Here is a 92,621-nt window from a genome sequence, read left to right on the forward strand (position 1 = left end):
GTAGTCCCCCGTCTCCTCACGGACATTGCCGAGGTTGTTGAGCGCGTTCGCCTCGCCGAGTCGATCGCCGAGTTGTTGATACAGCGCCAATGCGCGACGGTGCAAGTCGACGGATTCGACGTAATCGCCGGTGGCCACATGGACATTGCCGAGATTGTTCAGCGCGTTCGCCGCACCACGGCGATTGCCGAGCTCGCCGTAGATGCGCAGTGCTGCTTCGACACTGTCGATCGACGCGTCGTAGTCCCCGGCTCGCCACTGCACCGCGCCGAGATTGTTCAGCGCATTGGCCTCGTCGAGCGGTCGACCCAGGCGCTGGGCGGCGACGACCGCGCGCTGATGCAATTGGCAGGCCAGCGGCCACGGGCCGTCGCGGTCGAGCAACCCCGCGAGCACACCGGCCAGGGTGACCGTACGAGCGGGGCAGCGGTCTACGGCATCGTGGTCGAGGCAGGCGAGCAGGTTCTCCCGTTCGAGGCGCATCCATTCCAACGCCTGTATCTCACTGGCGAATTCGCGCACGGCCACCCTGGTCGGGTCGGGCGGATCGTCGGCGGGTCGAGTCCACCGCGCCAGCCACCGATCCGCCGCGGTGGCGGTGTGTTGGAAGTAGTCGAGCAATCGCTCCTGAGCCCGGAAACCGTCCATACCGACCTCGGCGTCGGCAAGGGCACGCGCGTATTCGCGCAGCAGGTCGTGCAGCCGGTAGCGACCGCGCGCAGGCTCGTCCACAAGGTGGTCTGTGTACAGGGATTCGAGTTCCCACCTGGCCGTGGCGACATCGATACCCACCAGCGCCGCCGCGGCGTGCGCGTCCAGGTCGGGGCCTGGATGCAGTCCCAACCGGCGGAACAGCAGTTCGCGCTCCGGCGGCAGGTCACGGTAGGACAGGTCGAACGCAGCGCGGACCACCCTGGCTCCGGCATCGAGTTCACCGAGACGATCTGTGGCGGCACAGAATTCGTCGGCGAGCTCGGCGATCGTCCAGGCCGGGTGGTGTGCCAGGCGACCGGCAAGCAGCGTGATCGCCAACGGTAGGTATCCGCACAATCGCACGATGCGGGTCGCCGCCGCCTGGTCCGTGGCACTGGCGACATCGCGGCCCGCCAAGGTGGTGAACAGCTCCGTGGCAGGCCCTGGCCCGAGCATGTCCAACGCCAACGGCATCGCGTTCTGCAGGCTGATCAACCTGCGTCGGCTGGTGACCAGCGTCAGGCATTCGGCGGCGGCGGGCAACAGCGGTTCGATCTGACCTTCGTCGCGCGCGTCATCGAGTATCAACAACACCCGCTTGTCGGTCAGTCGGTCGCGCCACAGGTCGCGGCGCCCGTCGAGGGTGTCCGGGATGTAGCGGACGTCGACTCCGAGCGCAATCAGCAAGCCCGCCAACACATCTGCCGGGTCGGCCACCGCACGACCTGCGGTGTGCGCATGCAACTCGATGAAGTACCTGCCATCGGGAAAGCGGTCGGCGAGCAGGTGCGCGGCCCGCGTCGCCAACGCGGTTTTCCCGACACCTGGCATGCCGTCGATGGTGTAGATCGGCGCTCCGTGTTCGAGGTCGGCCGTGGCAAGGATCCGGCGCAGTTCGGCGTCGCGGCCGATGAACGTGCGCACGTCGCGGCGCAGCGCGGTTTTCACCGCGGGGCGAAGCTGCGCGGACACCTCCGGCGCGAGTTCCGCTTCCGGGGAGGTAGGCGACGGATCGCTGAGCACGCGCCTGCGCGTTTCCAGCCAGGCAGGCAGATCCTCCTTGGGCACGCCGCAGCACCACAGGTAAATCTCCAGCCTGTTGTCCTTTTCCGCGACGAGTCGGTTGCCTTCGAGTCGCTTCCCCTTCTCCATGTCCTCGATGAGATTCTTTGTCAGCTCGACGAATCGGGGTGGGCCGCCGCTGTTCCGGTCGATGGCCTTTTGTTCGAGTCGACGAATGGACAGCTCTGCTCCGCCGCGCACTCTGCGCAGCGCGCCACCGAATGCGGAAGGAGTTGTCACGGTCGCGAGGAATTCGCGGGTCACCGCCCGGTTCGGAAACATCGTCACAGTGCTTCTCCCCCGCTTATCGTCAACTGCGCCACGACATCTCGGCAATTGTCCGGAAATGTCTTATCGCTGTCCGCCGGACAGTCCGGAAATGCGACGTGTATCCGGCGGTTTGTCCGGTCCGATGTCGGACTCGGTGATTTCCCGGTGCACTGTCTGCAGCGGCCGAAGTGCCGCTGTCGAACACGAAGGACAGTCGCCATGAATACGAACACCTCCTCGAGGAGCCTTGCTCCTGATGAAGTCGTGACGCTGACCCGGCGGGAGGCAGCCCACCTGTGGAACGCCGCACTGCGGGCGGCCGCCGCCGCGCGGCGTGCGGCGGCGGATCCCGTCGAGGTTGCGGCGGGTCTGCTCACCAGCCTGCCGACGCGCGCGATCGTCACCCTGCACCGATTCCGCACCGCCGGCGCGGCACACAATGCGCTGCTGCTCCGGGGTGTCTGCGCGAATCTGCGGGATCTGCCTGCCACTCCCGCTACCGTGACGCCGCTCGGCACGATGCCGATGGTCGATGCCGCCGCACTGCTGTTGCTGGCCTTGTCGCTGCCGTTGGGCGAGCCGTACACATTCCGGTCGCTGCACGACGGTCGGCTGGTGCAGCACATCATTCCGGTGCCCGGTCACGAGCGCGCGCAAACCAGCGCGGGCAGCAGGGCCGCGTTGCAGTGGCACGTCGAGGACGGCTTCACCGAAAACCGGTGCGACTACTTCGGATTGCTGTGCCTGCGTGGCCATCCCGGCGCCGTCACGATCCTCGCGCCCGCTCGGCACCTCGACCTGCCGGACAACGTCGTCGCCGTCTTGCGGGAGCCGCGGTTCGTGATCGCACCCGACACCGCGCACGACCTCCCGTCCCACTCGGTGCTGCCCGTGGTGCCGATCCTGACCGGGCCCGCCGCTGATCCGGAGATCTGTTTCGGCGAGGAGGACGCGCGCCCTGCCCATCCGAGGGATCGCGAGGCGGTGGCGGCACTGACGGCACTGACAGGTGCGCTCGACCGCGCCGCGATCGGTCACGAACTGCGCCCCGGTGAGGTGCTGCTCGCCGACAACCGGCGAACTGTGCACGGCCGCACCGTGTTCCACCCACGCTACGACGGCACCGATCGATGGTTGCTGCGCACGATGACCTGCGCCTCGGTCCGGGCGCATCGCCGCCGCGGCGCCTGCCGGGCCCTCGGCTGACCAGGCCGCCGGGCGCTCACCCGCCACCCTCCCCCCTCCTCCTTTCGAAAGGACCGTGCCGTGTCGTACCCGGTCACCCCATATCCCACGCCGACCCAAGCCGCTGACGTACCCGGACCGGTTGGCTCGGACGATGAATACAGCCCGCTGCTCGAAGTAGTGGTCGGTACGGCGGATGGTGCGCGGATACCGCCGTTGGATCGTTCGACCTTGCTGAATCTTTTCCCTGATCTCAGCCCAAAAGAGTTGGCAGACGTCACCGTTGGCGCGTTTCCGTCCCGAGTGCTCGCGGAGGCCGCCGAAGACCTCGATGGGCTCGCGGAACTGTTGGCGGACTTGGGCGTTCAGGTACACCGCCCGGCGCCGATCGTGCACGATCTCGAATTCGGCACACCGCACTGGCGTACCAGCGGCTTCTATTCCTACTGCCCGCGCGACCTCGCGCTCATCGTCGGTTCCGCGATCATCGCCGCACCGAGCCCGATGCGCGCGCGCATGTTCGAGCTCGCCGGCCTGCGGGAACTGTTCCAGCAGCGCATGCTCGCAGGCTCGGCGTGGATCGCCGCCCCGCCGCCGCAACTGCGGGAGGAGTTGTTCGCCGACGACGGCCGCGGGCAGCGCACGCTCGGGGAAATCGAACCGGTCTTCGATGCCGCGAACATCCTGCGTTGCGGCGCCGACCTGTTCTATCTGGTGTCCAACAGCGGCAACGAACTCGGGCACCGCTGGCTGCAAACCACGTTGTCCGCGTTGGGTGATTACCGGGTGCACCCGATCCGCGGCGTCTACCCGCACACCCACATCGACTCCACGATCAGCCTGTTGCGCGAGGGGTTGGTGCTCCTCAATCCCGAACGGATCCGCAGTCCATGGCAACTGCCGCAACCGCTTCGGTCGTGGGACCACCTCTGGTGTCCGCCCATGGCTGTCGCCCCCTGCGCGTCCCGGCATCCATTGTCATCGGAGTGGATCGGGATGAACCTGTTGATGGTGCGACCGGACCTCGCCATCGTCGACGGGGCGCAAACCGAGCTCATCGACGCACTGCGACGCCGCGCCATCGACGTCATTCCGCACACCTTACGGCACGCGCGCACGATGGGCGGCGGATTGCACTGCGTCACACTCGATTTGCGACGCGAGCGCCAGACAGGCTGATCGACGGACGTGGCCGGGTGCTGGCCCGAGGTCGAACCGTTCATGTGACCGTTTCCCGACCGGCGGTGCCGGACTCGACGAGCTCGCGAACCTCGGCCACCTGGCGGGTGACGGCGTGGCGGGAATCGAGCGACTGCAGCAGCTCCAGCACCCGGTCCTGGACCTGTCCCACTCGACAATAGGTGGCCAGCTGCTGCCACGTCGTCGTGATCGTGTGACACCCGGATTCCAGCTCACCCGCGGCGATGTGCGCTGCCGCCTCGTCGAGGTTCAGCAATGCCCACCCGACCTGATCGTGGTTGGCCAGTGGCAATTCCCGCACGAACATGCGCAGCGGCGCGGCCTCGGCATGGGCGCCGACCAGGGCAAGGGAGTTCGCTTGATGCCAGCGCAACAGGTACTCGCTGACCCGGAATCCGTCGGCGACCGTCTCGGCCTCCGGAAGCTCGGCGAACATGCGCTCGGCATTGCGGATCGCCTCGAGCGTCTCGCGGCGGCGACCCAACCGGGCCTGCACACCCGCTTCGGCGAGGTAGCCCATCACCGCCGACGAGTTCGCCCGGCGGGCGCCGACCGACTGTGCCGCATAGGCGGCCGACATGCCGGACTTGAACTGGTGATGCCACGCGCACGCGTCACCGGTGCGGGCAGCGATCCAAGCTTGTACGGTCGCGTCGTCCGCCAGCCGGGCCGCGCGGCGGGCGATGCCGTACCACTCGAAGGCGTCGCCTGCGCTCGCAACGTCGGTGAGCCGGATGGCGATGAACCCGGAATTCTTGGCGTACACCCGCTGCAGCCTGCGCCGGATCTCCTCGCTGGTCGCGGTCAGCAGGCCGGCCTCGGCTCTGGCCAGATCGACCATGCGTGCCGGAATGAACTCCGCGGGCGGAGCGTAGAGCTGGTACCCGTTCTGCTCGGTAATATCCTCCAGCAGACCGACATACGCCGCCGTCGCCCGCCGGCCGCCCGGCGGATCGAAGCCGTCGCCGAACAACCCCACCCCCGGCGGCGCAGGCATGAACATCGCCCCGGCTGCCGCAAGACTGACAAAATGACGTCGATCCATGGCGTCCTGGATTCCGTTCTGCGGCACTGCATCCGCGTCCGAGTAGTCGTGTCCGAAACCGAGCCGGTCCGGTCTGGTGCGGTACAGGAAACACAATGCGTCCAGATAGTGCGTGGACGGCACATCCTGACCGTGTTCCCATTGCGACAGCCGCTGATGGCGCAGTCCCGCACTGGGCGTGCCACGCGCCGCCAAGATCTCCTTCAGCGCCTCGACGGCTTCCACCAGGGTGTAGTTACGCGCAATACGGTGCGCGCGCAGGAGCGAAACCCCACAATGCTGGTGCACCGCCAATGCGCTCTGGTAATCGGAGCCGCCCGCGTATTTGACCTCGCGTGCCACGCGCCGCGCGCACCGATTGGCGTGTGGGCCGTTCGTCATGCGAACCACTTGTTCCCCTGGGGATCACCCCCGTCTGATGACACTTCGAGCCAAGCGTATCCCCGCATTCCGCGGTATGTCGACGGCACATTCGGTAGTGCCCGCATCGCGTGCAAAACCGTGCCGCACACCGTGAATCGAATCGGTCGCCCTCGCATCCGACACGGCCGCAGAGTCATTCTGCAATTCCGAAGCGCACGTCGTGTGCGTGTTATGCGAAACGAGAGCATTCACCATGGAAACCGAGATCGTCGGTACCCAGATTTCCGACACATGGCGACAGCCGGGCTCGGCGCGCGATGACGAGGTCGGCGTGCTCGTCCAGCCGTATTTCGTTGTGCAAGCGCCGCAAGCGGTGCTCCCCCAGTTGCTGGCGCGGGTGATCGTCGTGTTTGCGGTGACCATGTCGTTCGCCGTGCTGGTCATGGTCGCCGTGCTCTTCCTGTTCTCCGGGCCTGGCACCACCCCGACGACCACGACACAGGTCGGCACCACGCAAGCCAACGATCCGGCCAGGACGTGCTACCCGTTCGGCGGCTGCACGCCCGCCGATCCCGTGCCTTGATATCGCACTGCGGCGCATCTGATGAAGTGCGGAAAGACATTTCGATGACCCTGCACTCGACCGAGTGGACGATTACTAGCGACATCACACCGGAATGGGCTATTCGGGTGCCACAAGATGACGATCGCGAATGGATGCTGAGCTGGCTACACGGCCGAATGCTGACTCGCGATCAGGCAATTATCGGAATGGAACTGGACGAACTACTGAGCGTTCCCGATGTCGTCTACGACTGCTTCCATCTTTCCCTGGTCCACGATTACGCGAATCGCCTCGGCGTGCGCCCCGAAGACGCGGTAATCCTCTTGGCCGTCCAGATAATCGCACGACTGCTGACAGCGGAAGCGCCGTGACTGCACTGCGATGTGACTCGACCACCAATAGACTTGCCTCCGCGGGCATGCGGGGTGCTCGCGGAGGCAAGATCCACCCCACCGAAAGTCCAACGGAGGACGCATGACAGCGCTGAATCCACCGGCAGCCAGCTGCAGGTGTTCGTGGCCGATATCGCCACCGACTGACGCTCGATGAAACTCGGCGTCGTCAAGTCGGGATGATGGCGGCGGTCCCGCAGTCCAGTCCGTGCATGCGGCGGCGGACTTCGTCGGCTTCGGGGACGCCGAGCTCGGCGTAGATTTCCAGCGCCTGTTGCCAGTGGTGGCGGGCGCTTGCTTGATCGGCGAGTTGTTCGGCGGCGGTGGCGATGCCGTTGTGGGCGTGGGCAAGCTGGTCGCGTTCGCCGGTTCGGCCTGCGAGGGTCAGGGCGGTTTCGTAGTGGGTGCGGGCCTGGTCGGGGTCGGCGGTCGCCAGTGCCAGGTGGCCGAGGCCGGTCAGTGCGTTGGTTTGGAGGTGCAGGCTGCCGGTCTCGCGGGCGATGTCGAAGGCTTCGTTGAGGTGGGTGCTGGCCTTGGCGTGGTCGCCCATTCCTTGGTAGGTCGCGCCGAGGGTGCACAGGGCGTAGCACTCGAGGGGGCGGCTGCCGCCGCGGCCGATGGCCAATGCTTCGTCGAGGTGGGTGAGCGCCTCCTCGAAGCGACCCATGCGTTCATAGATCTGACCGATGCCGTGAATCGTCCTGCCCTGCAGGTCGCGCACGCGGGCGCCGCGGGCCAGCGGCACAGCGCGGTCGAGTTCGGCCAAGCCCTCCTCGTAGCGACCGAGCCGACGGTAGATCATGGCGAGGCCGTGTCTGGCATCCGCTTCCAGTTCGCCGACACCCAGCTCGCCGGCCAGGGCGAGCGCGTCCTGATAGTGGTTGCGCGCCTGGGTAAACCGCCCGAGCGAGGCGCAGGTCAGGCCGCTTCCGTACAGCGCGTAGCCTTCGAGCATGCGGATGCCGACGGCACGACACGACGCGAGGCCTTCTTCGTAAAAGCCGAGGGCCCGCTCGTAAAGACCGGAGCGCCAATGCAATAGCCCGAGCACGACCAGCGTGTGACTGGCCAAGGCGCGGTTTCCGGTGACCCGATCGGCGGCCAACGCACGTGTGTGCAGGTCGAGGGCGCTGTCGTAGTGACCGCGAACATCCAAGTAGCGCCACAGCACCGGGGACAGCTGGCCGGTGTGGGTCGGCCAGCCGTTGTCGGCCGCGTAGGCGGCGACGGCGAGCAAGTTGGCGCGTTCGGTGTCCAACCAGGCCAACGCCGCCGCTTCGGATTCCATCGAATACGGGTGACAGTCAGCGGGTTTCGCGAGTTGCATCGGCGGCTGGTTCGGATCCAGACGCTTCGCTGCGGCATACGCGGTGTGCAGAGCGAAGTCGATCAGGCGCCCCAGTGCCGCATGTCGCGCCTCGGCGGGAATGTCGGTATCGGCTTGTTCGGTGGCGTAGAGACGAAGCAGGTCGTGCATGCGGTAGCGACCCGGCTCCGATTGTTGGATCAGGCAAGCGGTTTCGAGCTCTCGCAGCAGGGTTCTGGTCTGCTGGGTGGTCAGCGCGGTGAGATCGGCGACGGCTTCCTGGCTGATGTCGGATCCGGGTGCGAGGCCGAGCAGCCCGAACGCGCGCGCCGCGTCCGGCGGCAGCGTGTGGTAGGACCAGGAGAACACCGCGCGCAGGCTCACCGACAACTCACCGGTGTCCATGGCGTCCAACCGGGTGGCGGAATCCCGGATCTCCGCGGCAAGTGTCGCCAGCGACAGCGCGGGATGACTGGCGGCACGGGCGGCGATAATGCCAAGTGCGAGCGGCAATCCCGCACAGTGGTCGACCAGCTCGGTCACCGCGCTTGGTTCGGCGGCCACCCGCTCGGCACCGAGGTGCCCGATCAACAGGTGGCGCGCCTCGTCGTCGGCGAGGGTCGAGAGCGACAGCGAGCGAGCACTGTGGCCCGCGATCAGCGCGGGCATGGCGTTGCGGCTGGTGATCACGACGGCGGTGGCGGGGTTGCCTGGCAGCAGCGGGGCGACCTGGGCGCTGTCGATGGCGTTGTCCAGCACGACGAGCATCCGTTTGTCGGCGATCAGGCTGCGATACAACGCCGTTCGACTGTCGAAATCCTGCGGCACGGCGGCAGGTGCGACGCCGAGCGCCTCAAGGAACCCGCGCACCGCCACCGCCGGATCCACTGGCGGGCCCGCGGGATCGAAACCGCGCAGGTTCACGAACAGCTGTCCATCGGGGTACCGGTGCGCATTCTGGTGCGCCCAGTACAGCGCGAGCCAGGTCTTGCCTATCCCCCCGATGCCGCCGATCGCCGAGATCACCACCGTGCCACCGGCATTCGCGTGCGCGGTGATGAACTCGGTGAGGACAGCCCGCTCGCGCACTCGGCCAGCGAACAACTGGGGCATCGCAGGCAACTGCCGTGGCACCGGCAACGCCGACGACACCGCGACCGCGCCAGGGATGGTGAGGGCAGGATCGGCCGTCAGGATCTGCTGATGGAGCCGTTGCAGCGCAGGCCCGGGGTCGGCGCCGAGTTCGTCGGCCAACTGGCGCCGAATCTGCTGATAGTGCCGCAAGGCATCGGCTTGGCGCCCGTTGCGGTACAGCGCGAGCATCAACTGCCCGGACAGCCGTTCATCCAGCGGCCGCTCGGCGGCGCGTGTGGTGAGACCTGCCACCAGGTTCGCGTGCTTGCCGCACCGCAGTTGCACGTCGGTGTGCTGGAGTTCGGCCGAAAGACGTTCCGCGGCAAGGGCGGCGCCAACGCTGTTGATCCACGGCGTGTCCAAGGACGAGAAGGGCTCGCCGCGCCACAGTCCCAGCGCCTGCTCATACAACGCCATCGCCTGGCGATCGTCGGATCCGCCCGCCTGGGTGATCAGGTGCCGAAACCGATGCAGGTCAACCGCCAACGGCGCCACGGCGAGCCGGTAGGTCCCGGCGCGGCGCACGATCTTCACCTCCCCGTCCGCCACCGCGAGGCACCGGCGCAGCCGAGTGATATAGGTGTGCAACGTATTTCGCGCGCGCGGTGAGACGTGCACACCCCAGACACGATCGACGAGCTGATCGACGGTCACCACGGTGTCGACCTCGATCAGCAACACCGCGAGCACGCACTGCTGCCGTGCATGTCCGATGTCGATCGGCCGACCGTCATGAAACGCCTCGACACCGCCGAGCAGGCGAAACTCCACCGCGCCCTTTCCCTGCTACCAACGCCATCGGCTCGGCAGTACTACCGGAGGAGTACTACCCGACCCGCGGAAGCCCTCCCGGAGAAGTACTACTTGACCAGGCGATTCAAGAATGATTTCAGAAATATTTCTCTTGACTCTAGCAAGGTAGCTACGGCCCCGTACCCGTCCGTCCCGCCCCGACCATCCCTCGAAAGCGACCGTGTCCGCACCCCGCAAAGAACCCCGCCAAAAACGCTCGCAGTTCACGTTCGACACCATCCTGGATGCGGCCGCGCGACTGTTCGAAGAAGATGGCTACAAGACAACGACGACCAACAAGATCGCCGAGCTGGCCGGCGTGTCCATCGGCACGCTCTACCACTACCTCCCGAACAAGGATGCACTGCTGTATGCGCTTGCGCGACGGCACTACCAGCGCAGCAGCGAGTGGCTGCGGTCCCGATTCGCGACCTTCACCGCGGACGATCCGTCGCTGGCGGACACCGTGCGCCAGCTGGTCACCGAAATGGCCCATCGGCACAACCAAGAGCCACACCTGAACCGGCTGCTCCATCTGCAGGCTCAGCGCAATCTCGCGGGGGCGCAGGAATCGCGCACGCTCGAAGCGGAGTTCACCGCGGCACTCGAGTCACAGTTGCGCAGGATGAACATCGGCGGTCCCGACCCCTATGTGACCGCCATGCTCGTAGTCCAAGGGATCGACGCGCAAATGCACGGCGGGGTCATCGATCTCCCCCCTGGCCGCACCATCGAGGACGTCATCGACATCGTCAGCACCATGTGGATCGGCGCACTTGTGGCCACCGGCCCACCGACCGACCCGGCGATCGCGCCATGACCATCGCGCCCGTGCCAGCGGGATGTGAGCGCGCTGCAAGCGTGCTGCGCCAGAGTCAGAGGCATGACATCGTATGCAGGCCCCTCGGGCGCGGGGATGACGGTTCTCGTCACCGGATCCAGCGCGGGTATCGGGTATTTCGTCGCTGAGCAGCTCGCGGCCAGCGGCGCCGAGGTGGTGCTCGGCTGCAGGGACACCACCAAAGCCGAACTCGCCGCGAACACGATCGCGGCGCAGGTTCGGGGTGCGCGAGTGCGCTGGGTGCGACTCGATCTCGCGGATCCGGCTTCGCTGCCGGTGGCGGCGCGCGACCTCGAGGTGGATCGCCTCGACGCGGTCGTCCTCAATGCCGGGGTCCTGCTGGACGGCGCCGATCGCCGCGTCAACCCGCACGGCCACGAATTGATGTTCGCGACAAACCATCTCGGGCACTTCGCACTCGTCCATCACCTGGCGCCGGTCCTGGCGCGGACCGCGCACAGCCGCGTGGTCACCGTGGGCAGCTTCGCCGCACGCACGGAACGACTGGATATGGACGATCTCCAGTCCGAGCACGACTACCAGTCCAAACGGACCTACGGACGCTCGAAACTGGCCCAGATGCTGTTCGGCTTCGAACTCGATCGCCGCCTACGCGCCAGCGGTGCCACGACCTCGAGCGTCGTCGCCCACCCCGGCGGCGCCTTGGACTCACTGACCCCGTCACGTCCGCCGCTGTTCGTGCGCACACCAGCCCAACACCTCCGCGGACTACCCGCAGGCCTGCTGCTGCACGGCAAGCATGCCGCCGCGCACACCATCGTCCACGCCACCCTCGACCCCGACGTCACCGGCGGAGAACTATGGGGCCCCGCAGTTTTCGGCATGCGCGGGCGTCCGCATCGGGAGTCACCGAAAGCGCACATGACCGACCCCGACATCGCGGCCAAACTTTGGGAAGCCAGTGCAACACTCACCGGCGTCGACCCGTTCCGGCAAATCCCTTCTCCCACAGCCTGATTCCATCTCGCCGACTTCGAAGCGGAGCCATGGTCACTGTGCGAGCGCGAAGTAGCAGACGAACCGTAGGCGATTTTTGATCAGGTAATGGGTGGTGGCGAGATAGAGCCCGGCATCGACGCGGACCAGTTCGTCGTGGAACCGGCGTATGTAGAACGGGTTGGCGGGGAGGTTGTGGTCGAGCAGGAGCACAGCACGGCCGGTGAACGCGGACTGGCCGATGCGGGTGGTGAAGTGGTAGCGGCGCAGTTCCAGCGGTCCGAGCCCGATCCGGTTGAGCCCGGCGGTCTTTCCCTGCGACGTGGTGACGGATTTGCCGCGCCAGAGCGCCAGGGCGCCTATCACCGGTGGGGTCAACACGGTCCCGTCCAAGACACCGTCGAGTTCGCCGGGTTCCGGCGCCGTCCCGGTGGCGTGCAGCCGGGACAACTCTTGGCCGCGTAGGGAATTCAGACGCGCCTGTGCCGCCGCACTCATGCTGGCACCTGGGAACCGCTCGGCGTGAGAGTGGGGCGGCTGATGACGAGCTTGGAGCGATGTGCGGCGACGGCGTCGGCGGCGTCGTCCCAGGAGGCGGTCTCGCCGGTGACCAGTTCGGGGCGCAGGCGGCCGGTGCGAACGAGCTCGAGCGCGGGCTCCATGGCGGTGCGCGCGTGTGCTCGGCCGGTGTGGAAACGTATTCCGCTCATGTACATCTCGAGCAGCGGCAGCGAGGTGGTCTCGGTGAAGTAGATGCCGATGCTGGTGCACACACCCTCCGCCTCGGTCGACCGCAGCGCGCACTGCAGACCCGCGACATCGCTGCTGGCGTCAACGGTGATCGGGTACGTACCTGCCTTGCGCGGGAACTGCTTGTCGAGCAGGTTCGCGCCGAGCGCTTCGGCTTTGCCGCGCAAGAAGGAGTTGCCGCCGACGATATCGACCCGTTCCGCGCCGAGTGCGAGCGCGATCGCCGTGGCGTACAACGCGATCGAGGCGCTCGACGCCGCGATCAGTACCGGCGCGCCCGGCTGTTCCGCCAACGCCGGTCCGACGGTGCGCCAGGCATCGGCGATGTTGTCCGACAGGCTGGCCACCGACTCCGCAGAAATGCCCGCGGGGATGGGCACGAGCATGGCGTCGGCGAAGGGCACGCGGACCACGTCGCTGAGAAACCCGCCCTGGTTGTTGCCCGGCAACCCGTACATCGCCATCGGTCCGGTGGTTTCACAGTTGCCGGTGTGACCTCGTAGGCACGTGCCGCACTGCCCACACGACACCTGGAACGGGACACTCACCAGATCACCTGGCCGGACGCTCGTGACCGCATCCCCGATGTCGACGACTTCCGCGACACATTCGTGCCCGAACGGCAGCGGCCGGTCGACAGCCATCACGCCGAGCACGATCAGCCGATCCAGATCACAGGTGGCCACCGCCACCGGTCGCACGATCGCCTCGTGATCACTGCCCAGTACTGGAGTGGGCGCCTCCCGCCACTCGAACCGCTGCTCAGGCAAGAACGTCAGCTGCTGCATCGCGCACCTCCACAAGTTCGACACCGTCTCGAGCTCGCAAAACGGCCCTAAGTCGATCGACTTAGCAATCAGGTGGAGTATGTTCTAAGTCGATCGACTTAGTCAAGAGGCGCGGAGAGGACTCACATGAGGCGCGACACCCGCAACCAGATGATCCGGCAGGCCGCGTTCCTGTTCCGTGGTCGAGGTTACGGCGCGACCGGGATCCGGGAGATCGCACAGCAGGCAGGCGCGCACCGCGGCGTGATGTATCACCACTTCCCGCGCGGCAAAACCGAAGTGGCAGAAGAGGTTCTGGCCGCGACAGACGCCGCCGTCGGCAGCTACATCGAGTCATGGTGCGCCAACCAGGAACCGATCCCGGCGATGCGCGCGATCATCGCAGGAGCCAAGATGATGATGGCGATGGGCGAGCATCCACCCGGCAGTCCCGTCGCCGCCGTCGCCCTCGGCGCAGGCCCCGATGACCAGGGCCTGCGCGATACCGCCGACGCCATCTACGGCCGCTGGCAACGAGCCTTCCGAAACTGCCTGCACCGCAACGGAACCCCCGACGCCGACGCCGCCAACCTGGCCACCCTGCTCATCGCAGGCATCGAAGGCGCACTCGTCCTGTGCCGCGCCGAAGGCAACAACACTCCCCTCGACCGCCTAGCCGCCGCCCTCGAGATCACCCTCCGAACCCACTGACGACGCCGGACGTCACCATTCCGCCGCCGCGTCCGCAAACGCGGCGATGATTTCCGCCGCTCATCGACCATTGGCTGGGCGATAGCTCGTGCGCCCGATGCGGCTCGCCAACTATGCCCTCTGGCATATTGCCTACCTGAGCAATTATCTGTTACCGTGCGTCACGGAAACATTTCGTCGCAGGTGGAGGGCCGAATCGGCTCCCGTCGACGTGCTGGTGAACGAGACCCGCACAGGTGTGCCGCGCACGATGCGGACGTGAAGAGCTAGAGCTCGAACAGATGGCGGAGAAGGTCATGAAGGGTGTCTGGGTGTACGGCGTGGTATTCCTGGTTCTGGGTTTGACGGCAATATTCATTGCTCGGTTGCGACTGAGCGAGATCCCCGACTTGGCGATCGGGCATTCGGCCCCGCCGCCGGTGCTGGGGCAGCTGAACGAAAAGGTCGTCGACTACGAACTCGACGGCCCCAACGGAACGCCGGTGCTGCTGTCCTATCTGAACGAGCAAGGTGCTGTTCAGGACATTTCGACCATCCTCCCGTGGCGGGCCTCGGTGCGTACCCGCAAACTGACGTTGGCGACCGGCGTGGTCGCACAGTCCAACGGCGACCAGGTCTCCTGCCGGATCGTTGTCAACGGGCAAACCCGTGATTCACGGTCGGCGAGTGGACCATTCGCCGCGGTGAACTGCTCGGTGCCGGTGTCATGAACCGCAGACCACTGTTCGCGCGCCTGCTGTACACGTTCTCGATACCGATCATCGCCGTCTGGCTGCTGGTCGCGGGCGGGCTGAATCTCGTTGTCCCCCAACTCGAAACCGTGGTCAAGGGACATGCCAAGTCGTTCCTCCCCGACGAGGCCTCTTCGGTGCAGGCAATCGTCAAGATGGGCGACTCGTTCGGCGGCGCGGGGACGAACAACTTCGTCTACGTCCTCCTCGAAGGCGACACCCCGCTCGGCGGCGACGCGCATCGCTACTACACGGCGCTGCTCGACCGGTTGACCAAGGACAAGACGCACGTCAACTCCGCGATGGACCTGTGGTCCAACCCGGACTTCTCCCCCGCCAGCGAGAGCGCCGACGGCAAGGCGGCCTACGTGCTGCTGAACCTGGCCGGAAACATGGGCACCGCCCTCGCGATGGAATCCACGCAGGCCGCCAGGGACATCATCGCCGATTACCCACCGCCACACGGGATCACCGTCCACCTGACCGGCCCGTCCGCCGTCGTCAACGACGAACTCCTTGCCATCAACGACTCGATGCTGCTGCTGATCGTCATGTGCGCAGGCCTGGTCGGCGTGGTGCTGCTCTGCGTCTACCGCTCACCGATCACGGTGGCGATGCCGCTGCTGACCGTGGGCATGGGCCTGGCAGTGGCTCGACCCGTCGTAGCCTACCTCGGCGAACATCAGGTGATCGGCGTCTCGATCTTCGCGTCCGCGCTGCTCGCGGTGATCGTGCTCGGCGCAGGCACGAATTACGGCATCTTCCTGCTCGGCAGATATCAAGAGGCCCGGCGCGCCGGTCAGGATCCAGAGACGGCGTATTACACAGCGCTGCACGGTGTTCTGCACATCATCATCGCCTCCGGACTGACGGTCGCCGGGGCTACCGCGTGCATGTCCTTCACCAGGCTCGCGATCTTCAGCACGTCCGGCCTGCCGTGCACGATCGCGGTATCGGTCACCCTCGCAGCGGCATTGACGCTCGGGCCCGCCTTGCTTGCGCTCGGCAGCCGTCTCGGTTTCCTCGAACCGCGCGCGCAATCGTCACAGCGCAGGTGGCGGCGGATCGCCACCGCCGTGGTCCGCTGGCCGGGACCGGTGCTCGTCGCCAGCATTGCGGTGCTGGTGGTCGCGATCCTCGTCCTTCCGACGTTCCGGCCGAGCTTCAACGAACGCATTGCCCAGCCGAGCGACTCGCTGGCCAATCAGGGCATCGCGGCAGCCGACCGTCATCTGCCACCGAACATCCTGTCGCCCAGCATGTTTCTCATCGAATCCGATCACGATCTGCGCAATCCAGCGGACCTGATCGCCTTGGCGAAGGTAACCAATGCCGTCATGAAGGTGCCAGGAGTCAGTGGGGTGCAAGGGATTACCCGACCGTTGAATGCACCATTGGAACAGGGCTCGCTCACCGCTCAGGCCGGATACATCGGCAACCGCTTCACGCAGCTGAAGAGCATGCTCACCCCGCGGCTCGACGACCTGACCACCCTCGCTGGACGCATCGACCAGTTGAATCTCACGATCAAAGGTCTGGAGACGGCGCTCAACACCGGACAACAGGGCTTCGGCCAGGTGAACAGCAGTGCCGCCGCCTTGCAGGCCGATGTTGCCGGGGTGGTCGACAAGCTGAACTCGCTACGCGACACCGCAGGTCCCGCACGGCAATTCGTGAGCTCGATCCCGAATTGTCAGGACATCAGCGCCTGCAAAGCCGCGCTCACCGGGTTCTCGCTGTTCGACGACGCCGACCGCGTCGACGGCTCGGTCGACGGACTCGTGGACGGCCTCCGCAACGCCTCTCAGGCGCTGCCACAGCTCGCCACCCAGGTGGACTCGCTCAAAGGCTTTCTCGCACAGGTGAAGGGACTGCTCGCACCATTGCAGGGCACCCTCGATGTCCTGCTCCCCCAGGTCAATGACATGACGCAGTTCCTGGAGGAGGTCGGCAAGGGATTCAGCGCGGGATCGCCCGACGACTTCTTCTTCCTGCCGAGTCAAGCATTCGACAGTCCGCTGTTCAAAAGCGCTCTGCCGTTCTTCTTTTCGGCGGACGGCAAGGTGACGCGGATGATCGTCACGCCGCAGATGGAGGGCTTCAGTCGCGAAGCGATGGACCTCAGCGCGCAGATCATCCCGACGGCTTTGACGGCGATGAAGGGCACTTCCCTCGCGGGCAGTACTGTGAGCATCGGCGGCCCAGGCGGTACCTTGCTCAACATCGAAGCCTTTGTCCGCGAAGACTTCATCACCAGTCTGGTTGCCGCGTTCGCGTTCGTGTTCTGTGTGGTCTTGATTCTGCTGCGCAGTCTCGTCGCCGCCATCGCGGTCATCGGCACCGTCGCGCTGTCGTACCTGTCCGCACTGGGGCTGACCGTGCTCGTCTGGCAGCACATCGTCGGTAACCCGCTGCACTGGTCGGTGGCTCCGGTCTCGTTCATCTTCTTGGTCGCCGTCGGTGCGGACTACAACATGCTGCTCGTCAGCCGATTCAAGGAAGAGCTCGGCGCAGGCATCAACACCGGGATCATCCGGTCCATGGTCAACACCGGCGGTGTGGTCACCACGGCGGGCCTCGTCTTCGGCGTGACCATGTTCGCGATGCTGGTGAGCTACGCGCACAACATCGCTCAGATCGGCACCACGGTCGGCATCGGGCTCTTCCTCGACACCTTGATCGTCCGTTCGTTCGTCGTCCCCGCCATCGCGGCACTGGCCGGCCGCTGGTTCTGGTGGCCGATCAACATCTATCGGCTGCCTCGGACACCGAAGGCCGAGCCAGTGCGACCGCCCGTGATCTACGGGCCCCTCTCGGTGCGGCGATACGAGCGGCAGCCCGCGACTACAGCACTGCGCCAGGAGCCTTGAGCGAGTGAACTATTCACTCGCCACGTGCGGCTCCTGGCGCAGCGGATGCAGACGTTCGATCTAGTTGTCCCCGGCGCCCCCACCTGAGCCGGAGCGTTGAGTCCCGGTGCCCGGAGTGTTGCCGTTGCCCGGAGTGTTGTTGCTGTTGCTCGGCGGGGAGTTCTGGGTCCGCGGCGTTTTCGACGCCTCCGGTGCATTCGTCGATGGTGCCGACGGCGTCAGCGTGCCTGCCGACGACGACGGCACACTCGTCGATTGTTTCGGCACACTCGTCGATGGAGTCGAACTGGTCGACGTCGGCGATTTCGTTGTGCTGCTGCCGTTCTGCGAGGTGGTAGTCGGCACCTGGCTCTGGCTGGGCTGCACGGTCCCGTCGTCCTCGCCCGTCGGGGGATTGTCGGGTTGACCGCTGCCGTCGTTGGTCCACCAGTGGCCGACGTTGGCGACCTCGTTGCCCGAGATCGACTTCCCGGTAGCGCCCTCGAAGCCAGTGATCGCCAGGATCGCGATGAGGAACGCCGCCACGCTGGTGCCGATGATCAGCGGCCACCGCAGGTTGTATCCGCGGCGTTGCTGCGCTGCGCGGCTACCGCTGTCGCCAACCGGCAACTGGCGATTCACCTGAGGGATCACCACGGTACGGTCCGCGTCGACGAACCGTCCGGCGCCGCCTCCTGGCGGGATGGTGTGCGGCGGAATGCGGTTCGTGGACGGCATGGAGTTCGGCGGCATGGTGTTCGTTGGCGGCCGCTGTCCCCACGGTGGTTGGTGCCCGGCACCGGGTCCTGGCAGCCTGTCGTTCCTACGCCCGGCCCGGCCTGGTGCGGCCGGATGGTAATCGGCCGTGCGCTGTTCGGGTGTCTGCGGCGGCGGCTGGGTCAGCTCGGTCTGCTGCCGGGTGGTCGAATCCGCCAGTGCCAGCGCAGCGTCCTTCGTCCTGCGGAACGAGCGCAGGTAGAACTCGCCGCCGACCGTGGACACCACACTGGCAATCCCGGCACCCGCGACGGTGCCCGCCACCCCAAGCGTCGATCCAAGAAAGGCCGCAGTGACCGCCGCCAGCGCTGCCGCGCCGACCTGCGACGGTTTCATGCCGTCCTTTTTTTCCGATTTCTCCGAAGTGCCTTTCTGCTCTTCGCTCATCATCCCGATCTGCTCGCATCGTTACCGTTTCGACTTCTCAACGTTATAAGCCGTACGGGCCGCTACGCTCGTTCCCGGGACCGGGACGTGAGCAGTCCCACTGTCACCGTCCGCAGGGTATGGCAGATCTCTGCTATTGGCCGCCGACCGCGACGGGATCGGGCTTATCTGTCGTGGATTCGTCCTCCGAGTGCGGCAGATTGCCGAATACCGCAACCGCTACCGCCCCGGCAATAGCAAGGAAGAAGCCAAGAATCGCAAGCCATTCCAGGCCAGGTCGCGAGGTGTCACCGAGGACAAGGACGCCGATTATTCCCGGAATGACCGTTTCGCCGACGACCAGTGCCGCAGTAGCACCGTTCACCGAACCGAGTTGCAGCGCAACGGTATGCAAGTAGAAGCCGCCGATACCGGCAATAGCGATGGTCCATGCGGCGGGATCGGCGAGCAGCGTCGGCACGTCGAGCGGATCGATGCCTTGGACGATGCGCACCGCGATCGCCAGCGCGCCGAACAGCATGCCGGCCGCCAGACCCGCGGCCACCGCGCCCCTGGATCCGAGGCGTCGGACGACGAGTTGGCTGACCCCGAACAGCAGCAGCGAGGCGACCAGCACACTCCAGTGCAGGACGGGATCATCGCTGCCGCCGCCTTCGTGTCCCGCGGCGCCGCCGAGGGCAGCGAGCGCGAGAACCACCGAGCAGATCGCGACCCAGTCGCGCAGGTGCAGGCGGATGCCGAGCACGAAGATGCCGAGAACCGCGGTGACGATCAGGTTCGCACTCATGATCGTCTGCGACAGGAACAGCGGGATCAACCGCGCGGACACCGCATTGCCGACAAACCCGACAACATCGAGCACGCTGCCGACGATGAACGCGACCGTCAGCACCGCCGCAACCGTGGAAGCGACTGTGGGAGCGCCGGTTTCCGTCAACTGCCCGCCCTCGCCGCGCTCCTGCGCCGCAGCCGCCGACCGCCGCGCCGCATACGCCTGCAACACCGACCCCACGCCATACCCCAGGCACGCGAGCAACGCCGCAAACAGCCCGATCAGCATCCGATCGACCCAACGAAGAGAACCCACACTTTTTTGATCACACTCGACGATAACGTTCGCCAAGCAAAACACCCGTGACCGGTACCTACCCGATGCCGTCGACCGCCGGTCTACGTGGTTGAGCTGTGGTCCTCGACAACCGCGATCTGTGCCGGCGGTTCGAGCGATAAAGGCGACACTGTCGGCGATTTACCGAACGTGCCGCCTCAACTATCGACTCGAGGTCGCGAAAGTGCCTAGAAGCAGTGCCGGGTAGGAATATTCAGGCTATGCCGAAGTCTTTGATTTTGCGGTAGATGGTGGCGCGGGACATGCCGAGGGCCGCAGCGGCTTCGGCCTTGTTGCCGTCGTTGTCCTGCAGGCTGCGCACGATGGCATCGCGTTCCAGTGCCTCGATCTGGCTCAGTTTGCGGCGGGTGAGGGAACGGCATTGTGGCGGCAGTTTGTCGAGCTGGATGATGCCGGAGCGTTGGCGGGCGACTGTTTCGGCGAGGACTCGGCGGAGTTGGGCGACGTTGCCCGGCCATGGCAGCTTGGCGAGTTGGCGCATCGCGTCGGGGGCGAGGCGGACGTCGGCGCCCCTGGTCAATTCGCGGAGCAGGAACGGGACGAGGTCGTCGAGGTCCTCGATCCGGTGCCGAAGCGCGGGCACGCCGACAGTGTGCGTGAAGAAGGGCAGCACGAGCGCGTCGACGGCGGCGGCGTGGATGGCCGAATTCATGGTCGCCGCAATCCAACCGCGGCCCGCGCAGGCCTGCAGGATCTCGGCCAGCGGCTCGATCACATCGGTCGGCAGCCGATCCATGCCCGCGATCACGATGTTGAAATCGTTGCCGACGGTCTCGGCGCTCAGCGCGGCAAGCAACTGCTCGGCATCGGCGAAGTCTCTGATCCGTAGCAGCCGAACAAGTTTGCCCGCATTGACGTGCTCGGCCACCGCTTTGGCGAGTCTTGCGCGTCCAGAGCCCTTTTCACCGTCGAGCACCACCCACTCGCGATCGCGACAGCACCGCTCGACCTGTTGACAGCTGCGCCGCCAGGAGCTGCTGTGCCCGGCGACGCCGGGGATCGGGAGGGTGGCGTGTGCGATCGGGCGACGACTGGCGCGATCGGTAGGCACCTGGACGTGCAGGACCACGCTCTTGCTCCCGCGCACCGAAATACGCTCGACCGCCGTGACTTTCGCCGTGTGGCCGCTCGGCAGCACGACCACGAGGGTGCCCACCGAGCCGGGTCCGGTCAGATCCTGCGAGTGCTCGAGCAGGGCAACCTGGTCGTGCGCGTCGAGCGCATGGCGCAGGTACTCGTTCATCAACACCACGTTGCCGCCGATGGCGAGCACGCCGAGGGGATACCGGCGGCATTGGCGCAGATAGGTTTCCAGCAGCGCGGTCTCGCTCTCACTGGCCAGCGCACTGAGCCGATCTTCGATCTGGCTGCTCGCGCTCTTGGCGAGGGTGAACAGCAACGGATCGGAACGGCTTGCCCAGCAGGTCAAGTCGATGACGCCGAGCACGGATCTCGTCAACGGATGCCGGATCGGTGAACCGGCGCACGCCAGCCCGCCGAGCGTGCCGAGATAGTGCTCGCCGCCGCGGATGAACGTGGGACGCGCGGTCTCCAGCGTGGTGCCGATCCCGTTGGTGCCGACGAAATGTTCGGCATAGCTGTACCCAGGCGCGAGCTGAACGCGGTCGAGTGCCCGCATGATCGAGGGATCGGAGGCGAACCGCTCGAGCACGAGCCCGTCCGACGACGTCAGGATGACGCTGATCGTTTGGGACGCAAGATCATTGGCGAGCCGTTGCAGCACGGGCGCCGCCGCATTGGTGAGCGGCGAATCGAGATTCGGACCCCGCACATACGGCAATTCCACCCGATCCGGATGGATGCGCAGTGCGCGCGCCCGGCGCCACGAGTCGAGCACCGTGTCGCGCACCGGAACGGAATCGAGCGAGCCCGCACTGAGAAACAGTTCTCGCGCCTGCTGCGCATGGACGACGGCAGCGTCCGGATCCGTCATTGTGCTCACCTCGATACCGGCTTCTTACGTCACGGTAACCGCGTCTCAATCTGCGACGCGTCTCAACTCGAGACATCCAGCGTACCGGCACTGCTGTGTCATGGGTCACAGGTCAGTGCTAAGCCCGGCACCTCAGGAGGAATACGTTGAGCAGGCAAAGCCTCAGCAAGGCGCATCAGAAGATCACCGAATTGTCGTGGGAGCCAACCTTTGCGACGCCGGCCACCCGGTTCGGCACCGATTACACCTTCGACAAGGCACCGAAGAAGGATCCGCTCAAGCAGATCCTGCGCTCCTACTTCCCGATGGAAGAGGAGAAGGACAACCGCGTATTCGGCGCGATGGACGGCGCAATACGCGGCAACATGTTCCGTCAAGTACAGCAGCGCTGGATGGAATGGCAGAAACTGTTCCTGTCGATCATCCCGTTCCCGGAGATCTCGGCGGCCCGCGCGATGCCGATGGCCATCGACGCCGTGCCGAATCCGGAGATCCACAACGGTCTCGCGGTGCAGATGATCGACGAGGTCAGGCACTCGACGATCCAGATGAACCTCAAGCGCCTCTACATGAACCACTACATCGATCCCGCCGGGTTCGATATCAGCGAGATGGCGTTCGCCAACAACTACGCGGGCACCATCGGCCGCCAGTTCGGCGAGGGTTTCATCACCGGTGACGCGATCACCGCGGCGAACATCTACCTCACTGTGGTCGCCGAAACCGCCTTCACCAACACGCTTTTCGTCGCGATGCCGTCCGAAGCAGCAGCAAATGGCGATTACCTGCTGCCGACGGTGTTCCATTCGGTGCAGTCCGATGAATCCAGGCACATCTCCAACGGCTACTCGATTCTGCTGATGGCGCTCGCCGACGAGGACAACCGGCAGCTGCTCGAGCGCGACCTGCGCTACGCCTGGTGGAACAACCACTGCGTGGTCGATGCCGCCATCGGGACGTTCATCGAGTACGGCACCAAGGATCGGCGCAAGGATCGCGACAGCTACGCCGAGATGTGGCGCCGCTGGATCTACGACGACTACTACCGCAGCTATCTCATTCCGCTGGAGAAATACGGCCTGAAGATTCCGCACGATCTGGTCGAAGAGGCGTGGAACCGGATCGTCAACAAGGGTTACGTGCACGAGGTCGCGCAGTTCTTCGCCACCGGCTGGCCGGTGAACTACTGGCGCATCGACCCGATGACCGACCAGGACTTCGCGTGGTTCGAGGAGAAGTACCCGGGTTGGTACAACAAGTACGGGAAGTGGTGGGAGAACTACAACCGCCTGCGCTACCCGGGCCGTAACAAGCCGATCGCGTTCGAGGACGTCGACTACCAGTATCCGCATCGCTGCTGGACCTGCATGGTGCCCGCGCTGATTCGCGAAGACATGGTCACCGAGAAGGTCGACGGGCAGTGGCGCACCTACTGTTCGGAGACCTGCGCCTGGACCGATATCAAGGCCTTCCGACCCGAGTACGAGGGCAGGCCGACGCCGAACATGGGCCGGCTCACCGGTCATCGCGAATGGGAGACCCTGCACCACAACCAGGATCTCGCCGACATCGTCGCGCATCTCGGCTACGTCCGCGACGACGGCAAGACGCTCATCCCCCAGCCACATCTGGATCTCGACGATCCGAAGAAGCTGTGGACGCTGGACGACCTGCGCGGCATCACGTTCCAGAGCCCGAACATCCTGCTGAACGAGATGTCCGACGAGGAGCGCACTGCCCATGTCGCGGCCTACACCGCGGGTGGTCCGGCCGGTCGTCCCGCCAAGGTCGCCTGAGGCGGTCACGAGCGCTCGGTGACGGCGTGTCCGCACGCACAGGCCGTCGCCGGGCTCCATCCGAGGAGCACCCGTGGGTGACACCCATCGCATCCGGTTCGAGCCGGTCGAACTGGAGATCGAGGCGGCCGAGGACGAGACGATCCTCGATGCGGCATTCCGCCAAGGCGTTTCGCTGATGCACGGCTGCCGCGAGGGGCAATGCTCGGCATGCAAGTCGTTCCTGCTCGACGGCGATATCCAGATGGATCGCTATTCGACCTTCGCACTCGCCGACTACGAGAGCGAGGAAGGGTATGTGCTGCTGTGCAAGTCGCATGCCTACAGCGACTGCGAGATCGAGCTGATCAATTTCGACGAGGACGAACTGCGCAATGCCGTTCCGCTGCAACAGTTGCGCACCAGGATCATCGGATTGACCCACCTGACCCACGACATCGTGTCGCTGGAGGTCGAGCTGATCGAGCCTGCGGCCTACGTCTTCAAGCCGGGTCAGTATTCGGATGTGCTCATCCCGGGCACCGAGGAACATCGGTCGTTCTCCATGGCGACCACGCCGACCGAGTCCGCCCGGGTGCAGTTCCTCATCAAACGCTATCCGGGCGGCCGCTTTTCGGGCCTGCTCGGCGGCGGGCTCGGGATCGGCGACGAGTTGCGGCTGCGCGGGCCGTACGGGTCCTTCACCCTCAAGAAGGATTCCGAGCGCGACATCGTCTGCATCGGCGGCGGGGCCGGGATGGCACCGATCCTGTCCCTGCTCCGTCATCTCGTCGAAATCGGCAGCAGCAGAAGGGTGCACTACTACTACGGCGCGCGCACCGCCGCGGATCTGTTCTACGTCGACGAGATCCGCGAACTCGGCAGCACGCTGCCCGGATTCGTCTTCCTCCCCGCACTGTCGGAGCAGACGACGGCGGACTGGGCCGAGATCGGCGTCGCCGATGGCGATTTCGGCTTCGTCACCGATGTGGTCGACCGGCGCGAACCCGACCTGTCCGAGGCCGAGATCTACCTGTGCGGGCCGCCGCCGATGGTCGATGCCGCGCTGGCGCTGCTCGACGGCAAAGGCGTTGCCAGGGAACGCATCCACTTCGACAAGTTCACCACGACGATTCCGCAGACCTGATTCCAGAGAAAGAGAGACCTCACAATGAGTGCACCCACCGCTGACCCAGCGGCGAAGCCAGGGCGCAGTTTCCCCAAGCCGGTATTCACCGACGCCGAGGCAGGAGCCCTGGAGTTCCCCAGTTCGACGAGCCGCTCCTACAACTATTTCAAGCCCGCCAAATTGCGCGCGACGACATACGAGGACGTGACCTTCGATGTGCAGCCCGACCCGGCCCGGCATCTGAGCCAGGGCTGGATCTACGGCTTCGGCGACGGGCCCGGCGGCTACCCGCAGGAGTGGACCGCGCTGAAATCCAGTGACTGGCACAGGTTCCGCGACCCGAACGAGGAGTGGGAACAGACGATCTACCGCAACAACGCCAACGTGGTGCGCCAGATCCAGCAGAACCTGGACAACGCGAAGCTCGCCGACGCGTACGCGTCGTGGTCACCGGCGTGGGCGACGTTCATCGAGCGCGATCTCGGCGCCTGGATGCACGCCGAGCACGGCCTCGGCCTGCACGTGTTCACGGCGGCGCAGCGGTCGGCGCCGACCAACATGATCAACAATGCCGTCGCGGTGAACAGCGCGCACAAGCTGCGTTTCGCGCAGGATCTCGCGCTGTACAACCTGGATCTCAGCGAATCCATCAGCGGCTTCGACGGTTCCGCGCACCGCGCGGTGTGGCACACCGATCCGGTCTGGCAGGGCGTGCGGCGCAACGTCGAAATGCTCACCGCCGCAGGTGATTGGGCCGAGGCGCTGTTCGCCACGAACATCGTCTTCGAACAGCTCGTCGGCGTCCTGTTCCGCAGCCACCTGATCATGCAGATCTCGGCACGCAACGGCGACTACGTCACGCCCGCCCTGGTCGGGTCCGGCGAGAACGACTACAACCGCGACCTCGGCTACACCCGCGCGCTGTTCTCGTTGCTGACCCGCGATGAGACCCACGGCACCGACAATCGTGTCGTGCTCGCCGGCTGGCTGGCGAAGTGGGTGCCGCTGAGCGTGACCGCCGCGCGTCAACTGCAGCCGATCTGGTCGCATCCGCAGGAACGCACCATCCCCTTCGTCCAATCGTTCGAAGCCGCCAAGGAAGGCCTGCGCAGCGCGCTCGCCGACCTGGATATCGACCAGCCCGAGGAGCTGAACCGATGAGTACTGCAATGGAATTCGGCACCGGCGTCGGATCGTCGAACATGTGCGGCGTCACCCTGATGAACAACCAGAACGGCTACGTCGTCGCCGACGTGATGGCCGACAAGGACGGCGTCGACATCATCGAGTACCCGTCGATGATCCGGGTCGACGGCCACAAGGTGCTGACGTTCGACTTCGCCGAGATCACCGACGCGCTCGGCGCGCCGTTCGGACTGTCCGATTTCGAGGAGATCATGTCCACCCACTACGGGCGGATGGTGCATTTCGACGACCGGACCATGTTGTTCGCCAACCCGGAGGACGCGGCCGAGTACATCGGCTTCGACCTCAAACCCGTTCCGTAACAAAGATACTCAGCCCGCAAGAACGACAACGGAGCACCACATGTACGAGAAGGATGGCGAGAAGTACTTCATCGTCGACGGCCACATCCACTTCTGGGACGGCGGACCCAGCAATCAGAAGAACCGGTACGGCAAGGGATTCACCGAGTGCTTCTACGACTATCACCGGAATCTGTCACCCGCCGACGAGGTGTGGACGCTGGACAAGTTCGGCAAGTACACCGAGGCCGACCTGATGCACGACCTGTTCGAGGTCGGCTACGTCGACAAGGGGATCTTCCAGCCGACCTACCTGACCGACTTCTACATCGACGGATTCAACACCACCGAGCGCAATGGTGCACTTGCGGAGAAACATCCGGACAAGCTGATCACCAACGGGTCGTGGGATCCGCGTGACGGCGAGGCGGGCCTCGACCGACTGGAGGCGCTGCAGCAGCGCTGGAATCTCCAGGGCGTCAAGCTCTACACCGCCGAATGGAAGGGCGAATCCAAGGGCTACAAGCTGACCGATCCGTGGAGCTACCGGTACCTGGAGAAGTGCGAGGCACTCGGGATCCGCAATATCCATATCCACAAGGGCCCCACCATCTACCCGCTCAACCGCGACGCCTTCGATGTCGCCGACGTCGACGATGTCGCGACCGCCTTCCCGAATCTGAACTTCATCATCGAGCACGTCGGTCTCCCCAGGCTCGAGGACTTCTGCTGGATCGCGACCCAGGAACCGAACGTCTACGGCGGGCTCGCGGTCGCCATGCCGTTCATCCACACCAGGCCGCGCTATTTCGCGCAGATCATCGGCGAGCTGCTGTACTGGCTCGACGAGAACCGGATCACCTTCGCCAGCGACTACGCGATCTGGAAGCCCGCCTGGCTGATCGAGAAGTTCGTCGACTTCCAGATCCCGGAGGACATGCAGTCCGAATACGGCACGCTGACGACCGAGGTGAAGAAGAAGATCCTCGGGCTCAATCTGGCCAGACTGTACGGCTTTTCGGTGCCGGGCGAGGCGCTGCCCGCGACGGACGGGCATTCGGCGCCGAGCGCGGTACCGGCATGACCACGGCGACCCGGCCGGAGACGATCGCCGCCGGTGTGTGGGCCGCGCTCGACTCCGTGCGTGACCCGGAACTCGACGAGCCGATCACGACGCTGCGGTTCGTCACCGAGGTCAGGATCGCCGACGACGGCGCGGTGCACGTCCGGTTGCGGCTGCCCGCCTATTTCTGCGCACCGAATTTCGCGTACCTGATGGTCGCGGATGCGCACGATGCGGTCGCCGCCGTGCCCGATATCACCGCGGTGACCGTGGAATTGGCGGATCACTTCGCGGCCGAGCAGATCAATGCCGGTGTCGCGCACGGGTCGGGATTCACCGGGAGCTTTCCCGGTGAGGCGACCCGCGAGCTGGACGAGCTGCGGACGACGTTCCAGTGCAAGGCCTATCTGGCGGCGCTCGAGCGGGTGGTCCGTCGACTGTCTGTGGCGGGCCGCATGACGAATCCATTGCAGCTGACGCTCGCCGACGTCCCCGACGGGATGCCGCGGACGTCGCTGGCACGCAGGCGCGCGGCGATCGGCCTCGGGAACGACTCGGACGCAATGCTGCTCGTCGACGAGCGGGGCACGCCATTGCAGTCCGGTGAGCTGGCGATCCGGTTGCGCTACGCCCGCGCGGTCCGGGTCAGCATCGAGGGCAACGCACACTTCTGCCGCGGCCTGCTCGAAACGCGCTACGGCGAAACCACAAGCACCACAACCTATGAGAACGGAGCAGCGCAATGAGGGCCGTACAACTGGCCGCCTACGACTCGAAGCCAGAACTGGTCCAGGTCCCCGACCCGGTGATCGAGTCGCCGCTCGACGTGATCGTGAAGATCGGCGGCGCCGGTGTGTGCCGCACCGACCTGCACATCATCGAGGGCCAATGGGAGCAGAAGACCGGCGTGGCACTGCCGTACACGATCGGGCACGAGAACGCGGGCTGGATCGAGGCATTGGGGCCCGCAGTGACCGGGCTGCAGGTCGGCGACCCGGTGATCCTGCATCCGCTGATGACCTGTGGGCTGTGCCGTGCCTGCCGGGCCGGTGACGATGTCCATTGCGCCAGTTCGCAATTCCCCGGCATCGACACCAACGGCGGCTACGCCGAGTATCTGCGGACCAACGCGCGCGCGGTGGTGAAGCTCGATCGGTCGCTGGTCCCTGCCGACGTCGCCGCGCTGGCCGATGCGGGTCTGACCGCCTACCACGCCGTCGCCAAAGCGGCTCGCGCGCTGCGTCCCGGCGACAAGGCGGTGCTGATTGGCGCAGGCGGCCTTGGGCATATCGGAATTCAGGTGTTCGCCGCGCTCTCGGCCGCGGAGATGATCGTGGTCGACCGCTCGCTGGAGGCGCTGGCGCTCGCCGGTGAGCTCGGTGCGCACCACACCATCCAGGCGGACGGCAACGAGGCCGCCGCCGTCCTCGAGCTCACCGGCGGCAACGGCGCCGAAGCGGTGATCGATTTCGTCGGCGAGGGCGGTGCCGTCGAGGCCGGTGTCGCGATGCTGCGGCGCGCGGGCAACTACTACGTCATCGGCTACGGCGGCGTGCTCTCGGTGCCGACCATCGACATCATCTCCACCGAAATCAATTTCATCGGCAACCTGGTCGGCTCCTACAACGACCTTGCCGAGCTGATGGTGCTCGCCGCGCAAGACCGGGTGCGGCTGCACACCTCGCGCTACCCGCTGCACGACTTCGCGACCGCGCTGAGCGATCTCGACCAGGGCAGAGTCCGCGGCCGGGCGATTCTCGTTCCGTAACAACACACTTCGATTCATTGGCAAAGGTGCGTGCGACATGGCCAAAGAACTGCGCTTCGGCGCGAATGCCAGGGGGCTGCTCGAACAGGGGGTGAACGCCGTCGCCGACGCGGTGAAGGTGACGCTCGGTCCCAAGGGCCGCAACGCGGTCCTGGAGAAGCTGACCGGGGCGCCGACCATCACCAACGACGGCGTCACCATCGCGAATCAGATCCAGCTGCGAGATCCGTTCGCCAACATGGGCGCTCAGCTGGTGAAGGAGGTGGCGACCAAGACCAACGGGGTGGCGGGCGACGGCACGACGACCGCGACCGTGCTCGCCCAGGCGATGGTGCGCGAGGGTTTACGCGCCGTCGAGGCAGGCGCGAATCCGATTCAGCTGAAACGCGGTATCGAACGGGCCGCCGACGCGGTGGTCGAGGTGCTGCGCGCGCGCAGCCGTCCGGTCACCGCGGAGGCGGAGCTCCGGCACGTCGCGATGCTGTCGGCGAACAACGACACCGAGATCGGCGACGTGATCGCCGCCGCGCTGTCCAAGGTCGGGGTACACGGTGTGGTGAGCGTGGAAGAGTCGCCGCAGCTCGGGCTCTCGCTCGACTACATCGACGGCATCGAGTTCGACCACGGTTATCTCTCACCGTATTTCGTGACGGACAAGGATCGCATGGAGGCCGTCCTCGACGACGCCTACGTCCTGCTGACCAACCAGAAGATCACCACCGTGCAGACGTTGATGCCGGTGCTGGAGCAGGTGCAGCGCACCAAACGGCCGCTGGTGATCCTCTGCGAAAACATGGACGGGCCCGCATTGAGCATGCTGGTGACCAACAACGTGCACGACACGTTCCGATCGGTGGTCGTGCGCGCACCCGGCTTCGGGCATCGCCGCGTCGCCGAGTTGGAGGACCTGGCCGCGCTGCTCGGCGGCACCGTGGTGAGCGCCGATTCCGGTGTGGCACTGGAGAATGTGCGCATCGAACATCTCGGTCGCGCGCGCAAGGTGACCGTGACCGAACGCGGGACGACGCTCGTCGACGGCGCGGGCGCGCCCGCGGACGCGACGGCGCGCATCGCCCAGCTCGGGCGGGAACTCGCCCGCACCGACAACGAGCACGATCAGGACAACCTGAAGCTGCGCATCGCCCGGCTGTCCGGCTCGGTGGCCGTGGTGCGCGTCGGTGCGGCCACCGATGTGGAGCTCAAGGAGAAGCTGCACCGGGTGGAGGACTCGTTGTCGGCCACCAGGGCCGCGATGGAGGAGGGCGTGGTCGCGGGCGGCGGCACCGCGCTGCTGCAGGCACAACCGACCCTGGACCTGCTCGAGCTCACCGGAGACGCCGCCGAGGGCCGCGACATCGTCCGGCGTGCGGTCGAGGAGCCGCTGCGCTGGATCGCGGTCAATGCCGGCTACGACGGCGACGAAGCCGTCGCGCAGGTCACGAAACTGCCTGTCGGACAAGGCTTCAACGCGCTCACCGACGCGTACGTCGACATGTTCGACGCGGGCGTCATCGATCCGCTGAAGGTGACCCGCTCGGCACTGCGCAGCGCAGCCTCCATCGCCGCACTGCTGCTGACCACGGAAACCCTGATCGTCGAGGAGATCATGGTGAACCCGGGCTCAATCATCGCGCCCGGCTTCGGCGACCTCGCCGAGGGCCTGGTTCGCCCCTCCAACATCTACTGACCGTTCGATAATGAGGTGCTCGCAACGCGCGCCGCCGACCTCATACCTCGCGCGATTCTATTGCCGACATCATGTGCGCGATAAGGTATTCGAGGGCGTGGGCCAGCCAGCCCCAGCCGTGCAGGATGCCCGAGATCAGGGTGGCGGTGAGGGTGCGGTGATGGTCGGGCTGCGGCTTGGCGGTATCGACCGGCTCTGTCGAACTCGTCCGCGGCGCGGCGGCGACCGGCGGAGTTTCCGGGACCGGGTCGACAGCCGCTTTTTCGTCCTCAGCACGGGTTCGGCTCTCGACCGAGTCCGGTATGTCCGGCGTCGAACTGGCCGGCGGCGGTAATGCGAACAGGCCGCCGGATGTTCCCGAAGGCGTGCTGAGGTGATTCGGTGTCGGCTCGCCACCCGGCAACGCGTCATGGTTGACGGCGATAAGAGTGGTGAACAACGCGGCTGTCGAGATCATCGTCACCCGCGTTGCCATGTCTGGCTTTCGTGGTGCGCGGTGCTTACCCATCGACTACTTTCCATCGAACTCTCTTGGATTCGAGAGCTTAAGGCAATCAACCGGCCACAAACAGAACTGTAAGCGCTCCTACACAGCGGTGAATCCGTTCCCTTCCGAACGCGCCCTTACCCGATACTTTGGATGAAGTCTCAATATTCCGCCGCCAATATTGGTCGTCCGAACGAAAATCACAGCACATTCGCAAGGGCAGATTTTCAATAACGAAGGCAGGCTTATAACTTGGCGCGCTCAGGCGCGATCGAGGTCGGGTTCGAGGTAGATGACGTCGGTGCTGGGGACGGCGGCGCGGACGCGGGCCTCGGCGGCATCGATGGCGGCAGCGACCGCGTCGATGGTGAGGCCGGGGCGGACGGAAACCTTGGCGGCAATGAGGAGTTCGTCAGGGGCGAGATATTCGGTGCGCAAATGGATTACGCGATCGATGATGGTGCCGTCGACAAGGTTGGCGCGGATCGCGAGGTCTTCGGCGGAGGTGGCGCCCTCGCCGATGAGCAGGCTTTTCATCTCCACGATGAGGATGATGGCGATGGCGCCGAGGAGGATGCCGATGGCCACAGTGCCGACGCCGTCCCAGCGCGCGTCGCCGGTCAGCACCGTCAACCCGACGCCGCTGAACGCGAAGCCGAGACCGATCAGCGCGCCGGTGTCTTCCAGCAGCACCACCGGCAGTTCGGGATTGCGCGAGGCGCGAATGAAATGCCACCAACTGCCGCGCCCTTTGAGCGGCTGGGATTCTCGCCGGGCGGTAAGCAGGCTGAAGGTCTCCAAAACCATGGCGATCACCACGATGACGATCGCGACGACGGGTGAGCTGAGCTCCTCCGGGTGACGGATCTTGTCGACACCCTCGAGGACGGCGAACAGCGAACCCATGGTGAACAGCACCAGCGCGACGACGAACGAATAGAAGTAGCGGTTGCGGCCGTACCCGAACTGATGCTTTGTGTCCGGCGGGTGCGCGGCGCGGCGCTTGCCGACCAGCAGCAGCCCTTCGTTGGCGGTATCGGCCAGCGAGTGCATCGCCTCGGCCAGCATCGACGACGACCCGGTCAGCGCCGCGCCGACGAACTTGGCGAGGGTGATACCGGCATTGGCCGCGAGCGCGGCCAAGATCGCGGTCGTACTGCTGCCACCAGAGGACATGGACGCCAACGCTACCTGCGCTTTCCTGCTCAGTGACGCAGCACGGTTCCGTGCGTCACGTCGGCACGTGCGACGGCCTGCACGAATCCACTCAGATCCAGCCCTTGTCGCGGGCTTTGAGTGCCGCCTCGTAGCGGTTGGCGACACCTAGTTTGGCCATCGCGGACGACAGGTAGTTGCGGGTGGTGCCCGGTGAAAGATGCGCGCGGCGCGCGATGTCCTCGACGGACGCGCCGTCGAGGGCGTATTCGAGGACATCGGCTTCGCGGGCGGTGAGGACGGTGTCGCCCGCGCTGATCGCTTCCGCAGCCAGCTCGGGGTCGACGTAGCGACCACCGCCGTTGACCGTGCGGATCACCTCGGCGAGGGTGGCGGCCGAGGTCGTCTTCGGGACGAAACCGCGCACGCCCGCGGCGAGTGCGCGTTTGAGGTAGCCGGGCCTGCCGTGGCTGGTGACGATCAAAGTGCCCGCGCCGGGGGTGAGTTGCTGCAGTTCGACGGCGGTCTCGATGCCGTCGATGCCGGGCATCTGCAGATCGATCACCGCCACCGCGGCAGGCCCACCGCTGTCGCGGTGCCGCCGCCACGCGGCGAGGAGTTCCTCGCCGGAGCCGACATGGTCGACCACCTCGATGTCGGCTTCCAGACCGAGCATGGTCGCCATGGCGGCGCGGACGAGCGTTTCATCGTCGGCGAGAAACACCGGAATCATTTCTTCTCCCAACGAATTTCGAGGATGAACTGCTCGGGCGACGCGAGCACGTCGAGGGTTGCGCCGATGGCCGCGAGCCGCTCGGCCAGTCCGCGGAGCCCGGAACGTTCGCCCGGCGTGCCGTGCGGACCGTCGTTGCGCAGGGACATCCCGGCATCGCCGAGCGCGAGCGTCGCCGTGGTCGCCGACGAGTGCTCGACGATATTCGTCGTGCCCTCGCGCACCACCCAGGCGGCGACCTCGTGAAATCGTGCCGGCACCTTGGCCGGGTCCCCTTCGAGCACGAGCCGGCAGCCCACCGCCGAGAGCAGCGACCGCGCACCGGCCACCTCGGCGGTCAGGTCGATACCGCGATAGCCGCGAACCAGTGTGCGCATCTGCCCCATCGACTCGACGGCGAGCGCCTTCACCTCGGTCATCTCCGCGGCCGCGCGCTCGGCGTCGCCGGATCGCGAAAGCATCGCCGCGAGTTCGCTTTTCACCGCGATCGCGGAAAACCCGCGGCCGACGACGTCGTGCAGGTCCCGCGCGAAGCGCAATCGTTCCTCGGCTACCTGCAATTCGGCTTCGACGGCCTTCGCCCGGTCCAGCTCCTCGACGACCCGCAATCCCCACAGCGTGAGCAATGTCGTTGCGACGACGAAACTTCCGGAAACGAAGGTGACCACCGCGGTGCCGATGCCCCCGCGCAGCGTCGTGCCGAAGGCGAGGCCGGTGATCAGGCTGAGGCCGAGCACGATCCACCACTTGTGCCGGATGAACGGCACGACCGTGAACACGGCGAGCACCGCGGTATAGATGCCGACCAGCCGCGCTTCGTCGACGGTCGACTTGCTCGCCGCGACTCGGGCGACCACCGCGTAGGCGAGCCACACCGCGGTCAGCATCCCGACGGCGGCAGGGAGTGCCCACCGCCGCGACACCAGACCCGACGACACGGCGAAGTCGGGTTGGGCCTCGACTGCCACGAAACCCGCGATCCCGGCGACCACGATCCCGAACACCGACCACGGCGAATGCGCGGTGATCGCCATGACAGCGATCACCGCGACGACTCCGGCCTGCAAGGTGTATCGGGTGTAGAGCCGGAACTTGGCCGGACCCGACAGCCCGCGCCACCACGAGGTCAGGCGGCTCAACCCCGGTCGTCCCAGCGGAAACTCGTGCGGGTCAGCGCGAGCGCCAGGACTGTCCATATCGCCAGTGTGGCAAACGGTCGGCCGAGTTCGGTGCAGGTGCCCGCGAAGTCGAGCGCCGCATCTGCGGTGGAGCTGGTCGCCAGCTTGCCGGACGCGCCGAGCGACATCAGGTCGGACACTGCCGCGAACGGGGTCCAGTCGGCCAGATCGGCCAACCGATCAGGCAGCACCTTGCGGATGGACGCGAGGCCGAGCATCGCGATCGTCATCACCGGAAGCGAGGTGATCTGCGCGGCCTCGGCGTTCTTGGTGACCGCGCTGGTGGCGAGAGCGAGCAGGGAGAACAGCACGACACCGCCGACAAGTGCGAGCACGATCGCGAGGGGGTTCACCGGGGCAGGCGTCCCCGTGCCGTAGACCACCGCGGTGACCACGACGGTGCAGGCCAGCGTCACCACGGCACCGGGAACGGCGGGCGCGAGCTGGATCTGCCAGTCGGCGGCCTCGCCGGTGCGCAGCCGCTTCAAGACCCCTTCGCTGCGGCGCGTGGTGACCATCGACAGCACCGAGTAGTACTGCACGAACAACAACGCGAGCAGGGCGAGCAGCTCGAAAGTCACTGCCGCCGTTGCCGTTGTCGGCGCCGCCTGGCGCATCGCGATGACATGGACGGCAACCGGTATGCCGACGGGGAACAACGTCGCCATATAGACCAGCGTCTTGTTGCGCCGGAATTGGAGCCATTCCGCCTTGGCCAATGCGGCGAGCGGGCGGCGGTGGAAGCGGGTGGCGGGTGCCGCGGTCGTGGTCATCGACTTGCTCCGATCAGTTCCTTGGTGGCCGCCGACGCGTCGGCCGATTCGCTGGCGATGTCGAGGAACACCGACTCGAGGGAAGCGGCGCGCGCTTCGAGCCCGCTCAACAGCACGCCGTGTTCGCGCGCCCAGTCGAGCAGTGCGAACAGATGCCCTTGCAGGTCATAGGTGCTGACCGTGACGCGAGCCTGCGCATCGATGTTGGCGTCGCGCAGGTGCGGCAGCGGCAGTCCTGGATGGTCGAAGACGATCCGCGCCGGATGGTCGTCGACGATTTCGCGCAGTGTGCCCGTGCGCACGATCTCGCCCTTGTGCATGATGGCGATCCGGTCGGCCAGCGCCTCGGCCTCGTCCAGATAGTGCGTCGTCAGCACCATGGTGACGCCGGACGCCTTCAGGTCGGCGAGCAATCGCCAAGTGCCGCGGCGGCTTTCGGGATCCAGCCCGGTGGTCGGCTCATCGAGGAACAGCAACCGGGGCTGGCCGAGCAGCGCGCATGCCATGTCGACACGACGCTGCTCACCGCCCGACAGCGAACCGACTCGGACGTCCGCGCGATCGACCAGATCGACCTGTTCGAGGACGATGTCGGCGGTTGTCGGATTCGTGCAAGTCCCCCGCCACATCTCGAGTGTCTCGCGCACGGTCAACTCGGCGGGCAGTCCACCCGACTGCAACATGATGCCGACCTGCGCCCTGACCTGCTCGCGGTCCCGTCGCGGGTCGAGGCCGAAAACCTCGACGGCGCCCGACGAAGGGGCTGCCAGCCCTTCGAGCATGTCGAGCGTCGAGGTCTTGCCTGCACCGTTCGTGCCGAGCAGTGCGAAGACCTCCCCCTCGACGACCCAGAGGTCTACTCCTTTGACCGCCTCGAACGCGTCCTTGCCGTGCCCGTAGGTCCGGCGTAGACCGTGGGCGGTGATGACATCGCCAATCCTGTTCATGCGTTCTACGATCGCGGCCACCGGGGTCGGCCAGTAGTACGCGCAGTCACCGAATCGCGATGACATACCCATGATTTCGCGATGACAAATGTCATCGGTCGAGCCACTCACGCACTGCCGGAGCGCCCTGGGCTCGGCTGCGACCGTTGGTCCCCACCGATGACCGCAGCCGAGCCAGGAGTAGCAACGTAGCAAACCGGTTCCAGTCGGAACTAATCGGCAAACCATGATCTAGATCACAGTGGCGGCGCACCGCGCTCGGCTGGGCGCGCTCAGCGCCTTGTGCTGCGGAGTGGTCAGTCGTCGACCTGAGCGCGAACGTAGGCAAGATTCGCGCGCATGCCGTTCGCCCATTCCTCCAGGCGCCGCGCGACGATCCTGCCCTCGAGTTCCGGGCTGGCGACGATCGCCGGAGTCAGACCCGATGGGCCTGGGCCCATCCGGCCCCACTGGCGCACGATCACGCCCTCGCGAGCAGGGTCTATCTCGAAACCCCAGGTGGCACTGATGCCGCCGTCATAACCGAAGACGTTCCACACCCAGCGGCGTTCCGGCTCGACTTCGACGACCTCGCAGACGGTTTGCCATTCGCCGAATGCGGAGTGCCGATTGTGGCCGCGGAAACGCGCGCCGGGCTCGACCCGGTCGACGGCGCCTTCCCATGCGACGGATTCCAGTTCGTCGGAGCAACGCGCAGGCAGTTCGATATCGGTGACCAGGGCCCACGCGATTGCCGGGTCACACGGGATCCGTTCCGCCACTTCGACGGTGGGACAGTCGCGATAACGCACGGCACCTCTTCCCTTACGCTTCGATCAGCATGATCTATACGCTATTGCATAGCACATAGAGCAGTGACCGGTTCCGGTCCATCATGCCGAGGAGGCCCCATGCGTATCGGTGTTCTGCTCGAACCGCGCCTGCCCGGTGCGGTCGAGTTCGCGGTGGCGGCGGAGGCGGCCGGGGCCTCGTCGCTGTGGGTCGCGGAGGTGTGGAGCTACGACGCGCTGACCGGGCTGGCCTATCTGGCGGCCAGAACCTCGTCGATTCGCTTGGGGACGTTCGTAGTTCAGCTCGGTTCACGCACGCCGGCGCTGCTGGCGACCTCCGCGCTGAGCATGCACGAGCTGTCGGGCGGCCGGTTCGACCTCGGCATCGGCGTGTCCGGACCACGGGTCATGGAGGGATGGCACGGCGTCCGGTTCCGCAAGCCGGTGCAGACGACGCGGGAGACCATCGAGATCATCCGGACGGTGAGTCGGGCGGAACGCCTCGAACATGCCGGAGCGATCTATCCGCTGCCGCTCCCCGACGGACCGGGCCGGGCACTGCAGCCCATGGTCCGCGCCGCGCATGTGCCGATCTACAACGCGGCCATGGGCCCGCAGAACCTGCGACTCACCGGCGAACTCGCCGACGGCTGGCTCGGCAACGCCTTCATCCCCGAGGCGGCCGAGGTGTTCCTCGATCCGTTGCGGGACGGCGCGATTCAGGCCGGACGAACGCTGGCCGACCTCGATCTGGTCGCACCGGTCGCCGTCGAGATCACCGAGGACGAGCAGGCGACGGCACGGGCGATCGACAAGCACGCCGAAGGCTACGCGTTCACCATCGGCGCGATGGGCGTCGGCGGGCGCAACTTCTACAACGACGCGTTCACCCGGCTCGGCTTCGGCACCGAGGTCGAGAAAGTCGTGCAGCTGTGGCAATCCGGCGACAAGGATGCCGCGCACCGTGCCGTTCCGCGCGAACTCGGCGAACTCACCAACCTGCTCGGCACACCCGAGCGGATCGCCGAGCGGCTCCGTCGGTATCGGGCTGCCGGGATCACCAGCCTGCTCGTCAAACTCGACGGCGACTACGCGCATCAACTGTCGACCTTGCGGCAACTGATCGCGATCGAGGCTCGCGCCATCTAGGCGTCGAAGACGCGGACGGACAGGTCGGCGGCAGTGACGGCGGGCCAGCCGGGGTCGCCGGTCTTCGAGAAAGCGACCCAGGCCGCGTGCATCTCGTCCGCGACCGACTGTGCGGGATTCGGACCGACCAGATCGGGTGCGGCGGCGAGGGTGTCGAAGACGAACGGCAGCTCCAGCGCGTGGAACGCGCCGAGATCCTGATCGACGCGACGCCAGGCGAATTCGTAGGCGAACGCCGGTGTGCCGGTCGCCGCCTGCGCCTGCGCCAATTGCCTTGCGGGCGTGCGGAACGCCTTATCGGTGAGAATGGCGGCGAAGAGGTCGCCTGCCGAATCCTGGGGGCGTGCCGCCGCATACGGCTCGATGGCGGTGGCGTCGAGCCCGTACCGTCCGAGCACGTACGGCAGGGCGTGTGTTGTCAGTGCGGCGGCAATGCCGGTGGGGACGATGAACAGCCGGAATTCCTCGCTGGTATTGCCGATCAGGAGCGAAATCCCGCGCGCCGCACCGGCGGTCACCGCATCGATGGGCCGTTCGTGCAGCACGATGTCGTCGATGACGGGGAACATGAGCATTGACGACAGGCCACCGGTGACCACCGAGGCGCCCCAGCGGGCCGGGTCGGTGTGCACCAGGAAATCCCCGATCGCCTTCTCCTGCGCGGCGAGCAATGCATCCGAATCGACCTGCGCGAATTCGGCGGCAGTAGGGCCGATCCCGAGCGTCTTGCCGATTTCCACGGACACCATGCGCGCGTCGACCTCGGTCGCGGCGACCTCACCGTTGCCGCTTTGCATGACCGCTTTGGCGAACAGGCCGGCCGAGCCCGGGGAGGCGAGCAGGGCGGCGATGCTCATCGCGCCCGCGGATTCGCCGAACACGGTCACGTTGTTCGGATCGCCGCCGAAGCCGCGAATGTTCTCCTGCACCCAGGCCAGCGCGAACTGCTGATCGAGCAGACCGCGATTGGACGGCGCACCGTCGAGCACCGCGAATCCCGCTGCGCCGAGCCGATAGTTGATCGACACCAACACCACGCCGTCACGGGCGAACGCGGCACCGTTGTAGGCGGGCAACGCATTCGAGCCGCGGGTGAACGCGCCGCCGTGTATCCACACCATGACCGGCAGCCCGGACCCACCCGGATCCGGCGTCCAGACATTGACGTTGAGGAATTCCGCGCCCGGCACGGTCTGCTCGCCGAAAATGGCCGCGAGTGGCGGCGGATACGGCGACTGCGGGCAGCTGCCGCCCAGCTCCACGGCCTCGCGCACCCCGTCCCACGGCGCCGCAGGCCGCGGCGCCTGGAACATCGCCGCCCCCACCGGCGCCGCCGCATACGGCACACCCAGAAAAGCACTGATCCCGTTGACAGTCCGGCCGCTGATCTTGCCACCCGACACCGCGACGACAGGCTCCATCGCCACTCCTCACATCCCGACGTCGCCGACTCACGCCAGCCGATCACCCTCCTGTCTACCGCGTCCGGACTGCCGATGCGCCGGAAAGGTCACATCTGTGCGCACCATCTCTTCGACCGCGCACGACCACCCCAATCCAACAGACCGGTCGCATGAGAATTCCCGCGGATGCGACCGACAGGTATCGCGCACCATTTCTCGAAGCAGCACAAGTCGCGAAACAGCAACCGGTGCAGTGGATTCAGGCGAAAATAAGAATTGGCCGACTCCATTGCCACCGCTACACCATTCTGATCCACGGCCGAGACGCTCGGTATCCGAAAAGGACAGTTCCATGGCAGATAGTGCGAAAAATCGGAAGTTCCACACCCTCTTCGGCTGGTTCGATCAAGGCCAAGACGGCTATCTCTCCCAGGATGATCTCCAGCAAATGGCCGCGCTGTTCATCGCGCTGCCCGGCGGGGATGCTCCCGACAAGGCAGAACCGCTACGCGCTGCGTTCGACAAATGGTGGGGTCTGCTCGTGCAGGAGGGTGATGCCGACGGCGACGGTCGGTTGAACCGCGACGAGTTCATTCACGTGATGCAATCCAGCGTCACCGCACCGGAAAACTTCGAAGGCGCGGTGTTGACGATTGCCGACGCGTTCATGGGCATCGTGGACACCAACGGAAACGGTTCGCTCGACTTCGACGAGTATGTGCAGATGTACAAGGGTCTCGGCATCGACCCGGCACACTCCAGCGACGCGTTCCGGCGCCTCGACCGCGACGGGAACGGCGCGATCAGCCACGACGAATTCCGGACAGCCATCAAAGAGTTCTATCTCAGCGATGACGAAAACGCCCCGGGGAACTGGCTTTTGGGCCCGCTCCCCTAACTCCGGACCATCGGACACCTCGACGCCTCCTTCCGGTCCTGCTCGGCGAAATAGCGGGTGCATGGTTGCTGGCGACGGGCGTCGAGGACCATCCAGGTGCCGAGGACCAGTTGGGTGATGCCCCTGGTGACGTCTTCGATGCGATCACGCAGCCGCAGGCCGGTCATGGCGGCGCGGACCACGGCCGACGACGGTGGCTTGTCCGCGGCCAGCAGCAGGCAGGGGGCGCGGTGCGGGATGGGGCGGGTGTGCGAGACCGAGGAGCGCAGGTGGTAGCGATCCAACACGGTGCGTGCGGCGACGCGCATCGCGATCGGTGAGAGCCGCCAGGCCGGGCATGGGCGGTTAGCGGCGACGCCGAAGGGAATGTGGTGCGTGTCCTTGGCGCGGTGGGTGGCCCAGCGGTCGGGGTCGAAACGATCCGGGTCGGCGTGGCCGGTGCGCTCGAAGTCCTGATAGTTGAAGCAGAGCACCGTCCCCGCGGGGATCGGGTGGCCGTCGCCGATGTCGATGTCGTCGGTGGTGATTCGGTGTGCGATGCCGAAAAGCGGGAACTGGCGCAAAGTCTCGTCCAGGACATGGTCCAGATAGTTCGTGTCGGGCTCGGCCCGGATCCGGTCCTGTACGTCCTGGTGCTGAGCGATCGCCAACAGCAGGTGCGCCATACCCTCGGACATCTGCACGACGGCGGTGTTGAAGAACGCGCCCTGCAGGTAGTGGGCGCGCTCGCGGCGGCTGAGCAAGGCGGGCAGCTGATGCGGCACCTCACCCGCGTCGATTCGGGCGAGCAGGTAGCGGGTGAGGCGGTGGCGCGTGTCCATGTGCCGCAGCCCGGTGCACTTCAGCGAGGTCACCACGTCGTTGGCGTTACCGACGATCAGATCCCTGGCGATCGGATGGCATGGCTCGCGAAATACCAACTCGTAGAAGAACTCTGCCCAGATCGGCATCATCAGGTCGCGCAGGCGCACCAGCGTCAGCGGGCGGGCGGGCAGTTCGTCGAGCACCCGCCGGGCGCACCGGTCGGCGAGCTGCTCGATCTCGGCGGTGGGCAGGGACAGCACGGCCCTGGTGGTCCGCGCCGCCTCGTCGTAACGCGGTCCGTCCTCCAGATGCTCCTGGTGCACTTCGGGCCCCGGCGCGAGCCAGTACCAGAACAGATCCGACAGCGCCGCTCCCCTGCTGCGCCCGTTGGCGGCCGGGTTCGAGTACAGCCGGAGGAACAGGCCGGGACCACCGCGCTCGCCGGGGAGCGTTATCTCGTTGCTGCCGTTGACCTTTGCGAAGATCCATACCCGGAGCGCCACCACCGCCTGCGGCAGCCAGCGAGACACCGCCCACAACGCGCCCGCACCCGCAAGCGTCCCTGGCACCGTCGTCGCCCGCTTCAGCATCGCGCCGCCGCCCCGCGCACGGTGACCAGCCCGGCATTCAGTTCGGCCAGGTCGGCGATCCCGCACATGGTCAGCGCGTGTTCGAGCTCGGCACGCAGGGTGTCGAGCACCTCGGTGACGCCCTTCTCGCCGCCGACGGCCAAGCCCCACAACACCGGGCGGCCGACGCCGACCGCCGTCGCGCCGAGCGCCAACGCCAGCACGACATCCGAGCCACGACGGATGCCGCCGTCGAGGTATATCGGAATCCGGCCCGACACCGCGGCAGTGATCGCGGGCAGCGCGTCCAGGGTTGCCGACGCGACATCCAGCTGGCGCCCGCCGTGATTGGACACCAGGATCGCATCGACTCCGTATTCGACTGCCAACAGTGCGTCCTCGGGATGCAGAATTCCCTTGAGCACCAACGGAAGTCGCGTCAGTTCCCGAATCCGCGCCAGATGGTCCCAGTTGAATTCGGGCGACATGACGATCTGACGCACGGCACTCCCGGTCGTCCCCGGCAGGCCACGTAGGTTTTCCGCAAACAGGCCAACCGGCAGGTCGTGGAAGCCATGGCGGTCATCCCTGGCGCGGCGTCCGAGCGCAGGCGAATCGACGGTCACCACCAGCGCGGTGCACCCTGCGCGCTCGGCCCGCCGGATCAGCTCGACGGTCGCGGCCCGCTCAGGTTGCAGGTACAGCTGAAACCACACGCGCGCATCGCGATCGACCTCGCGGGCCGCCGCGGTGACCGCATCGATGGCTACCGTCCCTGCCATGCTGGCGACCAGGACGAGCCCGGCCGCGGCCACTCCCCGTGCGCTGGCCCACTCGCCCTCCGGATGTGCCAGTCGATGAAACGCGGTGGGCGACACGAATACCGGCATCGCGCTCGGATCACCGAGCAGATCCGTCACGACGGATCGGCCGCGGGTGTCCCGTAACACCCTCGGCAACAACGCAAGTCGCCGGAAGGCCTGCTCGTTCTCGGCCAACCCGGTTTCGTCCCCGGCCCCGCCTGCGAAGTAGTCGTAGTGCGCCGGTTCGAGCAGCTCCTTCGCTCGCTGCTCGAAAGCAGCCAGCGGGCTGGTCACCGGGTCGGCTCCGGCAGCCGCAATGCGCTCCCTAAGAAATCGAAAAGTGGCTTACGGTGCACGGTTTCGTGGGTCCACTCGTTCTCGAGGTTCTCCGCGATGTGATGCTCGCCGATCTGCTCGCCTGCTCGGTACTGCCGCACCACGGGATGCAGATAGCGACCGTCGAGTGCGTGCTCGGCGTCGGACTGACTGAAGCGCCTGGCATTGATGTCGAACGGGTCGAGCCGATCGTGGTCCTTGCCGTATTCCAGCGTGATCACCAGATAGGTGTCCACCGCGCCGAAAGCGCCTGCGGCAACCGCGTCGGCGACGAAATCGACAGGCAGCTCTTCGAGATACCGCGCCGATCCGTCCGCGCGCAGCGCGACGACATCGCCGAGGAAGCCGAACAGCTGCCACAGCGCGGAGGTCCGGTTCACCCGCACCAGAATCTCCGCGCCGATCTCGTCCGCGGTCCCGGCGAGCTCGCGGTGCGGCCAGTCATGCCCATGATGGCATTGCTCCAGGATCCGGTGCAATGCCCTTGTCCCGTAACGGAACCCGTGGATGAACCCGCTGGTGGACCTCTTGAAATCGCGTTGCTGGGTGATTGTGCCCGCGAAGTACAGGCCGGGCACGTTGATCGATTCCCAGGCCGGGGTCTGGGCCGGGAACCGGTTGTTGATCACCAGTTCCGGCCTGCACTCCGGCGCGAAGATCGACGCGTCGAACCGGAACCCGGTCGCCGCGATCACCCGGTCGTAGCGGATGTCCTTGGTGACCTCGTCGGCACGGGAGAAGCTCACCGTCACCAGATACGACGAATCCGGCTGCCTGGTGATGTCGAGGATGTTGCCGTCCAGGATCGCGTTCTGCGATTTGAGCTGGTAGGTATCCAGGAAGTTGTTGTTGACCGCGCGCAGATGTCCCACGAAATGCGACTGCCACGACATCCGAATGGAATGCGGCCCGGCGACGTGGATGACGGCGGCGGTCTCGACCAGGTTGTCGGCGGTCTCGAAAGCGGAGTTGCCCTTTCCGATGATCAGCACCCGCTGGTTGATGAAGTCCGCAGGGTCCGTTGACATCTCGGTGTACAGCTCGGCCAGCTCGATACCGGGGATGTCCGGGATGTAGGGCTTGGTGACGCCGGTCGCTATGATCACGTGTCGCGCGCGCAAGACGTTGCCGTCCTGATCGACGGCCTCGAAAAGATCCGGCCTGCTGATCCGCTCGATCCTGGTGCCGTAGCGGACCGAAAGCCCTTGTTCCGCAGCGAAATCCCCGAGGTAGCGGACCATATCGTCGGCCGAGGGGAAGTACCGTTTCGAATATTCTTTGAACAGCGAACCCGCCAGCAGCGAATTCCAGTCCATGCGCAGGTTCAGCTCGGGATCGTCCCAGCCCGTGTACACCTTGTTGATCGAGATCAGTTGGCGGTGCCGGGGAAACGTGCGGAAGAAGGTGCCCGGCGCGGCACCCGCCTCAACGATCAAGTAGTCGCGGCCGGCCTGCTGTAGGTGGTGGCCCATTTGGAGACCGGCAGGCCCAGCGCCGATCACCAGGTAGTCGAGCTCGGACAAGATCTCCTCCATCTGTCGTGCGTTACCGTCGATACAGCTCCAGCAAGGCTTTCTTGTCCGGCTTTCCGCTCGCCGCGATCGGGGCGTCCGGCACCAGCGTGTACGTCCGCGGCACACTCGACTCGCCGAGTTCCGCGCGCACCAATGCGGACAGCTCGGTCGAATCCGGCGCTTGCCCCGCTCGGGGCACCACAAAGGCGTGTACCGCCTCGCCGGAGCGGTCGTCCGCCGCGCCGACGACATAAGCCTGATCGACATCGGGATGCCCGGCAAGCACGCGCTCGATCGGGCCCGCGTACACCGGCAGCGCGTCAACGATGATCACGTCGCGCGCCCGGCCGGTGAGGTAGAGATAACCGTCGTCGAGGTAACCCAGATCGCGGGTGCGCAGCCAGCCGTCGACCAGCACGTCGGCGGTCTCCACCGGGTCGCCGAGATACTCCGACATCATGTAGTCGGTGCGCACGTAGATCTCGCCGTCCCGAATGTCGACGTGCACACCCGGCAACGGACGGCCGACCGAGCCGAGGACGCCTGCCGCGATATCGTCCGGGGTCAGCGCGGTCAGCCCGCCGGTCTCTGACTGGCCGTACGCCTGGTGCACAACGGGACCGAGGACCCGCACCGCGTCCGCCAGCCGATGCGCGGGCAGCGGCGACCCCGCGACCACCATGGCCCGCAGGCTGCTGGTGTCCGTCGGGGTGGTGCGCAACGCGTCGAGCATCTGATAGAGCCTCGGCACGTTCATGATCGTTGCGGTGATCCGCAACCGCGCGATGACGTCGGGAAACAGTTGCGCGCCACCGGGTTCCGGAATCACCGCGGTGCCGCCACCGAGCAGGCACAGCGCGAGATAGTCCTGGACGACCGCGCTCGCCAGCGTCCCGAACAGCAGATAGCGCTCGGTGCAAGCGGCCAGCTCCGCGGTGTGCTCGCTCCACGTCGGCTTGCCCCACGACCAGTGCGCGGACATCGCCCGATAGGTCTGCGCACAGCCCTTGGGCAGCCCGGTGGTGCCGCTCGTGTAGGAGACCCTGGCGATGTCGTCCGGCTGAGCTTCGACCGTCAGCGGCTCGGGCGCACCCTGCAGCAGCGCGGCCACCTGCTCGTTGTCCAGGACGACGTCCACTTCATTGCTCAGGACATGGTGCTGCTGTCGTTCGCTCAAACCCGGCCGCACCCCGATCACCCGGCAGCCGAGGGTGTAGGCCGCGAGATACGCGGCCAACGACTCCGGACTCACGTCGAGGCCAAGCGCCACCCCACGCCCCGGTCCGAGCCCCGACGTCCGCAGGCCACCCGCGATCGTGCCCATCATCGTGAACAACTGCCCTCTGGTCACCGCGCGGGCACCGTACTCGGCCACGACCTGATCCGGATCGGCACGCAATGCCCGCACGATCGACTCAGGAAAGCTCACCGTTCAGATACTAATGACTCCGACCCCGGATGCTTTGAGATTCAACAAGTTTGGCCGGGCGTTGTCCTTGCCACGTCAACCAGCGAGCGTGGGCACGACCAGACCACGCCAATCCGCTTCCGCGCCTTCCCTCGTCGCCTCGGCGAAGCCGGCTTCGCCGAGGCGATCTCGCGCCTGCTGCTCGATCCTGGCGACATCCGGTTGGGAAAGGTCGGGCAGTCCGCGCACTCCGGCACTCGCGGCAAGCAGTCGCGCCGCCTGGTCGAGCTGCTCGGTACGCAAGGCCAGATCCGCGATGGCGATGAGGACCTGGGCGACGAACGGCGCGTATCCCGCCTCGGTGGCCACCTCGAATGCCGAGGCAAGGTGTGCTCGCGCGTCGTCGAGATCGTCGGCGAGGTAACCGAGCAGGGTGTGCCTTATCGCGCGGAAGAGCGCCAGCTCCGCGTCGCTGCCGAGCACCGACGTCACGATGTCGAGCTGCCGGTGCGCCTCCGCGGTGTCGCCGCGCCACCTGGCCAATTCCGCCTTCGCCGTGGCGAGTTCGGCCAGTGCCGTCGGCCAGGCGGCCTGATCCGCGTAGCGCTGCGCCTCGGCCATCGCGGTCGCGCTCGCCTCCTCGGCGCCGAGCAACCAGTACAGCTGGGCCTGCCGCGCCCGGATCCGGCCGACATCCTCGATCGCGCCGACCTCGGTGACCACCACGACCGCCTGGTCCAAAAGGTCGCACGCCTCGGCGAATTCGCCGCGGACGGCGAGGCGATCCGCCAGTTCGGTCAGCGCGAACGACGTTCCCCAACGCTCGCCCAAGGCACGGAACTCGATCAGCGCCAGCTCGAGATACGCATCCGCGTCCCGACCGGGGTGGCCGAGCACGATCCGCAACTTGCCGAGCTGGAGCCGGGCCAGCGCGCGGACCCACGGGTCGTCATGGGTGATCAGCGGTTCGAACGCGGGAAGCAATGCGTCCGGCCCCTGCAACATCTGTTCCAGTGCGGCGGCGAAAACCAGTGTGGGGTGGCCGTTTTCCACGCCACGGCTGAACTTGTACGACTTGCGGATCCATTCCGCCACCTGATACTCGTCGGTGCGCCCCGCCGAGCTCATGAAGTGCACGACCAACCCGTACACCGTGGCCAGGGTCGCATCGTCCACCTCGCCCTGCATGGCGGCGGCCGCGGTGACCAGCTCCATGCCCTCGGCTTTGTGGCCGGCCAGCCACCAGTACCAGCCTGCTTCCGCCGCGAGCCGCAGCGCACCGGTCGCATCGTCGGCCGCGAGCGCGCCGCGCATCGCGACCGCGATGTTGTCGTGCTCGACCGCCAGCCTGGCGAGCCACTCCAGCTGCTCGGCCCGGCGCAAATGCGGCTCGGCGGTGGCGGCGAGCCCGGTGAAGTACGCGAGGTGCGCCCGGCGCGCCGCCTCCGCGTCGCCCGACTCGACGAGCCGGTCCGTCGCGTACTGCTTGATCGTGTCGAGCATTCGGTAGCGCGGCTCGCTGTCCACCGTGCCGAATGTGCTTCGCGCCGAATGCGTTTCATGGTCTGCCGCCGCGCCGGTCGGTAGCAGCAGCGATTTCTCGGTCAGCGCCGTCAGCAGCTCGAGCACCTCCCACTGCTCGATCGTCGAGCCCGCATCCGGGCAAACCCGTTCGGCCGCTTCGAGACTCGCGCCGCCGGAGAACACCGCGAGCCTGCACAGGACCGTTCGCTCCGCGTCGGTGAGCAGCTCCCAGCTCCAGTCGACCACCGCGCGCAACGTCCGGTGATGCGCGAGCGCGGTCCGGCTGCCTCCGGTCAGCAGACGGAACCGATCGTCGAGGCGGTTGGCGAGTTGATCGAGGGACATGGTGCGCAATCGGGCCGCGGCCAGTTCGATCGCCAGCGGTATCCCGTCGAGCGCCCGGCAGACGCGCGCCATGGTCGCCAGCGCGTCGGCATCGACGGTGAGATCCTTGCGCACCGCACCGGCACGATCCCGCAAAAGCTGTACCGCAGGCGAGGATTCGATCGCACGGGAGTCTGCGTCGGCCGCGGGCAACCCGAGCGGCGCGACCTGCCACAGCGCTTCACCCGTGATGCCGAGTGGTTCTCTGCTCGTCGCGATGATGCGCAGCCGCTGGCACTCTCCGAGTAGTCGGTGCGCGAACGTCGCCGCGGACTCGATCACGTGCTCACAGTTGTCCAGGATCAGCAGCAACTCGCGTTCGCGGATCGCGGCGACGAGCCGGTCCATCGGTTCCGCGTTCGACCCGCCGCCGAGCAGCGCGTCGCGGAGCCCGAGCGCGCCGAGCGCCGATTGGGCGATGTCGCCGCTCGCGCCGAGGGAACCCAGCTCGACCACCCATGCGCCGTCCGGCAGATCGTCGAGCATGGTCCGCGCGGTTTCCATGGCGAGCCGGGTCTTCCCCGATCCGCCCGGCCCGGTCAACGTGGTGAGCCGATGGTCAGCGATGAGTTCGCGCACGACCGCGACGTCGGCGTAGGTGCCGACGAACTTCGTCAGCTCGGCGCGCAGGTTCGTCTTGCGGTCGTCGTCGCGTGCGCCCACTTCGCCGCGCAGCAGCGCGACATGCAGTGCGGACAGTTCCGGCGATGGATCGACGCCGAGCGTGTCGGCCAGTTCCTCGCGGGCCCGCTGGTACACGGTCAGCGCCTCGGCGCTGCGGCCAGCAGTGGCCAGCGCCCGCATCAACGCGACGACGAGTCGTTCGCGCACCGGATGTTTGGCCACCAGCTCGGTGAGCTCGGCGACCAGGTCCGGACCGCGGCCGAGGCGGATCTCCACCTCGTAGAGATCCTCCAGCGCGGCCAGGTGCAGGCCATCGAACCGCGCGACCACCGCGGCGACCGCGGCGTTGTCCCGCATGTCGACGTCCTGCATCAGCCCGCCGCGCGACAGGTCGACGGCTTCGCGCAACAGCTCGGCCCGGTGCCCGTCGTCACCGCCGCGGGCCTGGTCGAGTAGCTGTTCGAACTGCACGGCGTCGACCGCGCGTGGTTCGACCGTCAGCCGGTATCCGCCTGCCTGGGCATCGAGCGAACCCTCCGGCAGCACCCGCCGCAGCCGAGAGACCAACGCCTGCAAGGAGTTGGCCGCGTCGGCAGGCGGCTGCTCGCCCCAAATCCAGTCGACCAGTGTGCCTTTCTGGACCACCCGGCCCGGCTCGAGCGCAAGGGCGACCACAAGCGCTCGCAACCGAGCACCTGGTACCGCTACCAATCCGCCGTCATTCAATCGGATTTCAAGCGGTCCAAGTATCCCGATCTGCACTCCGACCATTCTGCCGTGCACGTTTCGGCGGTCACGCAGCGGCTAGATCGCCGCCAGGATGAGGGCGCCGAGCAGAGCCAGACCGAAAGCGGCGAGGACGGCGAGCACCAGCGGGCGAAACAGTCCGGGACCGACAGCTCGCGCGAGGAAATAACCGACACCGCCACCGAGCACCGCAAGCAGCGGTCCCTCGCCTCTGACCAGATAGAACACCGACGCCATCGCCGCGTTGCCGACCTCTCCGATGCCACGCGCCTCGTCACCGAACGGGATCGGGAACCGGTACACGACCCCGACGAGGGCCGCCGCCACCGGGGCGGTCAGTACCGCGACGATCACGCCCCACGCGGCCACCGCCCACCGCACCAGCACACTCGTTCGATCTTCCTCGATCCGCATGCGCGTCCACTCCCTATTGATCCGTAGCTGAATCGTAGGTGAGTCCGCTCTTCGAGACCGCGAGCTGGGTGCCGCCGTCACTTCGGGTCGGGAGTGCACACGGTCAGGAACGACTTCCGGTTCTCGCGTTGGACGTCCGACGCGTCCATCCAGCCGCTCTGGCCGAACAGATAGTTCTCCGATGAGTGCTCCGCCGACTCGCGCAGCACCCGGGTGACATCGACCCTGGCGCCGTAGGCCGTCGGGCCGTCAACGGAGAAGTTGAGCCACTCCGCCTTGGTCCAGTCGTAGCCCGCAGGCAGTGGTTGCTGAACTCGGAGAGATCCGTCGGCGTCCGGGGTGGATCCCCCGGTGACCCGAAGCAGGTCCATGCGCTCCACCGGCACTCCAGGTCGCGGCGCCGTCCACTCCTGCGTAGTGCTCTCCTTCGTGCCGACGTCGAAAATCAACGTCAGGCCGGTGACGCCCGCGCACGGGGTGCCCGTCCACAGTTTCAGGACGCCGTCGTCGACGCGGAACCCGGCCGCAGGCGGCAGTGACGGCGCGAACTGCGCCTTGGTGTCGCACGCCGCGGTCGCCGCCACCATGAGCAGGGCCGCGCAGACTGCGCGCGACCACCTAATATCCGCCATCGGAAAGTCCCGCGTCCTTCTCGCTGTCGTTCCTGCCGAGCACCCACTGCGCTATCTGGGAGGCGATAGTGGGCCCGTGGCCTTGGCGCGCCCACTGTTGGGAGTGCCGCTCCTCGTGGTGCAGCAGTCGATCCAAGTCGAGCGCACCCTCATACGGGCCCTTATCGTTCTCGTACCACGCGTTGCCCGACCTCGCCACCTGCCGAAGCTGCTCGGCTGGGTCTTTCGGATCATCAATGTTGAACATGAACGTATCGCCCCAGGCCACGCCCCCTCGCACGCTGAACATGTCCTGGATGAAGTTCCCGCCCAACCCCATCATGATGCCGTTCGGCGTGGTCGCCAACCGACCACCGTTGGTGTGCACGAACCGCACGTCCTCGTTGTAGCTCCAGGAGTTCTTCTGTTGCCGCTCGGTGATTCGCCGCAGTTCTTCGGATCCGTACGGGGTCGGCGCGAAGTCGGTCTTTTCGCCTTCGGTGCCGTAATCGGTGCCCGCGTTCATGAGGTAGGTCATCCGCACCGCCTTGGCGGCGTCGGCACCGCTGATGTTGGTCGGCATCAGGAAGTACGACTTGACGATCCCGTCGCCACCCTTGTCCTCGCGAATCTCTTCCAGTCGGTCGAGGATCTTGAAGTCCTCCGGCGTGATGCGGTGTTCGGTGGCAATCTTTTTGATCGTATCGATCGACACGCCACGGCGGACGGCGTTCTCGAGCCACTGCCGATAGTGGCCGGACACCGGCGGTCCGGTCAGCAGACCGGCGTCGCGCAGCGCCTGCTCCATCGCGGCCACCTTGGCGTCGATCACCCCGCCCTTCATCGCGTCCGCCAGGGTGGTCGCGCCGTGGTCACTGATCTTCTGGTCCTGCGCGAGCTGCATCACCTTCGCGACGGCGGCGTCGATCTGCTGTGCCTTGGTGAGTATCGCCTTCGTCTCCCGCTCCAGCTGATTCCTGATGGTTTCGCGGTGTCGTCGGAGCGCGGCGCGGTCTTCGGCCGCGTCCCGCCCCGGCAGCGCGGGCTCAGCAGGCTTGATGTCCACGATCGCACCGTCGTCGGCGATGCGGAACTGGTAGGTGTCGGCGAGGGAGTCGTTGTTGACGACCCGGGCCTTCAGCGCGGATACGTCGTCCGACGCGGACTGCATGGCGCGCTCGACGGCCGAGAGCTCGGCGGTCAGGACCTCGGCCTTGTTCCGCGTATCGCCGAGCGAATTGCGGGCGCGCTCACCGGTATCGCCGTGCCAGCCTGGCAATTTCCGCGCGTCATCGAGTTCGTCCTGTAACCCGATGAGTTTGTCCCGGCGCCCGCGCAGGTTGGTGGCCGAAGTGTCGAGCGCCGCAGCGTCCCATTTGCGGACGTTGCCGTAGTCGACGGTCATTCTCGGAAAGCCTTTTTCGCAGCTTCTTCATTTTCGGTGTACGCCTTCGCGGCCCCCGAGACCAATTCGCTCCACCGGTTGATCTCGCCTGCCCACCCCTTCGCGCGCTCGTTGAACGTCGACGCCAGAGTTGGCGCGTTCTTTGCCGCATCCCCACCGGGCAATGCCGTCGCGACCGCATCCAAGCCGTTACCCGGCTCCACCGTCAAGGCCTGGCCCGCAGCAGATCCCGCCGCCTTCGCCGCATTATGCAGCTGATTGATTTCCACCTCGAACCAGCGCACAGCCCGAGACCCCCGCCCCTGTATCGGTTTCAGCCAGCTGTCCGGCGCACTATCCGCCGGATTCGGCTGATGTCATGTAATTGATTGGTAGCCAATATCTTCCAGGGAATATGTCGATTACTCAACTCGACTTCACGCACCCGTCGCCGCACTCCTCGAAATCACCGCTATCTGCGCCGACGATCCGTCATGTCCCGCACCCAGCCGAGACTGCTCGGTTTATTCACAGCTGGGCAACACCGCATCAGGTGGCATGTCAGACCGCTGTCAGTTCGATATCAGCCCGTCTGGCGAAAGTACTCCCATGACAATCCAATCCCCCACCGCATTCCGGCGGGTCGCCGCCACCGCACTGGCCTGCACGGCACTGCTCGGCGCAGCCGCCTGTGGATCCGAGCCGAACGCTGCTGCCGCGCAAGACCGTCCGGAGCTGCAGCAGGCCATCCAGGAGATCGCCGATTCCGGTTTCGCCGGAGTGCAACTGCGCGTCCATGATCGGCGCGGCCAGTGGGCAGGCAGCGCCGGGGTCGCCGAACTCGGCAATGCCGCGAAACCGCCGACCGACGGCCGATTCTGGACGGGCAGCTCCGTCAAGCCCTTCACCGCGACCATGGTGCTGCAACTGGTGGCCGAGGGCCGGATCGGGCTGGACGCGCCGGTGGCCGACCACCTGCCCGAGCTCGGGTTGGATCGGCGAATCACGACGCGAATGCTGTTGCAGCACACCAGCGGTCTGTTCAACTACACCGGCGAGTACTACGACGACGGGACGATGGCGCCAGGCATCCCGGCCACGGGAAAGGAGTGGCTGGACAACCGGTTTCACAGCTATCAGCCGGAGGAGCTGGTACGGCTGGCGTTGTCGAAGCCTGCGCGATTCGAGCCGGGGACGGACTTCAGCTACGCCAACACCAATTACACACTCGCCTTGCTGCTGATCGAGAAGGTCACCGGCAACTCGTACGCCGAGGAGCTGCAGCGGCGGATCCTGGATCCGCTCGGCATGCGCGGCACCGTGGTGCCGGGCAACCTGACGGAGCTCCCTGAGCCGTACGCCCACGGCTACTTCCGCTACCAGGACGCGGGCGAGTGGAGGACGGTAGATGTCGCCCGCCAGAACCTCTCGCTACTGGCCGGCGCCGGTGACCTGATCTCGACCACCGAAGATCTACACCGGTTCTTCGCCGCGCTGAACGGCGGCAAGCTCCTGCCCGCGCCGCTCCTCGCCGAAATGCGTACGCCCAACCCGAAACTCGGCTACGGACTCGGGATATTCGTGCAGGATGTCGGACCGAAATGCGGCGGCACCGTCTATCACCACAACGGCAGCCCGCCCGCGGGCTACGGGACGATGATGTACAGCTCACCGGACGGCAGCGTGACCATGACCGCCTCGCTGACCATGGGTGACTCCGCCATGGAGCCCACCAAGGAGTTCCCGAAGGCGACGCAGCAGCTCATCGAGAAGGTGTTCTGCGGCGGGGGCAAGTGATGAGCCGCGGCGTGATCCCCTCCGCACCGGGAGGGGATCCGCTGGGCGGACCGGAATAGTGCCTGCACCGGTTCCGGCCTGTCACTGTGGCACAGGCTATTTCGGTGGACCGCGGCCGGCCGGGCGGCGCGGACAACCATCGCGAACGACAAGCGGCGAACAATCGCCAGGAGGCAGCGACTTGTCCACCATGAAGACAGCGACCCCGGAGGACCAGCTGCGCGAAGCGCTGGCCAAACCCATGTTCAACACGGTCCTGAAGGCCTGGGTGGGTGACGGCACGACCGACTACGAGGTCTATCTGCGCACCGCCGAGTTGTTGTCCTTGCAGACGACGCTCGACCGGCTCACCGACCCGGACGAGCTGATGTTCCAGATCGTCCACCAGGCCCAGGAGGTCTGGTTGAAGCTGTTGTCCCACGAACTCGCCGGCGTCGTCGGCGAGGTGGACCGGGACGCGCTGTGGGAGACGTCCGCCCGGCTGGATCGGGCGATCCGGATCGCCGAATGTCTCGAGCGGGAAATAGGGGTGCTCGAGACCATGACACCCGACACCTACCAGATCATCCGGCGCAGTCTCGGCAACGGCAGCGGACAGCAGTCACCGGGCTACAACGGCGTGCTCGCCGCGGCGGAACATGTTGCCGCGGCACTGGATCGGCTCCTCGACCGGCGCGGTGTCCCGGTCGCGGCGGTGTACTCCACCGAGGTCGCGCAGCCCGATCTCAAGCGCGTCTGCGAGCTGCTCGTCGACCTCGACGAGCGTTTCCAGGGGTGGCTTGTCGCGCATTTCATGTTGGTGCGCAGGACGATCGGCGTCGGCCACGGGGTGAACGCGCTCGACGGGGTACCGACCAGGGTGCTGACCGGCCGGATGACCCAACCACTTTTCCGCACGCTGTGGCAGGTGCGGAACGAACTCACCGAGAGCTGGCGTCGTGACGGCGGTTACGCGCCGGGCGCGGCGCGGGAGTCTCGATGAGCGTGGCGGCGCTGCGTGCGGAATTCCCGGTGCTGGAGACCTGTGTCTATCTCAACAGCAATTCGACGGGGGCGCTGCCACGCGGCGTGGCACAGGTGCTCGATCGCTACTGGGCGACGATGCGGAACTGGCGCGACGATGCGTGGCGCGGATGGCTCGACGAGCTGGACGGTTATATCGGCGCCCTGTCCGAATTCCTCGGCGCCCCACCGGGAACGGTGGTCACCGACACGAATCTGACCACCCTGCTCGGCAGGCTCGCCACCTGTTTCGACTTCGGCGGCGAGCGCACCAGGGTGGTCACCACCGACCGCGAATTCCCCACCGTGCCGTTCCTCTGGCAGGGCTTCGCGAAGTACGGGGCCGAGCGGGTCGTGGTCGACTTCGACACCGCCGCAGTCGAATCGGCGATCGACGAACGCACGTTGCTCGTCTGTGTCGCGCACGGCAGTTACACCACAGGTGCCGTCCTCGATCTCGAACGGATCGTCGCGCGTGCCCACGAGATGGGCGCGCTGGTCGTCGTCGATGCCTTCCAAACAGTCGGCGTGCTGCCGCTGAACGTGCGAGCGCTCGGCGTGGATTTCCTCCTCGGGGGCGCGGGCAAATGGCTGTGCGGGGCACACACCGGGTTCCTCTACGCCAGGCAAGAACTTCTGCCGACGCTGCGCCCCGCGACGACCGGGTGGTTCGCCGGCCGCGATCCGCTGTCCTTCCGGCCCGCCGACGAGTGGGCCGAGGACGCCCAGCGACTGGCGGGCGGCACGCCGATTCCGCTCACCGCCATGATGTCCAAGGTCGGACTCGACCTGCTCGCAGGCGTTGGCGCGCAGACCATCCGCGAGCACTCGCTGCGCTGTACCGATCGCATCCTGACCCGCGCGGCCGAGGCTGGTATCGCAGTGCGCACCCCCGCCGCGCCGGAACACCGCGGCGGCGTGGTCTGCCTCAGCTTCCCCGGCGACGAGGCGGTGAAGAAGCGGCTCGTCGAACACGGCATGGTCTGTAGTTGGCGCGAAGGCCTGCGGGTGGCTCCGCATATCTACAACACTGTCGACGAGGTCGATGCCTTCATGGACGCCCTGATCACCGAACGAGGTCTGGTGCGCGGATGAGCGGGCACGTCCTCTCGCCCCGAGCGCTGATGAGCCTGCTCTTCCACGGCGACAAGGCCATCGATGTCGTGCGAACGGCGTGGCGCATGGGCATTCTCGACGCGCTGGAAGAACACGACGCCGAGTCGGTGTCCCTAGGTCAGCTGTGCGACCGGTTCGGTCTGGTGCCCGCCCGGCTGTACAAGTTGCTCGACTGTCTCGAATGCCTCGGATTCGTCATCCGGTATCCCTCGGATACGTTGCACGACACCAGATATCGGGCAGTCGAGGGCGCGTGCGATGCCGCGATCGACGTCCTCGGCCCTGACTCGAACGAGCGGGACCGGGACGGCTACCCGTGGCGGACCCTGTACGGAGCCCTGCCCGACGTGCTCCGCGGCGAGCGCAGCATGCCTGCCGAGGCGTTCACCTGGCCGCTCGACAGCGCCGAGCAGGTCGCCGGCTTCGAACACAGCATGGCGGCCGGAATCGGGCCCATCGCCGAGGCGTTCCGGACAAATGCCGAATCATGGTGCGCGCGTTCGACATTGCGACTACTCGACGTCGGCGGTGGTGACGGCACATTGGCGGTGCATCTCCTCCAGGACAACCCGACGCTGCGCGTCGATGTCTACAACCTTCCGGCGCTGCGACCCCTCGTCGACAGCACGCGGACGAAGTCGGGCTGCGGTGACCGGCTGGGCTTCGTGGGCGGCGACTTCCTCGCCGAACCGCTGCCCACCGGATACGACATCGTGTCCTTCGTTCGAGTACTGCACGACTGGCCGCGACCGCGAGCGCGTGAGCTTCTGACCAAGGCCTACCAAGCGCTCCCGCCGGGCGGGCGGGTGCTCATCTGCGAGGAGTTCCGCGACGCCGAACGCCTTGCCCGGCAATTCTTCTGGTCCTATTTCCTCATCGGTGTCGACAGCTGCGCCAGCATGTTGCGCGAGGTGGCCGACTACCGCAGGCTGCTCGGCGACCTCGGTTTCCTGGACGTGACGGTGCTCCCCGGGCCGTTCGAGATCATCGTCGCCACGAAGCCGGACACCGTACCTGAGGTCGTGGTCCGATGAGTGACAACAAATCTCGACGCCACAGTGCCCGACTGGTCGACTGACAGCATGCAGAACTTCGATCACATCTTCGTCGGCGGCGGCCACAACGCGCTGGTCGCGGCCGCATATCTGAGCAGGGCCGGATATGACGTCCTCGTCCTCGATCGCAACGACCGGGTCGGCGGCTTCGTCCGCAGCGCCGAATTGTCGCCGGGGGTGACCTACGACCCGTTCTCGTCCGCCGTGCCCTTGTTCACCAGCGGACCCGCCTGGCGCGACCTCGGTCCGGATCTGCGGAAGCAAGGCCTGGAGATCCTGCAACCCGAGTTCCCCACCGGCGTGTCCATGCAGGACGGCACCACCGCGATCTTCCCGCGCGATCCCCTGGCGCTGGCAGACGAGGCCGAGCGCCTGCACCCGGGTGACAGCTCAGCGGTCGCCGAGATCATGGCAGCCCTCGGCCCGTCGTCGGGCGAGGCGTTCGGCCTGATGGGCCAGGATCTGACCTCCGACGCAGCCAGAGCCACCATCGCCCGGCTGGTGAGCGAGGGCAAGGGCTGGTCCCAAGTGGCCGAGCTCGCGCTCGACACCGCGCGCTCGGCCGTGTCGGAGCTCGAATCCCCCGCGCTGCAAAGCCTTTTCGGGTCGTGGCCGGCGCACGTGAGCCACGGGCCCGACGACGCGGGCGGCGCGTTCTGGACGACGATCTTCCCACTCGGCTTCACCGCGGGCGGCATGCCGATCCCCCAGGGCGGCATGGGCAAGCTCGCCGAGGCACTCAGCGGCGTCATCACCGAGCACGGCGGTGTCATCCAGACCAAGGCCACCGTCACCCGCATCAGGGTCGCCGACGGGCGCGCGGTGGGCGTGCAATTGTCCGATGGCAGCGCGTATCGGGCACGGAACAGCGTCATCGCCTCCGTCAATCCCGACCAGCTCTACGAGTGGTTGCTCGCCGAAACCATTGTGCCCCCGCGCATTCTGTCGCAGGCGCGCCGATACCGATACGGCACCGGCATTTTCCAGCTGCACCTCGCCATCAGCGGTCCGATTCCGTGGCCGGACAAGCGGTTCACTCGGATCGGCCAGCCCTTCCTCACCGATTCCCTCGATGGGCTCTCCCTGCATGTCGCGCAGTCGCGAGCGGATCTGCTGCCCGCATGGCCGACGATGACCCTCGACTGCCCGACCGCGCACGACGCGACCCGAGCGCCCGAGGGCATCAACGTGATTCGGATCGAGGTCACGGACGTGCCGACCAGTCCGCGCGGCGACGCCGCTGGCGCGATCGCCACCGACGGCACCTGGAATTCCTGCGTGATCGACCGTTTCGCCGACCGGGTGCTCGAGGTCGTCGAACGCCACATTCCCGGATTGACCGAAAAGATCGTCACCCGAGCAACGGTCACCCCGGCCACCCTTGCCGCGTTCAATCCCAACAGCGGCCCCGGCGACCCGTACGGCGGCGCTCAAGACCTCGCTCAGAGCTTCGCACTGCGCCCCATCGCGGCCGCACCGGGTCATCGCACCTTCGTGCCCAACCTGTACGTGCTCGGCGCTGGCACCTGGCCTGGCGCAGGCGTCTCCGGAAACTCCGGCTACATCGTCGCCCAGTACCTGATCGACTCCTGACTCAGGAGCTGCCTCGTTCGACCTCGAGTTCGGCGACGAGTCTCCGGAAGATGTCGAGCAGAACGGTCGCACTCGGCGCCTCCGCGCCGCTTGCCGAATAGCGCTCTGCCCATTCGGTCAGCGCCGCGGACAGTACCGCCCTGGCGACGAGGAACAGCATCCGCACCCTCGAACACGCGACGACATCGGTTGCGCCAGCTATTGATTCGATCGCCGTGTTCATTGCAATGGCATCGGCGGCCAATGCTGCCGCGGTCACCTGCGGCGAGGAAAGCATGACTCGACAGGCGCAGAGGAGGGCATGCGTGGCCGCGGGATCATCGGCTAACCCTTCGATGACGTCGAAGTAGACGTTCTCGACGTCAGCCAACCGCAGTGTCCGCGCATCCGCGGCCGCGATCATCGCCATGCTCGCGGCGCCGAAACCCCACCTGTCGTAGGCGACCGCCTGGTCTTTGGTCGGGAAATAGCGGAAGAACGTCCGTGGCGATACCCCCGCACGGGCGGCGATGTCGTCGACGGTGATGCCGTCATATCCATGCAATCCGCTCAATTCAAGTGCAGCGGAATGAATTTCAGCTCGCGTTTGATCCCGGCGACGTGCCCGCAGATCGCGCGGATTATCCGCGGGGTCGCCATCGACTGCGCTTCGCATCTGTCCACGATATGCCGTGTGACACAAATTACCTACTTGGCACACCGTGCACACTTGGCAGAATCTGCCACCAGACGTACCTTGATCTTGTCGATGAATGTTTGCCCAGGTCAAACCACTGGGCGTGGATCTTGCTGCGCGCCGAATCACGGTTTCCGGCGTTGCGAATACCGGACCAAAAGTGTCCTCGGTCGAATACGACAATCAGGAGTACGGACATGAGTGGTCTGTCATCATCGAGCGTTTTGATCCGCCCTCTCGACCCGAGCGAAGCAATGTTCGTCCCGACTGGGCTCTACGTCGGGTACACCACCCGCGTGCGCGGCGAGCTGGATCCGAGGGCCCTGGCCGAAGCATTCGACCTGATCCGGCAGCAGTACCCGGTTCTGCGGAGCCAGGTCGTGCCGGCGGACGGGCAGCCCGTCTTCGCGGCGACCGATCTGCCACCGGTGATCAGCTGGCGCGACCAGGAAAGCGACGAATCACTGCCCGATCTCGCGGGCCGGGTGGCCGCGATCCAGGTGGTGCGGGTTGATGCCCGCACCGCACTGGTGACCCTGCTGACCCATCACTCGGCCGCAGACGGGCACCACTCGCTGCAACTGCTCGCCGACCTGTGGGAGAGCTATACCGCCGTGGTCGAGGGCAAATCGGTGCGGCCGCAGCGCCATGACTACCCACAGTCGGTGGAACAACTGCTGGACGAACGCGGGATAACGCTGGACGACGCTCCCGCGGCGTCGGTGGCCCCAACATTGCCCACAACGGCAGGTAGCACACCCCAATCCCCAAGTGCCACAGCGTCGCCCGATCACATGGCGCGGGTCCGACTGACCGCCGAGCAGACACGAGCCCTCGTCGCGATCGGCCATCAGGCAAAGACCACCATCAACGGCTTGATGTCGGCGGCCATCATGCAAGCCACCGCAGACAGTGCAGGCATCGGTCTCGAGGAGGTGCTCTACGTGTATCCGGTCGATCTCCGCCGTCGCCTGACTCCGGCAGTGCAGTACACGGCAGGCACCAATGTTCTCGGCACGGCGATGTTCGTCGCGGACTCCGACACCCCGACCGACACCGTGGCGCTGGCGCGTGCGATCACCGACCGCCTCGCCGGCGACCTCGCCTCCGGTGAGGTTCATCGTTCCGTCCTGCGGCTACCGCACGAGAACTTCGACCCGGCGATCCTCGAATCACCGTCGTCGGTAGTGGCAACAAACTGGGGCATCATCCCGCCCATGCCGACCCCAGACACACTGACGATCGACGACTTCTCGCCGAGCGTGCATCAGACGAGCCAGCTGCCCGGTCCGCTGGGCAACTCGGCGTCCCCGCCGATGGGCGGCATCATCACCACGTTCCAGGGACAGCTCACGCTCGACGTCACCATGGCCGCGGGCGACCCCGAGAACCTCGTCGACCGCGTCGGTGCCATCCTGGCCGAAATCCTGCCCGCTGCCTGAGATTTCGAGCTCACGGCAGCAGAGTGCCCGATTCGGCGTCGTAGTGCAGGACCCGGTCGGGTTGCGGGACAACCCAACCGTCGGCGCCCAGCGCGGGCTCTGCTGCCTCCGGCACGATCACGCCGACGGTGAAGCCGTCCGCCTCGACCGTAACCAGCGAGGTTGCGCCGAGGTGCGCCACCGTGGAGACGGTGCCGCGCAGTGCATCGTCCACGGCGGTGGCGGAGAAGGTCAGGTACTCCGGACGGGCGCCCCAGATGACCGAGGGGCTCAGGCCGACCAGCTCGCCGGGGATCAGGTTCATCGGGGTCGAGCCGATGAAGTTGGCGACGAAGGTGTCGGCGGGGCGGCGGAAAACCGCACGGGCAGTGCCGAGTTGGCGGATCCGCCCCTCCGCCATCACCGCGATCCGGTCCGCCATGGCCAGTGCCTCGGCTTGGTCGTGGGTCACGAACACGGTGGTGACGCCGAGTTCGAGTTGCAGCTTCTTCAGGAAGGTGCGGGCTTCCAAGCGCAACCGAGCATCCAGGTTGGACAGTGGCTCGTCGAAAAGAAACACCTTGGGGTGGCAGGCCATTGCCCGCGCCAACGCGACTCGCTGTTGCTGCCCGCCGGACAGCTCGGCGGGTCGGCGCGCCAGCAGTCCTTGCAGCGAAAGCTGTTCCGCGGTTTCGGTCGCTTTCGCCGCCCTGGTCCGACGATCGGTGCCGCGGACCTTCAGTGGATAGGCGATGTTGTCGGCCACCGTCATGTGCGGGAACAGCGCATAGTCTTGGAACACCATCGCCACGTCACGGCGGCCTGGCGAGAGCCGGGTGACGTCCTTCTCGTCGATCCGGATCTGCCCGCTGGTCGGGGTTTCCAGTCCGGCGATGCTGCGCAGCAGAGTGGTCTTGCCGCACCCGGATGGCCCGAGCAGCGCGAAGAACTCGCCGTCCTGAATCGTAAAATTCAGGGCGTCGAGGGCTTTCACGTCGCCGGGGAAGACCTTCGTCAGGTCGACCAGATCGATCTGCGCCATCTAGGACTTGATCCCTCCGTGGAGCCGGAAGCCGTAGCGCCGGTTGACGAACACGTACATCAGCACGACCGGAATCGAATACAGCAGGGAGAACGCCGAAATCGGCCCGAGCAGCGCCCCGCCGCCCTCGTCGTAGAAGGTGCGCACCACCACCGCGGCGGGCTGCTTGTCCTGGTCGCGCAACAGCAGGAACGGCACCAAGTAGCTGCCCCATACGTTCACCACAGTCCACACCGCGATCGTGGCCAGTCCGGGCCGAGCCAGCGGCACCACAATGTCGCGCAGGATCCGCAGCGGCCCGGCCCCGAACACCCGCGCCGATTCCTCATAAGACCTCGGCACCGAGTCCATGAAGTCCTTCAGGATGAAGATGGCCGCAGGCAACAGACCGCCCGAAAGCACAAGCACCACACCGAATTCCTGGTCGAGCAGACCGAGCTTCCAGATCATCAGGAAGATCGGCACCATCGCCGCGGTGCCGGTCACCACGCTGGACAGCAGCAGGAGCGCATACAGCAGCGCGTCACGGCCAGGGATCCGGACCCGCGACAGCGCGTACGCCGCCAGCGCCGCACTCGAAACCACCAGCACCATGCTTGATCCGGACAGCAGCACCGAATTCCACAGTGAACCCATGGTCAGGTCGTCCTCGAACAACGCCGAAAAGTGTTTCAGCGTCGGCTTTTCCGGAATCCGCGGTGCGTACCCTGGATTGGCGTCGAACGGCGCCGAGGCCAGCCAGAGGATCGGCAGCACGAAGAACCCGGTCACCACCGCGACGAAGGTGTAGAAGCCGATCCGCGAGACGATATGCCGTGGGTTCATGAGCTCCTCCGCCGCAGCAGGCGCAGGTAGAACAGCGCGAGCACCAGATTGATCAGCAGCATCAGCACCGACGCCGCGGCGCCGTAGCCGAGCGCACCGTCGTCGATCCCCTGCCGGTACAGGAAGATCGGCAGCGTCTCGCTGCGGTGGTTCGGCTCACCGCGCGTCAGCAGGTACGGGGTGAAGTCGTTGAAGGTCCACAAGCTGATCAGCAGCGTGTTCGTCAGGACGTGCCCGCGCAGGTGCGGAAAGACCACGTCCCGCAATGTCTGCGGCCCGGAAGAACCAGCCAGCCGCGCGGTTTCGAGGTGCGACGGCGGCACGGTCGACAGCGCGGCCGAGTACAGCAGCATGGAGAACGCGGTGCCGCGCCAGATGTTGAATACGATGATGACGGCGAGCGGCTGGTGGATCATCCACGCGTAGCCTGGATTGCCGAGCAACCGGTTGACGGTGCCTTCGTCGCGATCGAGCATCGCAATCCACACCACCGCAACGACACTCGCGGGCAGGATCCACGCGAGCAGCACCAGGCTCTCCACCACGATGCGGACCCAGCGGACCGCACGGCGCATCGTCCATGCCAGTGCGAAGCCGAGACAGTTCTGCCCGATGATGGCCGAGCCGAACACGAACAGCAGCGTGATCCACACACTGTTGCCGAACAGCGGGTCGGTCAGCGCCTTCGTGTAATTGCCAAGTCCCACAAAGGAAACGTCCACCGAGGTGCGCCCGGACACGGTGAGATCGGTCAGGCCGATCCACAGCAACCACAATGCGGGGAACACCAGGAAAGCCGCGATCAGCAGCAGCGCCGGCGTGACGAACGCGCTCGCCTTCCAGCGCCCCAATCCGGCGACGTCGGTATCGGATCCGCCCTGCTGGGCTCCGGCGACAGCGGCGGCGCCGGGGGTAGCGGGATCAGTCACTGGCCACCTTGTCCTGGCCACCGACCGCCGCCACCACCGCTTTGCCGTATGCCGCAGCGGCATCCGCCGTGCTCTTGCCGGTGGCCACGTCGAGTGCCGCCTGCTGCAGCGCCTTCGACACGGCGTTGTACTCCGGCAGCGCAGGCCGCAACGCGGTGATCGGCAAGATCTGCGCGGACACGAACGTCAGCATCGGGTCGCCGCCGAGCGCGTCGGCGTTGACGTCCTGGCGCGCGGTGATGCGCGGGCCGCCGCGAGCGAGCAGCTCACGAAGCGCCTCCGGCGAGTTCATGAATTGCAGGAGTTCCCATGCCAATTCGACATTCTTGCTTTTCGGGCTGATCACCCGCCCGCCGCCGCCGGAGATGCTCACGAAGTCCTGTCCGTGCACGCCGCTCCCCGGCGTCGCCGCGGGAATCTTCGCCCAGCCCACCTGGGTGTCCCGCTCGGCCATCGGGAAGCTGCCCCCCGTCGGGTTCAGCACACCGCGCCAGAAGTAGTCGCTTTCCAGCAGGATTCCGACCTGGCCCTTGGCGAACTTCTCGAAGCTCTTCTCCCGGCCTTTGGCGTCCTGCTGTAATTCCGCATCGCCCAACTGCTCGCTGTACAGCGTGCGGTAGAAGTCGAGCACCCGACGGACTTTCGCCGTGTTCCCGACCCACTTGCCGCCCTCGTACAACGTGCTACCCGTGCCGGCCAGCAACGGCAGCATCCCCTGGGTTGTCGTCGCTTCGCCGAAGCTGGTGCCCGCATTCAGTTGCACAGGAACGACTCCGGGCACCGCCTTCACCTTCCGCGCCGCCTCGAGCACCTGATCCCACGTGGTCGGCTGCCAGTTCGCGGGCAAGCCTGCCTGCTCGAACACCTTGCGGTTGAAGAAAAGCACCCGCCCGTCGGTCTCGATCGGGATGCCGTACTGCGCACCCTGGTAGGACGTCAACTGCCGCACCGCTTCCGGGATGTGCTGCCAGCCGTCCCAAGCCTGCACCTTGTCGGCCCCGACCAGCTTGTCCAACGGTTCGATCTGGCGGCCTTCGGCGAACTCGCCGACCCAGATCCCGTCCAGTGACACCACATCGGCGCCGGTGCCGGTCTTCAGGTCTTTGGCGATCCTGCTCTTGTAGTCCTCGTCCGGCACTCCGGTCGCCTGGAACTTCACCCGCACCGTGACACCCTTGGCTTGCTGCTGGTCGACGAACCTGGGGATGACCCACTCTTCGATCCATTTCGCCTCGGCCGCGTTCTTCCCGCCCGCCGAGTTGATCGCGTTCGCGGTGATCGTCAACGACGGCCCGCTACCGCCCGATCCGCACGCCGCTCCCCCGACCACGAGCGCGCTGACGCTCACCACCGCCGCGAACACCCGCCAGTTCGATGCCATGGGCCCTCCTGCAAGGCAAATCCATACTCACACCGACGTTGACACAAGACGCCGCGCACCGACGCCCGTTCCCCGGAATCGGCCGAAGGCGGTACGGCACACCGTCGGCTGTACCGGAGAATGTTCACCTTGCTGTGGACAATGGGGACACCGCGTTGCTCACGCCGTCGATCCGATCGGAGCCACCGCTATGCACGATGACCGTCGGTTGATAGAGAGCCGCCTCGGACGAGTGTTGTCCGAGCGGATCGCTCCGGCGATCTACCCGGAGTCGGTGCCGCTGACGGCATCCATCTGGGTCGCGCCCGATGAGCCGGTGCCGGTCGCCGATGGCATCGCCGCGCCGCGCACGCCGACCCGGCCCGGTACCCCGTGGGGCGCGCCGTGGGGCACCAGCTGGCTCACGGTCGAGGGCACCGTGCCGGAGGCGTGGGCAGGCAAGACCGTCGAGGCGATCATCGACCTCGGCTTCGACGTCAACGCGACGGGTTTCCAATGCGAGGGCTTGATTTATCGACCTGACGGGTCACCGGTCAAGGGTCTGCACCCGCGCAGCCAGTGGGTTCGGGTGGCGTCGCCAGCGGTCGGCGGCGAGCAGGTGTTGTTGCATGTCGAGGCGGCGTCGAATCCGAGCATTCCCTTCTTCGGACCGACCGCACTCGGTGACAAGCTCACCGCGGGCAGCGACCCGCAATATCGGCTCGGCCGAATGGATCTCGCGGTCTTCGACGAGGAGGTCTGGCAGCTGGTGCTCGACCTCGAGGTGCTCGGCGAGTTGATGCACGAGATGCCGGAGGATCCCGCCCGCCGCTACGACATCGTCCAGGCGATCGAGCGCGCGCTCGACGCCATCGATCTGCAGAACGTGAACGCCACCGCCGCGGCCGCGCGCGCCTGCCTGGTCGATGCGCTGGCCAAGCCTGCGATCCCGTCCGCGCACACGATCTCCGCAGTCGGGCACGCGCATATCGACTCCGCGTGGCTGTGGCCGTTGCGCGAGACGGTACGCAAGGTCGCGCGCACCACCGCCAACATGACCGCGCTGCTGGCCGAGGACCCGGACTTCGTCTACACGATGTCCCAGGCCGCGCAATACGATTTCATCAAGCAGCATCGTCCCGAGGTCTACGCGAAGGTCAAGAAGGCGGTGTCGGAGGGGCGGTTCGTGCCAGCGGGCGGCATGTGGGTCGAGGCCGACACGAATATGCCAGGTTCCGAGGCGATGGCACGGCAGTTCGTACACGGCAAGCGGTTCTTCCTCGACGAATTCGGCATCGAGAACGAGGAGGCGTGGCTGCCCGACACGTTCGGTTTCGCGGCGGGGCTGCCGCAGATCATCAAGGCCGCCGGGTCCAAATGGCTACTGACACAGAAGATCTCCTGGAGCCAGATCAACCAGTTCCCGCACCACACCTTCCTGTGGGAGGGCATCGACGGAACCAGGATCTTCACCCACTTTCCGCCCGTCGACACCTACAACTGTTCCATGCAAGGCCGCGAGATCGCGCACGCCGCACGGAACTTCAAGGAGAAGGGCCGCGCGTCGATGTCGCTGGCGCCGACCGGCTACGGCGACGGCGGCGGCGGGACGACGCGGGAGATGGTCGCCAAGGCCGCCAGGATGAAGAACCTGGAAGGCTCGCCGAAGGTGGTGTGGGACAAGCCCGCCGACTTCTTCGCAAAGGCCGAGGCCGAGTATCAGAACCCCGCGGTGTGGGTGGGCGAGCTGTACCTCGAGCTGCACCGCGCCACGCTGACCAGTCAGGCGAAAACCAAGCAGGGCAATCGGCGCAGCGAGCACCTGCTGCGAGAGGCCGAGCTGTGGGCCGCGACGGCGGCGGTGCGCAAGAATCTCGACTATCCGTACGCGGCACTGGATCGGCTCTGGAAGACGGTGTTGCTCAATCAGTTTCACGACATCCTGCCCGGCTCGTCGATCGCATGGGTGTACCGCGAGGCGGAGCAGACCTACGCGGCAGTGGCCGAGGAGCTCACCGCGATCATCGAGCGGGCGCAATCCGCGCTCGGCGGCGGGCAGGCAGGCCCGAACGTCTTCAATGCGACGCCGCACGCGTGGCAGTCGGTTCCGGCAGGCGGGGCGGGCCCGGCGGCGGCGGGTGAGAGCTGCTCGGTGCGCGAACGCACCGGCGGCGGATTCGTCCTCGACAACGGCCTGTTGCGGGTGGAGGTAGACGAGCGCGGCCTCGTGGTGTCGTTGTTCGACCTCGCCAAGCAGCGCGAGACGCTGCCGCCCGGCGCCGCCGCGAATCTGCTGCAGCTGCACCCGGATCTGCCGAATTCGTGGGACGCCTGGGACGTCGATCTCTTCTACCGGAACCGAGTCACCGATCTCACCGAGGCGGATTCCGTCGTGGCGGAACCGGATTCGGACCGGGTACGGATCGCCCGCTCATTCGGGTCCTCCAAGATCGAGCAAACCCTCACGCTGCGGGCAGGCGCGGACAGCCTCGACATCGACACCAGCGTCGACTGGTACGAGACCGAGAAATTCCTGAAACTGGCTTTCCCCCTGGACATTCACGCCGACCGCTACGCCTCCGAAACTCAGTTCGGCCACCTGTACCGCCCCACCCACACCAACACCAGCTGGGAGTACGCGAAGTTCGAGGCATGCAACCATCGCTTCGTCCACCTCGCCGAGCCGGGCTGGGGTGTCGCGCTCGTCAACGACTCGACCTACGGCCACGACGTCACCCGCACGGTCCGCGCCGACGGTGGAACGACGACAACACTGCGCGCGTCATTGCTTCGCGCCCCGCGATTCCCCGACCCGCTCACCGATCACGGCGTCCACCATTTCCGGCACTCGCTGCTGCCCGGTGCCACGATCGGTGACGCCGTGCGCGCGGGCTACCTCATCAACCTCACCGCGCCGACCGCAGGCGTAGCCGAACCGGTCGAGCCGCTGTTCACCGTCGACAACGACGCCGTGGTGACCAGCGCCGTCAAACTCGCCGACGACGGCAGCGGCGACGTTGTCCTCCGCGTCTACGAGGCGCACGGCGGCCGCGCCTCGGCACTGGTCACCGCGGGCTTCCCCAGCACCGATGTCCAGGTCTGCGATCTGCTCGAACGCCCACTGCCGACGGACTCCGCTGTCACCGAGGAGGATGCGGGAGTTCGCTTGCGGCTGCGTCCTTTCCAGCTGGTCACTCTTCGGTTTGCGCGATCCACTCTCGGGTGACCTGCACTTCGTCGCTCAGGCGGGCAGCGAGTTCGGTGGCGAGGTGGGCGAACCGGGTGTCGCCGGTGCGCCACAACAAGGCCGTACGGACTTCGAGCTGTAGGTCCTCGACGGGCATGATGCGGAACTCACCACCGCGCACGGCGCGCAGTTCTTCGATGTCGAACGGTGCGATGACGAAACTCGGCGTTTGGCGCAGCATCAGCAGCAGGCCGTCGATGGTCCTGAATCGGCTGTTGCCCTCGACGATGCCCGCCCCGGACAACGCGGTGCGTGCCCGCTCGCCGAGGGCAAGTTCCCAGTGCCGAGGTCCGCGCACGTAGGTCAGACCACGCAGGTCCGCTACCCGCACCGAACTGCGGTCGACGAAGAGGGCGGTGTCGACGAGAACCCCCATCGGCCGGATGCCGACGGGGATCGATTCCAGTCCCGATCCGGCCGCCGGAATATGGGTCAGGGCGACGTCGATGTGGTTGCTGCGCAGGCTGGCACCGATATCGGCGGAGCGCAGTTCCGTCAGCGTGAAGGAGAACTCGGCGGACAGGTCGGTCATGGCCGTGGTGAGCTTGTGGCTGAGATCAGTGCCGACCAGCTCCGGGATGGCCAGTCGCACGTCCACCGTCTCGTCGTTCGGCGCCGCGACAAGGCCAGGCAATGCATCGAAGTCGGCGACGATCGAAAAGGCCAGCGGCACAAGGCGTTCACCGGCCGGCGTCAGCCGGACCCGGCGCGTGGAGCGCTCGAAAAGCGGTGCCCCCAGTTCCGATTCGAGCGCTTTGATGCGCTGACTCAGCGGCGGGACGGACATCTGGAGCGCCTGCGCGGCCCTGGTGAAGTTCAACTCCCTGGCGACAGTCAGGAAATAGCGCAGATGAAAGATCTCCATTTGCGATATGGTAGCCATTACGTCCGCAATGCCCGGTACCGCAGGTGACGTTCCGCCGAACTCTTCGCTCGAAGACGATGAAGCCGCAGGTAGATAGCCTTCTGCATTGTTATCGATCTGGTCATGATAACTCTGAGGAACATGGTAATTCCGTTAGCCGATCTATCGAATTAGCGTGAATTTCATCCACTCGAGAAACCGAAACCAGCGAGGAGGCGCGTCGTGACGATTGATATCCGCAAGGTGACAGTCCTCGGGACCGGAGTGCTCGGTTCCCAGATCGCATTCCACACCGCATACAGCGGATTCGACGTCACCGCGTATGACATCAGCGAGGCGGCACTCGTCGGCGCCCGCGAACGCATCAACTCCCTGGTAGCGACCTACAACAACGAGGTCGAAGGGGCCGCCGACGGCAAAGCCGAACGAACAGCCGCCGGCATCGCGCTCAGCGCTGATCTCGCCGCAGCGGCGAAGGACGCCGACCTGGTCATCGAGGCGGCGCCGGAGGTCCTCACCATCAAACAGGACACCTACAAACGACTCAACGACGTCGCACCCGAGCAGACAATCTTCGCCACGAACTCGTCCACCCTGCTGCCCAGCGACATGAAGGATTTCACCGGGCGGCCGGACAGGTTTCTCGCACTGCACTTCTCGAACCAGATCTGGATGCACAACGTTGCGGAAATCATGGGAACGCCCGACACCGATCCCGACGTGTTCCGAGCCGTGGCCGATTTCGCTGCCGCGATCGGCATGGTGCCGATCGAGCTGCACAAAGAAAAGGCAGGCTATGTCCTCAACTCGATGCTCGTGCCGTTTCTCGACGCCGCCCTAGCGCTCGCCGCAGGCGGGTATGCCGAACCGGAAACCATCGATATGACCTGGAAGATCGGCACGGGCTTCCCGTTCGGCCCGTTCGAAATGCTCGATGTCGTCGGCCTGAACACCCCGTACAACACCCACTCCCACGGCGGCGAGGACAAACAGAGAATTGCCGCGTGGCTGAAGGAAAACTACATCGACAAGGGCAAGCTCGGCGCCGCAAGCGGCGAGGGCTTCTACCGGTACCCCAGCGGTTCGGCCTAAACCCGAACAGGCAATCACAGCCAGGAGGCGTGCCGTGTTCCAGGCACTTCTAGTACTCAATCCCGCGGGCGGGACCATCGACCGCATCGACCTTGCCGATCTGTCCGTCCGGACGATCGTCGACAACGTCCGTTCGTTTCCCGATGGCATCGCCTACGACCCCGTCGCAGGACGCATCTATTGGACCAACATGGGTGTGCCCGATCTCGATCCGGACCTTCCACCCGCCGAAAACACCGTCGACTTCTCGCCGAAGAACGGCTCGCTCGAGTCCGTCACCATCGAAGGCACGGATCGTCGAGTGGTCCTTCCAGTCGGAGCGCTGACAACCGGCAAGCAGCTCGACGCCGATTTCGCTGCGGGGCAGCTGTTTTGGAGCGACCGCGAAGGCAGGCGGGTGAGCCGCGTCGCAGTCGACGGCACCGGATTGACCGATCTGGTGGTCAACCCGGTCACCGGCGACAAGACCGACGAATGTGTCGGCATCGCCGTCGATCCGGCGGCGAACACGCTGTATTGGACGCAGAAGGGCCCGACCAAGGGCGGCCGCGGTCGCATCTTCCGTGCGAATCTTGTTGTGCCCGAAGGCCAAACCGCCCAGCACCGGACGGACATCGACGTGCTGTGGGAGAACCTGCCCGAGCCGGTCGATCTGTGGATCGACACCGCCAACCATTACCTCTACTGGACCGACCGCGGCGCAGAGCCCGCAGGCAACACGCTGAACCGCGCGCCGATCCCGGGTCGTCGCGAATCCGGTTGGGAACCGGAGATTCTCGCGCGCGGTTTCGGCGAGGCGGTCGGGCTCGCCGTCGATCCGGAAGCCGGCATCGCCTATGTCACGGGCCTCGACGGCGTGCTTCGCGCCGTCGCGCTGGACGGCTCTTCCGACAGCGTCATCGCGAAATTCGAGGGTCAATCACTGACCGGAATCGTAGGTATCTGATGAATACGCAACAGCCACGCACCATCGCGATAGTCGGCGCAGGCGTCATCGGGATGTCGTGGGCCCGGCTGGCCCATCGGCACGGATGGCAGGTGGTGATCACCGACCCTCGGCCCGATCTCGGCGAGCTCGTCGAGTCCGAATTCGGTGTCGGACAACGCGTCTCATGGACCGCCGAGTTGGCCGACGCGGTGCACGAAGCCGACCTGGTCCAGGAGAACGGACCGGAGCGTCTGCCGGTCAAGCAGCAGATCTTCACCGAGATTCTGCGCGCCGCCCCCGCCGATGCCGTGCTGGCCACCTCCAGCTCGTCGATCACCGCATCGCTGATCGCCGCGGGCCTCGGCAGGGCCGAGCGCATCATCGTCGGGCACCCGTTCAATCCGCCGGAGCTCATGCCCCTCGTCGAGGTCCTGCCCGGCAACAAAACCGACGAATCGACCGTCACCCGCGCCGTCGCGCTCTATACCGAGCTCGACCGGGTGCCGGTCGTGATCCGCAAGGAAATGCCAGGATTCGTCGCCAACCGGCTCCAAATGGCGTTGACCGCCGAGGCGATCTACCTGGTGGAGTCGGGCGTGGTCGACGTCAAAGAGCTCGATGCCATCGTGCAGAACTCGTTCGGCCTGCGGTGGTCAACCATCGGGCTCTTCGAGGCCATGGCACTCGGCGGCGGGGCGAGCGGTGTCCGCCATCTCTTCGCCGGGCTTGGCACCGAGGTCGGCAAGATCGAGTTCGGCAGACCGTCGACGGACCCAGCAGTGCGCGGCAAGCTCATCGAAGACATCGAAAGCGCTTACGGCACAGGCGAACAGAACTTCCAACGCCTCGTCACCAAACGCGACCGCAAGACCACTGCAGTACTCGAAGCACTGACGAAGGCCGATGACCAGCCGGCCGTCTACACCAGCCCGAATGCCTGATAGGACAACCATGCTCACTCAACGCTTGAAGAATGCGCTACACAACAAGAATCAGCCGGTCGACCCGCACGCCGAATTGCAGGAGGTGCTCGGCAGCGTCGGCCTCGCCGCCGAGGACTCGGGCGGCGAGATCACCTTCATCGGCGCCGAACCGCTGGTGCCGAGCACGCTGAGCCTGGCGTCGGCGCCGAGCGTCGCCTTGGTCGCCAAGTCGGTCGGGATCGCCAAGCTGTGGCAGCTTCGCGGCGGCCCCGGCCAGGACATCAGCATGGACATGCGCAAAGCACCACATCGACTGTGCCCCTTCTACGATCGCAAATGGGAGAAGCTCAACGGCCTGCTGCCGATGGCCTATTGGGACCCGGTACCCGAGCCGGTGTCCATGCCGCGGTTCTACCAAACCGCCGACGACCGTCACGTGGCGAGCGTGGCCATCTATCCGAAGCTCAAGACCGACCTGCTGCAACTACTGAACGCGACCGACAGCATCGAATCGGTCGGCAACAAGATCAGTCAGTGGAAGGCCACCGAGCTGGAGGAGGCCGCTGCGGCCGCAGGCGTGGTGCTCACCAAGGTGTTGAGCGTGGAAGAGCTCATGTCCGAGCGGCAGTTCACCGAGGTGCTTGCCGACATGCCGCTGATCGAGATCGAGAAGATCGGCGACAGCGACCCTGAGCCCTTACCGCTCGGAGGCAGTGCACCGCTGGACGGCATTCGAGCGCTCGGCCACGCGCACATCATCGCGGGCGCAGGCATCGGTCGCACGCTGTCGTTGCACGGTGCCGATGTGCTCAATATCTGGGATGCACGTGAGCTCGAGTTGCCCTGGCTGTATGCCACCTCGAATGTCGGTGTCCGGTCGTCCCTGTTGGATTTCAAGACCGCCGACGGCGCCGCGAAGATGCGCGAGTTGTTGCGCGGAGCCGACATCTTCTACGCCAACCGCCGCCCCGGATACCTAGAGCGCCACGGGCTTTCGCCGGAGGAGGCCGCCGACATCCGGCCGGGCATCATCCATGTCAGCAACTCGCTCTTCGGGCGGACCGGGCCATGGGCCAACCGAGTCGGCTTCGATCAGAACGCGGGCGTCGCCGCCGGGATGGCCCTGCTCGAAGGCTCACACGAGGAGCCGATGCTCCCGTTCATCGGTGTGGTGAACGACTGGATCCTGCCCTGGATGTCCACTGTCGGCATCGCGGCCGCACTCGAGCGCCGCGCCACCGAGGGCGGCAGCTACCGCATCCATGTCAGCCTGACTCGCATCGCGCTGTGGATCATCAGCCTCGGCCTCTTCGACAAGCAGCACGTCGCGTACACCATCGGCTCGGACGAGGACCACAAGTACCTCGACCCGGACACCTTCACCATGGACGGCCCTGCGGGGCTCTACCAGGGCGTGACCGACCAAGTGCAGATGTCGGAAACGCCCGGCCAGTATCCCTTCGGCCTCATGCCGCTCGGCTCGGGTCGACCGGAGTGGCTAGCTCGACCTTGACAACCAGAACACACTGACACCGGAAGAGGAACGATGACTACACACGTCACAACGGCAACGGACGCAAGGATCAGGGAAATCGGCGGTCTCGAGACGACGTACCTGTTCGATATCGCCATCGACTTGAAGCCACCGCTGGATATCGGCCCAGGCCCGCTCGGCAATCGCATGTTCTGGCCGGTGATCGGTGGGACGTTCAACGGCCCGAAGCTGCGCGGCGAGGTGCTGCCCGGCGGCGGCGACTGGTCGCTGGCCGCCGCCGACGGTTCTGGACGAGTGGATGTGCGGCTGACACTGCGCACACATGACGACGCACTCATTCACGTGACCTATACCGGTCGTCTCAACGGCCCCGCCGACGTGCGCGCGCGACTGATGGACCCCACGCAGGCCGGCGCAGTCGACCCCGCCAGCTACTACTTCCGCACCAGCCCGCAGTTCGAAACCGGCTCCGCGAAATACTCCTGGCTCAACCAGGTCGTCGCCGTCGGATCGGGCTATTTGATCGATGGCGGAGTCGCCTACCGCGTATTTCAGATCGACTGAGTATCGAAGCCCGACCCGCCCACGCTGCCGTCTCAGTCACGCGATCGTATGATCAACCTCGATATTGCTCTACCCTGCGGCAATGGCGTAGCTATCGCGTCGGCGCGTGGATTCATGGTTCGAGGAGAGCACGATGCGTTTCGAAGGTGACACCTGGGACATTGTGAGCGGGGTCGGGAAGACCGCGCTTCAGGTCGCGGCCGCGCGGGCCGTCGTCAGCAAGCAACCCGATCCGCTGATCGTCGACGAATACGCCGAGCGGTTCATCGTGGCCTCCGGCGATGCGGACACCATCCAGCTGATCAGCGATCCGGCATTGTGGGCCGAGCATCCGCTTGCCACCGGCGCGATGGGGCTGCGCACCAAATTCTTCGACGACTTCTTTCTGGCCGCGACAGACGCCGGGGTACGCCAGGTGGTCATTCTGGCCGCCGGTCTCGACGCGCGGGCTTACCGGATCGACTGGCCGGAGGGCGTCGTCGTGTTCGAGGTCGACCAACCGATGGTGTTGCAGTTCAAACGCCGCGTGCTCATCGAATCCCGCGCCGAGGCGAAGGCCACGCGCAGGGAGGTCGCGGTCGATCTGCGCGACGACTGGCCTGCCGCGCTCCTCGCCGCAGGATTCGATCCGAACGCGCCGACGGCATGGTCGGCGGAGGGACTGCTCGCCTATCTGCCCGGTGCCGCACAGGACGCCTTGTTCGCTCGGATCACGGAATTATCGACCCCGGGTAGCCGGTTGGCCGTCGACGATATCGATATCAGTGTCGACATCGATTTCGAGGAGCTGGTCGACGCGCAGACCGAGGAATTCGGAGGCACCCCCATAGATGCCTCCGAGCTCGCGTCATTGTTCTACACCGACGACCGGAAAGAACCCGGCGAATGGCTGGCCGAACAAGGCTGGAACACCCGGAGTGTGCCGCCCAACGAGCTGGCCGAGCGATATCACCGGCCGCTGCCCACCATGCCGGAGCCCTTCGCGACGGTATTCGGCAGCATCAGGTACTTGAGCGCCCACAAGTTTTCCTGACGCGGTGCGCGGTGGTCGGACTCACCACCAGCTGTCCCATGGGTTCTGTCCCTGCTGGCTTTGCCACGGGTTCCACGTTCCTTGGTCGGAATCGCTTTGCCAGGAGTTGTCGTCCTGCTGGTTCTGCCAAGGGTCCCACGAGTTGTTGTCGGGCTGGCTCTGCCAAGGGTCCCACGAGTTGTTGTCCGGCTGATTCTGCCAAGGATCCCACGAGCTGTTATCGGGCTGGCTCTGCCAAGGATTCCAGGAGTTGTCGTCGCCTTCCCACGGGTTCGACGAGTTGTCGTCGCCTTCCCACGGGTTCGACGAGTTGTCGTCGCCTTCCCACGGGTTCGACGAGTTGTCGTCGCCCTCCCAAGGATTCGACGAGTTGTCGTCGCCCTCCCAAGGATTCGACGAGTTGTCGTCGCCCTCCCAAGGATTCGACGAGTTGTCGTCGCCCGGTCCACCCGGGCCGGTGGAGTCGTCCGGCTGCCCGGTCTCGTCGTCGCCATCGCCAGGGCTGCTGTCTCCGGGTTCGCTATCTCCAGGCTCGTTCTGATCGGACGGGTCGTCCTTCCCCGGCGCGCCCTTCTTGTATTTACTGTTGAGCGTATTGATTTCGTCTTTGCTCAGCGGGGTCGGGCCATTTTTGCACCTGTTCACCGAGCTCGCCATGATGCTGCAGCCACTGTCGTTGTGGTCGAGACCCATGGCGTGCAACAGTTCGTGCGCGGCGACTTCGGTGCGGTCGTCGGCGTTGAAGCCCTTATTCTTGGGATCGAGCTTTACGAAGGGGCCACTGCCGTCCCAACCGCCCATGCCTGCCACGCCGCCGCCGAAGCGTTCCGACGTAATCTTGATGGCGCCCCTGCCCGTTCCCGGTTTCAAAACCCAGTTGATGCCAGGTGTCGAATTCAGGTGCTTGACAGCCTTTTCGATGGCTTCGTCTTTGATCGTGTTGTTGTAGTGCAGGATCGCCCTGCCCTGGCTGTCGTTGCCCTGGGTCTGCACCTTGAAGCCGAAGCTCGGCGCCGCAGCGACCGCGGTGGCGCTTGTGGTCAGTGTGACCGCGGCGGGACCGAGCAGCGTACCTGCGATCAGCGTTGCGGCCAGTCGGGGTGAGCCGTACGCGGGCGACTTCTTGGCTCGATGCTTTCCACGATAGTTGCGACGATTGGCACCCGACATAACCCGCGTAGACCTCCGTGTTGTACTGCAGTTGAACGTTTTTAACCGAGCCTTAAAAGCGCCTGATGCCGCACGGCTATCAAGCGACCAATATTGGAAATCGAGCGTCGGCTCGCGGATCGGTGTGGCCAACTGTACAGACGACCAGTGCATGACAACGAATTTGTAAGTCAGCCTTAATTGTCGGAAAAGTGCCCTTATCACGGTCACATCACAATATGGCTGCCAGCTATCCGAAACCCCTGTGCGCCACCAGCTCTCGGCCCCACACTGCCGCGCCGGCCGCAGCAGTCAGCAGCAGGCCAGGCCCCTGCCGTGAGATCGTGGTGAAATGCCGGTGAAAGTTCCGCAGACGACGCTCCGGCCATGAGAATTTTGCAGCGTGGAATAGTAGCCGTCGCGATGGGAGCCGTCGCGATGCTCGTCGGCAATGCGACCGCGGCAGCCGCGCATCCGCCGTTGACGATCTCACCGTTTCTGTGGAACTGGTACCACGACTCGTGTCTGACCGACACCGGCAACGGCGGGGTCGAGATGCGGCAATGTCAGTGGGAGTCAGACATTTTCACCGATATGATCGCGAGTCAGCGGTGGGGTGAGCTGTCGGTGCGAACCAACGAATACGGTCATCGGGTGGTGCAGCTGCACAATGGCCGAGGCCAGTGTCTGAACAGCACCTACAACGGTGCCGGTGCACGAATCACGTTGTCGGCGTGCGTGAAAACCGAAGTAAGGCAGCATTGGACGATCGAAACCCACCCGACCTACCGCTTCACCTTCGTCAGCACCTCCGACAATGTCCGCGACAGCTACACGATCGGTTCCGAAGACGGTCGCGATGTACGGCTCAAGTCGAACATCAACTGGGGCGACCAACGTAAGTCGATGTGGGATCTGCACTGACACAGTGGAGTCACCGACCGCGACGCGGTATCGACGCGTAGTTTCGCTGTATGGGTGGCAGGCTGGCGCTGGTCGTCGGGGCGGAATGTGCGGCACTGGGACGGCTCGGGTTCGTCGACGAACTCGCCACCGACCTGTACACGCGGTTGCACCGACTCGGCGGCTGGCGGTCAGCGATCGCCATGGAAGGCCCCGTGCTCGATCCGACCGTCGATGAGTTGAAAGCCGCTATCGCGCAGGCATGTTCGGCAGCGTCGCAGCAACAGGCGACCTTGTTGATCAGCTTCATCGGACACGGGATCGCCGTGCACCGGAACCTCTTTCTGCTGGCGAAGGATTCGGATCCGGGCGAGACGATCGATTCCGATAAGGCGTACAACCTCGGGCAAGGCATTATCGAGAAGCTCATACCGGCCCGCCTCGACGGCTTGATCGTGCTGGTCGACGCGTGCGAGGCGGGAGCAGGCGCGAAGGACGCCCACCGCTGGATCGAAGTCATCGATCCAGCGGCCGGTCGGATCGAAGTGCTCACCGCGTCCGACGAAGGCAACGCCTACAACGGATGCTTCACGCGCACAATGCTGTCGGCCTTCGAACAAGGCCTTCCTGAACACGGCACCTACCTGCTGCCAGCGGATCTACGGCCCCGAATCGCGCAGTCCTGTACGAGGCAAACCCCACGCCAGCTCAGTTCGGCGGTCGGCGGGGATCCCGGATTGTGGTTGGTCCCCAACGTCTCTCGGGTCAACGACGCGGTGTTCGACCGGCCACAGGCCGGATTCGTCGACCAGCTCACCAAAGGGCCTGCGATCGGTGCGGTCGTCAAAGACCGAGCGGCGGCGGTGTTCGCCGCCAGTGAGCACCGACTGCGGGTCGTGGTTGGTCCAGCAGGCTGCGGGAAGTCCACCTTGATGTCGCTGTTGATCCGGCCGCATTTGCTGCCGGGGGCGCCGTTCACCGCCGACTATGTCACCGCTGCGGTATTCCTGGACCTGTCGAGCACCGCGGAATCCTTCGTCGAGGAACTCGCGAACCAACTGCGACGCAGGGTCGACGGCTATCGAGAGGCAGTCGAGACAGTCAACGCGCGGTACCTCGACCACGCCGACCCTGAGCCCGACAGTGTCGAACTCGACGTGCTACTGCCGTTGGCGTTGGTGCGACCCAGATTTGGGCAGATCACCATCATCGTCGACGGGCTCGATCAACCCGAGTCCGGCAGCCGCGACCAAGTTGTCACCACGATCGCGCAGCTGACCAGCCGCGCGAGTCTCGCCCACGTCCGGGTCATCGTCGGCCTTCGCGAGGGCACCGGGATCGAGGATTTACCTCAGCTGTCGCCTCGGCATCACACCTACCTGCCTTCCCCCGCGGACAGCGACCTGCTGACCGCGGTCCTGCGCGCGCACGCCGTACCCGAGCACGACGACGGAGGACGGTGGACGAACTGGGTGGCCTCGTTGCGCAGCCAGACAAGCGCCGGGGGTTGGCTATTGGCGCGGCTGATGGTCGAAATCCCCGACCTCACCGACCAAGACCGCACGGAAGACATCGATCTGCGCGCGCTCGTCCACCAGCGAATCCAGGTCGCGGTCAACGCGTCCGGCTCGGGAACCGGCAAGGCGATCGCCGCGATCCTCGGTGTTCTCGCAGCCGCGGGCTCCGGTCCGGTGCTGCCCCTCGAGCTCTTAGATGACGCCGTGCCCGCGCTCGGTCTCTCGATCCGCCGATCCCAGATACGGGACCTCGTCGCCGGCCTGGGTGTGCTTATCAGCAGAGGCAATCCCGGCACCGAGGCGGAGGTTCTCGGCTTGGCGCACACCGACTTCGGGCCGTCGATCCATCAGCAGCTCACCCGATTCGGCATCCGGATACCCGCCACGCATCGCGCCATCCTCACCGCGCTCGACGCCGTCCGCTCCGACGCCGCGACTCGATACGCGAGAGGATCCGCGGTCCGTCACTACCTTGCGATCGGCGACTCGAGGGCCGCCTTCGCCTATCTGCTCAGCCGAAACACCGCCAACGCTGCCGACAATCGCGCCAGGTGGGCTTCCTGGCTGCACCTGTTCACCGATTCGCTCGGCCCGGATCACCCCCACACCCTGACCGCCCGCCACAATCTCGCCTACTGGCGCGGCGAGAGCGGCGACACGGCGGGCGCCGTCGCCGCATTCGAGCGGCTGCTCACCGATAGCCTGCGCGCGCTGGACGTCGATCACCCCCATGTGCTCAAGTCGCGCAGCAATCTCATTCTGTGGCGGGGCCAGAACGGCGACGTGGCGGGAGCGGTACTGGCATTGGAACAGTTGGTCGCAGACTGTGTCCGGGTGCTCGGTCCCGCGCACCCGGACACCCTCGTCAATCGCGACAACCTCGCCTACCTCCGCCAGCGATTGGCCGGAGAGGTCTAGTGCGGCAAGGGTTTCCGGTGCGATCGCACCACCGGACCCCGACCGGCGATGCACAGTGCGGTCAGAGGGGCTGAAGCCACCGGGACGGGCCGCGGCGGCTGGCTACGAAGCGCTGCGCGGTCCTGCCGCGCTGACCCCGCGGTAGGCGCGGCGGTAGTGGCTCGGGGTGGTGCCGGTGTCGCGGGCCAACAGCAGGCGCAGGTTTGCCGCGGTGCCGAGGCCGGTGTGGTCGGCGACCTGGTCGATCGGCAGGTCTGTCACTTCGAGGAGGCGGCGGGCCTCGAGGAGGCGCTGGGCGGTGAGCCAGCGTTGCGGGGATGTGCCGGTTTCGGCGACGAAGCGGCGGGCGAAGGTGCGTGGGGCCCAACCGGCATGCCGTGCGAGTTCGGCGACGGTGATGCGGTCGGCCAGGCGGGTCAGGGCCCACTCGCAGGTCGCGGACAGGCCGGTGCCGGTGGCCGGGACGGGACGGTGCAGGAACTGCGCTTGGCCGCCGGTGCGGTGCGGGGCGACGACCATCCGGCGGGCCACCTCGGCGGCCGCGTGTTCGCCGTAGTCGCCGCGGACGACGTGCACGCACAGATCGATGCCTGCGGCGATGCCCGCGCTGGTCAGCACCGATTCTTCGCAGACGTACAGCGCGTCCGCATCGACGTGCACCGCGGGATACCGAGCGGCCAGCTCCGCGGCATCGCGCCAATGGGTGGTGGCGCGCTTGCCGTCGAGCAGGCCCGCGGCAGCCAAGGCGAACGCGCCCGTGCATACGGAGATCATCCGCGCGCCGCGAGCCGCGGACTGCCGCAGCGCCTCGATCACCTCGGCGCTCGGTGCGGAATGTGGTGCATAGCCGGGGATTACGACGGTCTCCGCCGTATCGAGCGCCTCGAGCCCTGCGTCCACGGACACCGCGAACCCGGTCGTGGTCGGCACCACCCCCGGCGTCTGCGCGCAGACGGTCAGCGCGTACCGGTCGCGCTCATCGGGGTGGCCGAATACCTGCGCAGGGACGCTGAGGTCGAACGCGACCACATTCGGCAAGACCACGACTGCCACCTGATGCACAGGCAGAATTCTTGCACAATGCGGCAATCCTGCCTCTCGCCAGGTCGAATCCGTGATCGCACTGTTGACCCATGACCAATTCCGCCCGCTATCTCGGGATCCTGTTGTTCGACGGGATGGAAGAACTCGACGCCATCGGTCCGTGGGAGGTCTTCGCCTGGTGGACTCAACACTTCCCGGGCGACGGCTACCTCGCGACCACGTTCTCCGCCGACGGCGGCCCCGTCACCTGCGAAAAGAGTCTGGTCGTCCAGCCGCACCACAGCATCGACAGCGTGCCTGCGCTCGACGTGCTGCTCCATCCCGGCGGCGACGGCACCATCCCCATGCTGACCGATCCCGCCCACCTGAAGTGGTTGCGCGAGCAACGCACCCACGTCCCGCTGATCACCAGCGTCTGCACCGGCGCCACCGTTCTCGCCGCAGCAGGCCTTCTGCACGGCAGACCCGCCACCACCAACCGCAAAGCCTTCGACCGCCTACGCGAACTGGACGCGACCATCACACCCCGCCCAGGCGAGCGCTACGTCGACGACGGCGACATCATCACCTCGGCAGGCATCTCCGCAGGCATCGACATGGCACTACACATCGTCGCCCGACTGGCCGGCCCCACCCGAGCCCACGACGTCCGCGAAGGCATCGAATACTCCCCCGACCCACCCCACTGACCGGAGTTGGTCAAACCGATCACGGGCACTGGTGGCGGCATTTCGCGAGAGCCCACCGCCACCAGTGCCCCGTGATCACTTGTCCAGCAGCAGATCTCAGGTCGGACCGCTGATCGCGGCACGCTAGCGGTGGGAGCCGTTTCGGGTCAGTTCGACGAAGCGTTCAGGGCTGATGTTGCCGCCTGAGACGATCACGCCGATGCGTTGTGCACCTCCGACGGCCTGTTGGAGGACGGCGGTCAGGGCGGTGACGCCGCTGGGCTCGACGACGATCTTCAACCGTTCGAAGGCGAAACGCATTGCGTCCCTTATAGCGTCGTCGTCGACGAGGACGATGTCGTCGACAAGGCGGCGGTTGATCGGGAAGGTCAGTGCACCGGGGATTTCCGCCGCCTGCCCATCGGCGATGGTCTTCGGCACCGGGATCTGAACTCGTTCGCCCGCTGCCAGCGAGCGCTTGGTGTCGTCGCCTGCGGACGGTTCGACGCCGATGACCCGAATATCGGGGTACAGCGCCTTCGCCACGGTGGCGCTTCCGGCAATCAGCCCACCGCCGCCGATCGGCACAACCAAGGTATCCAGCGCACCGACTTCGTCGAACAGTTCCAGGGCGGCGGTGCCTTGTCCGGCGATCACGTGCGGATGGTCGTACGGCGGAATGAGCGTCAGCCCACGCTCTTCGGCCAACGCGGTGGCCAGGGCGACGCGGTCGCCGGTGTAGCGGTCGTAGGTGACGATCTCCGCGCCGTAGCCGAGGGTGGCCTCGATCTTGTAGGCCGGGGTGTCCTCGGGCATGAGGATGACCGCACTGGTGCCCACTTCCCGTGCGACGAACGCGACGGCCTGCGCATGGTTGCCCGAGGAATAGGCGGCCACGCCCCGCGCGAGTTGCTCTTGGCTCAGGCGCGAAATGGTGTTGTAGGCGCCGCGAAACTTGAATGCGCCGACGCGCTGGAAGTTTTCACATTTGATGAGCACCTCGGCACCCACCTGATCATCGAGCTCGCGCGAGGACAGCACCGGCGTCCGCTGAGCGACTCCGGCCAGGCGCGCCGCCGCGTCCTGCACGTCGGCGAGGGTGATCGATGCGGTCATCGTTGCTCCGGTCTTCGGCTCGGACTCCACCCCGATACGAGCGTGCACCGAGTGAAGATCATGACCAGCGCGAGACTACCGATCCGATCCGCGGGAAACTGCTTCATGTCTAAAGCTTTAGGTATAAAGTACTTTTATCGCGACTCCTGAGGAGGCGCACGTGAAGATCGTGTGCATCGGCGGCGGACCCGCCGGACTGTACTTCGGGTTGCTGATGAAGCGACTCGACCCCGACCACGAGGTCACCGTGGTCGAACGCAATCGGCCCTATGACACCTTCGGCTGGGGCGTGGTGTTCTCCGACGCCACGATGGAGAACATGTGGGCGTGGGATCCGGAGTCCGCCCGGCAGATCCAGACGGCGTTCAACCACTGGGACGACATCGAGTTGCGGTTCAAGGGACGCACGCTGCGCTCGGGCGGGCACGGCTTCGTCGGCATCGGCCGGAAGAAGCTGCTCAACATCCTGCAGGCGCGCTGCGAGGAGCTCGGGGTGGTGTTGGAGTTCGATCGAGAGATCTGCTCCGACAAGGAGTTCCCCGACGCGGACCTGATCGTGGCCGCGGACGGGGTCTCCTCGAAGGTGCGCGCGGAACATCGCGACGTGTTCGCGCCCGACATCGTCACCCGGCCGAACCGCTACATCTGGCTCGGCACCGAGAAGCTGTACGACGCTTTCACTTTCGATTTCGTCGAGACCGAGCACGGCTGGTTCCAGGCGCATATCTACCAATTCGACGAGAAGGCGAGCACGTTCATCGTCGAGTGCCCGGAGCACGTGTGGCTGGCGCACGGACTCGACAAGGCCGGGCCGGACGAGTCCGTCACCTTCTGCGAGCAGCTGTTCGCCGACAACCTGCAAGGCAGGAAACTGATGACCAACTCGCGCCACCTGCGCGGGTCGGCATGGCTGAACTTCCAGCGGATCACCTGCGAAAAATGGTGGCTGCACAACGGAAACAGCCACGTGGTGCTGATGGGCGACGCCGTGCACACCGCCCACTTCGCCATCGGCTCCGGCACCAAGCTGGCGCTCGAGGACGCGATCGAGCTGGTGCGCCAACTCGGTGCGCGCGGCGACGCGGACCTGTCCGAGGTGCTCACGCGCTACCAGGACATCCGTTCGATCGACGTGCTGCGCCTGCAGAACGCGGCATGGAACGCGATGGAGTGGTTCGAGGTCTGCGGCGAACGGTATTGCGGCCAGCTCGAACCCGAGCAATTCATGTACTCGATGCTCACGCGCAGCCAGCGCATCGGCCACGAGAATCTGCGCTTGCGTGACAAGGGCTGGCTGGAAGGATACGAGCGCTGGTTCGACGCGCGAGCGGGCGTGCCGAGGACGGCCGAAGAACCTTCCGTCCCACCGATGTTCACGCCGTACACCGTGCGGTCGGTGACGCTGAAGAATCGGGTGATCGTCTCGCCGATGGCCCAGTACTCCGCCGTCGACGGGGTGCCCGGCGACTTCCACCTCGTGCATCTCGGCGCCCGTGCGACCGGCGGCGCCGGACTGGTGTTCGCCGAGATGACGTGTGTGAGTCCCACCGGGCGGATCACGCCGGGCTGCCCCGGCCTGTACACCGACGAGCAGCAGCGGGCCTGGCAGCGCATCGTCGATTGGGTGCACGGCAACTCTGACGCGAAAATCGGTATGCAGCTGGGCCATTCGGGTGCGAAGGGCTCCACCCGCCGCATGTGGGACGGCATCGACCAACCGCTCACCGCGGACGACGACGAGCCGAACTGGCCGTTGATCTCGGCTTCCCCCCAGCAGTATCTGCCGGGGGTGAGCCAGTGGTCGCACGCGATGACCGAGGCCGACATGGACGAGGTGACGGCTCAGTTCGTCACGGCCACGCACCGCGCCGCCGCAGCGGGTTTCGATTGGCTCGAATTGCACTGCGCGCACGGCTATCTGCTGTCGAGTTTCATCTCACCGCTGACCAACCGGCGCACCGACGCCTACGGCGGGTCGCTGGCGAACCGACTGCGCTACCCGCTGGAGGTGTTCGCGGCGGTGCGCGCCGCGTGGCCGTCGGACCTGCCTGTGTCGGTACGCATTTCGGCACACGACTGGGTCGACGGCGGCATCACTCCCGCCGATGCCGTCGAGATCGCAAAGCGGTTCAAGCTGGCGGGCGCGGATCTGATCGACTGTTCCTCGGGCCAGGTCAGCAAGGAAGAGACGCCGACCTTCGGCCGGATGTGGCAGACACCGTTCGCCGACCGGGTACGCCAGGAGGCCGGGATCCCCACCATCGCCGTCGGCGCGATCTCCGAGGCCGACCACGTGAACAGCATCGTGGCCGCCGGGCGCGCCGACCTGTGCGCGATCGCCCGCCCGCATCTGGCGAATCCGGCATGGACGCTGACCGAGGCCGCCAAGATCGGCTACACCGACCTGGTCTGGCCGAAGCAATACGGTGCGGCCAAGCGGCAATTCGAAGCGAACATCCAGCGCCAGCAGGCCGCCGCGGCAGGGAAAGGCTGATCGGCATGCCTGAAATCGACTCCGCCGGTGGTCTTTCCGGTCGGCACGCGCTCGTCACCGGCGGATCGCGCGGGATCGGGGCGGCGATCGCGAGCAGGCTCGCCGCCGACGGCGCACGCCTGACCCTGCTGTCCCGCGACTTCGTGCGAGCCACCGAAACCGTTGCTCGACTGCCGAAATCGGCGCACGCACACGCCATCGCGTGCGATATCACCGACCCGGCGGCCATCGCGGACGCGTTCGCGGACGCCCGCGCGCAGCACGGCGCGGTGGACATCCTGATCAACAACGCCGGGCAGGCGGCGAGCGCGCCCTTGCGGCGCACCAGCGACGAACTGTGGCATCGCATGCTCGCGGTCAACCTCACCGGCACCTTCCTGTGCGCACGGACCGCGGTCGCCGACATGCTCACGTCCGGCCGGGGCCGGGTGGTCAACATCGCGAGCACGGCAGGCCTGCGCGGCTATCCCTACGTCATCGCTTACACCGCGGCCAAACACGGCGTGATCGGCCTGACCAGGGCCATGGCGCTGGAACTCGCAGGAACGCCGATCACCGTGAACGCGGTGTGCCCCGGCTTCACCGACACCGAACTGTTCCAGGAGAGCGTGACGCACGTGATCGACAGCACCGGCCGCGGCGCCGAGGAGGCGAGGGCGGCATTCGTCCGGCACAACCCGCAGGGGCGGCTGATCGAGCCTGCCGAGGTGGCCGACACCGTTGCCTGGCTGTGCTCGGATGCGGCCGCTTCCATTACCGGCCAATCGATTTCGGTCAGCGGCGGGGAGGTGATGTGAGGTGAGTCCGCGCTCTGCCGACGCCGGTCACGTGCTCGGCGACGAACGCATCGGGATGGAGGCGCGCACCGTCTCCGGCGATCACCTCGATGTGCGGCTGTGGCTGCGGCTGCTGGCCACCACCAACGAGATCGAGCAGGAGATCCGCACCAGGCTGCGGACCCGGTTCGCCACCACGCTCCCCCGCTTCGACTACCTGGCCCAGCTCGAACGCCATCCTGATGGGCTGCGGATGAGCGCTCTCTCGCGCTACTTGATGGTGACCGGCGGCAACGTCACGGGCCTCACCGATCAGCTGGTGGCCGAGGGCTGGGTCGACCGGATCCCCGACCCGGTCGACAAGCGCGCCACGCTCGTCCGGCTGACCGACCTGGGGCGCACGCGGTTCGAGGAGATGGCCGACGAACACGAACGCTGGCTCACCGAGATGTTCGCCGGTTTCGGCCGCGGCGACGAGCAGGCGCTGTTCGATCTGCTCGGCAGGCTCCGCGTCCATCTCGCCGCAACGGCCGACACCACCCGCCCACCGAACCACCGGGACCGTTCATGACCTATGACCTGGATCCAGCACTGCGCGCGGCCAACCGGACTACGCTCGCCGACTATTCGAGCACCCACTTCCGCTGGCAGGTGCACGAGGGTGTCGGCACGATCATGCTCGACCGCCCGGACCGCAAGAACCCGCTGACCTTCGATTCCTACGCCGAGCTGCGAGACCTGTTCCGCCGCTTGGCTTATGCCGACGATGTCGCGGTGATCGTACTGTCCGGCGCCGGGGACAACTTCTGCTCCGGCGGCGACGTGCACGACATCATCGGCCCGCTGATCGCGCTGCCCGCACCGGAGTTGTTGCGGTTCACCAGGATGACCGGCGATCTGGTGAAGGCGATGCGGGCCTGCCCGCAACCGATCGTCGCCGCGGTCGACGGGGTGTGCGCCGGGGCAGGCGCGATCCTCGCGATGGCGTCGGATCTGCGTGTCGGAACCGCTCGCAGCAGAACGGCTTTCCTGTTCACCAGGGTCGGCCTGGCCGGGTGCGATATGGGTGCCTGCGCGATGCTGCCCCGCATCATCGGTCAAGGCCGCGCGTCCGAATTGCTCTACACCGGTCGGGCGATGACCGGTGACGAAGCGGTCGCGTGGGGCTTCTTCAACCAACTCGCTGAGCCGGATCAGCTTCTCGACACCGCCGCGCAGCTCGCCCAAAAGCTGGCCGACGGCCCGACCTTCGCGCAAGGCATCACCAAAACCATGCTGCACCAGGAGTGGTCGATGAGCCTGGATCAGGCCATCGAGGCGGAGGCACAGGCCCAAGCCCTGTGCATGCTCACCGAGGACTTCGCGCGCGCCTACCACGCGTTCGTCGCGAAGCAGCGGCCGAAGTTCGAAGGGAACTAGTCATGTCCACCGACCATCTGGACTGGCCGTTCTTCGACGACGAGCATCGGAAAATGGCCGCAGCGCTGCATGAGTGGGCGGCCGAACACCTCGACCACGCCGCGGACACCGATATCGACGACCGCTGCCGCCGCCTGGTCCGCGACCTCGGCGACGCGGGCTGGCTGCGCTACTCCGTGGCCGGTACCGCGTTCGGCGGCCAGAGCGACCGGATCGACACGCGCGCTTTGTGTCTCGCGCGCGAGATCCTGGCCGACCACGACGCGCTCGCCGACTTCGCCTTCGCCATGCAGGGTCTCGGCTCCGGCGCGATCAGCCTGGCAGGCACCGACGAGCAGAAGCGACGCTACCTGCCCATGGTCGCCGCGGGCACGGCGATCGCGGCGTTCGCGCTGTCGGAGGACGACGCGGGTTCCGATGCCGCGGCGCTGTCGTGCACTGCGCGGGCCGACGGCGACGCCTACATCCTCGACGGCACGAAGACCTGGATCTCGAACGGCGGAATCGCGGACTTCTACGTGGTTTTCGCGCGCACCGGCGAAGCGGCGGGTGCGCGCGGGATCTCGGCGTTCGTCGTCGACGCGGACACGCAGGGACTGCATATCGCCGATCGCATCGACGTGATCTCCCCGCACCCGCTGGCCCGGCTGCGTTTCGAGGAATGCCGGGTGCCCGCGACGGCGCGGTTGGGCGACGCGGGTGCGGGATTCTCGCTCGCCATGCGCACGTTGGACATCTTCCGAACCTCGGTCGCGGCCGCAGCGGTCGGGTTCGCCCGGCGGGCCATGGCCGAGGCGCTCGCGAGGGCCACCTCGCGGCAGATGTTCGGCGGGGTGCTCGCCGACTTCCAGTTGACCAGAGCCGAACTCGCACAGATGGCGACCACCATCGATGCGACCACATTGCTCACCTATCGCGCGGCCTGGCAGCGCGATCAGGGCCGACCCGTCACCAAGGAAGCCGCGATGGCCAAAATGGCGGCCACCGAGGGCGCTCAGCGCGTCATCGATGCCGCCGTGCAGATGTGGGGCGCGCTGGGGGTGGTGCGCGAGCAGAGGGTCGAGCGGCTCTACCGCGACATCCGTGCGCTGCGCATCTACGAGGGCGCCACCGAGGTACAGCAATTGATCATCGCCCGCGAACTGCTGCGCAGCCCTGAACCGACCTGATCCCGAATACCCCTCTCCCCCACAAGGTTCGACCATGACAACTGCCCACATCGATACCTTCGCCCACGACCACCTCCCGCCGCGCGAGCAGTGGCCCGACCTGGTGTTCGATCGCCCCGAGCTCCAGTTCCCCGCCCAACTCAACTGTGCCGCCGAACTACTCGACCGCCAGCTCGCCCTCGGCAACGGTGACCGGATGTGCGTGCGCGCACCGGGCGGACCGCACTGGACCTACGCCGATCTGCACGAGCAGGCCAACCGCGTCGCGGCGGTCCTCGTGCACGAGATGGGCCTGGTGCCGGGCAATCGGGTGCTGCTCGACGCACCGAACACCCCGATGCTGGCGGCGTGCTGGTTCGCGGTGCTGAAGGCGGGCGGTATCGCCGTGACGGCCATGCCGCTGCTGCGCGCCAAGGAGCTCACCCAGATCGTGGACAAGGCGCGAATCACGCACGCGCTGTGCGATTCCCGGTTGGCCGGGCAGCTGGGGCCTGCGGTGGCCGCCTGCCCGACGCTCGAGCAGGTCCGCTACTTCCACACCGACGCCGACGACGGTCTCGAAGCCTTGATGGCCCGCCACGACGGCCGGTTCGACACGGTGGCCACGGCCGCCGACGACGTCTGCCTCATCGCGTTCACCTCGGGCACCACCGGCGTGCCGAAGGCGACGGTGCACTTCCATCGGGATGTCATGGCGATCTGCCACTGCTTCCCCACGCACATCCTGCGGCCCGAACCCGACGACGTGTTCATCGGCAGTCCCCCGCTGGCCTTCACGTTCGGTCTCGGTGGGCTGCTGTTGTTTCCGATGGCGGTCGGCGCCTCGGCGGTGCTGCTCGAGCAGGCGGGACCGATTCAGTTGCTCGGCGCGATCGACATGTTCGACGCCACAGTGCTTTTCACCGCGCCGACCTCCTATCGCGTGCTCGCTCGGCACAGCGCTGAGCTCCGCGACTCCACGCTCCGCAAGTGCGTGTCGGCGGGCGAACCGCTGCCGCCCGCAACCAGGGTGCAATGGCGGGTGGCCACCGGCCTCGAATTGATCGACGGCATCGGCGCCACCGAGATGCTGCACATCTTCATCTCCGCCGACGAAGCACACGCCAGGCCGGGTGCGACCGGACTGCCGGTCCCCGGATACGAAGCCCGTGTGGTGGACGACAACGGAAAACCGGTGGGCCCCGGCGTGATCGGCCTGCTCGCGGTGCGTGGGCCGACCGGGTGCCGCTACCTCGCCGACGAGCGCCAAACCGTCTATGTGCGCGACGGCTGGAACTACACCGGCGACGCGTACTCGATGGACGACGACGGCTACTTCCACCATCAGGCGCGCGCCGACGACATGATCGTGTCCGCCGGCTACAACATCGCCGCACCCGAGGTCGAGAACGCACTGGCCGGGCACGGCGCCGTCGCCGATTGCGCCGTCATCGGCGTACCCGACGAGGACCGTGGCCAGATCGTCAAGGCTTACGTGGTGTTGCACGCACAGATCGAAGCAACCGAAAGGCTGGTCGAAGAATTGCAGGACTTCGTGAAACAGACTGTGGCGCCGTACAAGTACCCGAGGGCGATCGCCTTCGTCGACGCACTGCCGCGGACGCCGACCGGTAAGCTGCAGCGCTTCCGGCTCCGCGAATCGGTGGCAGCGCACAATGATTCGGCGCCGACGCCATGAGAATTCTGCAGCCGCCGGGCTGGCCGCGGCCGCGCGGCTACGCGAACGGTGTCGCCGCCAGGGGTGAGCTGGTGTTCGTGGCGGGCATGGTCGGCTGGGACACCGACGGCGTCTTCCGGGCCGCCGACATCACCGGGCAGGTGCGTCAGGCGCTGCGCAATGTCGTTGCGGTGCTTGCCGAAGCGGGCGCCGAGCCCGCGCATATCGTCCGAATGACCTGGTACGTCACCGATGTCGACGCCTACGTGCAGGCGTCGCAGGAGATCGGCGTCGCCTTCCGGGAGATCATCGGCAGCTTCACCGCGGCGATGACCGCCGTGCAGGTGAGCCGTCTCGTCGAACCGGACGCCAAGGTCGAAATCGAAGTCACCGCGGTCATCCCGGAGAGTGTCAGCGAGGCGCAGTCATGACCATCGTTGTCACCACCACCGCGGGCATGGTCGAAGGACGCACCGACAGCGGTCTGTCCGTCTTCAAAGGCATCCCCTATGCCGCGCCGCCGGAGGGACCGCTGCGGATGCAGGCGCCGGTCCCTGCGCCGCGCTGGGACGGCGTCCGGCGCGCCTTCGAATTCGGTGCCGCGCCACCACAATTGCCCTTGACCCCGGGCACACCGCCGCTGTGGCGGCCCGCCGACGGTCTCGATTGTCTGAGCGTGAACGTCTGGTCACCCGGGGGCAAGGGCGACCGTCTTCCCGTCATGGTGTGGATCTACGGTGGCGGCTGGAAATCCGGATCGTCCAGCGATCCGGCGTACGACGGGGCCACCCTCGCCCGCGACGGTGTGGTCATGGTGACCTTCAATTACCGGGTCGGCTTCGAAGGTTTCGGCTTCGTGCCCGGTGCCCCCGCCAATCGCGGGTTCCTCGACCAGGCGGCCGCCCTGCGCTGGATCCACGACAACATCGCGGCGTTCGGCGGCGACCCGGACAACGTCACGATCTTCGGCGAATCCGGCGGCGGGCTGTCGGTCGCCGCGCTCCTGACCGCACCCGGCGCGCGCGGACTGTTCCACCGTGCCATCGCGCAAAGCACCGCCGCCCGGGTACTTCCCGAGCAGGAGTCGCGCCGGATCGCCGAGCTCACCGCCCGCGCGCTCGGCGTCCGCCCCGCCGAGCTGGCGGCCCAGCCACCGGTCGCGCTGCTGTCCGTGCAGGACGCGGCGCTGGTCGACATGGAGGCCGATCCCGGCTCGTGGACCACCCCGGAGGCGATCACCGCCGCCACCCCCGTCATCGACGGCGTCACCGTGGTGGACAAGCCGTGGCTGGCGCTCCGTTCAGGGGTCGCCCGCGACATCGATCTGATCGCAGGTGCGACCCACGACGAGTTCACGCTGTTCGCGATGAGCCGCGGCCTGATCTCCCCGACTGTGCCTGCGATGGTGAAGGCGCTACCGCACATGGTGGGCACCACCATTCGTGGACTCCGCCGCACCGGACTACCCGCGACCCGCCGCGCGAGCAGGCTGCGCACCGTGGATGTGCGCGCTACCGCCGCACATCTCGGCCTCCCCGCGTCGGCGACCGCCGACTATCGGGCGGCCTACCCGGCCGCGACCGACGCCGAGCTGTACACGCTGATGTACTCCGACGCGATGTTCCGGATGCCGGCGATCTGGCTCGCCGAAGCGCACACCGCGGCGGGCGGACGCAGCTACCTCTACGACTTCACCTGGCAGACACCGGTTTTCGGCGGCGCGCTCGGCGCATGCCACGCAGCTGACATCATGGCGACCCTCGGCAACACCGACAATCCACTCGCCGCGTTCCTGCTCGGCGGCGGTCGTCCACCGGACAGTCTGCACCGCATGTCCGGTCGACTCCGCTCGTCGTGGATTTCCTTTGCCACCACCGGCGACCCGGGCTGGCCTGCCTTCGCTCCTGACGCCGCGCTCACGAAGGTCTGGGACGCCGAACCCACCGTCGCCGCGAACCCGCTGGCCGCCTCCCGGCAGATCTGGCAGGAACTCGCCCTCCGCTGAGCACCCACCGGACCCGGGTCATGGTGGCGATCGCCACCATGACCCTCTTGTCCAGCAGTGCGTCGCGAAGCCGCGGATCGGTCAGAGGCCCGCGGTGCCCTGCAGAGCGATCACGAAGCCGCCGTCGCCATTGGCGTTCGTGCCCGTGTCGAGGACCTTGTCGTCCAGGAAGGCGGCGGCCTCCCGGTCGAGGAAGATTCGTGACCCGTCGGCGGTGAGGATCTGGTCTTCCTCAGCCGGGGCCTCGGCGACCTGGAGCTGCAATGTCTCAGCGCCGTCGGTGGTGGAGATTCGCAAGCCCGCGTCCCGCGGTGTGCCATCCGCGGAGGTGATGGTGCGGACGACCTCGATGGCGGTGGGGGTAAGCATCAACATACGTTCTGGTTTCCTTCCCGCTGTCAGAAGAATCCGCCGGGTGATGACGGACTCCGGTACGCCACCCTGCCGTCCATTGGTGCCGTCGGCAGGGACCGGCGTTCTCTGCGGGGTAGCCAGCAGCGGCTCCGTGAAACCACTCTTTTCGTGACCGACGGTATTTACCCTGCTCAGAGCCGCGCTGTGAGCTTGCCCGCAATTGTTCGGCTAGCGGTCAGCAGCGGACTCGGTCAGCAGGCGATATCGCTGAGCTGCCGTGCACGGGCCGATGCCGTCGCGCGGACGGCGGCCGCGATCGCCACCACCGGCGGCACCCAGCGTGCCTCGCTCGGGGCGATTCGCCAGCAGGCCGAACCGTGCGAGAGCCTGGTCGGCGGAAGCGGGATGCTGGCACCGTCGGTGTGCACGATGGCGCCGGCCTCGCGCAGAGCCTCGATCGCTCGGGCCGCCTTCGCGACGCCGACGACAAGATGGATATCGCGTGGCTGTGCGCCGTTGAGCTCGATCACGGGGCCGGAAAGATTGTTGGCCAGCAGAAACCGCCGCACATCGGCAGCGAGCTCGCCGGTGACTTCGACGGCGGCGATCCGCTCGTCGGTGATCAGGCAGACACCATTGGCTGTTTCGGCGACCGTCCAACCACGCTCACGGTAGCCGTGCGCGGCGTTCGCACTCGCCGCGGTGACGGAGCGGGTTGAGGTCACAGGCACTGTCTTCTCCATCCACCAGGTAGTTCACGAACTCGATCGGGCGCAGGTCCGCGCTGAGGTATCAAATCCCGTGCGGCTAAAAGTCTTCCTACAGAAAGCTTGCAATCACGATCCGGCGCCTCAGATTCTGCGCTGTCCCACCCGCCCGTGGCATCGCCCAGAGGTCGCTGACCATGTGGTCCTGTAGGACGACCCCGGCGCCGCGATGTCATCCCTGTTGAGGTGTCGACCCTGATGCCGACGGTCCGGCAGCGCCGATACCTACGCCGATCCCGCGGCGCATCTAGGTGAAAATCGCCGACGCGAACGCTGGAGTGCTGATGGAAATCTTGGTGTCAGCAAGCGAGCACGAGT

79 protein-coding genes are annotated in these 92,621 nt (G+C 66.3%); 43 read left to right on the plus strand and 36 right to left on the minus strand.

The genetic code is table 11. The features are described from left to right. The coding region (locus tag NA11_RS26270; RefSeq protein ID WP_245746188.1) for an ATP-binding protein at positions 1 to 2,037 on the minus strand (2,037 nt) is incomplete at its 3' end. A gap of 207 nt (positions 2,038 to 2,244) precedes the next feature. Between NA11_RS26270 and NA11_RS26275 the strand changes: the two genes are divergently transcribed. Together NA11_RS26275 and NA11_RS26280 are read left to right on the plus strand one after the other, a co-directional pair. Beyond that, positions 2,245 to 3,231, plus strand: coding sequence for a TauD/TfdA family dioxygenase (locus tag NA11_RS26275; RefSeq protein ID WP_084655082.1), 987 nt, complete (start codon positions 2,245 to 2,247; stop codon positions 3,229 to 3,231). A gap of 60 nt (positions 3,232 to 3,291) precedes the next feature. Further along, positions 3,292 to 4,389, plus strand: a complete 1,098-nt coding sequence (locus tag NA11_RS26280) for a scyllo-inosamine-4-phosphate amidinotransferase (protein WP_084655083.1) — start codon at positions 3,292 to 3,294, stop codon at positions 4,387 to 4,389. A 40-nt stretch (positions 4,390 to 4,429) separates the two neighbouring features. Here NA11_RS26280 and NA11_RS26285 read toward each other — a convergent pair whose 3' ends face one another. Then, positions 4,430 to 5,797 carry a helix-turn-helix domain-containing protein gene (locus tag NA11_RS26285; protein ID WP_069164681.1) on the minus strand — a complete coding sequence of 456 codons (1,368 nt, stop codon included), beginning with the start codon at positions 5,795 to 5,797 and terminating at the stop codon, positions 4,430 to 4,432. Positions 5,798 to 6,071: 274 nt separating this feature from the next. Here NA11_RS26285 and NA11_RS26290 point away from each other — a divergent pair, with 274 nt between their 5' ends. Further along, positions 6,072 to 6,401, plus strand: a complete 330-nt coding sequence (locus NA11_RS26290) for a hypothetical protein (protein WP_069164682.1) — start codon at positions 6,072 to 6,074, stop codon at positions 6,399 to 6,401. Between the two features lie 44 nt (positions 6,402 to 6,445). Beyond that, a complete protein-coding gene (locus NA11_RS26295; RefSeq protein WP_069164743.1) occupies positions 6,446 to 6,754 on the plus strand; it encodes a hypothetical protein in 309 nt (102 codons plus the stop codon). A 190-nt stretch (positions 6,755 to 6,944) separates the two neighbouring features. On the opposite strand, the gene NA11_RS26300 is transcribed toward NA11_RS26295, so the two are convergent. Further along, positions 6,945 to 9,986: an AfsR/SARP family transcriptional regulator gene (locus NA11_RS26300; protein WP_069164683.1), complete on the minus strand. Its 3,042-nt coding sequence runs from the start codon at positions 9,984 to 9,986 to the stop codon at positions 6,945 to 6,947. A 202-nt stretch (positions 9,987 to 10,188) separates the two neighbouring features. On the opposite strand from NA11_RS26300, the gene NA11_RS26305 reads away from it, so the two are divergent. Together NA11_RS26305 and NA11_RS26310 are read left to right on the plus strand one after the other, a co-directional pair. Next, positions 10,189 to 10,827, plus strand: a complete 639-nt coding sequence (locus NA11_RS26305; protein WP_069164684.1) for a TetR/AcrR family transcriptional regulator — start codon at positions 10,189 to 10,191, stop codon at positions 10,825 to 10,827. A 63-nt stretch (positions 10,828 to 10,890) separates the two neighbouring features. Next, positions 10,891 to 11,826, plus strand: a complete 936-nt coding sequence (locus tag NA11_RS26310; protein ID WP_069164685.1) for an SDR family NAD(P)-dependent oxidoreductase — start codon at positions 10,891 to 10,893, stop codon at positions 11,824 to 11,826. Between the two features lie 33 nt (positions 11,827 to 11,859). Here NA11_RS26310 and NA11_RS26315 read toward each other — a convergent pair whose 3' ends face one another. Together NA11_RS26315 and NA11_RS26320 are read right to left on the minus strand one after the other, a co-directional pair. Next, positions 11,860 to 12,303 carry a hypothetical protein gene (locus NA11_RS26315; protein WP_069164686.1) on the minus strand — a complete coding sequence of 148 codons (444 nt, stop codon included), beginning with the start codon at positions 12,301 to 12,303 and terminating at the stop codon, positions 11,860 to 11,862. Next, a complete protein-coding gene (locus tag NA11_RS26320; protein WP_069164687.1) occupies positions 12,300 to 13,343 on the minus strand; it encodes an alcohol dehydrogenase catalytic domain-containing protein in 1,044 nt (347 codons plus the stop codon). The genes NA11_RS26315 and NA11_RS26320 overlap by 4 nt, the downstream gene beginning before the upstream one ends. Positions 13,344 to 13,469: 126 nt before the next feature. Between NA11_RS26320 and NA11_RS26325 the strand changes: the two genes are divergently transcribed. From NA11_RS26325 to NA11_RS26335, 3 genes are all read left to right on the plus strand, one after another. Continuing rightward, positions 13,470 to 14,033 carry a TetR/AcrR family transcriptional regulator gene (locus NA11_RS26325; RefSeq protein ID WP_069164688.1) on the plus strand — a complete coding sequence of 188 codons (564 nt, stop codon included), beginning with the start codon at positions 13,470 to 13,472 and terminating at the stop codon, positions 14,031 to 14,033. Between the two features lie 281 nt (positions 14,034 to 14,314). Continuing rightward, positions 14,315 to 14,743, plus strand: a complete 429-nt coding sequence (locus tag NA11_RS26330) for an MmpS family transport accessory protein (RefSeq protein ID WP_245746174.1) — start codon at positions 14,315 to 14,317, stop codon at positions 14,741 to 14,743. Continuing rightward, a complete protein-coding gene (locus NA11_RS26335) occupies positions 14,740 to 17,634 on the plus strand; it encodes an MMPL/RND family transporter (RefSeq protein WP_084655084.1) in 2,895 nt (964 codons plus the stop codon). The genes NA11_RS26330 and NA11_RS26335 overlap by 4 nt, the downstream gene beginning before the upstream one ends. 60 nt (positions 17,635 to 17,694) lie before the next feature. On the opposite strand, the gene NA11_RS46380 is transcribed toward NA11_RS26335, so the two are convergent. From NA11_RS46380 to NA11_RS26350, 3 genes are all read right to left on the minus strand, one after another. Next, on the minus strand, positions 17,695 to 18,726 hold the full coding sequence (locus tag NA11_RS46380; protein ID WP_218023379.1) for a hypothetical protein: 1,032 nt from the start codon (positions 18,724 to 18,726) through the stop codon (positions 17,695 to 17,697). A gap of 184 nt (positions 18,727 to 18,910) precedes the next feature. Then, positions 18,911 to 19,837, minus strand: coding sequence for a DMT family transporter (locus NA11_RS26345; protein WP_069164690.1), 927 nt, complete (start codon positions 19,835 to 19,837; stop codon positions 18,911 to 18,913). A 262-nt stretch (positions 19,838 to 20,099) separates the two neighbouring features. Then, the gene (locus NA11_RS26350) at positions 20,100 to 21,860 is read right to left on the minus strand and encodes a sigma-54-dependent Fis family transcriptional regulator (protein WP_069164691.1); all 1,761 of its coding nucleotides are present in this window, start codon (positions 21,858 to 21,860) and stop codon (positions 20,100 to 20,102) included. Between the two features lie 146 nt (positions 21,861 to 22,006). Between NA11_RS26350 and NA11_RS26355 the strand changes: the two genes are divergently transcribed. From NA11_RS26355 to groL, 8 genes are all read left to right on the plus strand, one after another. Next, positions 22,007 to 23,656, plus strand: coding sequence for a ferritin family protein (locus NA11_RS26355; RefSeq protein WP_069164692.1), 1,650 nt, complete (start codon positions 22,007 to 22,009; stop codon positions 23,654 to 23,656). Positions 23,657 to 23,729: 73 nt separating this feature from the next. After that, positions 23,730 to 24,782: a 2Fe-2S iron-sulfur cluster-binding protein gene (locus NA11_RS26360; protein ID WP_069164693.1), complete on the plus strand. Its 1,053-nt coding sequence runs from the start codon at positions 23,730 to 23,732 to the stop codon at positions 24,780 to 24,782. A gap of 24 nt (positions 24,783 to 24,806) precedes the next feature. Continuing rightward, a complete protein-coding gene (locus tag NA11_RS26365) occupies positions 24,807 to 25,925 on the plus strand; it encodes an aromatic/alkene monooxygenase hydroxylase subunit beta (RefSeq protein WP_069164694.1) in 1,119 nt (372 codons plus the stop codon). Then, positions 25,922 to 26,272, plus strand: a complete 351-nt coding sequence (mimD, locus tag NA11_RS26370; protein WP_069164695.1) for a propane 2-monooxygenase effector subunit MimD — start codon at positions 25,922 to 25,924, stop codon at positions 26,270 to 26,272. Before NA11_RS26365 ends, mimD begins: the two co-directional genes overlap by 4 nt. A 40-nt stretch (positions 26,273 to 26,312) precedes the next feature. Next, a complete protein-coding gene (locus NA11_RS26375) occupies positions 26,313 to 27,335 on the plus strand; it encodes an amidohydrolase family protein (protein WP_069164696.1) in 1,023 nt (340 codons plus the stop codon). Beyond that, positions 27,332 to 28,060: an iron-sulfur cluster assembly protein gene (locus NA11_RS26380; RefSeq protein WP_069164697.1), complete on the plus strand. Its 729-nt coding sequence runs from the start codon at positions 27,332 to 27,334 to the stop codon at positions 28,058 to 28,060. Before NA11_RS26375 ends, NA11_RS26380 begins: the two co-directional genes overlap by 4 nt. After that, positions 28,057 to 29,082, plus strand: a complete 1,026-nt coding sequence (locus tag NA11_RS26385) for an NAD(P)-dependent alcohol dehydrogenase (RefSeq protein ID WP_069164698.1) — start codon at positions 28,057 to 28,059, stop codon at positions 29,080 to 29,082. The genes NA11_RS26380 and NA11_RS26385 overlap by 4 nt, the downstream gene beginning before the upstream one ends. 37 nt (positions 29,083 to 29,119) lie before the next feature. Next, positions 29,120 to 30,769 carry a chaperonin GroEL gene (gene groL / locus NA11_RS26390; RefSeq protein ID WP_069164699.1) on the plus strand — a complete coding sequence of 550 codons (1,650 nt, stop codon included), beginning with the start codon at positions 29,120 to 29,122 and terminating at the stop codon, positions 30,767 to 30,769. 40 nt (positions 30,770 to 30,809) lie between these two features. Here the strand turns inward: groL and NA11_RS26395 are convergent, their stop codons facing one another. The 7 genes from NA11_RS26395 to NA11_RS26425 all read right to left on the minus strand — a co-directional run bounded on the left by NA11_RS26395 (position 30,810) and on the right by NA11_RS26425 (position 36,833). Beyond that, complete coding sequence (locus tag NA11_RS26395; protein WP_069164700.1) at positions 30,810 to 31,244, minus strand: hypothetical protein; 435 nt, start codon at positions 31,242 to 31,244, stop codon at positions 30,810 to 30,812. A 273-nt stretch (positions 31,245 to 31,517) separates the two neighbouring features. After that, positions 31,518 to 32,432, minus strand: coding sequence for a cation diffusion facilitator family transporter (locus tag NA11_RS26400; protein WP_069164701.1), 915 nt, complete (start codon positions 32,430 to 32,432; stop codon positions 31,518 to 31,520). A 91-nt stretch (positions 32,433 to 32,523) separates the two neighbouring features. Further along, entirely contained in the window at positions 32,524 to 33,144 is a 621-nt protein-coding gene (locus NA11_RS26405; RefSeq protein ID WP_069164702.1) for a response regulator transcription factor, read from the minus strand. Beyond that, positions 33,141 to 34,340: a sensor histidine kinase gene (locus NA11_RS26410; RefSeq protein WP_245746180.1), complete on the minus strand. Its 1,200-nt coding sequence runs from the start codon at positions 34,338 to 34,340 to the stop codon at positions 33,141 to 33,143. Before NA11_RS26410 ends, NA11_RS26405 begins: the two co-directional genes overlap by 4 nt. Further along, positions 34,280 to 35,095, minus strand: coding sequence for an ABC transporter permease (locus NA11_RS26415; protein WP_069164704.1), 816 nt, complete (start codon positions 35,093 to 35,095; stop codon positions 34,280 to 34,282). Before NA11_RS26415 ends, NA11_RS26410 begins: the two co-directional genes overlap by 61 nt. Continuing rightward, complete coding sequence (locus tag NA11_RS26420; protein ID WP_069164745.1) at positions 35,092 to 36,042, minus strand: ABC transporter ATP-binding protein; 951 nt, start codon at positions 36,040 to 36,042, stop codon at positions 35,092 to 35,094. Before NA11_RS26420 ends, NA11_RS26415 begins: the two co-directional genes overlap by 4 nt. A 296-nt stretch (positions 36,043 to 36,338) precedes the next feature. Beyond that, complete coding sequence (locus NA11_RS26425) at positions 36,339 to 36,833, minus strand: SRPBCC family protein (RefSeq protein ID WP_069164705.1); 495 nt, start codon at positions 36,831 to 36,833, stop codon at positions 36,339 to 36,341. A 99-nt stretch (positions 36,834 to 36,932) separates the two neighbouring features. On the opposite strand from NA11_RS26425, the gene NA11_RS26430 reads away from it, so the two are divergent. Further along, positions 36,933 to 37,961: an LLM class flavin-dependent oxidoreductase gene (locus NA11_RS26430; protein ID WP_069164706.1), complete on the plus strand. Its 1,029-nt coding sequence runs from the start codon at positions 36,933 to 36,935 to the stop codon at positions 37,959 to 37,961. On the opposite strand, the gene NA11_RS26435 is transcribed toward NA11_RS26430, so the two are convergent. Then, a complete protein-coding gene (locus NA11_RS26435) occupies positions 37,958 to 39,382 on the minus strand; it encodes a carboxylesterase/lipase family protein (RefSeq protein WP_069164746.1) in 1,425 nt (474 codons plus the stop codon). The two genes, NA11_RS26430 and NA11_RS26435, sit on opposite strands and share 4 nt — an antisense overlap. Positions 39,383 to 39,716: 334 nt before the next feature. Here NA11_RS26435 and NA11_RS26440 point away from each other — a divergent pair, with 334 nt between their 5' ends. Continuing rightward, positions 39,717 to 40,262 carry an EF-hand domain-containing protein gene (locus NA11_RS26440; protein ID WP_069164707.1) on the plus strand — a complete coding sequence of 182 codons (546 nt, stop codon included), beginning with the start codon at positions 39,717 to 39,719 and terminating at the stop codon, positions 40,260 to 40,262. On the opposite strand, the gene NA11_RS26445 is transcribed toward NA11_RS26440, so the two are convergent. The 9 genes from NA11_RS26445 to NA11_RS26485 form a co-directional block, all read right to left on the minus strand. Further along, a complete protein-coding gene (locus NA11_RS26445; RefSeq protein ID WP_084655085.1) occupies positions 40,259 to 41,656 on the minus strand; it encodes a cytochrome P450 in 1,398 nt (465 codons plus the stop codon). The two genes, NA11_RS26440 and NA11_RS26445, sit on opposite strands and share 4 nt — an antisense overlap. Then, a complete protein-coding gene (locus tag NA11_RS26450) occupies positions 41,650 to 42,732 on the minus strand; it encodes an alpha-hydroxy acid oxidase (protein ID WP_069164708.1) in 1,083 nt (360 codons plus the stop codon). The genes NA11_RS26445 and NA11_RS26450 overlap by 7 nt, the downstream gene beginning before the upstream one ends. After that, on the minus strand, positions 42,729 to 44,309 hold the full coding sequence (locus NA11_RS26455) for an NAD(P)-binding domain-containing protein (protein WP_069164709.1): 1,581 nt from the start codon (positions 44,307 to 44,309) through the stop codon (positions 42,729 to 42,731). Before NA11_RS26455 ends, NA11_RS26450 begins: the two co-directional genes overlap by 4 nt. Before the next feature lie 10 nt (positions 44,310 to 44,319). Continuing rightward, the gene (locus tag NA11_RS26460; RefSeq protein WP_069164710.1) at positions 44,320 to 45,717 is read right to left on the minus strand and encodes a class I adenylate-forming enzyme family protein; all 1,398 of its coding nucleotides are present in this window, start codon (positions 45,715 to 45,717) and stop codon (positions 44,320 to 44,322) included. Between the two features lie 75 nt (positions 45,718 to 45,792). Then, the gene (locus NA11_RS26465; protein ID WP_245746182.1) at positions 45,793 to 48,915 is read right to left on the minus strand and encodes an AfsR/SARP family transcriptional regulator; all 3,123 of its coding nucleotides are present in this window, start codon (positions 48,913 to 48,915) and stop codon (positions 45,793 to 45,795) included. A gap of 117 nt (positions 48,916 to 49,032) precedes the next feature. After that, the gene (locus tag NA11_RS26470) at positions 49,033 to 49,389 is read right to left on the minus strand and encodes a hypothetical protein (protein ID WP_069164711.1); all 357 of its coding nucleotides are present in this window, start codon (positions 49,387 to 49,389) and stop codon (positions 49,033 to 49,035) included. A 77-nt stretch (positions 49,390 to 49,466) separates the two neighbouring features. Beyond that, complete coding sequence (locus NA11_RS26475) at positions 49,467 to 50,021, minus strand: hypothetical protein (protein WP_069164712.1); 555 nt, start codon at positions 50,019 to 50,021, stop codon at positions 49,467 to 49,469. Beyond that, positions 50,008 to 51,405: a hypothetical protein gene (locus NA11_RS46730; protein WP_084655086.1), complete on the minus strand. Its 1,398-nt coding sequence runs from the start codon at positions 51,403 to 51,405 to the stop codon at positions 50,008 to 50,010. Before NA11_RS46730 ends, NA11_RS26475 begins: the two co-directional genes overlap by 14 nt. Continuing rightward, the gene (locus NA11_RS26485; RefSeq protein ID WP_069164713.1) at positions 51,402 to 51,689 is read right to left on the minus strand and encodes a hypothetical protein; all 288 of its coding nucleotides are present in this window, start codon (positions 51,687 to 51,689) and stop codon (positions 51,402 to 51,404) included. Before NA11_RS26485 ends, NA11_RS46730 begins: the two co-directional genes overlap by 4 nt. Positions 51,690 to 51,993: 304 nt before the next feature. On the opposite strand from NA11_RS26485, the gene NA11_RS26490 reads away from it, so the two are divergent. The 5 genes from NA11_RS26490 to NA11_RS26510 all read left to right on the plus strand — a co-directional run bounded on the left by NA11_RS26490 (position 51,994) and on the right by NA11_RS26510 (position 57,947). Continuing rightward, positions 51,994 to 53,181, plus strand: a complete 1,188-nt coding sequence (locus NA11_RS26490; protein WP_084655087.1) for a serine hydrolase domain-containing protein — start codon at positions 51,994 to 51,996, stop codon at positions 53,179 to 53,181. A gap of 190 nt (positions 53,182 to 53,371) precedes the next feature. Then, positions 53,372 to 54,163, plus strand: a complete 792-nt coding sequence (locus NA11_RS26495; protein WP_069164714.1) for a tryptophan 2,3-dioxygenase family protein — start codon at positions 53,372 to 53,374, stop codon at positions 54,161 to 54,163. Beyond that, the gene (locus NA11_RS26500; protein WP_069164715.1) at positions 54,160 to 55,278 is read left to right on the plus strand and encodes an aminotransferase class V-fold PLP-dependent enzyme; all 1,119 of its coding nucleotides are present in this window, start codon (positions 54,160 to 54,162) and stop codon (positions 55,276 to 55,278) included. The genes NA11_RS26495 and NA11_RS26500 overlap by 4 nt, the downstream gene beginning before the upstream one ends. Next, the gene (locus tag NA11_RS26505; RefSeq protein WP_069164716.1) at positions 55,275 to 56,333 is read left to right on the plus strand and encodes a methyltransferase; all 1,059 of its coding nucleotides are present in this window, start codon (positions 55,275 to 55,277) and stop codon (positions 56,331 to 56,333) included. Before NA11_RS26500 ends, NA11_RS26505 begins: the two co-directional genes overlap by 4 nt. A gap of 48 nt (positions 56,334 to 56,381) precedes the next feature. After that, a complete protein-coding gene (locus NA11_RS26510) occupies positions 56,382 to 57,947 on the plus strand; it encodes a phytoene desaturase family protein (RefSeq protein WP_069164751.1) in 1,566 nt (521 codons plus the stop codon). 1 nt (position 57,948) lies between these two features. Here the strand turns inward: NA11_RS26510 and NA11_RS26515 are convergent, their stop codons facing one another. Beyond that, positions 57,949 to 58,602: a TetR family transcriptional regulator gene (locus NA11_RS26515; protein WP_084655088.1), complete on the minus strand. Its 654-nt coding sequence runs from the start codon at positions 58,600 to 58,602 to the stop codon at positions 57,949 to 57,951. A 218-nt stretch (positions 58,603 to 58,820) separates the two neighbouring features. Here NA11_RS26515 and NA11_RS26520 point away from each other — a divergent pair, with 218 nt between their 5' ends. Further along, on the plus strand, positions 58,821 to 60,065 hold the full coding sequence (locus NA11_RS26520; protein ID WP_167837735.1) for a phthiocerol/phthiodiolone dimycocerosyl transferase family protein: 1,245 nt from the start codon (positions 58,821 to 58,823) through the stop codon (positions 60,063 to 60,065). Positions 60,066 to 60,075: 10 nt separating this feature from the next. Here NA11_RS26520 and NA11_RS26525 read toward each other — a convergent pair whose 3' ends face one another. Genes NA11_RS26525 through NA11_RS26540 form a run of 4 tightly spaced genes read right to left on the minus strand, consistent with a single transcriptional unit; the run spans position 60,076 to position 64,221 of the window. Then, positions 60,076 to 61,086, minus strand: a complete 1,011-nt coding sequence (locus NA11_RS26525; protein WP_069164719.1) for an ABC transporter ATP-binding protein — start codon at positions 61,084 to 61,086, stop codon at positions 60,076 to 60,078. After that, the gene (locus NA11_RS26530; RefSeq protein ID WP_069164720.1) at positions 61,087 to 61,911 is read right to left on the minus strand and encodes a carbohydrate ABC transporter permease; all 825 of its coding nucleotides are present in this window, start codon (positions 61,909 to 61,911) and stop codon (positions 61,087 to 61,089) included. After that, a complete protein-coding gene (locus NA11_RS26535) occupies positions 61,908 to 62,840 on the minus strand; it encodes a carbohydrate ABC transporter permease (protein WP_218023382.1) in 933 nt (310 codons plus the stop codon). The genes NA11_RS26530 and NA11_RS26535 overlap by 4 nt, the downstream gene beginning before the upstream one ends. Beyond that, positions 62,833 to 64,221 (minus strand): extracellular solute-binding protein, encoded by a 1,389-nt coding sequence (locus NA11_RS26540; protein ID WP_069164721.1) that lies wholly within the window; start codon positions 64,219 to 64,221, stop codon positions 62,833 to 62,835. The genes NA11_RS26535 and NA11_RS26540 overlap by 8 nt, the downstream gene beginning before the upstream one ends. Positions 64,222 to 64,411: 190 nt before the next feature. Between NA11_RS26540 and NA11_RS26545 the strand changes: the two genes are divergently transcribed. Beyond that, on the plus strand, positions 64,412 to 67,426 hold the full coding sequence (locus NA11_RS26545) for an alpha-mannosidase (RefSeq protein ID WP_069164722.1): 3,015 nt from the start codon (positions 64,412 to 64,414) through the stop codon (positions 67,424 to 67,426). Here the strand turns inward: NA11_RS26545 and NA11_RS26550 are convergent. After that, a complete protein-coding gene (locus NA11_RS26550; protein WP_167837736.1) occupies positions 67,392 to 68,312 on the minus strand; it encodes a LysR family transcriptional regulator in 921 nt (306 codons plus the stop codon). The genes NA11_RS26545 and NA11_RS26550 overlap by 35 nt on opposite strands. 222 nt (positions 68,313 to 68,534) lie before the next feature. Here NA11_RS26550 and NA11_RS26555 point away from each other — a divergent pair, with 222 nt between their 5' ends. From NA11_RS26555 to NA11_RS26580, 6 genes are all read left to right on the plus strand, one after another. After that, on the plus strand, positions 68,535 to 69,404 hold the full coding sequence (locus tag NA11_RS26555; protein WP_069164724.1) for a 3-hydroxyacyl-CoA dehydrogenase: 870 nt from the start codon (positions 68,535 to 68,537) through the stop codon (positions 69,402 to 69,404). Positions 69,405 to 69,438: 34 nt separating this feature from the next. Continuing rightward, complete coding sequence (locus NA11_RS26560) at positions 69,439 to 70,350, plus strand: YncE family protein (RefSeq protein ID WP_069164725.1); 912 nt, start codon at positions 69,439 to 69,441, stop codon at positions 70,348 to 70,350. Beyond that, positions 70,350 to 71,273, plus strand: a complete 924-nt coding sequence (locus tag NA11_RS26565; RefSeq protein ID WP_069164726.1) for a 3-hydroxyacyl-CoA dehydrogenase NAD-binding domain-containing protein — start codon at positions 70,350 to 70,352, stop codon at positions 71,271 to 71,273. The genes NA11_RS26560 and NA11_RS26565 overlap by 1 nt, the downstream gene beginning before the upstream one ends. Continuing rightward, a complete protein-coding gene (locus NA11_RS26570) occupies positions 71,266 to 72,768 on the plus strand; it encodes a CoA transferase (RefSeq protein WP_084655090.1) in 1,503 nt (500 codons plus the stop codon). Before NA11_RS26565 ends, NA11_RS26570 begins: the two co-directional genes overlap by 8 nt. A gap of 33 nt (positions 72,769 to 72,801) precedes the next feature. Next, entirely contained in the window at positions 72,802 to 73,314 is a 513-nt protein-coding gene (locus tag NA11_RS26575) for a DUF3237 domain-containing protein (protein ID WP_084655091.1), read from the plus strand. Positions 73,315 to 73,447: 133 nt separating this feature from the next. Then, positions 73,448 to 74,347: a class I SAM-dependent methyltransferase gene (locus tag NA11_RS26580; protein WP_069164754.1), complete on the plus strand. Its 900-nt coding sequence runs from the start codon at positions 73,448 to 73,450 to the stop codon at positions 74,345 to 74,347. 21 nt (positions 74,348 to 74,368) lie between these two features. On the opposite strand, the gene NA11_RS26585 is transcribed toward NA11_RS26580, so the two are convergent. Continuing rightward, a complete protein-coding gene (locus NA11_RS26585) occupies positions 74,369 to 75,517 on the minus strand; it encodes a matrixin family metalloprotease (protein ID WP_069164728.1) in 1,149 nt (382 codons plus the stop codon). Between the two features lie 366 nt (positions 75,518 to 75,883). On the opposite strand from NA11_RS26585, the gene NA11_RS26590 reads away from it, so the two are divergent. Together NA11_RS26590 and NA11_RS46390 are read left to right on the plus strand one after the other, a co-directional pair. After that, positions 75,884 to 76,420, plus strand: a complete 537-nt coding sequence (locus NA11_RS26590; protein WP_141717858.1) for a ricin-type beta-trefoil lectin domain protein — start codon at positions 75,884 to 75,886, stop codon at positions 76,418 to 76,420. Positions 76,421 to 76,470: 50 nt separating this feature from the next. Next, a complete protein-coding gene (locus NA11_RS46390) occupies positions 76,471 to 78,834 on the plus strand; it encodes a tetratricopeptide repeat protein (RefSeq protein WP_069164730.1) in 2,364 nt (787 codons plus the stop codon). A gap of 102 nt (positions 78,835 to 78,936) precedes the next feature. Here the strand turns inward: NA11_RS46390 and NA11_RS26600 are convergent, their stop codons facing one another. After that, positions 78,937 to 79,878, minus strand: coding sequence for a GlxA family transcriptional regulator (locus NA11_RS26600; protein WP_245746184.1), 942 nt, complete (start codon positions 79,876 to 79,878; stop codon positions 78,937 to 78,939). Positions 79,879 to 79,967: 89 nt separating this feature from the next. Here NA11_RS26600 and NA11_RS26605 point away from each other — a divergent pair, with 89 nt between their 5' ends. Next, the gene (locus NA11_RS26605; RefSeq protein WP_069164732.1) at positions 79,968 to 80,567 is read left to right on the plus strand and encodes a DJ-1/PfpI family protein; all 600 of its coding nucleotides are present in this window, start codon (positions 79,968 to 79,970) and stop codon (positions 80,565 to 80,567) included. 123 nt (positions 80,568 to 80,690) lie between these two features. On the opposite strand, the gene NA11_RS26610 is transcribed toward NA11_RS26605, so the two are convergent. Further along, positions 80,691 to 81,662 carry a pyridoxal-phosphate dependent enzyme gene (locus NA11_RS26610; protein ID WP_069164755.1) on the minus strand — a complete coding sequence of 324 codons (972 nt, stop codon included), beginning with the start codon at positions 81,660 to 81,662 and terminating at the stop codon, positions 80,691 to 80,693. Positions 81,663 to 81,822: 160 nt separating this feature from the next. Between NA11_RS26610 and NA11_RS26615 the strand changes: the two genes are divergently transcribed. Genes NA11_RS26615 through NA11_RS26650 form a run of 8 tightly spaced genes read left to right on the plus strand, consistent with a single transcriptional unit; the run spans position 81,823 to position 91,182 of the window. Then, positions 81,823 to 84,156 (plus strand): bifunctional salicylyl-CoA 5-hydroxylase/oxidoreductase, encoded by a 2,334-nt coding sequence (locus NA11_RS26615; RefSeq protein ID WP_069164733.1) that lies wholly within the window; start codon positions 81,823 to 81,825, stop codon positions 84,154 to 84,156. A gap of 5 nt (positions 84,157 to 84,161) precedes the next feature. Continuing rightward, entirely contained in the window at positions 84,162 to 84,953 is a 792-nt protein-coding gene (locus NA11_RS26620) for an SDR family NAD(P)-dependent oxidoreductase (RefSeq protein ID WP_069164734.1), read from the plus strand. Position 84,954: 1 nt separating this feature from the next. Next, on the plus strand, positions 84,955 to 85,503 hold the full coding sequence (locus NA11_RS26625) for a MarR family winged helix-turn-helix transcriptional regulator (protein WP_245746185.1): 549 nt from the start codon (positions 84,955 to 84,957) through the stop codon (positions 85,501 to 85,503). Beyond that, positions 85,500 to 86,351, plus strand: a complete 852-nt coding sequence (locus tag NA11_RS26630; RefSeq protein WP_069164735.1) for an enoyl-CoA hydratase family protein — start codon at positions 85,500 to 85,502, stop codon at positions 86,349 to 86,351. The genes NA11_RS26625 and NA11_RS26630 overlap by 4 nt, the downstream gene beginning before the upstream one ends. Before the next feature lie 2 nt (positions 86,352 to 86,353). Beyond that, entirely contained in the window at positions 86,354 to 87,520 is a 1,167-nt protein-coding gene (locus tag NA11_RS26635) for an acyl-CoA dehydrogenase family protein (RefSeq protein ID WP_069164736.1), read from the plus strand. A gap of 34 nt (positions 87,521 to 87,554) precedes the next feature. Beyond that, on the plus strand, positions 87,555 to 89,198 hold the full coding sequence (locus tag NA11_RS26640; protein ID WP_069164737.1) for an AMP-binding protein: 1,644 nt from the start codon (positions 87,555 to 87,557) through the stop codon (positions 89,196 to 89,198). Next, on the plus strand, positions 89,195 to 89,608 hold the full coding sequence (locus NA11_RS26645; RefSeq protein WP_069164738.1) for a RidA family protein: 414 nt from the start codon (positions 89,195 to 89,197) through the stop codon (positions 89,606 to 89,608). Before NA11_RS26640 ends, NA11_RS26645 begins: the two co-directional genes overlap by 4 nt. Then, a complete protein-coding gene (locus NA11_RS26650) occupies positions 89,605 to 91,182 on the plus strand; it encodes a carboxylesterase/lipase family protein (protein ID WP_069164739.1) in 1,578 nt (525 codons plus the stop codon). Before NA11_RS26645 ends, NA11_RS26650 begins: the two co-directional genes overlap by 4 nt. An 81-nt stretch (positions 91,183 to 91,263) precedes the next feature. Here NA11_RS26650 and NA11_RS26655 read toward each other — a convergent pair whose 3' ends face one another. Together NA11_RS26655 and NA11_RS26660 are read right to left on the minus strand one after the other, a co-directional pair. Further along, positions 91,264 to 91,551, minus strand: a complete 288-nt coding sequence (locus NA11_RS26655; protein WP_245746187.1) for a hypothetical protein — start codon at positions 91,549 to 91,551, stop codon at positions 91,264 to 91,266. A gap of 236 nt (positions 91,552 to 91,787) precedes the next feature. Further along, positions 91,788 to 92,267 (minus strand): hypothetical protein, encoded by a 480-nt coding sequence (locus NA11_RS26660; protein WP_439957097.1) that lies wholly within the window; start codon positions 92,265 to 92,267, stop codon positions 91,788 to 91,790. Positions 92,268 to 92,621 lie beyond the last annotated feature (354 nt).

The organism is Nocardia altamirensis NBRC 108246 (assembly GCF_001612685.1).
GTDB lineage: Bacteria > Actinomycetota > Actinomycetes > Mycobacteriales > Mycobacteriaceae > Nocardia > Nocardia altamirensis.

Coding starts and splice junctions, on each gene's coding strand:
- NA11_RS26375 (WP_069164696.1), top strand. CDS start 26,313: ATGTACGAGAAGGATGGCGAGAAGTACTTCATCGTCGACGGCCACATC.
- NA11_RS26635 (WP_069164736.1), top strand. CDS start 86,354: ATGTCCACCGACCATCTGGACTGGCCGTTCTTCGACGACGAGCATCGG.
- NA11_RS26415 (WP_069164704.1), bottom strand. CDS start 35,095: ATGACCACGACCGCGGCACCCGCCACCCGCTTCCACCGCCGCCCGCTC.
- NA11_RS26620 (WP_069164734.1), top strand. CDS start 84,162: ATGCCTGAAATCGACTCCGCCGGTGGTCTTTCCGGTCGGCACGCGCTC.
- NA11_RS26540 (WP_069164721.1), bottom strand. CDS start 64,221: ATGGCATCGAACTGGCGGGTGTTCGCGGCGGTGGTGAGCGTCAGCGCG.
- NA11_RS26365 (WP_069164694.1), top strand. CDS start 24,807: ATGAGTGCACCCACCGCTGACCCAGCGGCGAAGCCAGGGCGCAGTTTC.
- NA11_RS26520 (WP_167837735.1), top strand. CDS start 58,821: ATGAGTGGTCTGTCATCATCGAGCGTTTTGATCCGCCCTCTCGACCCG.
- NA11_RS26345 (WP_069164690.1), bottom strand. CDS start 19,837: ATGCTGATCGGGCTGTTTGCGGCGTTGCTCGCGTGCCTGGGGTATGGC.
- NA11_RS26590 (WP_141717858.1), top strand. CDS start 75,884: ATGAGAATTTTGCAGCGTGGAATAGTAGCCGTCGCGATGGGAGCCGTC.
- NA11_RS26320 (WP_069164687.1), bottom strand. CDS start 13,343: ATGCAGCAGCTGACGTTCTTGCCTGAGCAGCGGTTCGAGTGGCGGGAG.
- groL (WP_069164699.1), top strand. CDS start 29,120: ATGGCCAAAGAACTGCGCTTCGGCGCGAATGCCAGGGGGCTGCTCGAA.
- NA11_RS26295 (WP_069164743.1), top strand. CDS start 6,446: ATGACCCTGCACTCGACCGAGTGGACGATTACTAGCGACATCACACCG.
- NA11_RS26395 (WP_069164700.1), bottom strand. CDS start 31,244: ATGGCAACGCGGGTGACGATGATCTCGACAGCCGCGTTGTTCACCACT.
- NA11_RS26630 (WP_069164735.1), top strand. CDS start 85,500: ATGACCTATGACCTGGATCCAGCACTGCGCGCGGCCAACCGGACTACG.
- NA11_RS26610 (WP_069164755.1), bottom strand. CDS start 81,662: ATGACCGCATCGATCACCCTCGCCGACGTGCAGGACGCGGCGGCGCGC.
- NA11_RS26335 (WP_084655084.1), top strand. CDS start 14,740: ATGAACCGCAGACCACTGTTCGCGCGCCTGCTGTACACGTTCTCGATA.
- NA11_RS26510 (WP_069164751.1), top strand. CDS start 56,382: ATGCAGAACTTCGATCACATCTTCGTCGGCGGCGGCCACAACGCGCTG.
- NA11_RS26545 (WP_069164722.1), top strand. CDS start 64,412: ATGCACGATGACCGTCGGTTGATAGAGAGCCGCCTCGGACGAGTGTTG.
- NA11_RS26330 (WP_245746174.1), top strand. CDS start 14,315: ATGGCGGAGAAGGTCATGAAGGGTGTCTGGGTGTACGGCGTGGTATTC.
- NA11_RS26400 (WP_069164701.1), bottom strand. CDS start 32,432: ATGTCCTCTGGTGGCAGCAGTACGACCGCGATCTTGGCCGCGCTCGCG.
- NA11_RS26655 (WP_245746187.1), bottom strand. CDS start 91,551: ATGCTTACCCCCACCGCCATCGAGGTCGTCCGCACCATCACCTCCGCG.
- NA11_RS26475 (WP_069164712.1), bottom strand. CDS start 50,021: ATGGCGGATATTAGGTGGTCGCGCGCAGTCTGCGCGGCCCTGCTCATG.
- NA11_RS26570 (WP_084655090.1), top strand. CDS start 71,266: ATGCCTGATAGGACAACCATGCTCACTCAACGCTTGAAGAATGCGCTA.
- NA11_RS26585 (WP_069164728.1), bottom strand. CDS start 75,517: ATGTCGGGTGCCAATCGTCGCAACTATCGTGGAAAGCATCGAGCCAAG.
- NA11_RS26490 (WP_084655087.1), top strand. CDS start 51,994: ATGACAATCCAATCCCCCACCGCATTCCGGCGGGTCGCCGCCACCGCA.
- NA11_RS26435 (WP_069164746.1), bottom strand. CDS start 39,382: ATGGAGCCTGTCGTCGCGGTGTCGGGTGGCAAGATCAGCGGCCGGACT.
- mimD (WP_069164695.1), top strand. CDS start 25,922: ATGAGTACTGCAATGGAATTCGGCACCGGCGTCGGATCGTCGAACATG.
- NA11_RS26420 (WP_069164745.1), bottom strand. CDS start 36,042: ATGAACAGGATTGGCGATGTCATCACCGCCCACGGTCTACGCCGGACC.
- NA11_RS26650 (WP_069164739.1), top strand. CDS start 89,605: ATGACCATCGTTGTCACCACCACCGCGGGCATGGTCGAAGGACGCACC.
- NA11_RS26645 (WP_069164738.1), top strand. CDS start 89,195: ATGAGAATTCTGCAGCCGCCGGGCTGGCCGCGGCCGCGCGGCTACGCG.
- NA11_RS26405 (WP_069164702.1), bottom strand. CDS start 33,144: ATGATTCCGGTGTTTCTCGCCGACGATGAAACGCTCGTCCGCGCCGCC.
- NA11_RS26495 (WP_069164714.1), top strand. CDS start 53,372: ATGAAGACAGCGACCCCGGAGGACCAGCTGCGCGAAGCGCTGGCCAAA.
- NA11_RS26315 (WP_069164686.1), bottom strand. CDS start 12,303: ATGAGTGCGGCGGCACAGGCGCGTCTGAATTCCCTACGCGGCCAAGAG.
- NA11_RS26455 (WP_069164709.1), bottom strand. CDS start 44,309: ATGGAGGAGATCTTGTCCGAGCTCGACTACCTGGTGATCGGCGCTGGG.
- NA11_RS26445 (WP_084655085.1), bottom strand. CDS start 41,656: ATGCTGAAGCGGGCGACGACGGTGCCAGGGACGCTTGCGGGTGCGGGC.
- NA11_RS26525 (WP_069164719.1), bottom strand. CDS start 61,086: ATGGCGCAGATCGATCTGGTCGACCTGACGAAGGTCTTCCCCGGCGAC.
- NA11_RS26380 (WP_069164697.1), top strand. CDS start 27,332: ATGACCACGGCGACCCGGCCGGAGACGATCGCCGCCGGTGTGTGGGCC.
- NA11_RS26275 (WP_084655082.1), top strand. CDS start 2,245: ATGAATACGAACACCTCCTCGAGGAGCCTTGCTCCTGATGAAGTCGTG.
- NA11_RS26310 (WP_069164685.1), top strand. CDS start 10,891: ATGACATCGTATGCAGGCCCCTCGGGCGCGGGGATGACGGTTCTCGTC.
- NA11_RS46380 (WP_218023379.1), bottom strand. CDS start 18,726: ATGAAACCGTCGCAGGTCGGCGCGGCAGCGCTGGCGGCGGTCACTGCG.
- NA11_RS26550 (WP_167837736.1), bottom strand. CDS start 68,312: ATGGAGATCTTTCATCTGCGCTATTTCCTGACTGTCGCCAGGGAGTTG.
- NA11_RS26530 (WP_069164720.1), bottom strand. CDS start 61,911: ATGAACCCACGGCATATCGTCTCGCGGATCGGCTTCTACACCTTCGTC.
- NA11_RS46390 (WP_069164730.1), top strand. CDS start 76,471: ATGGGTGGCAGGCTGGCGCTGGTCGTCGGGGCGGAATGTGCGGCACTG.
- NA11_RS26575 (WP_084655091.1), top strand. CDS start 72,802: ATGACTACACACGTCACAACGGCAACGGACGCAAGGATCAGGGAAATC.
- NA11_RS26565 (WP_069164726.1), top strand. CDS start 70,350: ATGAATACGCAACAGCCACGCACCATCGCGATAGTCGGCGCAGGCGTC.
- NA11_RS26580 (WP_069164754.1), top strand. CDS start 73,448: ATGCGTTTCGAAGGTGACACCTGGGACATTGTGAGCGGGGTCGGGAAG.
- NA11_RS26290 (WP_069164682.1), top strand. CDS start 6,072: ATGGAAACCGAGATCGTCGGTACCCAGATTTCCGACACATGGCGACAG.
- NA11_RS26500 (WP_069164715.1), top strand. CDS start 54,160: ATGAGCGTGGCGGCGCTGCGTGCGGAATTCCCGGTGCTGGAGACCTGT.
- NA11_RS26385 (WP_069164698.1), top strand. CDS start 28,057: ATGAGGGCCGTACAACTGGCCGCCTACGACTCGAAGCCAGAACTGGTC.
- NA11_RS26640 (WP_069164737.1), top strand. CDS start 87,555: ATGACAACTGCCCACATCGATACCTTCGCCCACGACCACCTCCCGCCG.
- NA11_RS26430 (WP_069164706.1), top strand. CDS start 36,933: ATGCGTATCGGTGTTCTGCTCGAACCGCGCCTGCCCGGTGCGGTCGAG.
- NA11_RS26470 (WP_069164711.1), bottom strand. CDS start 49,389: ATGCGGATCGAGGAAGATCGAACGAGTGTGCTGGTGCGGTGGGCGGTG.
- NA11_RS46730 (WP_084655086.1), bottom strand. CDS start 51,405: ATGACCGTCGACTACGGCAACGTCCGCAAATGGGACGCTGCGGCGCTC.
- NA11_RS26605 (WP_069164732.1), top strand. CDS start 79,968: ATGACCAATTCCGCCCGCTATCTCGGGATCCTGTTGTTCGACGGGATG.
- NA11_RS26350 (WP_069164691.1), bottom strand. CDS start 21,860: ATGACGGATCCGGACGCTGCCGTCGTCCATGCGCAGCAGGCGCGAGAA.
- NA11_RS26505 (WP_069164716.1), top strand. CDS start 55,275: ATGAGCGGGCACGTCCTCTCGCCCCGAGCGCTGATGAGCCTGCTCTTC.
- NA11_RS26440 (WP_069164707.1), top strand. CDS start 39,717: ATGGCAGATAGTGCGAAAAATCGGAAGTTCCACACCCTCTTCGGCTGG.
- NA11_RS26325 (WP_069164688.1), top strand. CDS start 13,470: ATGAGGCGCGACACCCGCAACCAGATGATCCGGCAGGCCGCGTTCCTG.
- NA11_RS26410 (WP_245746180.1), bottom strand. CDS start 34,340: ATGGACAGTCCTGGCGCTCGCGCTGACCCGCACGAGTTTCCGCTGGGA.
- NA11_RS26515 (WP_084655088.1), bottom strand. CDS start 58,602: ATGCGAAGCGCAGTCGATGGCGACCCCGCGGATAATCCGCGCGATCTG.